Source organism: Kosakonia sp. AG348 (assembly GCF_003337365.1).
GTDB lineage: Bacteria > Pseudomonadota > Gammaproteobacteria > Enterobacterales > Enterobacteriaceae > Kosakonia.
In genome coordinates, this window is record NZ_QPJR01000006.1 from 1 (window position 1) to 115343 (window position 115343).

The window sequence follows — 115343 nt, forward strand, 5'->3', positions numbered from 1 at the left end:
CCTGACCCCATGCCGAACTCAGAAGTGAAACGCCGTAGCGCCGATGGTAGTGTGGGGTCTCCCCATGCGAGAGTAGGGAACTGCCAGGCATCAAATTAGCAGTGAAACCGGGGCAACAAACCGGTGGTTGTGAAGAAATTCGGTGGAGCGGTAGTTCAGTCGGTTAGAATACCTGCCTGTCACGCAGGGGGTCGCGGGTTCGAGTCCCGTCCGTTCCGCCACTCATTTAAGAGCCGCATCTCTAACGAGATGCGGTTTTTTTTCGTCTGTTATTTCTATAAAAAAGGGCAATCGCGCCCTTTTTGCCGTATGTCACTCCCAGCGTTTCAGCAGCAGGCTGGCGTTCACGCCACCAAATCCGAAGCCATTTGATAAGGCATAACGTATCTCCAGCGGCTGCGCAGTCAGCGCAACTAAATGCAGCCCTTCTGCCTCGGAATCAGGGTGATGCAAATTCAGTGTTGGCGGTACAACCTGATCACGTAAAGCCTGGATAGTGAAAATAGCTTCGATACCGCCTGCTGCGCCCAACAAGTGGCCCGTTGCGGATTTAGTTGAGGTAATTGCAACCGGAGCGTCACCAAAAAGCCCCTTAATCGCCGCCAGCTCTCCTTTATCACCCACCTGTGTTGAGGTCGCATGCGCATTAATATGCTGAATATCCGCAGTGGTAATCTCAGCCTGGCGAATGGCTGCTTCCATGGCGCGACGCGCACCGTTACCATCTTCCGGGCCTGCCGTCAGATGATATGCATCCGCGCTGGTTCCGTATCCTACCAGTTCTGCCAGCGGTGTCGCACCGCGTGCCTGGGCATGTTCCAGCGATTCGATAACGAGCAATCCGGCGCCTTCTCCCATTACAAAACCATCACGATCGCGATCAAATGGCCGCGATGCTGCTGTTGGATCGTCGTTAAAACTGCTTGAAAGTGCTCTTGCAGCCGCGAAACCGGCAAGACTAACCCGGTGTATTGCCGCTTCACTGCCACCACACAACGCAATATCCGCTTCACCGCTACGGATCATGCGCGCGGCATCGCCGATGGCCTGCGCACCGGCAGCACAGGCGGTAACCGGTGCGCCAATGGGGCCGCGAAAGCCATGTGCAATGGAAACATGCCCGGCAGCGAGGTTGGCGAGGAAAGAGGGGATGGTAAAAGGGGAGAGTCGACGCGGCCCACGATCATCCGTTGTGCGCACAGCATTGGCGATTTCGTTAAACCCACCGATCCCGGTCGCAATTATCGTGGCAGTACGGTCTTTTTCCGCTTGATCCTGTGGAAACCAGTTCGCCTGCGTCAGGGCTTCTTTTGCCGCTACCAGCGCGAACTCAATAAAACGATCCATCTTTTTGCGTTCTTTGGCAGGAATAGCCACCAGTGGATCAAAACCGTACTGCGGATCCTCTTCAATAGACGGAACCTGACCTGCCACTTTGCAGGGAATATCGTCGACAACCTCATCTGCAAGCCGGGAAATCCCGGATTTTCCCTGTAATAGCGATTGCCATACGTGCGAGACACCACAACCCAGCGGGCTGACAATTCCCATACCTGTTACCACGATGCGTTTTGTTGAAACGCTCATCATCAATTCTCCTGAAATTTCACGCTGTTTGCGGTTTTTTCATTAAGGGAACCAGCAGCGCAGCGATTAAAAACCCCAACATAATCAGATAAAAAGCATCTGAAAACGCTTGTGTCCGAGCCTCACGCAACGTGATGGCCGAAAGATTCTTTAGCGCAGCACTGCTGGCGATATCGGGTGAAATCCCCTGGCTAACCAATCTGCTGATGTTGCTCTGAACGAATTCCGTGACGGAAAGAGAGGCATTATTGAGATGATCCGCGAGGCGGCTGTAGTGCAAATTGGTTCGGTCATTAATCACGGTACCGCACAAGGCGATGCCAATCGCGCCGCCCAGATTGCGCATCAAATTGAACAGACCTGATGCCAGTTTTAGCCGCGCCGGCGGCAGGCTGCCAAGCGTCAACGTGACCGTCGGGGCAACCGCAAATTGTTGCGCCAGGCCGCGAAATGCTTGCGGTAACAGTAGTTCTTGCGCTCCCCATTCATGGGTGAGCGGAATAAAACTGTACATCGACAACGCAAATCCAAGCAGCCCTGCCATCAGTAGCCAGCGTAGATCGACCCGATTCGCAAGCCACGCGTAGAACGGGATCGACAGCACCTGAAAAAGGCCAGTGGAAAACACCGCCAGACCAATTTCCAGTGCGCTAAAGCCGCGCACCGTGCCAAGAAATAATGGTGTTAGATAGATCGTAGCAAAGATGCCAACCCCTGCCATAAACGAGAAGTAGCAGCCCAGCGTGAACGTTCTGTCCTTAAGCGCACGCAGATCCATCACCGGCTGCGTATGGCGTAGCGTGCGAACAACAAAAAAGATGCCGCACAGCAACGCCACCCAGCCAGTCATCGCTAATGTGTTGTCATCAAACCAGCCCCAGCGTGGGCCTTCTTCGAGGGTATATTCCAGACAGCCCAGCGATACCGCGAGCAGGAGGATGCTCAGATAGTCCGCGCCGCGCAATAGCGACGGATTTGGCGTATCAATTTTTACCAGCAGTGGCACGGCGAGGGTGATATAAATCCCCGGTACGATGTTGATATAAAACAGCCAGTGCCAGCTGAAGTTCTCGGTTATCCAGCCACCGACGGTGGGGCCGAGCGTTGGTGCCAGCGATGCCAGCCCGCCAATCGTCGCAGCAGCGATGACGCGTTGTTTTCCCTGAAAAAAGGCAAAGGCGGTGGTGAAAACCAGCGGGATCATCGAGCCACCCGCCAGCCCTTGTAATGCGCGAAAAGCGATCATACTTTGGATATTCCACGCCCAGCCGCAGAGCAGGCTCATCACCGTAAACCCGGCGGCGGAGGCGGCAAACAGCCAGCGCGTGGACATCACCCTCGCCAGCCAGCCGGAGAGGGGAATAATGATGATTTCGGCAATCAGATAACTGGTTTGTACCCATACTGTTTCATCATCGCCGGCAGAAAGCCCTCCGCCGATATCCCGTAGCGACGCCGACACGATCTGGATATCAATCAGGGCGATAAACATGCCCACACACATTGTCGCGAAGGCAAATACTTTCTGACTCACCGGCATTGAAACGCCCGGTTGCAGCGTTACCGCATCGGTGGTGCTCATTGCGCGCTCTTTTCGTCAACGGTAACGATGACAGAAAAACCGGGGCGCAATACGCCGAGTTTTGCCGCTTCGCCTTCCAGCGCGATACGCACGGGCACACGCTGGACAATCTTGGTGAAATTTCCGGTGGCATTTTCTGCCGGGAGAAGACTAAATCGTGAACCGGTTGCGGGAGAAACGCTGAGAACATGGCCGTAGAACGTTCGACCCGGCATAACATCCGCCACAATGGTCGCACGTTGCCCTGGGCGCATATGGGCTAGCTGGCTCTCTTTGAAATTGGCGTCGACCCACAAGCCTTCCGCGGGAACCAGTGAAAGCAGTTGCGTGCCGCCGCCGACGAAGGAGCCGGACCAGGCCCGGCGATTGCCTATAACGCCATCGAACGGGGCGCGGATCTCGGTATAGTTCAGGTTTAATTTCGCGATTTCAAGATTCGCCTGGGCTTGTTGCAGCGCTGCTTGCGTCTGTTTTTCCCGTGCATCAAGCACGGCCAGCTGGCGCGTGGCGACAGCATTATCCGCCTGCGCTTTGCTCTCCTGTGCACGTGCCTGGCGATAATCCGCAGCCGCGTTTTCCCGCACCTGCGCAGAAACGGCACTGGACATGACCAGCGCGCTGTAACGGCGGTTGTCATTGGCTGACTTATCACTCACCGCTTTAGCAGCAGCCAGCGATGCTGTTGCGCCTTCAATGGTTGCCAGCTGTAACTGACGCGTCGCGGCGATATCAGCCAGCGCCGCCCGTTGCGCGGCGACTTCGCCAGCGGCTTTCGCCAGTGCAGCCTGGTAATCCCTGTCATCAAGGCGGACTAAAAGGTCGCCTTTTTTGACCAGCATATTGTCCTGAACGGCAATCTGCTGGACATAACCGGACACTTTACTGGAGATGGCGCTGATATCACCACCCACGTAGGCATCGTCGGTGGATTGAATAAATCGCCCGCTTTGCCACCAGTACACGCCGTAACCCGCAGCGGCTACCAGCGCTGCGGCTAACAGCGGCAGAGTGAGTGCCTTTTTCTTGTTACTGAGCGTCATGATCGCGGCTCACATGGTGAAGCGGGGCGAATTTTTGCGTGTTATCGCCCGTGCGTTTGCGTTGCAAATAATCGTGGCGGTAATGGATAACCGGTGCAGCCGCAGGACCAGGCACCAGGGCATATTTCTCCGGTGTAATGGGTTCGCCGGTTGCTTTATCAATGAGAATGGTCTCGACCGGGCGCTGTGTTTCACGCTCGACTAACTCTATTTGCGCGCCTTCTGGCGAGAAGTGGCGATTCCCCCATTCCACCAGAGCAAGGATCACCGGGCGAAAATCGCGCCCGAGAGCCGTCAGGTGATATTCATAGCGCGGCGGTGTTGTGCTGTAGCTCACTTTTTCCAGCAGCCCGTCATCAACCAACTCTTTCAGACGACGAGAGAGAATGTTGGGGGCGACATTGGCGCTTTTCTGGAACTCATCAAAACGTGTGAAACCGGCTAAAGCGTCACGCAGGATTATTATGCTCCAGCTGTCACCAATGCGGCCTAAGCTGCGGGCGATGGGGCAGGGAGCGTTGCAAAGCGGTTCATTTTTCATGGTCTGACCCGGATACTGGTTAGATTCTGCGCTTACGGTGACATAGTGACTTTCAAAATGCAAGTGACTATCTTTGCGCCCTGAATTCCTTACTTTTGCTTCTCCGGCAAAAAACCTATGCGTTTTCGCCTCTTTTTCCCCTCACTGAAGCGGGGAATAATCAGCGCAACGAAACAATACGAAATCAGAAAGAGGAATTCTTATGGCTATCCCTGCATTTGGTCTTGGCACCTTCCGTTTGACTGACGAAGCGGTTATCGCTTCTGTGAAAAATGCCCTTGAACTGGGTTATCGCGTGATTGATACCGCGCAGATCTACGGTAACGAAGCTGCCATTGGCGAAGCGCTGGCACAGAGCGGCGTTGCGCGTGAAGAGTTGTTTATCACCACCAAAATCTGGACCGAAAATCTGGGCGCAGACAAACTGATCCCCAGTCTGAAAGAGAGTCTGAAAAAATTAGGTACGGATTATGTTGATCTGACCCTGATTCACTGGCCGTCTCCGGGCGCAGCTGTGGCGGTTGATGTCTCTATGCAGGAGCTGATGAAGGCAAAAGCGCAGGGCCTGACGCGCCAGATTGGGGTGTCTAACTTCACCATTCCGCTGATGGAGCAGGCCATTGCCGCTGTGGGCGCGGAAAACATCGCCACTAACCAGATTGAATTGTCACCGTATCTGCAAAACCGCAAAGTCGTTGACTGGGCGAAACAGCACGGTATCCATATCACCTCTTACATGACGCTGGCGTATGGTAAGGCATTGAAAGACGAAGTGATTAGCCGTATCGCGAAGAAACATAATGCTACACCCGCGCAGGTTATCCTGGCGTGGGCGATGGGCGAAGGTTATGCGGTAATCCCGTCTTCGACCAAGCGTGAGAATCTGGCAAGCAACCTGCTGGCACAGTCGCTGAAACTGGATGCAGAAGATAAAGCGGAAATCGCGAAGCTTGATTGCAATGACCGCCTGGTCAGCCCGGAAGGCCTCGCGCCGAAGTGGGATTAATCAAGAGTTTAACGGGAGCGTCATGCTCCCGTTGTCGTTATTGCGGCAGATGTTCGCTGATAAAATCGATAAAGGCGCGAATACGTGTACTCACCGCCCGATCGCTGTAGTAGACCGCGCTAAAAGGCATCTCTACCGGCAGGCGCTTATCCGCCAGCAAATCCACCAGTTCCCCACTTGCCAGCTCTTTATCAATCATATAGTCCGATAAACTGGCGATACCGTTGCCACTCAGACACAAGTGTTTAAGCGTTTCTCCGCTATTTGAGGAGATATCCGGCGTGGCTTCAAATAATTGACCATCGGCAGAAGCAATCGGCCAGGTGTTAAGGGAGACCGGTTCGGTAAACCCGAGTAACACATGATTGCGCAGCTCTTCGACTGTTTCAGGCTTGCCATAGCGAGCGATGTAATCCGGTGAGGCGATAATTTTTCGATAGCTCTTGAACAGCGGGCGGGCGCGCAGGCTGGAGTCCGTCAGTTTCCCCACGCGGATAGCCACATCCACTTTACGCTCAATCAAATTGATAAACGTCTCGCTTGAGACCAGAGAAAGGTTGATTTCCGGGTAGCGTTCACGAAACGGTTTAATCAGCGGCATCAGGAAATGCAGCACCACCGGCGTTGCCGCATCAACGCGCAGCGTGCCGCGCGGCGTGGATTTGGTTTCCATCACCTCTGTTTCTGCGGCCGCCATCTCCTGCAATACGCTTTGTACGCGGCGGAAATAGCGCTCACCTTCTTCGGTTAAACTGAGCTGGCGCGTGGTGCGATTAAGCAAATTGACGCCCAGCTTGTTCTCCAGCTTTTTTACTGCACGGCTGATCGCCGAGTTCGCCTGTCCCAGGCGTTCCGCTGCCCGGCTGAAGCTGCCGCTTTCGACAACAGCCACAAAAATCGCGAGTTCTTCTGAGGTGGTTTTCATTATTGCCTCTGTAGCAACACTGCAACGATATTATTCATCCATACGCTATTTAACCATGTTGAAGCCTGCGATGCCACGCACGCGCGGCGCTGGCGGCATTAATAAGCGCTCACTAACCATAACCGGTGGTTTTTCTGCCGATTGTGCGTTGAAAGTGTGCGCTAAAATCCCTATAACTGAATGACCACCCGGGAACCGGGTGTGGAAATCAATGAGGTTTGAAGCCGAAAGTGCCAAAAAATACCTATGCCATGCGATATGTTGCCGGACAGCCAGCGGAGCGAATTTTACCGCCGGGGTCTTTCGCGAGCATCGGCAAAGCGTTGCCTGCAGGTGTGCCTTTAAGCAGCGACGAAAAAATCCGTGTGCTGGTATGGAATATCTTTAAGCAGCAGCGCGCCGAATGGTTATCGGTGCTGCAGAGTTTTGGCAAAGACGCGCATCTCGTGCTGTTACAGGAAGCGCAAACCACACCGGAACTTGTCAGGTTTGCGACCACTAACTATCTTGCTGCCGATCAGGTTCCCGCGTTTGTGCTGCCGCAACATCCCTCTGGCGTCATGACGCTTTCGTCCGCTCACCCAGTCTATTGCTGCCCGCTACGTGAGCGGGAACCGATTCTACGGCTGGCGAAATCAGCGCTGGTCACCGTGTACCCGCTGCCTGATTTACGTAACCTGATGGTAGTGAATGTCCATGCGGTGAATTTCAGTCTGGGCGTGGATGTCTACAGCAAGCAGTTGTTGCCGATTGGCGATCAGATTATGCGCCACGCCGGACCTGTGATTATGGCAGGGGATTTCAACGCCTGGAGCCGGCCGAGGATGAATGCGCTCTATCGCTTTACGCGTGATATGTCGTTGCGACAGGTTCGTTTTACCGATGACAATCGCCGCCGCGCCTTTGGTCGTCCGCTGGATTTTGTTTTCTATCGTGGTTTGAATGTGCAGGAAGCGTCAGTGCTGGTCACGCGCGCATCGGATCACAACCCGCTGCTGGTGGAATTTACCCCAGGTAAACCGGCTTGAGGGGTGACAAGCAGGCAATAACTGGCTTAAAGCTGAAAGCTTTCCGGACCCCCAGCCTGGCTGGGGGTTTTCTATGGACAAAAAAAAGCACCGTGGGGAAACGGTGCTTTTTTATCGGTTTGTATCAGGAATCCGGTGTGGCGCTGTTCTTAACAAACAGGGTCAGCTGATCGCCTGGCTGCAGATTATCGGTATCGTTATTCCAGCGCATCACATCCTGGATGTTCACGCCGTGACGTTTCGCAATACTCGATAACGAATCACCTTTGCGTACGCGATAAGTAATACTATCGCTGTTGCTGGCGAGACGCTGCGCGCTGCTACCTGCGCCTACCGTCAGACTCTGGCCCACTTTCAGGTTCGAACCGCGCAGGTTATTCCACTGCTGGATATCCTTTGCGCTAACGCCGAGACGCGCCGCGATGGCGGAAAGCGTATCGCCTGAGCGAACCTTGTAGCTCCGGCCTGTCAGCGGGGTGTTATCCGCCAGCTGGGTTGGCTGTACGGCGGCGATTTCGCCTGATGCCAGCGATTCACGCAGTTGATCGGCGTGTTTCTTCGGCACCATCACGTACTGCGGACCCGCTGAACCTAACGTCGAACCTTTAACGCCAGCGTTAAACGTTTTTAGTTTGTTCACCGAAATCCCGGCCATTTCCGCCAACTGATCGACCTCAACCGGGCTGCTCAGTCTGACTCGCGCCAGCGCACGGCTTTCGTCTGGTGTTGGCAGACTCACGCCATAGCGCTTACTGTTTTTGAGAATATCGCTCAAAGCCAGCATTTTAGGCACGTAAATCTTGGTTTCCTGCGGCAATGAAAGCGACCAGAAATCGGTGGGTTTACCCCGCGATTTATTGGCTTTCATCGCTTTCAACACGCGACCTTCACCGCTGTTATAAGCAGCGACTGTCAGTAACCAGTCGCCGTCAAACATGCGGTTAAGACGCTGCATCATGTCAAGCGCGGCCGTGGTAGAGGCCACAATGTCACGACGCGCATCGTAGCTGCGAGTCTGCTTTAAACCATAATTTCGCCCGGTGCTCGGTATGATCTGCCAAATGCCTGCGGCATTGGCGCCAGACGTCGCGTGTGGGTCAAAAGCGCTCTCCACTATGGGTAGTAGTACCAGTTCCATGGGCATGTTACGTTTTTTAACTTGCCCTGCTATCCAGTACATATACGGCTCTGCCCGTAAAGTTACATCGTGGAGATAGCTCTTATTGCTTAAATACTTGAGTTTTTGTTCGCGAATCCGGGTATTTTCCGGAATTCCCATCTTTAGCTCGTCGCTAATGGAGGTCCACAAGTCACTGTTATTCTGGGCGGCGAATGTTCCATCGTCCATCCACCGCGCCTGACTAGTAAACTTCCCTGCTTCCCCTTGACCAGCTGCAGAAAGGCTCTGTGCATGCTGTTGTACCGTACCGTCATGGTTAGACGCCTGGCACCCAGCAAGCAAGACAGAGGCGAATAAGATCGCTTTTGCCTTCATGTGTGTGTCAATAGTAGTTGCTTAAAAGACGAGCGATGATAACGGCGTCGTCTTTAAAAGGCAACCCGGAAATATCAGAAGTTATCTTTCTTTGACCTTAACCATGCGAAACGCTCCTCTGGGTGTTGCAACTTTGTTTCTTGGTTAATTACATCAATTAAATCAGCGTCTTCCGTGCGTAAAAATAAATTAATTTGTCGTTCATTTTTCAGAATTACGGGGAGTGTTTTTTGATTTTTCGCACGTAACTCATTAACTTTTCGATGATATTCGTTAAGTGCAGGATCCTGCGGTAAGATGCTGATCGCAAACTTCATATTCCCTAAAGTATATTCGTGTGCACAGCAAATCACCGTATCATCCGGAAGCGCATTAATCTTACAAAAGGATTGATACATCTGGCTTGCCGTCCCTTCAAATAATCTCCCACAGCCACCCGAAAAGAGTGTGTCGCCGCAAAATAGATAAGGAGAACTGAAGAAACAGATATGTCCTAAAGTGTGACCTGGCGTGGCAAAGACGGAAAAATCATGTCCTAAAACGGAGATAACGTCCCCCTCTTTAACGATCTGTGTGGTTCCTTTATCTTGCGTTTCCTCCGGCCCATAAACCACCACATCAGGGAAATGCTGACGCAACGCTTTCACACCGCCAACATGGTCGTTGTGATGGTGAGTGAGCAAGATAGCTTCCGGTTGCCACTGGTTTTCTTCTAATACGCGTAATACCGGTGCGGCTTCGCCTGGATCGACAATCAGGCAGTGGCCATCATCATTGTTCAGCACCCAGATGTAGTTATCCTGGAACGCCGGAATACTGTTAAGATTCATAAATTACCTCTCAAAGCGTAGCGGAAGGTTGTGATGAAACCGGCAAGGACTCCTAAGACATTGGTCGCACCGGCAAGCTGGGGCGATTTACCTAAAGGCGCGTATTACCGCGAAGCGCTGGAAGGAGAACTTAAGCCGTGGTTTGCAAAAATGTATGGATTTCATTTGCTTAAGATCGGCAATCTGAGCGCGGAAATCAATGCCGAAAGCTGCGCTATTTCCCACCAGGTCAATGTTTCCCTTAGCGGCGAACCAGCGCAGGTCAGAGCCGATCCGCTGCATTTACCGTTCGCAGAGAAATCGGTGGATGCCTGCTTGCTGGCACATACGCTTCCCTGGTGTACCGATCCGCATCGGCTATTGCAGGAAGTGGATCGCGTGTTAATTGACGACGGCTGGCTGGTAATGAGCGGTTTCAACCCGATTAGCCTGCTTGGGCTTTGCAAAGCGGTTCCTTTTGCGCGCCGATCACCCGCGGTAAAAAGCCGGATGTTCACCCTGATGCGCCAGTTTGACTGGCTGTCGTTGCTCAATTTCGAGGTGTTACATTATAGCCGCTTTCGCGTCCTGCCCTGGACGAAACAGGGCGGGAAACTGCTTAGCACGCATTTACCGGCTTTGGGGTGCATGCAGCTTATTGTTGCGCGCAAACGCACCATTCCGCTTACGCTAAACCCCATGAAGTCGAGCCTCAGCAAACCCCGGGTTCGCCAGCCCGTGGGGGCGACCCGCCAGTCTTAACTCTCGGGCTGATAGCCCACATCTTCCTGCGTTGGGTTCATCGCAGCGGCGCGCGCCAGTTCATCGCAACGTTCGTTTTCCGGATGACCTGCGTGGCCTTTAACCCATTCCCAGCGGATTTGATGTTGGCTCAACGCCGCATCGAGTCGCTTCCAGAGATCGACATTCTTGACCGGTTTTTTTTCCGCTGTTTTCCAGCCACGCTTTTTCCAGTTATGGATCCACTGCGTGATCCCCTGGCGCACATACTGGCTATCGGTACTGAGCACCACTTCGCAATGCTCTTTTAATGCTTCCAGTGCGACAATAGCCGCCATCAGTTCCATCCGGTTATTGGTGGTGAGACGGTAGCCTTCGCTAAACAATCTTTCATGCTGACGATAGCGTAAAATCGCGCCGTAACCGCCCGGACCCGGGTTGCCAAGACAAGATCCGTCGGTGAAAATTTCTACCTGTTTAAGCATCTCTGGTAGACTTCCTGTGTTTAAAACGACAAGTCTGACATAAATGGCCGCTATGAGCACAGCAATTACACGACAGATCGTCCTCGATACCGAAACCACCGGTATGAACCAGATTGGCGCCCACTATGAAGGGCACAAGATTATTGAGATCGGTGCGGTGGAGGTGATCAACCGCCGCCTGACCGGTAACAACTTCCATATTTATCTCAAGCCTGACCGGCTGGTGGATCCGGAAGCGTTTGGCGTTCACGGTATCGCCGACGAATTCCTGCTCGATAAACCGACCTTTGCCGACATCGCCGATGAGTTTATTGAGTATATCCGCGGTGCGGAGCTGGTCATTCACAACGCGTCGTTTGATATCGGCTTTATGGACTACGAGTTCAGCAAGCTGAACCGCGGTATTCCAAAAACCGAAACGTTTTGCAAAATTACCGACAGCCTGGCGCTGGCGCGTAAAATGTTCCCCGGCAAGCGTAACAGCCTTGATGCGCTCTGCGCGCGTTACGAAATAGACAACAGCAAACGTACGCTGCACGGCGCATTACTCGACTCCCAAATCCTTGCTGATGTCTATCTGATGATGACCGGCGGCCAGACATCGATGAAATTTGCGATGGAAGGCGAAGGGCAAACGCAAACAGGCGATGCGGAGATCCAGCGTGTTGTTCGCCAGGCAAGCCGCTTGCGTGTGGTTTTAGCCAGTGATGAGGAGCTGATGGCCCATGAATCACGGCTCGATTTAGTGCAGAAGAAGGGCGGAAGCTGCCTGTGGCGCGGGTAAAATCGTTTTGTGAACGCAGGAAAATCGCCGCACGGGTGATTTTTGCAGCAAACAATTCAAAACGATGGAAAAAGCGTTGACGGCACCAGGTGCAATCCGTAATATGCGCCTCGTTCCCTAACAGGAACACAACGCGGAGCGGTAGTTCAGTCGGTTAGAATACCTGCCTGTCACGCAGGGGGTCGCGGGTTCGAGTCCCGTCCGTTCCGCCACTATTCAGAAGGCCTGAATCAGCAATGATTCAGGCCTTCGTCGTTTCTACTCCTTTGCCGCCACGCGCTGGGCGGTAAATGTGCTGCTCACACCTTCGCGTTCGTTACGCGCCAGAAAGCGGTAGCATCCCGCCCCGAGGAACGCGCCAATAAACCAGCTAAAGTTGGCCACTTCATGCAGTGCCGGAATAAAGCTAATAATCAGCCCAACCGCCACTGATGGCGCCAGCGCAGCAATCGCTTTCGGGTTAAAGCCGTTTTTGTACCAGTAACGCCCGTTTGGCGAGTCGGTAAACAGATCGTCGACAAACACATTTCCGCGTTTAATCAAATAAAAATCGGTCAGTAAAATACCGAACAACGGGCCAATAAACGCGCCGAGCACATCCAGCGTGTAGTGGATCAACTCCGGAGACTGGAACAAATTCCACGGTGTCAGCAGTACCGAGCCGACCGCCGCGATCATCCCGCCGGTACGGAAACTGATTTTTTGCGGGGAACAGTTAGAAAAATCGAAGGCCGGGGAGACGAAGTTCGCCACAATATTGATGCCGATGGTGGCGGTGATCATCGTCAGCAGGCCAATTGCCATCGCCAGGCTGCTACCAACATGGCTCACTGTTTCGATAGGATCGGTGATCATCTTGCCAAACAGCGATTGGGTCCCGGAAACAATCACCACAGTGACAATGGAAAACAGCAGGAAGTTAAACGGCAGTCCCCAGCGGTTGCCGCGGCGGATCTCCTGCATGCTTTTACCGTAGCGGGAAAAATCGCCAAAATTGAGCAGCGGGCCGGAGAAGTAAGAAACCACTAACGCCGTTGCGGTGATCATCTGCCAGGTTTGCTCACCGGCCGTCAGTTGTTTGCTGGCGAGGGTAAAAGAGATGCCGTCGAAACCCGTTTGCCAGAGGATCCATCCCGCCAGCGCCATCATCACCACGTATACCGCCGGACCGGCGATATCGATAAAGCGTTTAATCGCGCTCATCCCGTGCCAGAACACCAGTGCTTGCAGCACCCACATAATGCCGAAACAGAGCCAGCCCAAATGTGACAGGCCAAGGAAATGGCCGTTGGTCAGGGGAGTAAGGGCGGGCCAAAACTTCAGGATCACCAGCATCAACGCGTTGGCGGCCAGATAGGTCTGAATGCCGTACCACGCAAACGCAATCAACCCGCGGATCACCGCCGGGATATTCGCGCCGAATACGCCAAATGCCTGACGGCAGATCACGGCATACGGCACACCGGCCATTTGGCTCGGTTTCGCCACCAGGTTTGCGCACAGCTGCACAATACAGATCCCCAACAGCAGGCAAAGTAGCACCTGCCAGCTGGCAAGCCCTAAGGCGAAGAAGCTGGCGGCGACCACATAGCCGCCCATGCTATGCACATCGGACATCCAGAAAGAGAAAATATTGTACCAGCTCCAGGTCTGATGGCGGGTCGGCGCTAAATCTTCATTGGTCAGGCGCGGGCTGTAGCGGGCATCGTAATTTGGTTCAAGGTTTGGCATGGATTCTGCTCCTCTGAATACAGATAGTGACGTGTTGTCTGCTATCCCTCATTGCATTAACCAGGCCAGGTTTTAATTTTTTGTATACAAAATAAATTAACGGTGTATACAAAAATAGATGAATTGAGTAACAAAGGAATTGCGCTATGAACCAGCAAATAGGGCTGCGAACCCCTGCAGATCTGGAAGATAAAGAGCATGTCATTTGGCAATCGTTAATGACCGCCATCGTTGAACATCAATTGCCACCGGGAAGTAAACTGCCGGAAGAGGCGCTGGCGGAAGTTTTTGGCGTCAGCCGTACCGGGATCCGCAAAGTCTTAACCCGCCTTGCGACGGTGCAAATGATCACCATGACGCCCAGACGTGGTGCATTTGTCGCCAACCCTGGCGTTGAAGAGTCAAAAGCTATCTTTACTACCCGTAAAATGATCGAATGCGCCAACCTGCCGCTGGTGCTGGAACATCTTCAGCCGCCACATCTTGCCGGACTGGAAAACATCATCGCGCAGGAAGAAGAGGCGCATCAAAACCATGATGGCGCGGCGGCTATCCGCCACTCTGCGGCTTTCCATATCCAGCTGCAGGCCATTTCCGGTAATGAGGTGGTGACTGACATTATTACCACGCTGGCGCAGCGTTCGTCGCTGGTGATAGCCGCCTGGGGCGCGCCCTGGCAGCGCGGTTGCCGCTGTGACGATCATGACCAACTGGTTACGCTGCTGCGTAAAAAGGATCTGCCGGGGCTCAGTGATGCGATGGCCCACCACTTTGATCACATTGTTTCCAGCCTGCGCTTTGAGCGCAGCGGCGAGACAGTACCGGACTTCGCCCGCCTGTTTGGTGCGCCAGGAGAACACTGATGAGCCAGTTTTGTATACAAGTTATCAATCCCAATACCAGCCCGGAAATGACCGCCACCATCGCCAGCGCGGCGCGCAGCGTGGCGTCGCCAGGCACCACCATTCTTGCCAGTTGCCCCTCGCAGGGAGTGGAATCAATCGAAGGACATTTTGATGAAGCTATTGCGGCGATTGGCGTGCTGGAGCAAATCAAACAGGGTAAAACCCAGGGCGCACAAGGACACGTGGTTGCCTGTTTTGGTGACCCCGGATTACTGGCGGCGCGCGAGCTGGCGAGCGGGCCGGTTATCGGTATTGCTGAAGCGGCTATGCACATGGCAACGCTTGTGGCGACGCGGTTCTCGATTGTTACCACGCTGCCACGCACGGTGATTATCGCCCGTCATTTAATGCGCCAGTATGGCTTCGAACATCACTGCGCCGCGCTGCATGCTATCGATTTACCGGTACTGGCGTTGGAAGATGGCACGGGTCTTGCTCAGCAAAAGGTACGCGAACGTTGTATACAAGCTAAACGGGAAGATCATAGCGGTGCCATTGTGCTGGGCTGCGGCGGCATGGCGAACCTTGCCAGCGAGTTGACGCAAGAGCTTGGCATGCCTGTGATCGACGGCGTTACGGCCGCGGTGAAGATGGTGGAATCCCTTCTCTCGCTGGGGCTTGGCACCAGCAAATACGGCGATCTCGCGTATCCCAATAAAAAGCCGCTTTCAGGATGTTTCGAACAGCTTTGCTGAAAGCGGCCCCGTAAAGAGGTCGAATCAGCATGCAATCAGCAACGGACAAACCTTTCTGGCATTTCACCGCCGACTACCCCCGCGATATGGCGGGTTATGCGGGAAAACCGCCGCATGCCCGCTGGCCGGGTGGAGCGCGCATTGCCGTCCAGTTTGTCCTTAATTTTGAAGAAGGCGGCGAGAACCATGTGCTGCATGGTGACGCGGGTTCAGAGCAATTTTTGTCAGATATTATTGGCGCTGCCAGCTATCCCGCGCGGCATATGTCGATGGACTCGCTGTATGAGTATGGATCGCGCGCAGGGTTCTGGCGTATTCATCAGGCTTTTCAGCAACGTGGCCTGCCACTCACGGTTTTTGGCGTGGCAATGGCGCTGGCGCGTAACCCGGAAATCGTCGAGGCGATCAAAGCGGCAGACTACGACGTGGTAAGCCACGGCTGGCGCTGGATCCATTATCAGGATCTTGATATTCAAACCGAACGCCAGCACATGCAGCAGGCGATTGAGATCCTGCAAACGCTGTTTGGCAAAAAGCCGCTTGGCTGGTACACCGGGCGTGACAGCCCAAACACCCGTAAGCTGGTGGTCGAGCAGGGCGATTTTCTCTACGACAGCGACTATTACGGCGATGATTTACCCTTCTGGACCACGGTGGAAGGGAAGCCGCATCTGATTGTGCCGTATACGCTTGATGCCAACGATATGCGCTTTGCCACGGCTCAGGGTTTTAACACCGCTGAACAGTTTTATACCTATCTGAAAGACAGTTTTGATGTGCTGTACGAAGAAGGGGCGTATGCGCCAAAGATGATGTCGATTGGCATGCACTGCCGCCTGCTCGGGCGGCCCGGGCGCTTTCGTGCACTGCAGCGTTTTCTTGATTACGTGCAAAGCCACAGCGATGTCTGGATCTGCCGTCGCCAGGATATCGCCGAACATTGGCTAAAGCACCATCCTTATAAGGGTTGAAATAAGGCTGAAGCAAAGCGAATAGCCCGCCACCGAGCGGGCTTTACTTAGCGTGTCAGCCGCAGCTGTTGTAAATTGCCGTCCAGTTGCAGATCCGTTTGCAGTCGCGCCACATCGCGACAGGTAAATGCCATTGCTTTATGCGCTTCCAGTTTTTGCCGCCACTTTTCCGGCACGTCCGCAAGATTCTCGTACAATACTTCCAGCGTCGGGAAGGTGTTTAACAGTTGGGTGGCGCTTTTCGGGCCAATACCGGCAACGCCTAGCACTTTAGAACTGCTGATCCCCGCCAGCCCCCAGTAATCCGGCAATTGTTGCGGCGTGACACCATATTCCTGCGCGATAAAGGGCGCATCCAGCCAGCGTTTCTGAAAATAGTCGCGGATACGAATGGTTGGGGAAAGCAACTGGCAATAGCCTTTGTCCGTAGAAACAATTGTCGCCTGCTGCCCGGCCTGCGCCATTTTTACCGCCAGCGTCGCGGCGAGATCGTCCGCTTCGTTACCCGGCGTGGCCCAGCAACGAATGCCACGCTGTTCAAAAGCACTGCGCAAAGCGGGCATCTCGGCATGCAGCGTCTCCGGCATGGGCGGTCGCCCGGCTTTATAGTCGGGTAATAACTGGTGACGCCAGCCCTGGCTGCGAGCCTCATCATCAAACACCGCCACAGCGTGCGTCGGCTGGCTGTGAACGACGAGTTGTTCCAGCGCGTGCAGGCAGGTGTCTACACAGGGCGATCCCTGTACCGCGTGGATCCGGCGGATAAGATTAAGCGCGTCGACAATTAACAGATGAGCCACAGATACCCTCCTTGAAATCGTGCCTAAGGGTAACATCGCGTGCGGCGTGAGGCTATGAAGCGGGGAATAATCAGGAAGATGCCTCGCAAAACGAGGCATCTGGCAGGGCTTAATCGCAGGTCACGATCTTCATCGCCAGCCCACCGCGTGAGGTTTCGCGGTACTTGGCGTTCATATCTTTCCCGGTTTCGTACATGGTTTCGATGACTTTATCCAGGCAGACGCGCGGCTCGCTGGTACGGCGCAGCGCCATACGCGCGGCGTTTACCGCTTTTACTGACGCAATGGCGTTGCGCTCGATGCACGGAACCTGTACCTGGCCTGCGACCGGATCGCAAGTCAGACCGAGGTTGTGTTCCATACCGATTTCCGCCGCGATGCAGACCTGCGCCGGGCTTGCGCCGAGCAGTTCCGCAAGGCCTGCGGCGGCCATCGAACAGGCAACACCCACTTCGCCCTGGCAGCCTACTTCCGCGCCGGAGATGGAGGCGTTCATTTTATAGAGCGAGCCAATCGCGCTGGCGACCAGCAGATAGCGAGCCAGTGAATTCGCGTTTACCTGACGAATAAACTTGTCGTAATAAGCCAGTACTGCCGGCACAATGCCACACGCGCCATTGGTTGGCGCAGTCACCACGCGACCACCGGCGGCGTTCTCTTCGTTAACCGCCAGCGCAAACATGTTGATCCAGTCGACGACCTGCATCGGATCTTTACTGGTGTTATCGCTGCTGACCAGCATACGGCGCAGCGCCGCGGCGCGGCGCGGCACGCGTAATTTGCCCGGCAACACGCCTTCGGTGGTAATTCCGCGCTCAATACCGCCCTGCATCACTTCCCAGACGCGTGCGAGGTGCTGTTCCAGCTCCTCTTTGCTGTGCAGCGCCAGTTCGTTCTTCATCATCAGACCAGAGAGTGAAAGCCCGGTTTCCTGACAGTGACGTTGCAGATCCGCCGCATTTTTGTACGGATAAGGTACGGCGACAGGCGCGTTGTTGGTCTGGCCAAAATGTTCTTCGTCGACAATAAAACCGCCGCCGATGGAGTAATAGGTCTGGCTATAGAGAACCCTGTCGCCCGCGAGCGCGGTAATACGCATGCCGTTCTCATGCAGCGAGAGGTTATCGGCATGGAAGTTCATGCATTGATCGACCGGAAACTCGACTTCGTGCTCGCCGTTAGCCAGCAGCAGGCGGCCGTGCGTGTTTACGTCCTGAATAAATCCTGGAATAGCATCGATATCAACGCTATCCGGCAGGTTACCCGCCAGACCCATAATGATAGCGATATCGGTATGGTGCCCTTTACCGGTCAGAGAGAGGGAACCGTAAACGTCTACTACTACACGGGTCACGTCGTGCAGCATGCGGCGAGCAATCAGATCGTCAGTGAATTGTTTACCGGCTTTCATTGGGCCAACGGTATGCGAGCTGGAAGGGCCAATGCCGATTTTAAAAATATCGAATACGCTGATCATGACGCATTATCCATTGCAATGAGAGTCGCGCCGCCCATGGAGAGCGGCGCGAAAGAGATTAGCTGAACAGAGAGTAGAAGATCGCGGAGATAGCGATAAGACCCATGATAACAATGAAGATGTTGCTAATTTTGCCGCTGTATTTACGCATTGCCGGTACTTTGGCGATGGCGTACATCGGCATCAGGAACAGGATCATCGCGATAATCGGGCCGCCCAGAGTTTCAATCATTCCGAGGATGCTCGGGTTCCAGGTTGCTACAGCCCAGGTGGTCAGCAGCATAAACAGCGCGGTAATGCGGTTCAGCTTGTTGATTTCGATGCTTTTACCTTTGCCACGCAGGGACTTGATCACCATACCGTTGAAACCTTCACGCGCACCCAGATAGTGGCCGAGGAAAGATTTGGTGATGGCGATCATCGCAATGATCGGTGCCATCCAGGCGATGATCGGTGCGTTAAAGTGGTTTGCCAGGTAAGAAAGAATCGAGATGTTCTGCTGTTTCGCCGATGCCAGGTCAGCCGGAGAGAGGCTCAGTACGCAGCTGAATACGAAGAACATTACCGTCAGCACCATCATGATGTGTGCGAACGCCAAAATACGTGAACATTTGCTCTCTGCTTCGTTGCCGTACTCTTCACGTTTTGCCACCGCAAACGAGGAGATGATCGGCGAGTGGTTAAAGGAGAACACCATCACCGGAATAGCCAGCCACAAGGTCATCCACAGGCCGTTACCGGTCGCGGAAGTACTGTTCAAAGACAGCGTGTCGAGTGCTGCGCCGTTCCACTGCGGGATCAGGTAAACGGCCAGCAACATCAGGGCGATAACAAACGGGAACACCAGAATACTCATCGCTTTTACAATCATCTGCTCGCCAAAACGCACGATGGTCATCATGCCGACAATCAGGATCAGCGACAGAATGGCGCGCGGCGGCGGCGTCATACCCAACTGGTGGGTCATAAAGCTGTCAACGGTGTTGGTGATCGCCACGCTGTAGACCAGCAGGATCGGGTAGATAGCGAAGAAGTAGAGCAGGGTAATCAGTTTACCCGCGCCGATACCGAAGTGCTCTTCAACCACCTCGGTGATGTCTTCACCCGGGTTTTTACCCGACAGCACAAAGCGAGTCAGACCGCGGTGTGCGAAGTAAGTCATTGGGAAAGCGAGGATGGCCATGATGATCAGCGGAATTAAACCGCCAACGCCGGCGTTAATTGGCAGGAACAGTACACCAGCGCCGATGGCAGTACCGTACAGGCCCAGCATCCACATGGTATCCGTTTTGCGCCATGAACTTCGTGTAGCCGATGTGGCCAGCGTACTGGTTTGAGTGGTTTCCATTTATAAATCTCCTGGGAAAAGCAAAATGCTGGCATGACGGGCGAATAAAATGCCTGACAGGCTGGCGGTAATATTAAATTCGGTCAATCACGGTTTTTTTATAATTTCTTTCCGCAATTATTTGCGGCGGAAAGATACATTTATGTTATGACTCTATCAGTGATCGGGATCGCAATTGCAATAAATCACTTTTTATGTGGATATATTTAGACCATCTCTCTACTTAATGATCGAGAGATGAAATTTATGGGCGCGAAGGCTATCACCAGCAAGATTTGCGATCAAACGCACACCGCTGAAAGACGATAAATGCCCTGTAAAAAACCGCTATCGCAGTGATTTATCGGCGTTTAAGGGGCGCTGTAACATATGAATATGCTGGTGATAGGCATGCGAGTTATACGGGGAAAATCCGAGGTATAAGGGCGACTTATACGTCGCCCTGGAAGATCAGGCGCAGATTTCGTAGCAAGGAATGTACGCGCTGCCTGGCAGTTTCATACGATGCTGGGCGACAAAGCCCTGTAGCAGGTCATCCATACGGCGCATCATGTCGCTATCGCCATGAATTTTATACGGGCCGAACTCCTCAATCGCCCGAATGCCGTGCTCTTTCACGTTACCCGCCACGATGCCTGAGAACGCCCGGCGCAGATCCGCCGCTAACGTTTCCACCGGCTGATCCGGATAAAGTTTCAGGTTAGCCATATTTTCGTGCGTCGGTTCAAACGGCACCTGCAGATCCGGCGCGATACGGATAGACCAGTTGAAACTATAGGCATCCCCGGTTTCACGACGGTTCTCTTTCACGCGCGGCATCGCTTTTTTCATCTGCCGCGCCACTTCAGCCGCATCATTAATGATGATGGTGTAGTGTTGTCGCGCGGCTTCGCCCAGCGTGTTAACGATAAATTCGTCCAGCACACGGAAATAGTCCGCACTCTCTTTTGGCCCGGTCAGGATCAGCGGTAGTACCTGGTTTTTGTTGGCCGGGTTCATCAAAATCCCCAGCAGATACAACAACTCTTCCGCCGTGCCTACGCCACCCGGGAAGATGATGATGCCGTGCGCGATACGGACAAACGCTTCCAGACGTTTTTCAATATCCGGCATGATGATCAGTTCGTTGACCAGCGGGTTTGGCGGTTCAGCGGCAATGATCGACGGTTCGGTCATGCCAATAAAACGGCCCTCTTTATAACGTTGCTGCGCGTGACCGACGGCGGCACCTTTCATGGGCGCTTCCATCGCGCCTGGGCCACAGCCCGTACAGATGTTCAGCTCACGCAGGCCAAGCTGGGTTCCCACGCGGCGCGCGTAGAGGTACTCGGTTTCGTTAATCGAGTGGCCGCCCCAGCAGACCACCATGCTCGGCGCTTCGCCGACATGCAGCGCGCGGGCGTTACGCAAAATGGAAAACACCAGGTTGGTGATATGAATGGAGCTTTCCAGATTTAAATGCTGAACGCGTCCGGCGTTATGTATCTGTCCATTAACGAAGAGAATGTCGCGCAGAACAGCAAACAGGTTGGCCTGCAGCGAGCGGATAATGCGCCCGTCGACAAAGGCCTCTTCCGGTGGGTTGATCAACTCCAGCTTTACGCCGCGTTCACGGCGTAACACGTTGATATCAAAACTTTCGTTACGGGAGAGCAGCTCTTTGCTGCTGTCGGTCTGGCTCCCTGAGTTCAGTACAGCGAGCGAGCAGTTGCGAAACAGTTGATACAGGTCACTGCTGGCCGTGCGTTTAAGCATATCGACTTCCAGCTGCGACAGCATATCCATTGAGCCAAGCGGGCTAATATGTGTAATCAAGTGAACTCCTTACGGGACGAAAATTTTATCTTTCCCGTGATTACAATAGCCCTGGCTTATGACGTTTAACAACCTGTCGCGTGGGATCTTCCACGCAGAGCGATAAAAAGTTGTGATTTACTGGCGTACTAACCGACCGGTTGCAGGGACAAAATCGGTATTGGTGCGCCACGGATTGATATCCAGCCCGCCGCGTCGGGTATAGCGCGCGTACACGCTCAGGCTTTCAGGCCGGCAGAAACGCAGAATATCCGTGAAGATGCGCTCGACACACTGCTCATGAAACTCATTGTGATGACGGAAAGAGACCAGGTAGCGCAGCAATTTTTCACGGTCGATTTGCGCGCCGCGATACTGGATTTGCACTGAGCCCCAATCTGGCTGGTGGGTGATCAGGCAGTTCGATTTTAATAAATGGCTGACCAGCGTCTCTTCCACAAGCTTTCCGCTGGCGGCATCGGTTAACAGCGCGGCGTCAAATTCGTAATTTGCGATCTCAATATCCTGGTCGTCGATACAGACCCCAGGGAAATGCGCAATCGGCTGCCCTTCCAGCTCATCAATGCGATACAGCACCACGTTCACGGCGCCTTGGGCGCAGGCGCTTAAATCACGTTGCAACGTGTCGTGTACCTCTTGCCAGCTGGCAAAACGTGTCTGGTTAAAACTGTTGAGATAGAGCTTGAAGCTTTTCGATTCCACCAAATTGACGCTGGCGTGATCCAGCTCAACGTGACCAACCGCCACCTGCGGCAAACCCTTCGCATTGAGCCAGGAGAGCTCATACAACGTCCAGATATCCGCGCCGCGAAAAGGCAAGCTGTCGGCTTTTAAGCCTAACGGATCGCGGTTTAACGAACGGGGAACGCCTTGCAGCAAGCTGGCGTCATAGGTGTCGCGGTAATCGGTGGTTTTGCCAAGCGTCAGGCCAGCCAGCGCCTGATGGTTATCATAAGAGGACATGTTTCATCGCCATTTTGCAGGTAAACTATGACGCAGAGTTTATCCTGGCTTATGTGAAGAGAGAAATCGGTGGAAAAAGAGACGGCGCATGCCCTGAAAGCCTTTACGGAACGTTACTGTAATGCGTGGCACACACAGCGAGACAGCTGGCCGCAAAGCGAAGCGCTTTACGGTATTCCCTCGCCGTGCATTATTTCTTCCACCGACAAATACGTTATCTGGCAGCCAAAACCGTTCGTACCAGAACGAAATGTAAACCCAATTGAACAGGCCATGGAAATTGTGGTACAAACGCCGCTCCATACCTTTTACACCACACAATTTGCCGGTGATATGACCGCGCGTTTTGGCGAACTGACGCTGACGCTGCTGCAAACGTGGAGTGAGGATGACTTCGTGCGTATGCAGGAAAATCTGATTGGTCACCTGGTTACGCAAAAAAGGCTGAAGTTATCGCCTACACTTTTTATTGCTACGCTCGACAGCGAACTGGATGTGATTTCGCTGTGTAACCTGAGCGGCGAAGTGGTGAAAGAGACGCTGGGTACGCGTCAGCGCACCGTTCTCGCCCCAAGCCTCGCGGCATTCCTCGACCAGCTCGAACCCGTTGTGTAATCCTCAATACTACTCATCTTGTGAGAGATCTCTTACACGACCTGTAAGAGATCGCCAGGTCTTTTTCCATAATTCTGATGCGCCTTCTCATTCATAATTAATATAAATCATGAGGTTAATCTAAAACCCTTTTCCTGCTATGGTTTCATTCAAAGCTGAATTTGTGTTAAGTCTTCTTGTAAGACGTCACGGAATCGGTGATTCTATCTGTGTCGACACGGAGTCTGACAACGAAGCGTACATCAGGATGATGTTGTTTCGAGGACTCACCAGGACGGTGCTGCAAGGAAAGGCTTCAGGACGAAGCAAAGGGACATCGCTGGAATGCGTTAACGGACACCTCCAGGAAGGAGAATGAGAGCCGGTAAGGATACCCGGCAGATCAGGAAGATCCAGGACACGCTTTACGGATGAGGCCAAGTCACATCGGGGTGGTGTGAGCAAGATGCGCTGTTTAAGGATGAACGGGTCAGGAGACCGCAGGAAAAGTTTTCATGGATGAGCAGGGAGCATACGAGTAGCGGGACTGCTGCGAAACGAACCGGGAGCACTGTTTTTACAGTGCTCCCTTTTTTTATTTGTTCCGCTCTTTGGTATGCTGCGCGCCAGTCTGATTATTCCGGGGGTTTATATGACTCAACATCAACGTGTGCGTGAGCAACTTCATCTTCTCGAAGCGCAACTGCGCGAACAGAATCTTTGGCAAACCAACGCGCCAGCGGCAAGCGCCTTTGAAAGCACGCAGCCTTTTTGCATGGATACCCTTGAGCCATTCGAATGGCTGCAGTGGGTGCTTATTCCGCGTATGCACGCTCTGCTGGATAGTCAACAGCCTTTGCCGCAGGCATTCGCCATCGCACCATACTATGAAATTGCCCTTGAGGCGACCCATCCGTCCCGAGAAGTGATGCTGGTGCATTTACAGCAGCTCGATGCGCTGTTCAGCGACGAAAACGCCTGATGCTGGAGATTATTTACCAGGATGAGTGGCTGGTGGCGGTGAATAAACCTTCCGGCTGGCTGGTTCACCGTAGCTGGTTAGATCGCGATGAAAAAGTGGTGGTCATGCAAACGGTGCGTGACCAAATCGGCCAGCACGTTTTTACCGCCCATCGCCTCGACAGGCCCACTTCCGGCGTGTTGTTAATGGGCTTATCCAGCGAGGCCGGTCGCCGCTTAGCACAGCAATTTGAGCAACATCAGATTCAAAAACGCTATCACGCCATTGTGCGTGGCTGGCTGATGGAAGAGGCGTTGCTGGATTATCCGCTGGTCGAAGAGCTGGATAAAGTGGCCGACAAGTTCGCCCGCGCCGATAAAGAGGCGCAGCCAGCCGTAACGCACTATCGCGGGCTGGCAACGTGCGAAATGCCAGTGGCGACGAGCAAATTTCCCACCACGCGCTATGGTCTGGTTGAACTGGAACCGAAAACGGGCCGCAAGCACCAATTGCGTCGCCATCTGGCGCATTTGCGCCATCCGATTATTGGCGACAGTAAACACGGCGATTTGCGGCAAAATCGTAGCGCGGCGGAACACTTTGGCTGCAACCGCTTGATGCTGCATGCCAGCCAGTTAACGCTCACTCACCCTTTTACCGGCGAGCCGTTAACGATCCGCGCCGGGCTGGATGAAACCTGGATGGGCGCGCTGTCGCACTTTGGCTGGCGCGGGCTTCTCCCTGAAAATGAAAGGGTTGAGTTCTTGCCAGTGAGCCGCCAGGATGAGGGCAATCTGGAATCACGCAAGGAGTGATGAGCTATGGCGAAGGTCGGAATTTTTGTTGGCACCATGTACGGCAATTCGCTGCTGGTGGCGGAAGAAGCGCAGGAGATCTTACAGGCGCAGGGCCACAAGGCGACGGTATTTGAAGATCCCGAAGCCAGCGACTGGGAAAACAACAAAGGCAATTACGCGCTGATAGTGACCTCCACGACCGGTCAGGGCGATTTGCCGGAAAGTATTGCGCCACTGTTCCATTATCTGCGCGATACCGTGGGGTATCAGCCCAATCTGCACTATGGCGTGATTGCCCTGGGTGATAGCACATACGCCCATTTCTGCGGCGGGGGTAAGCAGTTTGATGCCCTGCTGCAAGAGCAAGGTGCGCAGCGTATCGGCGAGATGTTGCTGATTGACGCCAGCGAAGACCCGGAACCGGAAACCGTCTCTAATCCGTGGGTTGAGCACTGGGCGACCCTGCTGAAATAAGCTGTCTTCCTCTCCGTAAGCGGGGAGGAAACCTCTCTTTTTGCCGCGTCAAGCGACGCATTTCACACTCTTTAACGCTGCCTCTCTTTTGACCACCTTCGGTCTGCTCCATTTTCATTTCCGTGAAGTACTCCCCATCCGCCTGGGCTAATGCCTTAAAGGGCATAGCCGCGCCCGGCGAATGTTGTGTTGTTGCACGGTGAGAGTTGAAAAGGCGCTCCATATACTTTTTCTCGCCAGTAAAAAAAACGCGGCCCGCCGGGTGTGGCAAACCCGGCAGGAGCAGCAAAAACACAATGACATCATCCTGTCTTCCCCTACAGGTTGCGCCGTACAGGATGAATGGACAAAAGAACATTTATGCTTCGGGAGTACAACCATGAGTACATTTAGCCAGGCGGCGAGCGGCGCTGAAAAGCGTACCAACGCCCGCTACTGGATAGTGGTGATGCTGTTTATCGTCACATCCTTCAACTATGGCGATCGCGCCACGTTGTCGATTGCCGGTTCAGAGATGTCCAAAGCGATAGGCCTGGATCCGGTCGGTATGGGTTATGTTTTCTCCGCGTTTTCCTGGGCTTATGTGATTGGCCAGATACCGGGCGGCTGGTTGCTTGACCGCTTCGGATCAAAACGCGTCTATTTCTGGTCTATCTTCACCTGGTCGCTGTTTACCTTGCTGCAAGGTTTCGTCGATATCTTTAGCGGCTTCGGCATCATCGTTGCGCTCTTCACCCTGCGCTTTATGGTCGGTCTGGCTGAATCGCCTTCCTTCCCGGGCAACAGCCGCATCGTTGCAGCCTGGTTCCCGGCGCAGGAGAGGGGAACGGCGGTGGCGATTTTTAACTCCGCGCAATACTTCGCGACGGTGATCTTCGCGCCGATCATGGGCTGGCTGACGCACGCCGTGGGCTGGTCACATGTGTTCTTCTTTATGGGCGGTCTTGGCATTTTCATCAGCTTCCTGTGGCAGAAAATGATCCACGAGCCGAACCAGCATCCGGGCGTAAACAAAAAAGAGCTGGAGTACATTGCAGAAGGTGGCGCACTGATCAACATGGATCAGGCGAAAAGCGCGCACCATGTTCCATTCTCAGAAAAATGGGGACAGATCAAACAGCTGCTGGGTTCCCGCATGATGATCGGCGTCTATCTGGGCCAGTACTGTATTAACGCCCTGACCTATTTCTTTATCACCTGGTTCCCGGTTTATCTGGTGCAGGCACGCGGCATGTCGATTTTGAAAGCGGGTTTTGTTGCTTCAATCCCGGCGATCTGCGGCTTTGTGGGGGGCGTACTGGGCGGGATTATTTCCGACTGGTTAATGCGCCGTTACGGCTCGCTGAACGTGGCGCGTAAGACGCCAATTGTATTGGGAATGCTGCTCTCCATGAGCATGGTGTTCTGCAACTACACCAACTCCGAAACGCTGATTATTGCTTTCATGGCGCTGGCTTTCTTCGGTAAAGGTATCGGTGCGCTGGGCTGGGCGGTGATGGCAGATACCGCGCCGAAAGAGATCAGCGGCCTGAGCGGCGGTCTGTTCAACATGTTCGGCAATATCTCCGGCATCGTGACGCCGATTGCCATTGGCTACATCGTCGGCACGACCGGCTCGTTTAACGGCGCGCTGATTTATGTCGGTATCCATGCGCTGGTGGCGGTACTCAGTTACCTGGTTCTGGTGGGGGATATCAAGCGTATCGTGCTGAAACCTGTGACAGGACGTGAATGATGAACACACAAGCAAGCCCCATTATCACCGACATGAAGGTCATTCCGGTGGCCGGGCATGACAGCATGCTGATGAACATCGGTGGCGCGCATAACGCTTACTTCACCCGCAACATCGTGGTGCTCACCGACAACGCCGGTAACACTGGCGTCGGTGAAGCGCCGGGCGGCGACGTGATCTACAAAACATTGGTTGACGCCACGCCGATGGTGGTGGGGCAGGAAGTGGCGCGATTGAATAAAGTGGTGCAGCGCGTACACAAAGGCAACCAGGCGGCGGATTTCGACACTTTCGGAAAAGGTGCCTGGACATTTGAGCTGCGCGTGAATGCGGTGGCGGCACTGGAAGCCGCCCTGCTGGATCTGTTAGGCAAAGCGCTGAACGTCCCGGTGTGCGAACTGCTTGGCCCCGGTAAACAGCGCGATGCGGTAACGGTGCTCGGTTATCTGTTTTATGTCGGCGATCGTACCAAAACCGATCTGCCATACCTGGCCGCGACGCCTGGCCGCCATGAGTGGTATCACCTGCGTCATCAGGAAGCGATGAACAGCGATGCGGTCGTGCGCCTGGCAGAAGCGTCGCAGGATCGCTACGGCTTTAAAGATTTCAAACTCAAGGGCGGCGTACTGCCGGGCGAAAAAGAGATCGACACCGTGCGGGCGCTGAAAAAACGCTTCCCGGAGGCGCGCATCACGGTTGATCCCAACGGCGCCTGGCTGCTCGACGAAGCCATCAGCCTGTGCAAAGGCCTTAATGATGTGCTGACCTACGCGGAAGATCCGTGCGGCGCGGAACAGGGCTTTTCCGGGCGTGAAGTGATGGCGGAGTTCCGCCGCGCCACCGGCTTGCCGGTAGCGACCAATATGATTGCCACCAACTGGCGTGAAATGGGCCATGCGGTGATGCTAAACGCGGTGGATATCCCGCTGGCGGATCCGCACTTCTGGACGCTTTCCGGCGCGGTACGCGTGGCGCAACTGTGCGACGACTGGGGATTAACCTGGGGCTGCCACTCCAACAACCATTTCGATATCTCGCTGGCGATGTTCACCCACGTTGGCGCGGCAGCACCGGGAACGCCGACCGCCATCGACACGCACTGGATCTGGCAGGAGGGCGACGCACGCCTGACCAAACAGCCGCTGGAGATCCGCCAGGGAAAAATCGCCGTACCCGATGCGCCAGGCCTTGGTGTAGAGATCGACTGGACGCAAATCGAAAAAGCGCACGCGGCATACAAGACGCTGCCCGGCGGCGCGCGCAATGACGCAGGCCCGATGCAGTACCTCATCCCAGGCTGGACGTTTGACAAAAAACGCCCCGTTTTTGGACGTCATTGATAGACCAAAAGGATTAAAAAAATGAGCACATACAGTTCGACACCCGTTGTCTCCTCCATGCAGGTTATCCCGGTTGCGGGCCTCGACAGCATGTTGATGAACCTGAGCGGCGCGCACGCCCCGTTCTTCACCCGCAATATCGTGGTGATTAAAGACAACGCCGGCCACACCGGTGTGGGGGAAATCCCCGGCGGCGAGAAAATCCGTCAAACGCTGGAAGACGCTATTCCGCTGGTGGTCGGTAAGACGCTGGGTGAGTACAAAAATATCCTCAACACCGTGCGCAATAACTTTGCCGACCGCGACGCCGGTGGCCGTGGCCTGCAAACTTTCGATCTGCGTACTACGATCCACGTGGTGACCGGCATTGAAGCGGCGATGCTTGATCTGCTCGGTCAGCACCTCGGTGTGAACGTCGCTTCCCTGCTTGGCGAGGGCCAGCAGCGCAGCGAAGTAGAGATGCTCGGTTACCTGTTCTTCGTTGGCGACAGCAAAAAAACGCCGCTCCCGTACCAGAGCCAGCCGGATGACAAGTGCGACTGGTATCGCGTGCGTCACGAAGAGGCGATGACGCCGGATCGCGTAGTGCGTCTGGCAGAAGCCGCGTATGAGAAATATGGTTTTAACGATTTCAAACTGAAAGGCGGCGTGCTGGCGGGAATGGAAGAAGCCGAAGCGATTTCCGCGCTGGCAAAACGCTTCCCGCAGGCGCGCGTCACGCTCGATCCGAACGGTGCCTGGTCGCTGGATGAAGCGATAAAAATTGGTAAGCACCTGAAAGGCGTGCTGGCGTACGCGGAAGATCCGTGCGGCGCGGAACAGGGCTTCTCCGGTCGTGAAGTGATGGCGGAGTTCCGCCGCGCGACCGGCCTGCCGACCGCCACCAATATGATTGCCACCGACTGGCGTCAAATGGGCCATACGCTGTCACTGCAATCGGTGGATATCCCGCTGGCTGACCCGCACTTCTGGACCATGCAGGGGTCGGTACGTGTGGCGCAAATGTGCCACGAGTTCGGTCTGACCTGGGGCTCGCACTCGAATAACCACTTTGATATTTCGCTGGCGATGTTCACCCATGTTGCCGCTGCGGCACCGGGCAATATCACCGCTATCGATACGCACTGGATCTGGCAGGAGGGCAACCAGCGCCTGACTAAACAACCGTTCGAAATTAAAGGCGGGATGGTGCAGGTGCCAAACAAACCGGGTCTTGGCGTAGAGCTGGATATGGACCAGGTGATGAAAGCCAACGAGCTGTATCAAAAACATGGCCTCGGCGCGCGTGACGATGCAATGGGAATGCAATACCTGATCCCGAACTGGAAATTTGATAACAAACGTCCGTGCATGGTGCGTTGATGAAATTGCCAGTCCTTGCGGGGGCTGGCATTTCCTCATCTTTGCTGGGTGTATGCTTAAAGCCGTGAATATGCGTAAGGATGGCTTATGAAAATTGTGATCGCACCAGACTCTTACAAAGAAAGTTTAAGTGCCCTGGATGTGGCGACCGCGATTGAGAGCGGTTTTCGTGAAATTTTCCCCACGGCGGAATACGTCAAAATACCGGTGGCGGACGGTGGCGAAGGGACGGTTGAAGCCATGGTCGCCGCTACCGACGGGCGTATCGTTAAGGTTGCGGTAAAAGGCCCGCTCGGCGAGCAGGCTGAAGGGTTCTACGGGATTTCTGGCGACGAGCAATCCGCTTTTATCGAAATGGCCGCCGCCAGCGGGCTGGAAATGGTACCCCCCGCCAAACGCGATCCGCTCATCACCACGTCCTGGGGCACCGGCGAGTTGATTCGCCATGCGCTGGACGCGGGCGTTAAACATATCATCATTGGCATTGGCGGCAGTGCGACCAATGACGGTGGTGCTGGCATGGTGCAGGCGCTGGGCGCAAAGCTGCTGGATGAGAATGGCCAGCAGATTGCGCTGGGTGGTGCGGCGCTGGAAACGCTGGCGCGAATTGATACCGCGCAACTGGATAAACGCCTTGCCGGGTGCCGTATCGAAGTGGCCTGCGATGTGACCAATCCACTCACCGGAAAAGAGGGCGCGTCGGCGGTGTTTGGCCCGCAGAAAGGGGCGACGCCGGAGATGATCGACAGGCTCGATAAAGCCCTCGGGCATTATGCGCGGATCATTGCCCGCGACCTGGATTTGGACGTGCTGCACCTGGCGGGCGGCGGCGCGGCAGGGGGGATGGGTGCCGCGCTGTATGCGTTTTGCGGCGCAGAGTTGCGCCAGGGTATCGAGATTGTCACCGATGCGCTGGCGCTGGATGAGTACGTGATTGGCGCTGACCTGGTGATCACCGGCGAAGGGCGTATCGATAGCCAGACGGTGCACGGCAAAGTGCCGGTGGGCGTGGCGAAAGTGGCGAAGCGCCATAATATTCCGGTTATTGGCATTGCCGGCAGCCTGACCGCCGATGTTGGCGTGGTACACCATCACGGTATCGATGCGGTGTTCAGTGTGATCTACAAGGTCTGTTCGCTGGAAGACGCGCTGGAAAATGCCGGCGAAAATGTCCGCATGACCGCGCGCAACGTGGCGGCAGTGCTGAAAGCAGGGCAGAAGCTGTAACGTAAACCGCCCGGTAGCATGCAGGCTTACCGGGCTTGTATCAGCGCATCCTCACTGGCCTGGCGCTGGTACGCTGAGTGGATAATCAATGCGTTGATTATCCACTTGCGGATACACAACGTGTCCAACCTCAACTCCCGCCAGCGGTTATGCGGCAGGCTACCCCAGCAATTTATGTGCTTCGCGGGTGACGTTATCCATCTCATCGAGCAATTCCAGAAACTCCGGTTCCAGCTCTTCGGCCGCAACGCCACTGCGTAGCTGCTGTTCAATCAGTTGGCAGAGGTTTTTCAGCCGCGGTACGCCGCTGTAACCGCAACTGCCGTGTAACTTATGGATCCCTTCAGATAGCCCTTGCGGCGCTTCGCCAACCAGCTGTTCTTCCACCATATTGCGGATCTCCGGCAGGAACTCGACCAGCATATGCAGCATCTCGCGCGCCAGATCCGATTTCCCGGCAGCCTGGCGCAGCGCCAGTTGCCAGTCGAGCGTGGTGTCGGCGTCAACAACAATGTCCGCCGGTGCTACTGCCTGTTCCGGTGGCATCAGCCAACTGCCGATATCCGGGCCGGGCTTATAACGGCGCAGCAGGCTGCGCAGCTTATCTTCTTCAATGGGCTTTGCCAGATAATCGTTCATCCCGGCGCTGAGCAGTTTCTCTTTTTGTCCGGCCATCGCATGGGCCGTAACGGCGATGACCGGCGTTTGCTGCTGGTGCGGCAACTGGCGAATCAGCTCGCAGGCGCGAATGCCATCCATGTCCGGCATCTGAATATCCATCAGGATCAGATCGAACTGTAGCTGGCGGGCGCGCTCAATGGCCTGTATACCGCTTTCACACAGCTCGACATGCTGCACCTGATCTTCCAGCAACGCGCCGATGAGTTTCAGGTTGGCCGGGTTATCGTCCACCGCCATTACCGTCATCGGCAGTTTTGTGTCATCTACCGGCTGAGCCTGCGTGAGCCGGGTCGCACGGCAATATTCTGTGAGCGCGGGCAGCAGGCGGGTGGTGGTCAGCGGTTTCAGCAGACAGGCCGCCGCGCCATCTTGCTTCAGCTCCTCGGCGTTTACCTGCGCATGGCAAGGCAGCGCTAACAGCAGGTAGTCGGTCATGGCGGCGGCTCGTGCGAGGCGGTCGTGCTGCATGTTGAGCGGCTCACGTACCGTTACCGGAATCGCCATCAGCAGAATGTCGTAATGCGCCTGCGGCAGCGCCGAGAACGACGGGCTGTAAATCACCTCCAGCGGCGTTTCGTGCAACACGTCCAGCGTGCTTTGCGCGGCTGTCGCATTGGGCTCGACATAGGCAAGGCGTTTGCCCGCCAGACAGCCTGTGGCAGGCGCTTCGCTGATGGCATTTGGATTGAGATCGAGATTAATGTGGAACCAGAAGGTGGATCCGCGATTTGGCTGGCTATGGAAGGAGATATCGCCGCCCATTTCATTGACCAGCCTTTGGGTTATCACCAGCCCCAGGCCGGTGCCGCCGTGGCGGCGAGAGATGCTGGCATCGGCCTGACGAAACGCCTGGAACAACCGCGACTGATCGCGCTCGGGGATGCCGATGCCGGTATCGCGGATCTGCATCTCAACCTGCACTTTGTTGTTACTGATGGCGCGCTTCTCAACCACAATGTCGATATTGCCATGTTCGGTGAATTTGATGGCGTTACCGACAAGATTGGTGATCACCTGTTGCAGACGCAGCGGGTCACCAATTACGTTATCCGGCACATCGTTTTTGATATTCAGCGTCAGTTCCAGCCCCTTGTCGTGCGCCGAGTGTGCCAGCAGGATGACGACCTCATCGAGCGTATTACGCAGCGGGAACGGGATGCTTTCCAGAATTAACTTTCCCGCCTCCAGCTTGGAGAAATCCAGCACGTCGTTAATGATCGCCAGCAGGTTGTTCGCCGAACGTTCAATCGTCAGCAGGTGATCGCGCTGCGTGGGGTTAAGCTCAGATTTCAGTGTCAGGCGGGTAAAGCCAATCACGCCGTTCAGTGGCGTGCGCAGCTCATGGGACATATTGGCGAGGAACTCAGATTTGATGCGCGCCGCTTCCTGGGCGCGTTTTTTCGCCAGATCCAACTCGACGTTCTGGATCTCCATCTGCTCCAGCGTTTCACGCAGATCGGAAGTGGACTGGTCAATGTTGTGCTGCATCTCTTCATGGTAGGCCGCCAGCGACATCGCCATTGAGTTGATGCCGTTTTTCAACATATCCAGCTCGCCGAGCATAAAACCTTCCACGCGGCTGTCGAGCTGCCCGCGACGAATGCGGTCAACGGTGTTGACCATATTACGGATCGGGCTGGTTACGTCGCGCATTAAGCGCCAGCCGAAAATCAGCGCAATGCCTATACAGAACAAAATCATCAGGCTGGAGATAAAAATCTCTTTGTACTGCTGCAAACGAACCGATTTGAGATCCAGCTCCAGCGCCACATAGCCGAGCATGTTGCCGGTAATTTTATCCGCTGGTAGTGCCGTGTTGGTTTGCGTAAATCCTTCGGAAAGAATGGGCGTGCGCAGGATCATCACATCGCCGCGCCGGGAGACGCTGAGCCTGCGCGGAAAAGGTTGCCCTTCCGCCAGCCGGAGATTATCGCCATCAAGCTGGAAATTAGAGGAAACGAATACGTTATTCTGCCCATCGTAAATGGAAATTGCCCGCACAATATCGGAATGGCGGCGATGCAAAACGCTCACCAGTTGGCCTATCGCATCTTTGTCCTGCAACGTCATGCTGTATTCGCTCGAGACCGCCAGCGGCTCAATGATGCTGGCACCGGCGTCTTCCAGTTGACGCTGCAAATCGTTATAGCGGTGAACGACAAAGAAGATGCTGAGCAGCACACCGATAAGCACGGTGGGCGCCAGAATCAAGATCATCATGCGTGCGCGCAAGCTGTAGTTGGTCATGGAGTTCCGTTATGGGAGAATTAGGCCATTAATCTGTAAATGAGATAAATCCCTGCAATGGCGCAATTCTACTCTGCAAAACGACGTGTGACGACTAGTCAAAAAGTAACCGTAACCGTAACTGATCTTGATCCCTTTGGGCAGGGGGTTACGCGCCATAACGGGAAAGCGCTGTTCATCCCCGGGCTGTTACCTGGCGAAACGGCGGACATTGTGCTGAAAGAGGAGAAGCGGCAGTTTTCACGCGGTGAGGTGAAACGTCGCCTGAATGATAGCGACGAGCGCGTTACGCCGCTGTGCCCGCATTTTGGCGTCTGTGGTGGTTGCCAGCAGCAGCATGCCAGTATTGCCCTGCAACAGCGCAGCAAAAGTGCGGCGCTGGCGCGTTTGATGAAACGGGACGTCGATGAAGTGATTGCAGGCGAACCCTGGGGCTATCGCCGCCGCGCGCGGCTCAGCCTGAGCTGGCAGCCCAAAATCCAGTGTCTGGAGATGGGGTTTCGTAAAGCGGGCGGTAACGACATTATTAACATCACGCGCTGCCCGGTGTTGGTGCCCCGTCTTGAGGCATTACTGGTGCCGCTGCGTGAATGCCTGAGCGGGTTGCAGGCCGTGCGTCAGCTTGGACATGTTGAGCTGGTGGAAGCCGATAATGGCCCATTAATGGTTTTGCGTCACACTGTTGCATTAAGTGCAACAGACAGAGAAAAACTGGAACAGTTTTCGCATTCTCAGGAACTCTCGCTGTATCTCGCGCCACAAAGCGAGATACTGGAACAGGTTAGCGGAGAATCTCCCTGGTACAGCTCGGACGGGCTACGCTTAACGTTCAGCCCGCGGGACTTTATTCAGGTCAACGATGGTGTTAACCAGCAAATGGTGGCGCGAGCGCTGGAGTGGCTTGATGTGCAGCCCGGCGACCGGGTGCTGGATCTGTTCTGCGGCATGGGCAATTTCACGCTACCGCTGGCGAAACGCGCGGCCAGCGTGGTCGGTGTAGAGGGCGTTGCCGATTTGGTGGCGAAAGCACAGGATAACGCGCAACAGAATGGCTTGCAGAATGTGACATTCTTTCATGAAAATCTGGAGGAAGATGTCACGAAACAGCCCTGGGCAAGCCGTGGATTTGACAAAGTTTTACTCGACCCGGCACGCGCAGGCGCTGCCGGAGTGATGAAACATATTCTAAAATTGTCGCCGGGCAGAGTGGTGTACGTTTCCTGTAACCCCGCCACCCTTGCCCGCGACAGTGAAGCGCTATTGGATGCGGGTTACCAGATCCAGCGGCTGGCGATGCTGGACATGTTCCCGCACACTGGCCACCTGGAATCGATGGTGTTGTTTGTGAATCACAAATGATTAATTTCGGCTTGTCGAGTTCGACAGGCCCGGTCCCTGAAAGGAGAGGACAATGGTTGCGGTACGCAGTGCGCATTTGAACAAAGCGGGTGAATTCGATCCGGCCAAATGGATCGCGAGTCTGGGCATCACCAGTCAGCCGTCGTGTGAACGCTTAACCGAAACCTGGGCATATTGTCTGCGACAAACACAGGGACATCCGAACGCGGAATTACTGTTGTGGCGCGGCGTCGAGATGGTGGAGATCCTCTCCATGCTGAGCATGGATACCGACACACTGCGTGCGGCGCTGCTGTTCCCGCTGGCCGATGCGGAAGTGGTCAGCGAAGAGGTGCTGCGCGAAAGCGTCGGCACGTCGGTGGTCAACCTGATCCATGGCGTACGCGATATGGCGGCTATCCGCCAGCTGAAAGCCACCCACACCGATTCCGTCTCCTCCGAACAAGTCGATAACGTTCGTCGTATGCTGCTGGCGATGGTGGATGATTTCCGCTGCGTAGTTATCAAGCTGGCGGAACGTATCGCTCATCTGCGCGAAGTGAAAGATGCGCCAGAAGATGAGCGCGTACTGGCGGCGAAAGAGTGTACTAATATCTACGCCCCGCTGGCGAACCGGCTGGGCATCGGGCAGCTCAAATGGGAACTGGAAGATTACTGCTTCCGTTATCTGCATCCGGCGGAGTACAAACGCATCGCCAAGCTGCTGCACGAACGCCGTATCGATCGCGAACACTACATCGACGAATTTGTCGGGCATTTGCGTGCCGAAATGAAGACCGAAGGCGTCAAAGCGGAAGTGTATGGCCGCCCGAAACACATCTACAGCATCTGGCGCAAAATGCAGAAAAAACACCTCGCCTTTGATGAGCTGTTTGATGTGCGTGCCGTGCGTATCGTCGCCGAGCGTTTACAGGACTGCTACGCTGCGCTCGGGATTGTACACACCCATTACCGCCATCTGCCGGATGAGTTTGACGACTATGTTGCTAACCCAAAGCCGAATGGTTACCAGTCTATCCACACGGTAGTGCTTGGGCCGGGCGGGAAAACCGTTGAAATCCAGATTCGTACCCGGCAGATGCATGAAGATGCAGAGCTTGGCGTCGCTGCGCACTGGAAGTACAAAGAGGGCACCGCTACCGTTGGCGGCCCGCGTTCGGCGCACGAAGACCGCATTGCATGGCTGCGTAAACTGATCGCCTGGCAGGAAGAGATGGCCGATTCCGGCGAGATGCTCGACGAAGTTCGCAGCCAGGTGTTCGACGACCGTGTGTATGTCTTTACCCCGAAAGGCGATGTGGTGGACTTGCCTGCAGGTTCGACGCCGCTGGATTTTGCTTACCATATTCACAGCGATGTCGGTCACCGTTGCATCGGCGCAAAAATCGGTGGGCGCATCGTACCGTTCACTTATCAATTGCAGATGGGCGATCAGATCGAAATTATCACCCAGAAGCAACCGAACCCAAGCCGCGACTGGCTGAACCCGAACCTGGGCTATGTGACCACCAGCCGTGGGCGCTCGAAGATCCACGCCTGGTTCCGCAAACAGGATCGCGACAAAAATATTCTTGCGGGGCGTCAGATCCTCGACGATGAGCTGGCGCATCTTGGCATCAGCCTGAAAGAGGCGGAAAAATTCCTGCTGCCGCGCTACAACTTTAACGAACTGGACGAGTTGCTGGCGGCGATTGGCGGTGGGGATATCCGTCTCAATCAGATGGTGAATTTCCTGCAGTCGCAGTTCAATAAACCGAGCGCGGAGGAGCAGGACGCCGCCGCGCTGAAGCAGCTGCAACAGAAAACGTATACGCCGCAAAGCCGCAGCAAAGACAATGGCCGCGTCGTTGTCGAAGGCGTAGGCAATCTGATGCACCATATTGCGCGTTGCTGCCAGCCGATCCCGGGTGACGAAATCGTCGGGTTTATTACTCAGGGGCGCGGGATCTCTATTCACCGCGCCGACTGCGATCAGCTGGAAGAGCTGCGTAACGTGGCGCCGGAACGTATCGTTGATGCCGTCTGGGGCGAAAGCTACTCGGCGGGTTACTCGCTGGTGGTGCGCGTCACGGCGAATGACCGTAGCGGTCTGCTGCGCGACATCACCACAATTCTCGCCAATGAGAAGGTGAACGTGCTCGGTGTCGCCAGTCGCAGCGACACCAAAGAACAGCTGGCCACCATCGATATGAATATCGAAATCTACAACCTGCAAGTGCTGGGCCGCGTGCTCGGCAAACTCAACCAGGTGCCGGACGTCATCGACGCTCGCCGCCTGCACGGTGGCTGATTTTCTCTTCATCCGAGCCTCGCCTTGATGGGCGAGGCTCAACACTTATTACCAGGGATTTCTCATGACTCAAATCGATCGTCTGCTCGGGATTATGCAACGACTGCGCGACCCGGAAAACGGCTGCCCGTGGGACAAAGAGCAGACTTACGCCACCATTGCGCCTTACACGCTGGAAGAGACGTACGAAGTGCTGGACGCTATTTCGCGCGAAGATTTTGACGACTTACGCGGTGAGCTCGGTGACCTGCTATTCCAGGTGGTTTTTTATGCGCAGATGGCGCAGGAAGAAGGGCGTTTCGATTTCAACGACATTTGCGCCGCTATCAGCGACAAACTGGAGCGTCGTCACCCACATATTTTCGGTGATGCACATGCGGGAAACAGCACGGAAGTGCTGGCGCGTTGGGAGCAAATTAAAAGCGAAGAGCGTGCAGAAAAATCTCAGCACTCAGCGCTGGACGACATTCCCCACAGCCTGCCTGCGCTGATGCGCGCGCACAAAATCCAGAAACGCTGCTCGACCGTCGGCTTTGACTGGACGTCGCTTGGCCCGGTGCTCGATAAAGTGTACGAAGAGATTGACGAAGTCATGGATGAAGCCAAACAAGCGGTGGTTGATGAAGCGAAACTGGAAGAGGAAGTCGGCGATTTGCTCTTCGCGACCGTCAACCTTTCGCGTCATCTTGGCGTCAAAGCGGAAGTGGCGTTGCAAAAAGCCAACCTGAAATTTGAGCGGCGTTTTCGCGAAGTTGAGCGTATTGTGCGCGAACGCGGTCTGGAAATGACCGGTGTAGATCTGGAAACAATGGAAAATGTCTGGCAACAGGTAAAACGCCAGGAACATGATCTTTAAAGCATTTGTTCCAGTAAGCGCGATTTGTGTGATTTTTTAAATAACAAGCGCTTGATTTGCGTCAAAAACATTTACCCAAAAGTGGCTATTTTCACACTCCTTAAGTTTGTTGAAATGCCTTGAGAATCGCCTCTTCGAGTAATTCGGGTCGCAGCAAGGCGGCAACCGAGCGAATCTTCAGACGCAGCGAAACGCGCCGCGTCTGGGGTGAGTGACAGAAGCCAATGCAGATGCGGCCTGAAGAACAGAGGAGAGGGGCAATGAAAGTTTGTGGCGTAGACCATCATCGGGTATACTGCTTTCCCGTCCTGGTTATTCCATCGTCTTTTAAACCTAACTTCTCAGGTTCAGCATGACAACGAACTATATTTTTGTGACCGGCGGGGTCGTATCCTCTCTGGGTAAAGGCATTGCCGCAGCCTCCCTGGCAGCCATTCTTGAAGCCCGTGGCCTCAACGTCACCATGATGAAATTGGATCCGTACATTAACGTCGATCCAGGGACTATGAGTCCAATCCAGCATGGTGAAGTGTTCGTTACCGAAGACGGCGCTGAAACCGATCTGGATTTGGGTCACTACGAGCGTTTTATCCGCACCAAAATGACCCGTCGCAACAACTTCACCACTGGTCGTATCTACTCCGAGGTTTTGCGTAAAGAGCGTCGTGGCGACTATCTGGGTGCAACCGTACAGGTTATTCCGCACATCACTAACGCGATTAAAGAGCGCATTATTGCCGGTGGCGAAGGCCATGACGTTGCGCTGGTAGAAATCGGCGGTACGGTGGGTGACATCGAATCCCTGCCGTTCCTTGAAGCTATCCGTCAGATGGCGGTAGAAGTGGGCCGCGAGCGCACTCTCTACATGCACCTGACGTTGGTGCCTTATATGGCGGCTTCCGGTGAGGTGAAAACCAAGCCGACGCAGCACTCTGTTAAAGAGCTGCTCTCTATCGGTATTCAGCCAGATATTCTGATTTGCCGTTCCGATCGCGCGGTTCCTGCTAATGAACGCGCAAAAATTGCTTTGTTCTGTAACGTTCCAGAAAAAGCTGTGATTTCTCTGAAAGACGTCGATTCCATTTATAAAATCCCGGGCCTGTTGAAATCCCAGGGGCTGGACGATTATATTTGTAAACGATTCAGCTTGAACTGTCCGGAAGCAAACCTGGCCGAATGGGAACAGGTTATTTACGAAGAAGCGAATCCGTCAGGCGAAGTCACCATTGGTATGGTCGGTAAGTACATTGAACTTCCGGACGCATATAAATCGGTTATTGAAGCACTGAAACACGGTGGTCTGAAAAACCGCGTAACCGTCAACATTAAGCTGATTGACTCGCAGGATGTTGAAACGCGTGGCGTAGAGATCCTGAAAGGTCTTGATGCCATTCTTATCCCTGGCGGCTTCGGCTACCGCGGTGTGGAAGGCAAGATCGCCACCGCACGCTATGCGCGTGAAAACAATATTCCTTACCTGGGTATTTGCCTGGGTATGCAGGTTGCGTTGATTGAATTTGCTCGTAACGTAGTCGGAATGGAGAACGCCAACTCCACGGAATTTGTGCCAGACTGTAAATACCCGGTTGTGGCGCTTATTACCGAATGGCGTGACGAAGACGGCAACGTTGAGCAGCGTTCGGAGAAGAGCGATCTCGGTGGCACCATGCGCCTCGGCGCACAGCAGTGCCAGCTTGGTGATGACAGCCTGGTTCGCCAGCTGTATGGCGCGCCAACCATTATTGAACGCCATCGCCATCGTTACGAAGTCAACAACATGCTGTTGAAACAAATCGAAGCTGCGGGTCTGCGTGTTGCGGGCCGTTCCGGGGATGATCAGTTGGTCGAGATCATCGAAGTGCCGAATCATCCGTGGTTCGTCGCTTGTCAGTTCCACCCGGAATTTACTTCTACGCCGCGTGATGGACATCCGCTGTTTGCCGGTTTTGTGAAAGCCGCCAGCGAGTATCAGAAGCGCCAGGCGAAGTAAAAAAGTTACAACAGCAACGCGTACCATCGGTACGCGTTGTTTGTCTGGAGTTTTAGTTTAACTTGTACTGAGGAAAACCTAATGTCCAAAATCGTTAAAGTCATCGGTCGTGAAATCATCGACTCCCGTGGTAACCCGACTGTTGAAGCCGAAGTACACCTGGAAGGTGGTTTCGTAGGTCTGGCTGCTGCGCCGTCAGGTGCTTCCACTGGTTCCCGCGAAGCGCTGGAACTGCGCGATGGCGACAAATCCCGCTTCATGGGTAAAGGCGTACTGAAAGCGGTTGGCGCGGTTAACGGCCCGATCGCTCAGGCAATCCTGGGTAAAGACGCGAAAGACCAGGCCGGCATCGACAAAATCATGATCGATCTGGATGGTACCGAAAACAAATCCAACTTCGGCGCGAACGCAATCCTGGCTGTTTCTCTGGCTACCGCTAAAGCTGCTGCTGCTTCTAAAGGCCTGCCGCTGTACGCACACATCGCTGAACTGAACGGCACCCCAGGTAAATACTCCATGCCGGTTCCGATGATGAACATCATCAACGGTGGTGAGCACGCTGATAACAACGTCGACATTCAGGAATTCATGATTCAGCCGGTTGGCGCGAAAACCCTGAAAGAAGCTGTACGTATGGGTTCAGAAGTGTTCCATAACCTGGCGAAAGTACTGAAATCCAAAGGCATGAACACCGCTGTGGGTGACGAAGGTGGCTACGCGCCGAACCTGGGTTCCAACGCAGAAGCACTGGCTGTTATCGCTGAAGCGGTTAAAGCTGCGGGCTACGAGCTGGGCAAAGACATCACTCTGGCGATGGACTGTGCAGCATCTGAGTTCTACAAAGACGGTAAATACGTTCTGGCTGGCGAAGGCAACAAAGCGTTCACCTCTGAAGAGTTCACTCACTTCCTGGAAGATCTGACCAAACAGTATCCGATCGTTTCCATCGAAGATGGTCTGGACGAATCTGACTGGACTGGCTTTGCTTACCAGACCAAAGTGCTGGGCGACAAAATCCAGCTGGTTGGCGACGACCTGTTCGTAACCAACACCAAGATCCTGAAAGAAGGCATCGAAAAAGGCATCGTTAACTCCATCCTGATCAAATTCAACCAGATCGGTTCTCTGACCGAAACGCTGGCTGCGATCAAAATGGCGAAAGACGCTGGCTACACCGCTGTCATCTCTCACCGTTCTGGCGAAACTGAAGACGCTACCATCGCTGACCTGGCTGTTGGTACCGCTGCAGGCCAGATCAAAACTGGTTCTATGAGCCGTTCTGACCGCGTTGCTAAATACAACCAGCTGATTCGTATCGAAGAAGCGCTGGGTGAACAAGCGCCGTTCAACGGTCGTAAAGAGATCAAAGGCCAGGCGTAATCGCTAAGCGTTGATCAAATAAAAATGCCAGTCAGTTGACTGGCATTTTTTTTGGGCTTTTGACTACTTAAAGTCGACTTCCATCTGCTGCGGAATCGTCAGGCCGCGCGTTGTCTGCACGCAGCGGGCGATATAATCGGTAAAGCGCGGCGGCTTCGGCATACCCATGCTGAGCAGCTTGTCATTGCTGAAACGCACGTTAAGCGTGGCAAACGCTCCGTAGAGACGCATCGCTTTCAGCATCAGGCGCTCGTTGCACGGCCCGAAGATATCCTTCAGCTCGCGGCGCATTTTCACCAGCGTTTCATAGCTCACCTGCGCGTATTTATCGCCAACCGGGGCTTTTTCCAGTGCCTTCGCCATTGCCCGGTCGATATCGGCAAAGCGGACGCTATTCTCTTCCCCGGCCGAGATATGCACCACTTCACCCTGTGCAATCTCTCCACTTAGCAGCATCAGCAGCGCGTCGGCGCAGTAATCCACCGGGATCACATCCACGCGATCTTCCAGTGAACACATAAATTTTTGCAGCATCAGCCCCATGCTGAACACCCAGAAGATACTGGTAGACGGGGTGCAGCCATGGCTGGTATGGCCGACAACAATCGACGGACGTGCGATCACCAGCGGCAACTGCGGGCACTCTTTGCGCATCAGTTGTTCGATAGTGGATTTGGAGTGCGTATAGGTCACCAGATGCTCGGCATTCTCGCGAAACTCGCTGCTTTCCGGTACCAGTGAATCTGGCTCCGGGGTGCATGACATCGCGGTGCCCACGTGCAGAAAACGCTGTAACCCGGCGACTTGCGACATGCGGCGTGCAAACGTCAGCGTGCCTTCCACGTTGACTTTCCAGACCAACGGATTATTACCAAAAGAGGCCACCGCTGCGCAGTTCAGCACATGGGTGACATTTTCCAGCCGTGGATCAGTAATAAAACCTTCTGGTTCGCCCAAATCACCGAGCAGGATCTGCGACGTTGAAAGTGATTTCAGTACCTCATCGCTGAGGTTGAACTTGCGCATATTGCTTTTAACGCGCGCAAGCCCGGCTTCGCTATCTTCGGCACGAACCAGCAGCAATAAATTCATCGGTAGATTGTCGTGAAGAATTTTTTCTAATACCGCCCCGCCAAGAAACCCAGTGACACCCGTAATCAATAATGTATTCATCAACGCTTTCTCATCATGGTTGTTCTGGCGGATTGTAGGCACAGAAAGCTAAACGCCATATCAATAAAATGGCGTACAAAAACGGGGTTTCTTAAGCTGGTTTTAAGGAAGAAAACGCAGGGGATTTGTCTACGACAACCAATAAAATAAAAAGATTCCGTCACGCTGTGGGAAATATTTATATCGATGATATTTAATGGATTATTTTTATTTTGTTAGCCTGCAAATTATTTATAAATTCAATTCAAAATGTAAAATAAATAATATCTGGTTACACCATTACTTTTGCGCTTTATGACTCACCAGTTCCCCGAAGCGCCGCCGCCGTCACTCGAACCGCCACCACCACTGAAACTGTCGCTACTGCTATGGCTGGAACTCTCGCTGCTGGTATAAGTGGTCGTGTCGGTGCTGGTCTCGCCTCCACGCGAATAAGTAAGTTGCCTGCTCTCACGATATTTTTGCCGGCCTGCGACGGTAAGCCGCTGCGGGTAAATTAACCATACGCACAAAATCATCAGTAAAATAAAGGCGGGCACGGCAGCGCAGAATATCGTAAAAGGCAGCAGCAAAGGGTGTTGTTCACTGTAAGCGAACAAAATCACGGCCAGAGGGCAGGCGATAAGAAACAGTCCTGTCAGCGTGAGGATTTTGCCTTTGACCGTCAGGGCAATGATAACCACCGCCAATATAATTAAACTCTTCCACAGGGAAAACCAGGCAGCCATTTGCTCGAAAAATGACGGTGGTTGAGCTTTGGGTAGTGGCTGGCTGGCAAGCACGGTGCTGATCCCCTCAACGCCGCGCACAATTCCGGTATTCAGGTCATTCTGCCGGAAGGCTGGAATCATATATTCATCAATGATTTGCTTCGCCAGCGCGTTGGTTAACATGCCCTCAAGGCCGCTTCCTACCTCGATACGCACTTTTCTGTCCTGCCAGGCGACCAGCACCAGCACGCCATCATTACGCCGGGCATCGCCAGGCCGCCAGCGGTTAAAAACCGCGTTGGCAAAGTGTTCAATGGTTTCGCCATTTGTCGTGGATATCAGCAGTACGGCGGTTTGCGTACCCGTGCGGGCGTTGAGATCGCTCACCTGCTGGATAAGCGCCTTACGCTGCCAGAGGCTTAACTGATTTTCGGGATCGTTAACCACGCCATTCATCGGTGGAACAGGCACAGCCAGCGCCGGAAGGGTAAAACTCAGCACCAGCAACAGGGCTAATATGCGCGCCATTTGCATCATCCTTGCGGGGCAAACCAGAGAAAGAACCGCCATAGGATAGCGGCTGATAGCAGGTAATGACAATTTGCCATAACTGATAGTTTTCATTATCAGCAGGTTAAATAGCCCGCCGTGCGCGGCGCAAATGGCACATGATCCCCTGCGGGTTATCTGCAATAATGGCGTTTTTCCCTGCTAATAAGAGCGACGATGCAGTACCCGATTAACGAGATGTTCCAGACCCTGCAAGGCGAGGGTTACTTCACCGGCGTTCCCGCCATTTTTATTCGTTTACAGGGATGCCCGGTTGGTTGCGCCTGGTGCGATACCAAACACACCTGGGATAAGCTCGCGGATCGGGAGGTTTCGCTGTACAGCATTCTCGCGAAGACCAAAGAGAGCGATAAATGGGGCGCGGCAAGCAGTGAAGATCTGCTCGCCATTATCCAGCGCCAGGGCTGGACTGCGCGCCATGTGGTGATTACCGGCGGTGAACCCTGCATTCACGATCTCACCCCGTTGACCACATTGCTGGAGCACAACGGCTTTAGCTGTCAGATTGAAACCAGCGGCACGCACGACGTTCGTACGTCGCACGCCACCTGGGTCACCGTATCGCCGAAAGTAAATATGCGCGGCGGTTATGATGTCCTCCAGCAGGCGCTGGAACGCGCCGATGAGATTAAGCACCCTGTTGGCCGCGTGCGCGATATTGAAGCGCTGGACGAGCTTTTGGCGCAGCTGCACGATGATAAGCAGCGGGTAATCGCCTTGCAGCCGATAAGCCAGAAAGAGGATGCGACACGCTTGTGTATTGAAACCTGTATCGCCCGCAACTGGCGGCTGTCAATGCAGACGCACAAATATCTCAATATTGCTTAATAAAAAACCCGCCGCTGGCGGGTTTTTTATTAATACGCAAGCTAAATATTGATGATTATTCCGAAGTAAATTGTGGTGGTAATTTAAATTTGACCTTTATCAAATGTAACATTGTTTTACTGTGATAGAAGTCATTCGTTGTTTTATCTCTCAAAATAAGTTTGTCTCATTATTATGAGATTTCGCTTTTTCTAAAAGGATTTTGGAACAAGTAATGTCAATAAGATCAATTAATAATTTCTCAATGAGTTTTTTTTCCTTGCAGGGTAAAACTGCGATTGTCACCGGTGGTAATAGTGGGTTAGGGCAGGCATTTTCTGTCGCACTGGCGAAAGCGGGGGCAAATGTTTTTATTCCCGCTATCAGTGCTGACAGTGGGGAAACAGAAGAAGCCATTAAGCAGCAGGGGGCAGAAGCTGAATTCATGGCAATTGATATCACTGAAAAAGATGCGCCAAAAAAAATTATTGCCGCCTGCTGCGAACGTTTTGGTACGGTTGATATCCTGGTGAATAACGCGGGCATCTGCAAAATGAATAATGTCTGGGAGTTTAATCGCACTGATTGGGATCCGATGATTAACGTGAATTTGACGGCCGCCTTTGAATTATGTCATGAAGCGGCAAAAGTGATGGCGAAAAACCTTCGCGGAAAAATTATCAATATTTGTTCGGTGCGTTCATTTTTAGGTCAACAGGGATCTCCCGCCTATTCCGCGACAAAACATGCGCTGGCCGGTTTAACAAAAGCCTATTGCGACGAATTAGCGCAATTTAATATTCAGGTAAACGGTATTGCGCCGGGATATTTCTCCACGGATATCACGCAGATAATTCGTAACGATCGCAAACAATATAAATGGGGAATTGATCACACACCGGCTATGCGCTGGGGAGATACGCAGGATTTAATGGGCGCAGTCATTTTTCTCGCCAGCCGCGCCTCAGATTATGTAAATGGTCATTTACTGGTCGTTGATGGCGGCTATCTGGTGCGTTAAATAGACCGGAGAGGGTGAGCGGAGCAGATAAAGCGTGGGCAAATGTGCTGTCAACCCGCAGGGCTGGCCGGCTCGCAGGTTGACGGTACGAAAGTCGTTTATTCGCCGCGATAAACGCAACCCGCCGTGCAGGTCTCTTTTACCATCACCGCGCTCAGCAGCGGCACCACCGGTTTCATCTGATCCCAAATCCATTTCGCCAGCACTTCGCTGGTGGGGTTTTCCAGCCCTGGGATCTCATTCAAATAGTAGTGATCCAGGCGCTCGTAAAGCGGTTTAAACGCGGCTTTCAGCTCGGCGAAGTCCATAATCCAGCCGGTATAAGGATCCACCTCGCCGGTGATCTCCAGGCGCACCATAAACGAGTGGCCATGCAGACGACCGCATTTGTGCCCCTGCGGGACATGCGGCAGGTGATGAGCGGCTTCGAAAGTGAAATCTTTAAACAACGTGGTCGACATAATGAACTCTCAGGCTTCCAAAAAACCGCCGCATGGTAGCGGAAATGACCTTTTTTAGCATTAATTAAAATCACTAAAAGCGGTTACGACAGAAGCCGAACCGCAATACATTCGTTTTATCAATGTAATTCAATAAGTTATTTAACCTGTTTTAGTGTTATCAACTATAACTAAAACAGGTTAGTCCATTTGGTTATTTATTATTTCCAACCTTTCTTTAATTGTTATTATCCCCACCGTTAACCTTAGTTTCACTTCACTTTTTTAAAATTATATCCCCATGGATTTCGCGACGTTGGCGCGTTCACAGGCTGCGCGAAAGACGAAAGGGAATTGCTACTGGAACAATACGACGCATGACGACCCAGGTCCCACCTTCCGCGTTGCTTCCGCTTAGCCCGGAGCAACTGGCGCGCCTCCAGGCGGCCACCACTGATTTAACACCCACCCAGCTCGCCTGGGTTTCCGGCTATTTCTGGGGCGTGCTGAATCAGCAGCCAGCTGGCGTGGTTGCCGCTGCGACGCCGGTCGCAGAAGCGTTCTCTATTACGCTGATTTCCGCCTCGCAGACCGGTAACGCCCGCCGTGTAGCCGAAGCGCTGCGCGATGATTTATTGGCCGCGAAACTCAATGTTACGCTGGTCAACGCAGGCGACTACAAATTCAAACAGATCGCCAACGAAAAACTGCTGATCGTCGTTGCTTCAACGCAGGGTGAAGGCGAAGCGCCGGAAGAAGCTGTTGCGCTGCATAAGTTCCTGTTCTCGAAAAAAGCGCCAAAACTGGATGGCACCGCTTTTGCGGTCTTCGGTCTGGGCGACACCTCGTATGAGTTTTTCTGCCAGGCCGGGAAAGATTTTGACAGCAAACTGGCTGAGCTGGGGGCTGAACGTCTGCTGGATCGCGTCGATGCCGATGTGGAGTACCAGGCCGCCGCCGCAGAGTGGCGCGCCCGTGTGGTTGAAGTGCTGAAAGCCCGTGCGCCAGCCTCTTCGCCTGTGCAAGCTGCTGTTGCCGCCAGCGGTGCGGTGAATGAAATCGTCTCCAGCCCGTACACCAAAGAAGCACCGCTGAGTGCAAGCCTGTCGGTTAACCAGAAAATCACCGGGCGTAATTCAGAAAAAGATGTGCGTCATATCGAGATCGATTTGGGCGACTCCGGTCTGCGTTACCAGCCGGGCGATGCGCTCGGCGTCTGGTATCAGAACGATCCTGCGTTAGTCAAAGAGCTGGTTGAACTGCTGTGGCTGAAAGGTGATGAGCCCGTCACGGTCGATGGCAAAACCCTGCCGCTTGCCGAAGCGTTGCAGTGGCATTTCGAGTTGACGGTCAACACCGCCAATATCGTGGAAAATTACGCCACCCTGACGCGCAGCGAATCGTTGCTGCCGCTGGTCGGTGATAAAGCGCAGTTGCAGCACTACGCCGCGACCACGCCGATTGTCGATATGGTGCGTTTCTCTCCGGCGCAGCTGGATGCGGACGCGCTGATTGGCCTGCTGCGCCCGCTGACGCCGCGCCTTTACTCCATTGCCTCTTCGCAGGCAGAAGTGGAGAGTGAAGTACATATCACCGTTGGCGTGGTGCGTTATGACGTCGAAGGCCGTGCCCGCGCGGGCGGTGCCTCCAGCTTCCTCGCCGATCGCGTAAAAGAAGAGGGCGAAGTTCGCGTATTTATCGAGCATAACGATAACTTCCGTCTGCCGGCGAACCCGCAAACGCCGGTGATTATGATTGGGCCGGGCACCGGTATTGCGCCGTTCCGCGCCTTTATGCAGCAGCGCGCCGCCGATGACGCGCCAGGCAAAAACTGGTTGTTCTTTGGCAACCCACACTTTACCGAAGATTTCCTCTACCAGGTTGAGTGGCAGCGCTATGTGAAAGAGGGCGTGCTGAACCGCATCGATTTGGCCTGGTCCAGAGATCAAAAAGAAAAAGTTTACGTACAAGACAAACTGCGCGAACAGGGCGCGGAACTGTGGCGCTGGATCAACGACGGCGCGCACATTTATGTCTGCGGCGACGCCAACCGCATGGCGAAAGACGTTGAGCAGGCTTTACTGGATGTGATTGCCGAATTTGGTGGCATGGACACCGAAGCGGCGGATGAATTTTTAAGTGAGCTGCGCGTTGAGCGCCGTTATCAGCGAGATGTCTACTAATGAGCGAAAAACACCCCGGCCCACTGGTGGTCGAAGGCAAACTGACCGACGCCGAACGCATGAAACGCGAAAGCAACTACCTGCGCGGTACGATTGCGGAAGATTTGCATGACGGTCTGACCGGCGGCTTCAAAGGCGACAACTTTCTGCTGATCCGTTTTCACGGCATGTATCAGCAAGACGATCGCGATATCCGCGCCGAGCGTGCTGAGCAAAAGCTGGAGCCGCGCCACGCGATGATGCTGCGTTGCCGCCTGCCGGGCGGCGTTATCACCACCAAACAGTGGCAGGCGATTGATCAATTCGCCCATGACAACACCATTTACGGCAGCATCCGCCTGACCAACCGTCAGACGTTCCAGTTTCACGGCATTTTGAAGAAAAATGTGAAACCGGCGCACCAGATGCTGCACTCCGTTGGGCTGGACGCACTGGCGACCGCCAACGACATGAACCGTAACGTGCTCTGTACCTCGAACCCGTACGAATCTGAACTGCACGCTGAAGCCTACGAATGGGCGAAAAAGATCTCCGAACATCTGCTGCCGCGCACCCGGGCTTATGCCGAGATCTGGCTCGATCAGGAAAAAGTGGCCACCACGGATGAAGAGCCGATCTTAGGCCAGACTTACTTGCCGCGTAAGTTTAAAACTACGGTGGTTATCCCGCCGCAGAACGACATCGATCTGCACGCCAACGACATGAACTTCGTGGCGATTGCGGAAAACGGCAAGCTGGTGGGCTTTAACCTGCTGGTTGGCGGCGGTTTGTCTATCGAGCATGGTAACAAGAAAACATATGCCCGCACGGCGAGCGAATTCGGTTATCTGCCGCTGGAGCACACGCTGGCGGTCGCGGAAGCGGTGGTTACGACGCAGCGCGACTGGGGTAACCGTACCGATCGTAAAAACGCCAAAACCAAATACACCCTTGAGCGCGTGGGCGTTGAAACCTTCAAAGCGGAAGTTGAACGCCGCGCCGGGATCAAATTTGAACCGATCCGTCCGTATGAATTTACCGGTCGTGGCGATCGCATCGGCTGGGTGAAAGGCATCGACAATAAATGGCACCTGACGCTGTTTATTGAAAACGGCCGTATTCTGGATTACCCGGGACGACCGCTGAAAACCGGCCTGCTGGAAATTGCGAAGATCCACAAAGGCGAGTTCCGCATTACCGCTAACCAGAACCTGATCATCGCCGGGGTGCCGGAAAGCCAGAAAGCGAAGATCGAAAAACTGGCGCGCAGCCACGGGCTGATGGACGCGGTAAAACCGCAGCGCGAAAACTCCATGGCCTGCGTGTCATTCCCGACCTGCCCGCTGGCGATGGCGGAAGCCGAGCGTTTCCTGCCTTCGTTTGTCGATAAAGTCGAAGCGCTGATGGAAAAACACGGCGTGGGCGATGACCATATTGTGCTGCGTGTGACCGGCTGCCCGAACGGCTGCGGTCGTGCGATGCTGGCGGAGATCGGCCTGGTGGGTAAAGCGCCGGGACGCTATAACTTGCATATCGGCGGTAATCGCAGTGGTACACGCATTCCGCGCATGTACCGCGAAAACATTACTGAACCCGAAATTCTTGGTGCTATCGACGAACTGGTCGCACGCTGGGCGCACGAGCGTGAAGAGGGCGAAGGTTTTGGCGACTTCACCATCCGCGCTGGAATTATCCGCCCGGTGCTCGATCCGGCGCGGGATTTCTGGGAATAACGCCTGATTCCTTCCTCCCCGATCGGGGAGGAAGAGGTGATAAGAGAGGTCAATATGTCCGTACTCGATCTGAACGCGCTAAACGAGCTGCCCAAAGTAGACCGCATACTGCAGCTTTCTGAAACCAACGCGCAGCTTGAGAAACTCAGCGCTGAAGAGCGTGTCGCCTGGGCGCTGGAAAACCTGCCGGGTGAATATGTGCTCTCCTCAAGTTTTGGTATTCAGGCGGCGGTGAGCCTGCATCTGGTAAACCAGGTGCGTCCGGATATCCCGGTGATCCTCACCGATACCGGCTACCTGTTTCCGGAAACCTACCAGTTTATCGACGAGCTCACGGATAAGCTCAAGCTGAACCTGAAAATCTACCGCGCCGAGCACAGCCCGGCCTGGCAGGAGGCGCGCTACGGCAAGCTGTGGGAGCAGGGCGTTGAAGGGATTGAAAAATACAATCACATCAACAAAGTTGAGCCGATGAACCGCGCGCTGGCCGAACTGAACGCGAAAACCTGGTTCGCCGGGCTGCGCCGCGAGCAATCCGGCAGCCGCGCCACATTGCCGGTGCTGGCTATTCAGCGCGGCGTGTTCAAAGTGCTGCCGATCATCGACTGGGATAACCGCACGGTCTACCAGTACCTGCAAAAACACGGGCTGAACTACCACCCGCTGTGGGATCAGGGCTACCTTTCGGTGGGCGACACGCATACCACCCGCAAATGGGAGCCAGGCATGGCAGAAGAAGAGACCCGCTTCTTTGGCCTGAAACGCGAATGCGGGCTGCACGAAGGTTAATGTTCTCCCTCTCCTTTACCGGAGAGGGTTATTGTTACCCCATCACACTCACATGCGCCGCCACAATGCGCCAGCCCCACGGGAACTTCACCCAGGTCTGCATCTGGCGGCCAATTTTCTCGCTGTTTTCCCGCGTAAACTCGGTGCTCGCGACCGCCATATCATCGCCAAAAGTGGTGATAGTGGTATTGCGTAGCACGCGCTCAAGCCCGCTTGAGGGGCGAGCGTTGCGAAAATCGCGGATCGCGGCAATGCCGTACAGGTTTTCGGTGGCGCCGTAACGCACGGTGCGTGCGTCATCCCAGAACAACTCGTCCAGCACATCGATATCGTTGCTGATAAGCGCCTGCTCATAGCGGTAAAACGCGGTGGTCACTTCATTGAGGATCGCCGGGCGATCAACATTATCTCGGTTCATGCTGCATCCTGTGGAAAAAGAAGACCGGCCTGCTCCAGCCGCCATGCCGCCTGTAAACAGCGCGCTTCCTGCCAGGGCGCGCCAATAATCTGTACGCCTGTCGGTAAACCGCAGGCGGTTTTCAGCGCCACGGTGACCACCGGCAAGCCAAGAAAGGAGATTGGCTGCGTCAGCATCCCCATGCTTGCTTTTATGGGTAAATCGACACCATTGATATGCATGGTCTGTGCGCCAATCGGCGTGGCACAGCAGGGCGTTGCCGGGGCTAACAGCAGATCAACGTCATCGAAAAGCGGCAGCGTTTTGTCGCGAAACCAGGCGCGGAACCGCTGTGCCTGCGTGTACCAGGCCGAGGGGGTCATCGCGCCCGCCAGCAGGCGTTCGCGCGAATTGGGTTCGAACGCGTCAGCGTCGGTGCGCAGGGCGGGTAAATAGTGGTTGCCGCCTTCCGCTGCCGACAGCAAAAAGGCCGCCGTTCGCGCCAGTTCCGCTTCCGGCAGCGTTATCGCATTGTCAGCATTCAGCGCTCGCGCGACACGGGCAACGGCCTTGCGCGCATCATCATCGCACCAGGTGGTGAAATACCCCTCCAGCACGGCGCAGCGCAGCCTGCTTTCCCCATGCAACTGCGGCAAGGCGGCATCACTGGCGCGATCGGACTGCCAGCGATCGTCGGGATCGTGACCTTGCAAAGCGTCATATACCTGCGTTAAATCCTCAACGCTACGCGCCAGCGGGCCGATATGATCGAGGCTGGCGACAAACGGATGGCTACCGCTACGCGACAGACGGCCAAATGTCGGTTTCAGCCCGTTAATACCGCACAGGGATGCGGGTACGCGAATTGATCCGTTGGTGTCACTACCGAGCGAAAAATTGACCATCCCCGCGGCGACAGCTGCGGCCGAACCGCCGGACGAGCCGCCCGCAATACGCTCGGGATCGCGTGGGTTGCGCGTTGCGCCGTAGTGGCTGTTTTCGGTGGTAAAACCATAGGCGTAGGCATCCATATTCAGCGCCCCGGCGAGCATCGCGCCCGCGCGCGTCAACTGGCGAAGCGCGAAGGCATCTTCCGTAGCCGGTGGCTGCTGGCTGAAGAGTTTCGCCCCGGCAAGTGTGGTGACACCTTCAACATCAAACAGGTTTTTTACTCCATACGGCACGCCTGCCAGCGCGGGCAATGCTTCGCCCTTCGCGATTTGCCGGTCGATTTGCGCGGCCTCAGCCAGCATTCGCATAGCAGTGATGGCGGTGAAGGCGTTGATGCGCGGATTGTCGCGCTCAACGTGCGCCAGCGTCTGCTGCGCCAGCTCGCAGGCGCTGAAGGTTTTTTCCCGCAGACCGCGCCGGATATCAGCAATCGATAAATTCATAACCGGTACTCTCCTGCGCCTTCCTGGCGATGCGGCAGCGTAAAGGCCATCAGCGGTTGCGCCATCGCGGCGATTCTGGCGAGCTGGATTTCCAGTTCGGCGCGGCGTGCATCATCCAGCGGGACATCAAGCAGTTGTTCCATCAGTCGGATATAGGTGGGCCAGTCAAAAGGTGTATTCATCATTGCTCCTTAAAACCCTGCTGCGCTGCCGTTACTGCGCGGATCGTAAGCCCCTTCCAGCATGCCGCTGGGGTGGCGCACAATCGCCCCTGCGTGCCCGGTGGCTTCGCTCATTCCCGGCAACCACTCAACGTCATGGCCCAGCGCGCGCAGCGCCTGAAATGTCTCTTCGCTAAAGCGTCCTTCCAGTTTCAGGCTATCGGAAAGCTGCCCCCACGTGCGGCCCAGCAACCAGCGCGGGGCGCAAACCGCCTCCTGCAACGGCATGCCCTGCATGACATGGCGGGTAAAAATAGCGGCCTGCGTTTGCGGCTGCCCGTCGCCGCCCATGGTGCCGTAAACCAGCGTGCGCCCGTCTTTCAGCCGCGCGGCGGCGGGGTTTAAGGTATGAAACGGCTGTTTGCCAGGCATCAGCGCCAGCAGATGCGCCGGATCGAGGCTAAAGGCCGCGCCACGGTTTTGCAGCAGCACGCCACTTTCCGGTAGCACCACGCCGCTGCCAAATTCGTGATAAATACTTTGGATAAACGACACCGCCAGCCCGTTTTTGTCGATAACTCCCATCCACACGGTATCGCCTGGCCCTTTCCCCTGACCCCAGGGCGCGGCGCGTTGCTCATCAATGCTGGCCGCCAGTTGCTCCAGCGGCGCTTGTTCCAGCAGGCTCTGTACCGGCAGCGTGACGTGGCGAGGATCGGTGATGTAGCGATCGCGCAGGGCGAAGGCTTTCTTGGTCGCTTCCACAATGCGGTGAATGGTCTGCACGTCGCTGGCCTGCGCCATCTCCAGATGGTCGGTAATGCCGAGGATAGCCAGCGATACCAGCCCCTGCGTCGGCGGCGTCATATTGAAAATTTCGCCCTGGCTATGGCTGAGCTTCAACGGCACGCGGCGCTGGGCACGATGGTTCGCCAGATCCTGGGCGGTCACGGGCAAACCCAACGTCTGCATTTCACGGGCGATCACCTGCGCCAGCGAGCCACGGTAAAAGCTCTCCAGCCCTTCGGTGGCAAGCTGGGTCAGCGTGCGGGCGAGTTTCGGCTGGCAAAAGCGGCTGCCGGCCAGTGGGGCGTTGCCTTGCGGTAAAAAGGTGTCTGCAAAACCGGGGATATCCACCAGTTCCGCATATTTACTTTGCGTAGCGCTGGCCTGCGACTGGGTCACCGGGATGCCGTCGGCGGCGTAGCGGATCGCATCGGCCAGTAACCGTGAGAGCGGAAGCTGCCCGCCACCGAGCGTGGCGGAGACCTTCAGCGCCTCATCCCAGCCGCTGAGCGTGCCGGGTACGGTCAGCGCAGCAAGCGTACCGCGATGGGGAATATGTGCGTGACCGGCATAAAATTCGCACGTTGCGTGTTGTCCGGCCGCGCCGCTGGCGTCGATGGCGAGCGGTTCACCTTCTGGCGGCACAATCAACCAGAAGCCATCGCCACCGATGCCGTTCATGTGCGGGTAGGCTACTGCAATCGTTGCTGCTGCCGCCACCATCGCTTCAATCGCGTCGCCGCCGTGGCGCAACACCGACAACGCCGATTCGCTGGCGAGATGGTGCGGTGTCACCGCCATGCCGGAGGGGGCCATATTACTTTGCATCGTCACGCTTCCTGTTTTTGCGGGTAAGTGCAGAACACTAAGCAAGAGCTGTTCCAGATTGACGACAGGCGTTTCACTGTGTCAGCTTAGCCTGAAACAAAAGTTGCAGGAGAAGCTATGCAGCAGCTGGATGAGCGTTTACGGGCGAGCTTTGACGAGCTATCCCCGCAGGAACAACGGGTTGCCTCGTTTATCATCGATCATTTCGACGATCTGGTGAGCTATAACAGCGCCGAGCTGGCGCGCTTGAGCGGGGTATCGAAAGCGACTGTCAGCCGCTTGTTTAAGCGCCTGGGCTACGATCGTTTCAAAGAGATGCGCGATGAACTGCGCACGCTGCGCCAGAGTGGTATGCCGCTGACCGAGAACCGCGACGCGGTGCAGGGCAACACATTGCTGGCGCGCCATTACAAGCAGGAGATGGCGAACCTGACGCTGTGGGTCAATACGCTGGATGCCGGGCAATTCGCCGAAATCGTCACCGCGCTCAATACCGCGAAGCGGGTTTTTATTTTGGGGCTGCGTAACAGCGCCCCTGTGGCGTTACACCTGCGCCAGCAGCTGCTGCAAAGCCGTGGTCAGGTGCTGCTGATGCCGCAGCCGGGGCAGACGCTGGCGGAAGAAGTGGTCGATATCACCCCGCAGGATATGGTGGTGGTGGTGGCGTTTCGCCGCCGCCCGCGCGTGGTGCGCCCGCTGCTGGCGGTGTTGCATCAGCAGGGCATTCCGCTGCTGGCAATCAGTGAGCCGCAGGCGGCCAGCATTAAGCCGCTGTGCCGCTGGCACATCGGTTTGCCGCTGGAGAGCGTCTCCGCGTTCGACAGCTACAGCAGCGCCATGAGCCTGGTTAATTTGCTGTCCAATGCCGTGCTGCACACCGCGCTGAGCGAAGGGCGTCAGCGCATTCACCACATCGCTTCCCTGTACGATGAACTGGATGAGCTTGAACACCGTTAATGCACCATAAAGGTGCTTATGCACCATCCTGATGTGTTATGACGGGGCGTTAAGTGCCCCGTTTTCTTATGGTTTTTGGCATGAAATAGCGGCTATCCAGCGCTGGTGTCGTTTTTTTGTCTGTGGCACATTAGTTGCAGAAATTAATTCAAAGAATCTTTTGTTTCATATTTCACGCTGTCGCAGACTAAAGGACGCGCCCATGTTTGATTTCCAGCAGTTCCCGCAAATTAATCCACCTTCGCGCCTGTTGATGGGGCCGGGGCCAATCAACGCCGACCCGCGTGTTCTGCGGGCGATGGCGAGCCAGTTGATAGGGCAATACGATCCGGTGATGACCGGCTACATGAATGAAGTGATGGCGCTTTACCGCGAGGTGTTTCGCACGGAAAACCGCTGGACGATGCTGGTGGATGGCACCTCTCGCGCGGGTATTGAGGCGATCCTCGTTTCCGCCATTCGCCCTGGTGATAAGGTGCTGGTACCGGTGTTTGGCCGTTTTGGTCATCTGCTGTGTGAAATTGCCCGCCGCTGCCGCGCTGAAGTCCACACCATTGAGGTGCCGTGGGGCGAGGTGTTTAGCCCGGATCAGATTGAAGATGCCATTGTTCGCATCAAGCCGCGCCTGCTGCTAACGGTACACGGCGATACCTCGACCACCATGCTGCAACCGCTGGAGCAATTAGGTGAGATTTGCCGCCGCCACGATGTGCTGTTTTATACCGACGCCACCGCTTCGCTCGGCGGTAACCGGTTAGAAAGCGATGCGTGGAGCCTGGATGCCGTTTCCGCCGGGTTGCAAAAGTGCCTTGGCGGCCCGTCCGGGAGTTCGCCCATTACCCTCAGCCCACGAATGGAAGCTGCCGTGCGGGCGCGCAAATGCGTAGAACAGGGCATTCGCACCGAGGCGCATCAGGACGGCGCACAGGAGATGATCTACTCCAACTATTTCGATCTCGGCATGGTGATGGATTACTGGGGGCCGGAACGTCTGAATCACCACACGGAAGCGACCAGCATGCTGTTCGCCGCCCGCGAATGCGCGCGCATTATGCTCGAAGAGGGGATGGATAAGCTGATTGCGCGCCACGAACTGCACGGGCGCGCGCTGCTGGCGGGCATCCAGGGAATGGGGCTGGAAGTGTTTGGCGATATCCGGCACAAGATGAACAACGTCCTCGGCGTACAAATCCCGCAGGAAGTGCATGGCGAAGAGGTGCGTAAACGTCTGCTGGATGATTTCCATATTGAAATTGGCACCTCGTTTGGCCCGCTGCAGGGCAAGATCTGGCGCATCGGCACCATGGGCTATAACGCGCGTAAAGATTGCGTGCTGCAAACGCTGACCGCGCTGGAAGCGGTGTTGAACCGGCTGGGTTTTCGCACCGTTCAGGGCGCGGGTATGCAGGCGGCATGGGATATTTACGAAGGAGTCAGTTAATGATGACACCTTTCGATGCCGCACAAGCCGCCAGCCGGGTTATGCAACGCTGTGACGCGCTGGCGCAAATCAGCGAAACGCCGGGTCAGCTTACCCGTGTTTATCTCTCGCCCCAGCATTTGCAGGCAAATGCGCTGGTTGCCGGGTGGATGCAGCAGGCGGGGATGCGCACCTGGCAGGATGCGGTCGGCAACATTTTTGGCCGTTACGAAGGTATCGAAGCGGGAGGCCAGGCGCTGCTGCTTGGTTCGCATCTTGATACCGTGCGCGATGCCGGGCGTTACGACGGCATGCTTGGTGTACTGGCGGCGATTGAAGTTGTTGATGGCCTGAATCGGGCTAACCTGCGCGGCAGGCAGGCGATCGAGATTGTCGGTTTTGCTGACGAAGAGGGCACAAGATTTAACATCGCGCTGCTGGGTAGCCGTGGGCTGACCGGCAACTGGCCACAAGCGTGGCTGGCCTGTGAAGATGCGCAGGGTATCAGCGTGGCACAGGCGCTGGAACAGGCCGGGTTGGATGCCGCACAGATTGCTACGGCGCAGCGCCCGGTCGGGGATTTTTCCGCCTATCTGGAGCTGCATATTGAACAGGGACCGGTGCTGGAAGACGCGGATCTGGCGCTCGGCGTGGTCACGGCCATCAACGGTGCGCGGCGGCTTAGCTGCCGTTTTACCGGTGAGGCCGGGCACGCCGGTACGGTGCCGATGCGTCATCGCCGTGATGCGCTGACCGCTGCCGCCGAATGGATACAGATTATCGAACAGGCAACGATCGAGGCTGGCCCGGAGATGGTTGCCACCGTTGGCACATTGCAATGCGAACCCGGCGCGGTGAATGTGATCCCCGGCGCAGTTGGGCTTACGCTCGATATCCGTAGCCCGCACGATGATAAGCGCGAAGCGTTGCTCAACCACTTGCTGGATGAAGCCACCCGCATCGCCCGGCAACGCAGACTTGAGTTCCGCCACGACATTTTTTACACCATCGCCGCCACGCCGTGTGATATGCCACTGCGTGAAGAGCTGGCCGATGCGGTACACACCGTGCAGGGGAAGGTTTTATCTCTGCCGAGTGGGGCAGGACATGATGCTATCGCCATTGCGGAGCGCTGGCCTTCCGCCATGCTGTTTGTGCGTTGTTATAAAGGCATCAGCCATCACCCGGCGGAAAGCGTGGCCTGTAGCGATGTCGCCCAGGCGCTGCGCGCCCTGAGCCTTGCGGTAGGAAGGCTTATTCACGCGGCGTAGCGTCAAGCTGTTACCACCGTGTCAGCGTGCGGTTATCGGGGATCACGGTAAAAATATCAGCCTGCCATTCTGTTCGGGCGCACCTGAACCGTGGCTGTTGTGATAGTGAATTCGCCATGCTGAGAACAGGCCGGGCTGGCAGGCGCGGCAGGTTGTGTTGGTTTCTGTCTTCGACGTAGTGATTGAGAACGGGTCATTTCGCCTCCTCATCACTACGTCCCTGTCGTGTTCAGGTTGTTCCCCCTTTGGTTTCTTTCTTCCCTTTTAGTGCATGGTTTGCACGCTAACTGTGCATTTCATCGCCTGTATCCGCAGGTGCCTGCTACCTCCTCTGCGTTAGCCAAAAAATAAACATTAATAAATCAAAGTATTAACAAAAATTTATCGAACCAATGCCGTATTGGTTCGCGAATTGCTTAGTAAATAACGAGGCGTACAGACGACATGATAACTAACTGTCTGTAATTAAATAAAAAGATAACGCGAAACGCGGATGAACCAATATGGAAAAACCGTCACGCTATCTGGCAAATTCCAGTACGGCGCTGGAACAACTTCGTGGGCTAATTCACCAGCATGAGTCAACACCAGGGACTCCTCTGCCCACGGAACGTGAACTGGCGGAAAACTTAGGCGTCGGGCGACGCGAAGTGCGGCGCGCGCTGGACGTGCTGGAAGAGGAGGGGCGGATCTGGCGCAAACAGGGCAAAGGCACTTTTATTGGCCCTGCGGCACCGGTTGCACCTCTTGCACTACAGGGACTGGTGCAACAAACCAATATGCTGGAAGTGATGGAAGCCCGCCTGCAAATTGAGCCCGGTCTTGCGCGGCTGGCGGCGCTTCGCGCCAGCCCGGAAAATCTGGCGCTGATGCAGCGCATGCTGGAACGCATCGACAACGTTAACCCGGATGATCCGGATCTGAATGAGCTGTGGGACAGCGCTTTTCACCGGGCTATCGCCGAGGCGGCAGGAAACCGTCTGATGCTCGGTCTTTTTGACACGCTAGACGCGGTGCGGCGCGAACCTGCCTGGCACCATCTGCGGGAACTGGCGCGAACGCCAGCGAAAGTGGATCGCTACAACGATCACCACCACCGCATCATGATTGCCATTCGCCAGCGCCAGCCGCATGAGGCGGCGACGGCGATGCGCGAACACCTGCTCGATCTGCAACATGCGCTGATCCAGGCCATTCATCTTGAGGACGATACCCCATGACGACGATCCCGTTTAAAGAGGCTGCGCCGGTGCTGCGTCTGCATAACCTGGAAGTGCAGTTTGCTGGCAGCCCGGTGAGCGTACTGGACAGGATTTCGCTCTCTGTCAAAAGCGGAGAAACGCTGGCGCTGGTCGGTGAGTCCGGCTGCGGCAAAAGCATTACCTCGCTGGCGTTGATGGGGCTGCTGCCCGCCAGTGCGCAGATCCTTGGCGGTGAGATGCAGTTTCGCGGGCGTAACTTGCGCCAGCTCACTGCGCGCGAATATGCCGACCTGCGCGGTAATGAACTGGCGATGATTTTTCAGGAACCGATGACCTCGCTCAACCCGGCGTTTACGCTCGGCGACCAGCTCAGCGAAGCGGTGATACGCCACCAGAACGTGTCGGCGAATGCGGCGCGCGAGGCGGCGCTCCACATTCTGGAAAAAGTGCAGATCCCGGCAGCAGAGATGCGCCTGAAAGCGTATCCGCACCAGCTTTCCGGCGGTATGCGCCAGCGCGTGATGATCGCGATGGCACTCATCAACAAGCCGCGCCTGTTAATTGCCGACGAACCGACAACCGCACTGGATGTAACAATTCAGGCGCAGATCCTCGCGCTGCTCAACACTCTGAAAGCCGAAACCGGCACGGCGGTATTGATGATCACCCACGATCTCGGTGTGGTGGCGGAAGTGGCGCAGCAGGTGGCGGTGATGTACGCCGGACAAGTGGTGGAGCAGGGCAGCGTGGAGGCGATTTTTGCTGACCCACAGCACCCGTACACCATTGGTCTTATGGGATCGATTCCCTCGCTGGGGGCGCGCAAAGGGCAACTGTCGACCATTCCCGGCGCGGTGCCGTTACCGGAAGCGATGCCGCAAGGCTGCCGTTTCGCCACCCGTTGCCCGTTTGCCCAGGCACGCTGCCAGCAGCAAAAACCCCCACTGACACCGCAAGGGAAAGGCCATCTGGTGGCCTGTTTCCGTGTGCCACTTGAACAGCACATCGCGCTGGGAGAAACCGCATGAGCACGCCGATCCTCGAAGCTTTCGACCTGAGCAAACGTTTTGCCGGGCCAACCCGCTTGTTCGCGCCAAAACGTTATGTCACGGCGGTGGATCGTATTTCCCTGGCGGTTTATCCCGGCGAAACACTGGCGATTGTGGGGGAGTCCGGTTCAGGAAAATCGACGCTTGGTCGCCTGCTATTGCGTTTGCTGGCGGCGTCCGAAGGGCGCGTTTACTACCAGGGAGAGGAGATCACCCATGCCAGCGGCGCGCGATTAAACCAGCTTCGGCGCGAGCTGCAAATTATCTTTCAGGATCCGTTTGCTTCGCTCAACCCGCGTATGACGGTAGAGCAGATTGTTGGTGAGCCGCTGTGGTTGCACCAGAAAATCGGTAAAGCGGAACGTCAGGCACGCGTTGCCGAGCTGCTTGGCACCGTGGGTCTGCCTGCGGCGTGGGCCAGACGCTACCCGCATGAGTTTTCCGGCGGCCAGCGCCAGCGTATTGGCATTGCCCGCGCGCTGGCTTCCGGGCCGAAATTGCTGCTTGGCGATGAACCCGTTTCCGCACTGGATGTGTCGGTGCAAGCGCAGGTGGTCAACCTGCTGGAGACGCTGAAACAGCAGCTTGGTTTAACCATGATCATCGTCGCGCACGGGCTGGCGGTGATTCGCCATATGAGCGACCGCGTGGCGGTGATGTACCTTGGGCAAATTGTGGAAATGGCAACGGTGGATGAGATCTTCGATGCGCCGTTGCATCCCTACACCCAGGCGCTGATGGCGTCTGCTCCGCAACCGCAGCCCGGCATTGTGCGCGAAACGCCGCTGTTGCAGGGCGATTTACCCAATCCCGCAAGCCCGCCGCAGGGCTGCCGTTTTCATACCCGCTGCCCGTTTGTGACAGACGAGTGCCAGCAACGTGAGCCCATCACACAGGTACTCGAAGGTGGTCGCCAGGTCTCTTGTCATCGCTGGCAGGAGATTAACCGCGACCGCAGCGTGATTCAGATTGCTCCCCCCTCAGCCGCGTTCTTGCGCCGTCGCGCGCTGTTTGAACACGCGGCCTCTCACTCCTCCCCTTAAAGGAAACAATAATGATGATGCGAAATTCGCTTTTGACCGTTCTGGGAAGTGTCATGTTGCTGGGCGCGGCACTGCCTGCCCAGGCTGAAAGTGTGCTGCGCGTGGGTCTTGGCGCGGATCCGGATATGCTCGATCCGCACCTGGCGCGTACTTACTATGGCCGTTTTGTCTTCGCTTCACTGTGCGATCGGCTGGTGGACGTGGATGAAAACCTGAAAGTGGTGCCCGGGCTGGCGAAGGCCTGGTCGTGGAGCGAGGATGGCAAAACCCTGACCATGGATCTGCGTGAGGGCGTGACCTTCCACGATGGCGAGAAGTTTGACGCCGCTGCGGCGAAATTCAGTCTCGATCGTGCGCTGACGCTGCCTGGTTCGCTGCGAAAAAGTGAAATCTCCTCTATCGAGTCGGTGGAGGTCAGCGGACCGCTGCAAATTAAGTTGCATTTGAAAACGCCGGACTCGGCGTTGCTGATGCAGTTAACCGATCGCGCCGGCGCGATGCTGGCCCCCGTGGCGGCGAAGAAAGCGGATTTTGCCGCCCACCCGGTCTGTTCTGGTCCGTATAAATTCGACAGCCGCGTTTCACAAGACCGCATTGTGTTGTCGCGTTTTGATAACTACTGGAACAAAGGTGCGTACCACTTCGACAAAGTTATCTACCTGCCGATCCCGGATGCCTCGGTGCGACTGGCGAACCTGCGTGCGGGCGATCTCGATCTGACCGAAGGGATCGCCGCCAGCGATGTGAAAACCGTAGAGGCCGACAACAAACTTCACCTGGCGAAAGTGACAGGGCTGGGGTATCAGGGCATCACGTTTAATATCAATAACGGCAACGTCCCGGCCAACGATCCGTTCAAAGATGCGCGCGTGCGTGAGGCGTTCTCGCTGGCGATAGATCGCGATGCACTCAACCAGGTGGTATTCGAAGGGTTATACGCCCCGGCGAACCAGGCGTTTTCGCCAGTCAGCCCGTATCACGTCAAATTGCCGGTGCCCCCGCGCGATGTGGAAAAAGCCAAAGCGCTGCTGCAAGCCGCAGGGGTGAAGACGCCGATCACCGTCTCACTGCTGGTGCCGAACAACCCGACGTCACAACAAGTGGGCCAGGTGTTGCAGGCGATGACCGCCGAAGCCGGTTTCAATGTCAATCTGCAGATGACGGAATTCGCCACCCTGCTGGACAGGCAGCAAAGCGGCAATTTTCAGCTTAGCTACTCCGGCTGGTCTGGTCGCCCCGATCCCGATGGCAGCATCTTCGGCTTCATTAATAGCAAAGGGACGCTTAACGATGGTCGTTACAGCAACCCGCAGGTCGATGAGTGGCTGACGCAGGCGCGTTTGCACAACGATCCGGCAACTCGTCAGGCGTTGTATGAAAAGGTCGTGAAGCAGTTGCAAACCGATATGCCGATTGCCTACCTCTACTTTGAACCGCGCCTGTTTGGTATGAACAAAAAAGTGCAGGGCTTTAAACCTTACCCGGACGGCATTGTGCGTCTGGCGGGTTTGTCGCTTGCCAACTAAACGGCGTCGCCTGGAGAAACCATGCTGGAATTGATTTGCAAACGCCTGCTACTCGCCGTTCCGACCTTGCTGCTGGTCAGCATGATGGTGTTCGGTTTGCAAAAGTTGCTCCCCGGCGATCCGCTCACTGCGATGCTGGGCGAGGAGCGCGATCCGGCGGTCATCGCCCAGTTGCGCGCGGAGCTGAACCTGGATGCGCCGATTCCGGTGCAATATTTTCACTGGCTAACCCGCGCATTGCAGGGCGATCTTGGCGTCTCGCTGCGTACGCAGGAGCCGGTCACGCACCTGATTGCCACCAAGCTGCCGGTGACGCTTGAGATGTCGCTACTGGCGATGGTTATTGCGCTGCTGTTCGGTATCAGCATGGGCATTCTGGCGGCGGTGAACAGGAATAGCTGGATCGATCACGGCGCTAATTTTGTGGCGATATCAGGCATTTCGGTGCCGCATTTCTGGCTGGGGATCCTGTTGATCCTCATCTTTTCCGTCAACCTGCAATTGCTGCCAGCGTCTGGTTTTGTGCCATTTAGTGAAGATCCATTGCAGAACTTGCGCACGCTGTTGCTGCCCGCGCTGGTGCTGGGAACGGGGCTGGCGGCGACGTTAATGCGCCATACTCGCGCGTCGATGATTGCGGTGCTAAAAGCGGATTATATTCGCACCGCACGCGCGAAGGGGTTGCTGCCAAAAGCGGTGATCATGAAGCATGCGTTTCGTAATGCGCTGGTGCCGGTGATCACCCTGACCACGCTGCTGTTTGGCGAGCTGCTGGGGGGGGCGGTGCTGACTGAGCAGGTGTTTACCATTCCCGGTTTCGGCAAGATGATTGTCGATTCGGTGTTCAACCGTGACTACGCGGTGGTGCAGGGGGTCGTGCTGGTAGTGGCAATCGGTTTTCTCGCGCTGAACCTGCTGGCGGATGTGCTGTATGTGTTAATCAACCCGAAAATGCGGAGTGAATAATGGCAGAACTGTCCACCACCGGCGTGGCGGCATCGCTGCCGCGTACGGAAAACCGGGTACTGAAAAAATTCCTCGCTAACCGTAGCGCGGTGATTGGCGCGGTGATTGTCGGCGTGTTTGTGCTGATTGCGCTGTTCGCGCCGTGGATCGCGCCGTTTGATCCGGTCAAAGCGAACTTTCTGGCAGTACGCAAACCGCCGTCGGAGCTTTACTGGTTCGGCACCGATGAGCTGGGGCGCGATATTCTCTCGCGCATGATCTGGGGGGCGCGCACTTCACTGCTGGCGGGGTGTGTGTCGGTGGTGATCGCCGTGGTGATTGGCGTACCGCTCGGTTTGCTGGCGGGTTACTTCCAGGGCGTCTGGGATGGGGTGATTTCCCGCGTTATCGAAGCGCTGCTCGCCTGTCCGTTTCTGATTATGGCCATTGCTCTGGGGGCGTTTCTTGGCCCCAGCCTGACCAATGCGATGATCGCCATTGGCTTGTCGGCGATGCCCATCTTTGCCCGCCTGACGCGCGGCCAGGTGATCGCGATTCGTAACGAAGAGTATATCGACGGCGCGCGGGCGATTGGTCTGCCGGATCGCTGGATCATCCTGCGCTATGTGTTGCCGAATGTGATGTCGCCGATCCTCGTGCAGGCCACGCTGGCGATCGCTTCGGCGATCATTACCGAAGCGAGCCTGTCGTTTCTCGGCCTTGGCCAGCAGCCGCCCTATCCGTCGTGGGGGGCAATGCTGAACACCGCGAAGGGCTTTCTGGAACAGGCTCCCTGGATGTCTATTTTCCCCGGCGTAACCATCTTTCTGACCGTGCAGGGATTTAATTTACTCGGCGACGGGCTGCGCGACGCGCTTGATCCGCGCCACGACTAAGGAGTTCTGATGACAAAAGCGATTGATTTCAATGTAAATTACGCCTCACATCGCGCGCCGATGATTGGCCGCAACGCGGTTGCCACCTCACAGCCGCTGGCGGCGCAGGCCGGGATGCGTATGCTCGCACTCGGTGGTAACGCGGTGGATGCGGCGATTGCCACCGCCATGGCGCTCACCGTCGTTGAACCGACCGGCTGCGGGATCGGCAGCGATGCCTTTGCTATTGTCTGGGATGGCACGCAATTACACGGATTGAATGCTTCCGGGCGTTCGCCCGCGAGCTGGCATGCGGATATGTTCGCCGGGAAAACGGCAGTGCCAGAACTGGGCTGGGATGCCGTCACCGTGCCGGGCGCGGTATCAGGTTGGGTGGCGCTGGCGGAACGTTTTGCCACACTGCCGCTGACCACGCTGGCGCAACCGGCCATTGAGTATGCGCGCCACGGTTTTCCCGTCTCGCCGCTGATTGGTCACTTGTGGCAGCGCGGCTATAACAAACTCAAAGATCAGCCAGGCTTTAGCGCCTGCTTTGCACCTGACGGGCGCGCGCCGAAGATCGGTGAAATTTTCCGTAATCCGGCGCAGGCGCGCACGCTGGAGTTGATTGCGCAGACTAACGGTGAAGCCTTCTATCGCGGTGAGCTGGCCCAGAAGATTGCCGCATTCGCCAAAGCACACGGTGCGCACCTCAGCGAGGCTGACCTGGCGAACCATAAAGCCGATTGGGTCACGTTGCTGTCGCGTGAGTTCGCCGGCGGTTCCGTGCAGGAGTTACCGCCGAACGGGCAGGGGATCGCCACGCTGATTGCGCTCGGCATTCTTGAGCAGTGCGATATGGGGCGTTATCACCCGGACTCTGTGCAGTCGCTGCACCTTGCCATTGAAGCCATGAAGCTGGCTCTGGCCGACCTTGACCGCTATGTTGCCGATGACGCACACCTGGAGTTTGCCGCCGAACTGCTGCTCAGTGACGATTATCTGAAATCGCGTGCGGCGCTGATCGACCCCGATAACGCGTCTGATTTTGTCTATGGCGCACCGACGCAAAGCGGCACGGTTTATCTTTCTACCGCTGATGCCAGCGGCATGATGGTGTCGTTTATTCAGTCCAACTTTATGGGTTTTGGCTCCGGCGTTGTGGTGCCGGACACCGGCATCAGCCTGCAAAATCGGGGCTGCGGTTTTATGCTTGATCCAAAACACCCGAATGCACTGGCGGGCAGCAAGCGCCCGTTCCACACCATTATTCCCGGTTTTGCGATGGGGGCCGACGGTAAACCGCTAATGTCGTTTGGCGTGATGGGCGGGCCGATGCAGGCGCAGGGACATGTGCAGATGGCGCTGCGCATTATGTTGCATGGGCAAAACCCGCAGGCGGCGATTGATGCGCCGCGCTGGCGCGTGATTCAGGGGCGCGAAGTGGCGCTGGAATCAAGCTTTGATCGCAACGTGATCGCGGCGCTGCGTGAGCGCGGGCATGTGATAACGGTAGAAGATCCGCTGGCTGGCTATAACTTTGGCGGCGCGCAGGTCATTTACCGGATGCCGGAAGGCCACTATGTCGCAGCGACCGAAAGCCGCAAAGACGGACAGGCGTTAGTGAGTTGATGAGCCCCCTCTCCCGGCGGGGAGAGGGGATCGCCTTACCCCAGCGTAAAGGGATCGGCATCCTGCCAGGCGGGAAACTTCTCGCGGTACTCCCGTAACGCGCTTAGTGACAGCTCGGCGTCAATGCGCGTCGCCTGGTGCGGCTCGGCGGTGGCGATGATTTCGCCCTGCGGGCTGATAACCCGGCTGTCGCCACGATAGTGATGACCGTTGCCATCGGTGCCGACGCGGTTGCAGCCCGCCACCCAGGCGAGGTTCTCAATCGCGCGGGCCACCAGCAGCGATTGCCAGTGCAGCGAGCGCGGCGCTGGCCAGTTGGCAACATAAAGCAGCAGATCGTAATCATTGCGGTTGCGCGACCACACCGGAAAGCGCAGGTCGTAACAGACCAGCGGCAGAATACGCCAGCCGCGCCACTCAAACACCACGCGCTCGTTACCCGCTTCGTAATGGTGGTGCTCATCGGCCATGCGGAACAGATGGCGTTTATCGTAGAAGTGCACTTTGCCTTCCGGTTCGACGAGCAGAAAGCGGTTGACCGGCCCGCGTTCGGTTTGCAGCGCGGCGCTACCGGCGATCAGCGCCTTGGTCTGTTGGGCTTTATCCCGCATCCAGGCGATGACCTCATCTTGCGGCATGGATTGTTTCGCCGCCTCCATGGCAAAACCGGTGGTGAACATTTCCGGCAGCACAATCACATCACGCCCGGTGACGTCTTCTAACTGGATATCGAAATGGCGCAGGTTAGCGGGGCCATCCATCCAGACTAACGGTTGTTGTAACAGCGTAATTTTTAAACCAGGCACAATAGCAACTCCCCGTAAGACAGCATCTGCACACTGTAGCATGAGGATAAATAAAAAAACCCGCATGATGCGGGTTTCGATAAGAGGAGAGGGTTTTCAGCGGCTTGCTGCGTCAGGCAGCTTCCGGTTTACGCACTTTCTCCGGCGTTTTTACCACCGGCTGAGTCGCCAGTGCCTCCGGTTCAAAGTCGTCAACGTTGATACTGCGCAGGCGGCTGACCTCGGCTTTGTTCAACAGCGCGGCCTCTTCCTGATTAATCAGCCCGCTTGCCAGCGCCTGCTGGGCCAGCACGTCCAGACGGGTGAACGGCAGGTTTTTGCCTAACTCTTTGCAGATGCGCTGATGAATCGGATCCGCTGCCATCACATCAACCAGCGCCTCTTCCAGCAAGCCGACCGGGTTATGCTCGCTCGGCGTCAGGTACTGGCCGCGACCAATACGTGAACGCGTTGCGCTCGGGGTTTGCAGGATCTTCGCTATTTTGTGATCCAGTTTGTCGGACGGCGCGCGGTAGTGACGACCGGTCGGGAAAATCACCAGGCTCAGGGCACCTGCCACAAAGCGGTTCGGGAAGTTCTCCAGTAAATCATGCATTGCCTGTTCCGCCTGGTAGAGCGCATCCTGCACGCCCCAGTGTACCAGCGGCAGATCCGCTTCCTGACGGCCTTCGTCGTCATAGCGTTTCAGCACCGCCGAGGCGAGATAGAGCTGGCTTAACACATCGCCGAGACGTGCCGAGATACGTTCGCGGCGTTTCAGGCTGCCGCCAAGCACCGCCATAGACACATCCGAGAGCAGCGCGAGGTTGGCACTCACACGGTTCAGATGCTGGTAGTAACGTTTGGTGGCGTCACGGGTTGGCGTGGCGCTGGTTAAACCGCGTGTCAGGCCGAGCCAGAAACTGCGCATCATATTGCTGCCGACATGTCCGATATGTTTGAACAGCAGTTTATCGAAGGCGTCCACGTCGTTATTCTGCGCGGCGGCCATCTCTTCCAGCACATACGGATGGCAGCGGATAGCGCCCTGGCCGAAGATCATCATGGTACGGGTGAGGATATTCGCGCCTTCAACGGTAATGGCGATCGGCGCACCCTGGTAGCTACGCGCCAGGAAGTTGCCCTCGCCGAGCATGATGCCTTTACCGCCGGCAATATCCATCGCATCAATGATTGACTGCTGACCACGGTGGGTACAGTGATACTTAACGATTGCCGAAAGCACCGCCGGTTTTTCACCGAGCATAATGCCGTAGGTCACCAGCGATGCGGCTGCATCCATGGCGTAGGCGTTACCGCCAATGCGCGCCAGCGGCTCTTCGATGCCTTCCATTTTACCAATCGACACTTTGAACTGGCGGCGGATATGAGCGTACGCGCCAATCCCCATCGCGACGGATTTAACGCCGCCAGTGGAGTTGGACGGCAGCGTAATACCGCGACCTACCGACAGACATTCCACCAGCATACGCCAGCCCTGACCGGCCATCTTCGGCCCGCCAATAATGTAATCAATCGGCACAAAAATATCGTCGCCGCGGGTCGGGCCATTCTGGAACGGCACGTTCAGCGGGAAGTGACGGCGGCCAATTTCCACGCCCGGCGTAGAGGTGGGGATCAGCGCACAGGTAATGCCTAATTCTTCCTCGCCACCCAGCAGTTTATCCGGGTCAGAGAGTTTGAACGCCAGCCCCAGAACCGTAGCGATTGGCGCGAGCGTAATGTAGCGTTTGTTCCAGGTCAGGCGCATACCGAGCACCTGTTCGCCCTGCCAGTCACCCATGCAAACGATGCCGGTATCCGGAATGGCGCCCGCATCGGAGCCAGCTTCCGGGCTGGTCAGTGCGAAGCAGGGGATTTCTACACCGCGCGCCAGGCGCGGCAGATAGTGATCTTTTTGCTCCTGGGTGCCGTAGTGTTGCAGCAATTCACCCGGGCCTAAGGAGTTCGGTACGCCGACGGTGATCGCCAGAATACCGGAGACACCCGCGAGTTTTTGCAGCACACGGGACTGGGCATAAGCAGAGAATTCCAGCCCGCCGTACTCTTTTTTGATGATCATCGCAAAGAAGCGGTGCTCTTTTAAGAACGCCCACAGTTCCGGCGGCAGATCGGCCATTTCGTGGGTGATCTGGAAGTCATTCGCCATGCGACAGGCTTCTTCCACCGGGCCGTCGATAAACGCCTGCTCTTCGGCAGTCAGGCGCGGCTGCGGGTAGTTATGCAGTTTTTTCCAGTCCGGGTTACCGCGAAACAGATCGCCTTCCCACCAGGTTGTCCCGGCGTCGATGGCCTCTTTTTCGGTACGCGACATTGGCGGCATCACTTTACGGAAACCACGGAATGCCGGTGCGGAAATCAACGCTTTACGCATCGGCGGCAGGTTAAACGGCACCAGAATAATCGCGAGCGGCAGCAGCACCCAGATAGACCACAGGCCCGCAACGCCGAGCGCGGCGGTCCACGCCAGCAGGATCACGCTGCTGAGCAGCAGGTTAACGCGGTGGTAAAACAGCGCGCCGAGCAGAACAACCGTTGCGATAATGCTCAAAATCATCATAAAGAAAAGCTCCCTTGCTTGTAGGAGGTCTGACCACTTGTGATGTATTGGTTGTAGTGGATGTGATTTCTTTTAGCAATGTGTTTACAAAACAATTACAACCTGGTTCACATTGTTGAGGGCTTTTTGCGCACGGAAAATGAAAACGACGGGGCGCTACGGCTTTAACTTCTCGCCTGGAATAGTATCCGGTACACTGCGCAATGTTATTTACATTTATGCTGAAGGATATCCTCATGTACCAGGATCTTATTCGTAACGAACTGAACGAAGCGGCCGAAACGCTGGCGCACTTCTTGAAAGATGATGCCAATATTCACGCTATTCAGCGCGCGGCGGTATTGCTGGCCGACAGCTTTAAAGCCGGCGGCAAAGTGTTGTCCTGTGGTAACGGCGGCTCGCATTGTGATGCGATGCATTTCGCAGAAGAGTTAACCGGGCGCTACCGTGAAAACCGTCCGGGTTACCCGGCAATTGCCATCTCTGACGTGAGCCATCTCTCCTGCGTCAGCAACGACTTCGGTTACGACTATGTTTTCTCCCGTTATGTGGAAGCCGTTGGCCGCGAAGGCGACGTGCTGCTGGGGATCTCCACTTCCGGTAACTCCGGCAACGTGATCAAAGCGGTTGCGGCGGCGCGTGAGAAGGGAATGAAAGTGATCACCCTGACCGGTAAAGACGGCGGCAAAATGGCGGGCAGCGCAGATGTTGAAATTCGCGTGCCGCATTTTGGTTATGCTGACCGTATTCAGGAAATTCACATTAAAGTGATCCATATCCTGATTCAGTTGATTGAAAAAGAGATGGTTAAGGCTTAAGGAAGGCGATTTTGCCTTTTTGACTCCGGCAGTGCCCGAGATCCTGTCTGTGTGCAGTGAATCGGCGCACTGTCCGTATGCCAACTGGCTGCACCAATTACGCCTTCTCTGATAAGGGCGCTGTGTGGGGGTGTGTATGTGCGAACTGCTCGGTATGAGCGCAAATGTGCCAACCGATATCTGCTTTAGTTTTACCGGTCTCGTCCAGCGTGGCGGCGGAACCGGGCCGCATAAAGATGGCTGGGGCATTACCTTTTACGAAGGCAAGGGCTGTCGCACGTTCAAAGATCCGCAACCGAGTTTTAATTCCCCTATTGCGAAATTAGTACAGGACTATCCGATCAAATCCCGTTCGGTGATTGCCCATATTCGCCAGGCGAATCGTGGCGAAGTGGCGCTGGAAAATACCCATCCGTTTACCCGCGAACTGTGGGGGCGCAACTGGACATATGCGCACAACGGGCAGCTCACAGGTTATAAATCGCTGGAGACCGGTAATTTCCGCCCCATTGGCGAAACCGACAGCGAGAAAGCCTTTTGCTGGCTATTGCACAAGCTGACCGAACGCTACCCGCGCACACCGGGCAATATGGCGGCAGTGTTTAAATATATTGCGGCACTGGCAACGGAACTGCGCGAGAAGGGCGTTTTTAATATGCTGCTGTCGGACGGGCGTTATGTGATGGCGTTTTGTTCGACCAATCTGTTCTGGATCACCCGCCGTGCGCCGTTTGGCGTAGCGAAGCTGCTGGATCAGGATGTGGAAATTGATTTTCAGCGGGAAACCACACCAAACGATGTGGTTACCGTGATTGCCACCCAGCCGTTAACCGGCAATGAAACCTGGCAAAAGATTATGCCAGGCGAATGGGCATTATTTTGCCTGGGGGAGCGTGTAGTTTGACGCCAGCTGCGGCTGAACAGCGGTGTTCAGCGGCTTACTAACCACATAGCGACCATCCACGACCGAGACAATCGGCGGCTGGTGGGTGGTGGCGAAGTAGTCATAACCCGGCTTCAATTGCTTCCAGAAATCCGCATAAGTTGAATATTTATGGCGCTGCATATTGGCGTCGGTCATGCGGAACGGATAGATACTCACCTGCACGTTCGGCTGTCCGAAAACCAGCGCGGCGGTAACAAACTGGAAGATCTCATCAATACCGGAATCCGTCATTGCGTAGCAACCAATCGACACGCAAGCGCCGTGGATCATCAGGTATTTGCCTTCATAGCCGTGGGCGCGATCGTAGTTATTCGGAAACCCAATATTAATGGCTTTATAGAAGCGGCTATCCGGCTTCAACTGGCTGCGCTGTACGGAGTAGAAACCCTCCGGGCTTTTAAAATCACCCTGGCGCTGCTTGGGGCCTAACCCGCCGGAGTAATTACAAATCTTGTAGCTGTCGAGCAACTGATATTGCTCGCCCATCTTGACGTAAAGATCAAGGGTGCGCTCTTCTTTGAAGATCTGGATATAAACCGGCGACCCCATCAACTGCTGCTTATATTCTTTGCTGACCGGCGTTACTGAACCGTTGCTGCTCACCAGGCCAGCAAAAGAGACGCACGGAAGCAGAAGCATCGCAATAAATAATGCGATTTTGCGCATACTACTTGTTTCCTTGATAAAGCTAATACCACATTGCCAGGACGGCAAAAGAAGCCCAAAATTCAGACTATTCTGTTTTGGAGCGCCCACATTAGCATTACGGCATTTTTTCGCAAGCCCCAATCTACGTCGTCTTTCACGCTGCCTCTTTATTGGCTTCGCTTTTGTCTCGCGCGAATAAGATTGGGGATTATGTATCAAACGCTTGGCCGAAAGCTGGCGACTATTATGCGAGTAAAAAGCCTGAATTACCGCTTATATTCCTCTCTTTTCGTCGGATTTACGTACTGGCTTCTCAATTGCTGTAAGTGTGCTGTATACTTATCCAGTGTTCTGTGAGGGCGTACGCATGCGCAAAATCATACATGTTGATATGGACTGCTTTTTCGCGGCGGTTGAGATGCGCGATAACCCGGCCCTGCGCGATATTCCCATCGCTATCGGCGGCAGCCGGGTACAACGCGGCGTGATCAGCACGGCGAACTATCCGGCACGCAAATTTGGCGTACGCAGCGCGATGCCAACAGCGATGGCGCTTAAACTCTGCCCGCACCTCACGCTATTGCCCGGTCGTTTTGACGCTTATCAAGAAGCGTCTAACCAGATCCGCGATATCTTCTCTCGCTACACCTCGCGTATTGAACCGCTCTCGCTGGATGAAGCCTATCTTGATGTTACCGATAGCCCGCACTGCCACGGTTCGGCGACGCTAATGGCGCAGGAGATTCGCCAGACCATTTTTAATGAAACCCAACTGACTGCGTCGGCGGGCGTTGCGCCGGTGAAGTTTCTCGCCAAAATTGCCTCCGATCTCAACAAACCCAACGGGCAATATGTGATTACGCCCGCTGATGTCCCGGCGTTTCTGCGCACGCTACCGCTCGGCAAAATCCCCGGTGTGGGGAAGGTATCAGCGGCAAAACTGGAAACGCTGGGGCTGCGCACCTGTGAAGATGTGCAAAAGAGCGACCTGGCCATGCTGCTTAAACGCTTTGGTAAATTTGGCCGTATTTTATGGGAGCGCAGTCAGGGCATTGACGAGCGGGAAATTAACAGCGAACGGTTGCGTAAATCGGTGGGCGTGGAGCGGACGCTGGCGGAAGATATTCACAGCTGGGAAGAGTGCGAAGCGATTATCGAACATCTCTACCCTGAGCTTGAGCGGCGGTTGGCAAAAGTAAAACCGGATCTGTTAATTGCTCGCCAGGGGGTAAAACTGAAATTTAATGATTTCCAGCTTACGACTCAGGAGCATGTCTGGCCGCGGTTAAATAAAGAAGATTTACTGGCGACGGCGCAAAAAACCTGGAACGACCGCCGCAGCGGGCGCGGTGTCCGGCTGGTTGGGTTGCATGTCACGCTGCTTGATCCTCAACTGGAACGGCAACTGGTGTTAGGGCTATAAAATTACGCTACGGATCTATTACACGCTTCTTTATCCCCGACGTTTATTTCACATTACTGCACAAGAATTTCACCGTGCCCTGATGTCTCTTTGTCGTTCCTGTAACCCCGGTTTCGTCTGCCGGTCCCTTTTATTTGTTCATATATAAAAGGAGATACGGGCAATTCTCTTTGCCATCTCGTTTCGGAAAATATTTCTACTAAACGGCTGGCAACCTTGCTGATTGCTCATCGTCTGCAACAAATAAAGGATGTTCAACGCGTGACGCTGAAATTAGAACATCGATTGTTTCACCCGCAGATTAAACGGGGAGAAACCCGCTGTGCGCGTTTAAAGGGATTGCATTTAAGGCAGTGTAGAGTCGGGGAAAATGTCCGCGCCGGGCGGCGCGGACAACAGGCTTATTTCGCCGGAATCGCTTTCAGCAATTCGGTCAGCAGGGTCCAGTAATGGCCCACGCTTTCGATATGCACTTGCTCATCCGGTGAGTGCGGGCCGGTGATGGTTGGCCCAATCGATACCATATCCATATCCGGGTACGGTTTTTTGAACAGACCGCACTCCAGACCCGCGTGGATCACCTGAATATTCGGCGTTTTGTTGAACAGACGCTGATAAGTTTCACGCACCAGCGCCATCACCGGTGAACGCGCGTCCGGCTGCCAGCCCGGGTAGCCGCCTTTCGGTGCGGTTTTCGCTCCCGCCAGCGCACCCAGTGACTCCAGCATGCTCACCACATAATCTTTCCCGCTATCTACCAGCGAGCGGATCAGGCAGATGATCTCGGCGTTGTCGTCTTGCAGCGTTACCACGCCCACGTTCAGCGAGGTTTCTACCACGCCTTTGGCGACGTCAGAGTTGCGAATAACCCCGTTCGGCGTCGCGTTCAGCAGGCGCACAAACGTATCGCGCGAGGCGGTGGTCAGCGCCGCTTTATCGCTGCTTGCGCTGTCCAGCAGTACCAGCAGATTCTTCTCTTTGGCTTCCAGCTCGTTTTTCAGGATTGCCTGATATTCGCTGGCCAGCGTTTTCAGCTGCGCGGCTTTATCTGCCGGAATGGCGAAAACAGCAATCGCTTCGCGCGGAATCGCGTTACGCAACGTACCGCCAGTGAAATCCAGCAGACGCAGATCCAGCTCCGCCGCGTGACCGGCCAGGAAGCGCGCCAGCAGTTTGTTGGCGTTACCTAAACCGACATGAATTTCGGCACCAGAGTGGCCGCCTTTCAGCCCTTTCAGCGTCAGCTTGAAGGTTTCATACCCGGACGGTACGGCTTCGCGGGTGAGTGGCAGGGTGGTGATAAAATCGATACCACCTGCGCACCCCATGTAGATTTCACCCTCTTCTTCAGAGTCGGTGTTAATCAGAATGTCCGCCTGCAGCCAGTTCGCTTGCAGACCAAACGCGCCATCCATGCCTGCTTCTTCGGTCATGGTCAGCAGCACTTCCAGCGGACCGTGTTCAACGCTGTCATCTGCCAGCACCGCCAGCGCGGAAGCCATGCCAATGCCGTTATCCGCGCCGAGCGTGGTGCCGCGCGCTTTAACCCATTCACCGTCTACATACGGGCGAATCGGATCGGTGGTGAAATCGTGTACTGTGTCGTTATTTTTCTGCGGCACCATATCAAGGTGTGCTTGCAGAACTACCGGCTTGCGGTTTTCCATGCCAACGGTGGCTGGTTTACGGATCAGAATGTTGCCAACCTGGTCGCGTTCCGCATGCAACCCCTTTTCTTTCGCCCAGCCCATAATGTGACCGGCGAGTTGTTCTTCATGGTAGGACGGGTGCGGAATAGAACAAATTTTGGCAAAAATATCCCACAGCGGCTGTGGCGATAGGTGAGACAGTTCAGACACGATGAGTCTCCTTACGAAGAGCCTGCGCAACATACCTTGCAGGTCACAGGGTTAAATAAACGAACATCGCAAGCCGTCAGCTTGCGAGATGGCGTTGAGAATAACACTTTATTGCCGCGCTGCGAGCACCAGTGCGCGGAAAAAGCGCCGGTAATGCCGGGTAATACTGGTTTTTAGCGCTTCAGATCTCTATAATCTCGCGCAACCTATTTCCCCCTCGAATAATTTTTAAGCCGTAAAACACAGGCTGGGACACTTCACATGAGCGAAAAATACGTCGTCACCTGGGACATGTTGCAGATTCACGCACGCAAACTGGCCGCCCGATTGATGCCTTCAGAACAATGGAAAGGCATTATTGCCGTAAGCCGTGGTGGTCTGGTGCCAGGCGCATTGCTGGCGCGTGAGCTGGGCATTCGTCATGTTGATACCGTATGTATCTCCAGCTACGACCACGACAACCAGCGCGAGCTGAAAGTCCTGAAACGCGCAGAAGGTGACGGCGAAGGTTTTATCGTGATCGACGATCTGGTGGACACCGGTGGTACCGCTGTCGCCATTCGTGAAATGTATCCCAAAGCGCATTTCGTCACTATTTTCGCCAAACCGGCAGGTCGCCCGCTGGTTGACGATTACGTGATCGATATCCCGCAGGACACCTGGATTGAGCAGCCATGGGATATGGGCGTGGTGTTTGTGCCGCCAATCAGCGGCCGTTAATTCTGCTTTGAAACATTTGCTCACGCCCGGTTTTGCCGGGCGTTGTTTTTTTTAGCGCGCAACAGGTTACAATAACCGCCGGTGATAGATACATGGAGCCTGCGCGCAATGTCACAGCCCAATCTTAGCGAAACGTTATTCAAACCCCGCTTCAAACACCCTGAAACTTCCACGCTGGTACGCCGGTTTAATCGTGGCGCGCAATCGCCGATCCTGTCGACCCTTGATGGCAAAAATGTGCCGCACTGGTATCGCATGCTCAACCGGCTGATGTGGGTTTGGCGCGGCGTGGATCCGCGAGAGATCCTCGAAGTACAGGCGCGCATTGTGATGAGCCAGGCTGAACGCACTGACCCGGAATTGTATGACACGGTGGTGGGTTACCGTAACGGCAACTGGATCTATGAATGGTCCGTGCAGGCTATGTCGTGGCAGCAAAAAGCGATGCAGGAACCCGCGCCAGAAATCAGTGGCAAACACTGGCTGCATGCGTCCAGTTTGTTCAGCATTGCCGCTTATCCTCATATTAAAGGTGATTCGCTCGCTGAGCAGGCGCAAGCGCTGGCGAACCGCGCGTATGAAGAGGCGGTGCAGCGTCTGCCGGGCGAGATCAAAGAGCTGCAGTTCGCCATTCCCGGCGGCACGCCGGTCACCGGATTTTTGCATATGCCACCTGGCAATGGCCCGTTTCCGACGGTATTAATGTGCGGTGGGCTGGATAGCCTGCAAAGCGACTATTACACCCTGTTTGAACGCTATTTCGCGCCGCAAGGCATCGCGATGCTGACGCTGGATATGCCGTCGGTTGGCTTCTCTTCGAAGTGGAAACTGACACAGGATTCCAGCCTGCTACACCAGCATGCGCTGCAGGCGCTGCCGAACATTCCCTGGATCGATCACACGCGGGTGGCGGCGTTTGGCTTTCGCTTTGGCGCGAATGTGGCGGTGCGCCTGGCATACCTTGAATCTTCGCGCCTGAAAGCGGTGGCTTGCCTTGGGCCGGTGGTGCATGCACTGTTAAGCGATCCGCAGCGCCAGGGACGCGTGCCGGAGATGTATCTGGATGTGCTCGCCAGCCGCCTGGGGATGCACGACGCTTCCGACGAGGCGCTGCGCGTGGAGCTGAATCGCTATTCGCTGAAAACCCAGGGTTTACTCGGCAGACGTTGCCCCACGCCGATGCTTTCCGGTTACTGGCAAAACGATCCCTTCAGCCCGGAGGAGGAGTCGCGTTTAATCACCTCGTCATCTGGCAACGGCAAACTGCTGGAAATCCCGTTTAACCCGGTTTATCGAAATTTTGATAAGGCGTTGCAACAAATAACCGGATGGATCAACCATCATTTTCGTTAATAGATTGATAAATTCTATCGGTTTGGTAAAACAGTTGCTTCACAAAAGGAGATCGCAATGACGTTACCGAGTGGACATCCGAGAAGCAGGTTGATTAAAAAGTTTACTGCGCTGGGGCCTTATATCCGCGAAGAGCAATGCGAAGAGAACCGTTTTTTCTTTGATTGCCTGGCAGTTTGCGTGAATGTTAAACCCGCGCCGGAAAAACGAGAGTTCTGGGGCTGGTGGATGGAAATGGAAGCGCAGGAGACACGTTTTACCTACCGTTATCAGTTCGGCCTTTTTGATAAAGAAGGGCAATGGAAACCCACGGCGATAAAAGATCAGGAAGTGACCGATCGTTTAGAGCACACGCTGCGCGATTTTCACGAACGTGCGAAAACCCTGCTGGCTTCACTTGAGCTGAAGCTGGAACCTGCCGAAGACTTCAAAGAACAGTTGAAGCTCACCGCGTAACTCCCCGCATAAAAAAAGCCCGATAGCTCGCGCTTATCGGGCCTGGCCGCAGTTTTCCGGCCTTCCACCTGAATCAGGTTAAATAAATGCCCTCTTGCGAGGGCATTCGATATAACGAGGGGTATTACCGGTGCTACAACTTAGAACTGGTAAGTCACGCCAACCGCAACAACGTCGTCGTTCGCCAGACCCAGTTTGTTGTCGTCTTTCAACTGGTTGATTTTATAGTCAACCATCGCAGAGAAGTTTTTGTTGAAGTAGTAAGTTGCGCCAACGTCGATGTAGTTAACCAGATCTTCGTCGCCAACACCTTTTTCCAGATCCTTGCCTTTAGTCAGGACATAACCCAGAGATGGACGCAGACCGAAGTCGAACTGGTACTGGACAACCGCTTCGAAGTTCTCGGTTTTGTTAGCAAAACCCGAACCCAGCCCGGTGCTCGCTGCGGCAGATACTGGTGTCATGTTGTAAGCGACGCCGTACATGGTGGCGATATACAGGTTGTTAGCATCGTATTTCGCGCCGGTTGCCCAGGCTTCGGCTTTCTCGCCGCGACCAAACGCTGCGGTGTTCTGTGCGTTGGTACGATCAGAGTTCGCATACGCGCCAATCAGGCTGAATGCGCTGCCGCCGAAGTTATAGGAGAGAGAAGTACCCCAGCCGTCGCCGTTCTGTTTATTGACAGCGCGGTTGCTTTCGTTTTTACCCTGGTACTGCAGGGTCATATTCAGACCGTCGATCATGCCGAAGAAGTCGGTGTTGCGGTAAGTTGCAACACCAGAGGTACGCTTGGTCATGAAGTTATCGGTACGAGTCAGGCCGTCACCACCGAATTCCGGGAACATATCCGTTACGGAAGCCACGTCGTACAGCACGCCCAGGTTACGACCGTAGTCGATAGAACCAAAATCTTTGATTTTCAAACCAGCAAACGCCAGACGGGTTTTCTGGCTGGTCGCTGAGTTGTTGTTGTTGGTTTCGTCGTTGTTACCAGCAAATTCAGCTTCCCAACGGCCGAAACCGGTCAGCTGATCGTTAATCTGTGTTTCGCCTTTGAAACCGAAACGCACGTAAGTTTTGTCACCGTCGTTGGTGGTATCGTCACTGAAGTAGTGCATGGCTTTTACTTTGCCGTACACGTCCAGTTTGTTGCCGTTCTTGTTATAAACTTCGGCTGCGTGAACAGAAGAAGCAGAAGCGACAACGCTCATCACCATTAATGCCAGAGTGCTCTTTTTCATTTTGATTCCTGATTTGACTAACGCGCTAATATTCGCTGGGCATACGCCCCGTGAAAAACAGGAAGGGTTTTAACGCTGCGAAATTAAAGATTTATGACAAATTAAGAATATTTTTAAAAAGTTATGTTTTTTTGTATTTGCCATAAAAGTGTCAAATCCTGCCGCTACGCTTGCTGATCCCGCGCAACAAAAAAGTGGGCTGACAGCTCTGGCAGTTGGCAATCGCTCTCACTCCTGTTACAACGTCTGACGACGATTTACTTTCCTTATATTTCCTTAAAAAAACGGCAGAGAATCATGAGTGACAGCCAGACGCTGGTGGTAAAACTCGGTACCAGTGTTTTAACGGGCGGATCCCGTCGCCTGAACCGCGCCCATATTGTTGAACTGGTGCGCCAGTGCGCGCAGCAACACGCCGCCGGGCATAGAATTGTAATTGTGACGTCTGGCGCGATTGCCGCCGGACGCGAGCATCTGGGCTACCCGGAACTCCCCGCGACTATCGCGTCGAAACAGCTGCTGGCAGCGGTAGGGCAGAGCCGTTTGATTCAACTGTGGGAACAACTGTTTTCCATTTACGGGATTCATATTGGGCAGATGCTGCTGACGCGCGCCGATATGGAAGATCGTGAGCGTTTCCTCAATGCGCGCGACACGCTGCGTGCGCTGCTCGACAACAATATCGTGCCGGTGATTAACGAAAACGACGCCGTAGCCACCACGGAAATCAAAGTCGGCGATAACGATAACCTCTCCGCGCTCGCCGCTATCCTTGCCGGTGCCGACAAACTGCTACTGCTGACCGATCAGCAAGGCCTGTTTACCGCCGATCCGCGTAGCAACCCGGACGCGGAACTGATTAAAGACGTTTACGGCATCGACGATGCGCTGCGCGCGATTGCCGGGGACAGCGTTTCCGGCCTCGGTACGGGCGGGATGGGCACCAAGCTGCAAGCGGCTGACGTTGCCTGCCGCGCGGGGATCGACACCATTATCGCTGCGGGCAGCAAGCCAGGTGTGATTGGCGATGTTGTGGAAGGGATTTCCGTCGGCACGCGCTTTCACGCCCAGGAGTCGCCGCTGGAAAACCGTAAACGCTGGATCTTTGGTGCACCGCCTGCCGGTGAAATTACCGTTGATGAAGGCGCAACGGCGGCCATTCTTGAACGCGGCAGCTCCTTGTTGCCCAAAGGCATTAAAAGCGTGACAGGCAACTTTTCCCGTGGTGAAGTGATCCGCATTCGTAATCTGCAAGGTCGCGATATCGCCCACGGCGTAAGCCGTTATAACAGCGATGCGCTGCGTCGCATTGCCGGGCAACATTCGCAGCAGATTGACGCCATTCTGGGCTACGAATATGGCCCTGTCGCGGTGCACCGCGACGACATGATTACCCGTTAAGGAGCAGAAGTATGCTGGAACAAATGGGCATCGCTGCCAAAGCAGCGTCATACAAGCTGGCATTGCTCTCCAGCCGCGAGAAAAACCGCGTGCTGGAAAAAATCGCTGATTATCTCGAAGCGCAGGCGCAAGAGATCCTGCTCGCGAACGAACAGGATCTGCTGGAAGCTCGCCGCAACGGGCTGAGTGACGCGATGCTTGACCGGCTGGCGCTCAACCCGGCGCGCTTAACCGCGATCGCCAATGATGTGCGCCAGGTTTGCAAACTGGCGGATCCGGTAGGCCAGGTGATTGACGGTGGTCTGTTGGACAGCGGATTGCGCATTGAGCGCCGCCGCGTGCCGCTGGGCGTGATTGGTGTGATTTATGAAGCGCGTCCTAACGTCACCGTGGATGTCGCTTCTTTGTGCCTGAAAACCGGTAATGCCGCGATCCTGCGCGGTGGTAAAGAGACCTGGCGCACCAACGCCGCCACGGTAAAAGTTATCCAGCAGGCGCTGGAAGAGTGCGGCTTACCGGCCGGCGCGGTGCAGGCTATCGAAAGCCCGGATCGCGCGTTGGTGAATGAAATGCTGCGCATGGATAAATACATCGACATGCTGATCCCGCGCGGTGGCGCTGGTTTACATAAGTTGTGCCGCGAACAGTCGACCATCCCGGTGATCACCGGAGGTATCGGCGTGTGTCATATCGTGGTTGATGACTCTGCGGAAATCGATCCGGCGTTAAAAATCATCGTTAACGCGAAAACCCAACGCCCCAGTACCTGCAACACGGTGGAAACACTGCTGGTGCATCAGGGTATCGCGCAGCGATTCCTGCCCGCGCTGAGTAAGCAGATGGCGGAAAGTGGCGTGACATTGCATGCTGATGAACTGGCGTTGCCGCTGCTGCAAAACGGCCCGGCAAAAGTGGAAGCGGTAAAAGCGGAGCAGTATGACGACGAGTTTTTATCACTGGATTTGAATGTGAAAATCGTGGCGGGTCTGGATGACGCCATCGATCATATTCGCCAGCACGGTACTCAGCACTCTGATGCCATCCTCACCCGTACATTGCGCAATGCAGACCGCTTTATCAACGAGGTGGACTCCTCCGCAGTGTATGTGAATGCGTCTACGCGTTTTACCGACGGCGGGCAGTTTGGCCTCGGAGCGGAAGTCGCTGTCAGCACGCAGAAGTTGCACGCGCGTGGCCCGATGGGGCTGGAAGCGTTGACAACCTATAAGTGGATTGGCTTCGGCGACGACACGATTCGTGCTTAATTGAAAAAGGGTGATGCAAAAGTAGCCGGTTGATTCCCAAGGGCATTGACGCATCACCCGCTTAGTTTTAACCTTCTACTCCGTGATTCACGCTCGTGAACACATCGCAGGGCCGATATAGCTCAGTTGGTAGAGCAGCGCATTCGTAATGCGAAGGTCGTAGGTTCGACTCCTATTATCGGCACCACCCCAACTTCCTCAAACGTCCGTAACCATCCATAACGTCTCTGATTTATAACATTTTTACTGCATCTTTAATCCGTGTTAGTCCATAACCATCCAGTAGAATCCGGTGCTGAATGTGTATAGGATTGTGTATATGTTCCTGTTCGGTCTTGGATTCCTATACACATGCCTTTAAACGATATGCAGATTCGCCGCGCTAAACCTGAAGCTAAAGCATATACATTGGGAGATGGCCTGGGGCTGTCATTGCTTATTGAACCAAATGGAAGTAAGAGCTGGCGGTTTCGCTATCGTTATGCCGGTAAACCCAAAATGATTTCGCTTGGTGTGTACCCGACAATCACACTTGCAGATGCTCGTTCCCGTCGTGATGAAGCTCGGAAACTGGTCGCTGAAGGAAAGAACCCTAGTGAGGTTCGAAAAGAGCAGAAGCTCGCATTGCAAACCGAGTCTGAGAATGCTTTCGAAAAGATTGCCAGAGAGTGGCATCAAATGAAGTCAGCCAAATGGTCGGCAGGATATGCCTCGGACATCATGGAAGCTTTTCAGAACGATATTTTCCCGTATGTAGGTACAAGACCAGTCGGTGAGATTAAGCCCTTAGAGCTGCTTAACGTGCTGCGTAAAATTGAAAAGCGCGGGGCATTAGAAAAGATGCGTAAGGTACGACAGCGCTGCTCTGAGGTTTTCCGCTATGCTATCGCCACAGGGAGGGCTGAGTTTAATCCTGCGGCTGATCTCTCCAGCGCTCTCGAAGTACATCAATCAAATCATTTCCCGTTCCTGAAAGCCGATGAGATACCTGATTTTCTGCGTGCCTTAAACGGGTACACCGGAAGCCGGCTAGTCCTGATTGCCACGAAACTACTAATGATCACTGGTGTGAGAACCATCGAATTACGAGCGGCATTATGGTCAGAATTTGATCTGGATAACGCTATTTGGGAAATTCCCGCTGAAAGGATGAAAATGCGCAGGTCACATCTTGTGCCATTGTCTACTCAGGCGTTAGATTTACTCAATGAACTCAAGATCATGACAGGTAATTATTGTTATGTTTTTCCGGGACGAAACGATCCAAACAAGCCTATGAGCGAAGCAAGTATAAATCAAGTTATCAAGCGAATTGGTTACGCTGGACGTGTTACTGGGCATGGATTTAGACATACATTTTCAACGATTCTTCATGAGCAAGGATATGAGAGTTCATGGATTGAAATGCAACTTGCACATGTTGATAAAAACAGTATAAGAGGCACTTATAATCATGCTCAGTATTTGGATAAAAGACGTGGGATGCTTCAGTTTTACGGCAAGGAGATTTTAAATGGCAAGTATGACAATGCGTAAAGAAAATCTTTTAAGTAGAATTAAAACGACCAAAAAAAACAGCACGATTGTTGTTTTGGGACAAAATGGAGAGGGCAAGAGCCGCCTGCTCGTTAACTTAGTTAATCAAGCAAAATATTACAGTTATAATAATGTTATCGCTGTGTCAACAAGTCCTTTTGATAAATTTCCAATAAAAACTATATTTAAGGAAATTGAATATAGCTATGTTGGTGTTAAAGGCGGAGGGACTGGTAATTCAATTCTGTCATTAATAAGTTCAGCATCACTAGGTCTACTTGATTACAATAATAAAAATGATGGGAATATAGAAAGAATATTGGAGTTTCTGGGGGCAAGTTCAGAAGTTGAATATATATTTAAACTTAACGCTACACACTCAAAACTGTACAAGCAAAAGACTCTTTTCGGGAAGTACAGTTATTTCATTAAAAATTCCGGTTTAGAAGAAAAAAAATTGGAGTGTACTGACGATGAGTTTGAAGAAATTGAGAAGTATTTGTACTTATTAAGTGGTTTAATTGACAATAATAAAAACTTCAGAGTGCGATTGATTATTGGGAAGTTGGCTTATATTAGAAATCAACATGAGCGAAATTACGACATAAACAAAATGGTTAGTACTCTTTTGAAGTTTAATTTGATAAAACTAATAGATTTCAAGATAGAAAAAATAAATTTTGGCTGGATGTCTCTTCGCCTTGCCAGTTCTGGAGAACAATGCATACTTCTTTCTTTATTAGGCATAACTGCAAATATTTCTAATAATTCGTTAATACTGATTGATGAGCCAGAGATAAGCCTTCATCCGGAGTGGCAGGAACGGTATATTTCATTGCTCATGAAAATATTTGAACGATATAATTCATGTTTGTTTGTTATTGCGACTCATTCGCCGCAAATGGTTTCCAAGTTAAATCCTATAAATTCTTATATTTACACCATTCAGAATGATGAACTTCTGAATGCTGCTGAATATATAAAAAAATCATCAGACTTCCAACTTGCAAATCTTTTTTCTGCGCCGGGATATAAGAATGAATATCTTACCAGGGTTCTTATAGGTTTTCTAACTAGTCCTGAGGAATTTATTGGTAATGATAAATTATCTGAAATAAAGAATATAATTTCCCTCCGGAAAAACTTAGATTCAGCCGATCCTGTTTATAAGCTAATTGCCATTGCCAGTAAAGTCATTGCGAGGTTAGCATAATGCCTTTGAATCCTATTAATTATGCAGATGAAGATGCTGTTACTTATCGTAATTTCATTGCATTACCTGAGGATGAAAAAAATGGTAATATCTGGGATAGCGATGATGTTTCAATTGTAAATATAAAAAAATCAATAAAAGAACATTATATTGCAAATCAAGATTATACCTGTCCGTATTGTAAGCAGAGACTAGAGGTGAATCATAATGCCTCTTGGGATTCAGAGCATATTATACCTAAAAGCAGTCATCCTAAGTTTATGTTTGAACCACTTAACTTATGTGTTTCATGTAAAGATTGTAACAATGAAAAAAGAGACAAGTCGGTGTTGAGAAATAGCAGGCGAAAAACATTCCCTAGGGATTCTGAAGACTATAAAATAGTCCATCCCCACTTTGATGATTACAATGAGCATATAAAAGTTATAGAAATAGCAGGTTATTATTTTCCGTTGACGGAAAAAGGGAGGAAAACTATAGAGAAATGTGGTCTTCTGAGATTTACATATAAATTCACTAATTACGGCAACACTTCTCAGGAGAATAAAGAGACTATTCTGGCATTGGCTAGCAGGCTCATGGGGGCGAGTTCTCCTGCTGAGGAGAATGCTTTCTTAAGTATAATTGCAGATGCAGTGCAAGCTGGTCAGAAAATTTCGAAGAAAAGTTTTATAGAACAAATTGGTAATCATCAATAATAACGGTTAAAAACTTGTTATTCAAATAATCGGTAATCCACAAGGCATGAGCTGAATCATGCCTTATAAAGTTAAAAAACAAACACTGAATAAGTGAAGGCATTGTTTTATTCTATTTAATATATAAGTTACCACTGCTTAAAGATAAGTTTGTAAAGAAAAGGATTTTAATCATGTTAGCTATCATAGCTAATAAACAATAACCTTGCGCTCGTGCGCAATGCTCTCCCTGCCAAGCCTGCCCTCTTGGTTGGGAAGTGTTCATGTAAGTACATAGACAAGATCATACCGCTACGCGACCGATTGAGCGAGATGACGGTATAAACAGGTAAGCAGACAAACGCTTCAAAAGATACGGCTCGAAAACGGAAGCCAATGATTTTCCAAGCATCCACTGCCTTTTTCTTACCACCACGCCTCCCGACTCAGAACCTCGCTATTACCTCAAACACCATCGCATCCGTCACAGATACTCAAATACGAATCCTCGCGGTGTAACGATATTCTCAGACCACGAAAATAAATAAACACTTTAATGCTGGCGCGCAGTGCTTTCCCCGCCTCGCCTGCCCGCTTTGCAGGGCGGTTTAAATGCAGATGCATCACCGGGCTCAGGCCGCGCCGGGACTGGCGCGGGCGGGATTCAGGCTGGCAGAGAAATAAATGCAGTTAAATGCACCTGATGCATGCAGGGTATTTTTCGGAAAAATATCGGGATTTTTTGGCATTTTTTCGGGGTACTGAGAGTGCAGCCGGTAGCCAGTACCGGCGCACATAAATCAGAAGCTTTTCGGGGAATGATTACTGCTGAATATCTGCCAGCGTAACCGGCCTTTCCGGCATGGCCGGTTTGCGTATCACGCCGTCGAGTGCCTCGGTGGTGCGGAACGTGGCCGAGCATTCAATACTGGTGCACTGGTGATAGCGCTGTTTGAGGTTTTCCGTCAGATAGCGGCTGGTTCGTGTGTGCGCGGGCTGTCTGCAGAACGGGCAGTGAAACATGGCTCAGCCCTCCGCCTGCTTTCTCTTTCCGGCCAGTTGCGTGGCAAGCTGCGAACGCTTCAGCGGACTTTTATACAGCGCCATATCCACGCCGGTCAGCGGCGGGCGGTGCATGCCGAGTTGTGAGAAAACCGGCTCATTGTCCATATCAAAGTTATAAAATTGTGCCTGCACCGCAACATGCATGTGCAGCTCCTCAGCCAGAATGTCCGCCGGGCGCGTCGCACCGTTCAGCTCCAGCGCACGCAGGCGCAGACAGAATGCCCGCACCAGTGCCGGGCTGATGTCCCGCATGGCCTCTGCCCACTCTGCCTGTGCGCAGACGCCAAACGCCCGTGCATGCTCAGTGACATACGTTTTACCTGTCGTGCACGCTTCCAGCATGGCGCGGGATTTGTCCGTCTCCAGTTCAGCAATCAGGCCGGTGAACTCCTCCGCCAGCTCACGACCGGCGATGTGTCTGCTGTGTCCGGCCCTGAGCTCCGGTGTCATGGCACCACCGAGACTGCGGAAACGCTCGCGCCAGCTCTTCTCTGCTGCGGCGCTTTCCTCAAGCGCGTTCTGGCGTTCCTTTTCGCTGCGCGTGATGGCTGCGCCGATGTCGTTCAGTTTTAGCATGCTGCCGGTGTGAGCGGCTTTTGCCTCTGTAAAGGCCTTCAGGGCACGGTTGACGGCAGCGGCGTTATCCCCTGCGGCTTTTTTATGTACGGTCTTAAGGGCTCCGTCGATAACGGCGCGGGAGGCACCGGTCTGCGTGCTGCCGATGGTTTTCATGATGGAGGTCATAAGTTCAGTTTTCATGGCGGGGCTCTCTGTGTTGTCAATGTAAGCGCATTCTGCCGCGCCCTGCACAACGGGACGACCGGTTGCAGTTGTGGCCGGGATGGCACAGAAAACCGCTGAAAAAACCGGCTCGCCAGAAAGAGGTCCCAGGAAAAGCCCTCTTTCTGTTTGTTTTTCTGTAGTTAACTCTTCACACTGTTCACTGATAAATAAAATAATAAGTAATACAGTAAGTTAAAGGGTGAACAGTTGAGAGGTTAAGTGTTCACCGACTGTTCACCACTGTTCACTCCGGCGTTTAAACTCTTCCCGGCTCTTTATGTTTTTTTGAATTTTTTTCCCTGTTAATAAAAAGAATTTAATAGGCAGAAGTAAATTTAACTGACTTATTTTTAACCACCTCATCACTATTCCATCGTATTCGACACCATTCCACACCCGCCTGTTTTTCAGGCATTTTTACCGGCGTATCAGCACGCTTTTGCCCTGTTGCATTGTCCGTTTTTATTCACAGAATAGAGCGCTACCCGAAGCCGGAAAGACACAACCGGCACTGTATGGACTTTATGAGGTAGCCCGATGCACACCGCTTTTTCTTCCCCGTCTTCTGCCCCTGCGGCACCGTTAATGCCGGTTTCTGATGCTGTTCAGGAGCGCTTTTTACGCCTGCCCGAAGTGATGCATTTATGCGGCCTGTCGCGCTCGACCATTTACGACCTCATCAGCCGCAACGCCTTTCCACAGCAGGTGTCTCTCGGTGGTAAAAATGTCGCCTGGCTGCACAGTGAAATTACCGCCTGGATGACTGCGCGAATCTCCGACCGTAACCGGGGCTGTGACGCATGATGATGCCCGGTCTGCAAAAACAGCCTTTCCCTGGCTTGCTTCTTTTGTCAGTTTCCAGGTATAGTTTTCCCGCTGTCGCAAAATCGGCAGCCGGAATTGGCGTTCCGCGTAACTTATTGGCGACACAACACGCGCCAGGCGTGTTTTTTTATGTCGTGGCTCAGACACACCCATTCCCCGGGCTGTGGTGTTTATGCGTACACCATAGTTTCGTTCAGGTAATGGCAGTCCGGGCGGGGCAGCCTTCGGGCTGGCCGGTTTCCAATAAGGCCGGTTACGCCAACCCCGTTCGGGCTGCCACCAGTGAAATTGGCGTTTCCGGTGGTAGCAATAACCGCTACTTATTGGAGGCTGCCATCATGGCTACTATCCTCACCCCGTCACACCCGCAGTTCGTCTTTGTTTTTGCCGCCGTCCGTCGTGCAGACCGGACACCCCGTATCCGTATGCTACGCACCGTGGCCGGTGATGAACACGCCGCACGCCGTTCCCTCGTTCGCGATTACGTCCTGTCGTTTGCCGCCCGCCTGCCGGTTGCGGAGGTACTCGCGTGAAAGAACTGACCCTGACCATCACCCACACTGACCTCCGGCACCTTGAACACCTGCGTAATGTCGGCCAGTTCGTCGGGAATATGCTGATATCGCAGGATGTGTCCGGTGCCTGCCAGTCACCGGAACAGCATTTACAGCTCGCCTCCGTCATTCACCTGATGACCGCCCGGCTTGATGATGTGGTCGAACGCTGCAACCGGCGCTGGCTCACTGAGGAGGTTCGCGCATGAAACAGCCATTACCGCCCGCATTACGCGCCGCGCTTTACCGCCGCGCGGTCGCCTGTGCCTGGCTCACCCTGTGCACACATCAGCACCGTTATCCGCATCTCACCCTCGATGCGCTGGAATCCGCCATCGCTGCCGAGCTGGAGGGCTTCTATCTGCGCCAGCACGGCGAGGAAAAAGGCCGCCAGATTGCCTGTGCGCTGCTGGAAGATTTGATGGAAGCCGGGCCGCTTAAGGCCGCTCCGTCACTGTCCTTTCTGGGACTCGCGGTGATGGATGAGCTTTGCGCCCGCCATATCAAAAAGCCTGTGCTGCACTGAGGGAGAAAAAACCAATGAAAATGAACGTAACGGAAACCGTGAAACAGGCATGCGGGCACTGGCCGCGCATTCTCCCGGCGCTGGGGGTGAAGGTCATTAAAAACCGGCATCAGCCCTGCCCGGTGTGTGGCGGCGCTGACCGCTTCCGTTTTGACGATAAAGAGGGACGCGGGACGTGGTTCTGCAACCAGTGCGGCGCGGGTGACGGCCTGAGCCTGGTTGAAAAGGCGCTGGGCGTGACGGTCAGCGAAGCCGCCGACCGGGTGAACGCCCTAACCGGCAGCCTGCCGCCGGTTGCCCCGGCGGTGATTGCTGCTGATATGGCAGAAACCGAAGCCAGCCGCAGGGAGGCCGCCGCGCTGGCGGGCAGTCTGCTGGCGAAAAGCCGTTCAGCCTCCGGTAACGCCTATCTGACCCGCAAGGGCTTTCCCGGTCACGAATGCCTTACGCTCACCACCACGCATAAAACCGGTGGCGTGACCTACCGCGCCGGGGATGTGGTTGTCCCGCTGTATGACGACACCGGCGCACTGGTTAACGTCCAGCTTATTAACGCTGACGGCGACAAGCGCACCCTGAAAGGCGGCCAGGTGAAGGGAGCCTATCACCTTATCAACGGTGAAAAACAGGCGGGGAAACGCCTGTGGATAGCCGAAGGGTACGCCACGGCGCTGACCGTTCATCACCTGACCGGGGAAACCGTGATGGTGGCGCTGTCATCCGTGAACCTGCTTTCTCTGGCGAGCCTTGCCCGCCGCCAGCATCCGGGCTGTCAGATTGTCCTCGCGGCTGACCGTGACCTGAACGGCGGCGGTCAGACAAAAGCCGCTGTGGCCGCTGAGGCCTGCGCCGGTTTGGTTGCCCTGCCGCCGGTGTTCGGTGACTGGAATGATGCGTTTATGCAGCAGGGCGAGGAGGCCACGCGCCGGGCGATTTACGATGCCATTAAGCCACCGGTCGCCAGCCCGTTTGACACCATGAGCGAGGCGGAATTTACCGCCATGAGCACCAGTGAGAAGGCGATGCGGGTGAATGAGCACTACGGCGAGGCGCTGGCGGTTGACCCGAACGGCCAGCTCCTTTCCCGCTATGAAGCCGGAGCCTGGAAAGTGATTTCCCCGGCTGACTTCTCCCGCGATGTGGCGGCACTCTTTCAGCGCCTGCGCGCGCCTTTCTCGTCAGGGAAAATTGCGTCGGTGGTGGAGACCCTGAAACTGATTGTGCCGCAACAGGGCGCTCCGGCGCGGCGGCTGATTGGCTTCCGTAACGGGGTGCTCGATACCCAGAGCGGCATATTCAGCCCGCACCAAAAATCTCACTGGCTGCGCACCCTGTGCGAGGTGGATTTCACCCCACCGGTGGCGGGCGAAACGCTGGAAACGCATGCACCGCATTTCTGGTGCTGGCTCGACCGCGCCGCCGGTGGTAATGCCTCAAAACACGACGTGATACTCGCTGCCCTGTTTATGGTGCTGGCGAACCGGTACGACTGGCAGCTCTTTCTCGAAGTCACCGGTCCGGGTGGTAGTGGTAAAAGTATTCTGGCCGAAATCGCCACCCTGCTCGCCGGGGGGGATAACGCCACATCAGCCGATATCGACACACTGGAAGACCCGCGCAAGCGTGCATCCCTGATTGGCTTCTCGCTCATCCGTCTGCCTGACCAGGAGAAATGGAGCGGTGACGGTGCGGGGCTCAAGGCCATCACCGGCGGCGATGCGGTGTCAGTTGACCCGAAATACCGGGATGCCTATTCAACACACATTCCGGCGGTGATTCTGGCCGTGAACAATAACCCGATGCGCTTCACCGACCGCAGCGGCGGCGTGTCCCGTCGCCGGGTTATCCTGCACTTCCCGGAACAGATTGCCCCGGAGGAGCGCGACCCGCACCTGAAGGATAAAATCGCCCGCGAGCTGGCCGTCATTGTGCGCCAGCTTATGCAGCGGTTCAGCGACCCGATGACCGCCCGCACGCTGCTCCAGTCACAGCAGAACTCTGACGAGGCACTGAGCATCAAGCGCGATGCTGACCCGACGTTTGATTTTTGTGGCTATCTGGAGGCATTACCGCAGACTAACGGCATGTTTATGGGAAATGCGAATATTGTTCCCCGCCAGCCCCGCAACTATCTCTATCATGCTTATCTGGTCTATATGGAGGCGCAGGGGTACAAAAATGTGCTAAGTCTGAAAATGTTTGGGCTTGGGTTGCCGGTGATGCTCAAAGAATACGGACTCAATTACGAAAAGCGCCATACTAAACAGGGGACGCAGACCAACCTGACACTGAAAGAGGAAAGCAACGGCGACTGGCTGCCGAAGTGCGACGAACCCGCAGTGCCATAGTCCACCTCAGACCGGCACCCGCCGGTCTTTTTAATTCAATGCCATAACAATAAATGTCATTCTTATGAGGATTAATATATGATTATATGTAATAAGCACTATAATCTTTCATATATAGCATTAAACCATTTTATAGTCTCACCAGCAGCATCTCTTGCATTAAGCATTTCATAAGTCATTTTTGCTGTAGCAAATTTGTTGATTTTCTTCTTGGCATTACTCTCGTTATAAGTTGTTAAGTGTGAAACTTCTGTAGAGACGTCAGTCATATCGTCTATGTTTATTTCAATATTAAATACGGCCCGGATGGCATCTGGATGCAAATAATTTTCCATTTCCCTTTTAGTAGTCATGAATGCAATGGAACCGTCTTTCCTGTCGTTCACGGATTTATATTCCTTTTGATATTGAGGAGGTGTGGATATATCTCGGTCGTATATGTGAACTTCTGGTTTTTTTAGCGTCTTCAGATAATTATTGTTAACCCAGTCTTTGAGGGTATGCCCACCCATAGGGATGAAAACTATGCGTGGGTCATTAAGCATATCTGGAATGTTCGCAATGCCATGATCGAGATAAACCTTTCCAATGTTTTTTAAGAAATTTATATCATTTGGCCCTTCAACACAAACTAAAACAGATGCTCTACTATCGGGGTAAACTCCCAAGTCGTTTGCAATATTTCTAAGTGTCTCATTGTTACCATTTTTAATCTCCAGACCATTATCAAGGGTTCTAATTATGTGACGTAATGATTCCGTTGGTATTTTTTCTACAAGAGCTGGTACGTGCGTTGTAATTAATACCTGGCATTTCTCTGAGTTGGCTAGTTCTTGAAATGCTTCTATGAGTAGTCGTTGATTAGTTGGATGCTGGGATGTTTCTGGCTCTTCAATAGCATAGATAATACCTTTGTCAGGGAATTCATTTTGTAATCGCTCTGCTTCTGCTTTGAAAAAGCTAATTAGAACTAGCCGCCTAACACCGCTTCCACGCTTATTAATGGCGATACCTCTATCATCCTCAAGTGTAAGCTTGAAAATATTTTCCCATTTAGGTTCAACCTTAAACTGAGGAATTAATCCGGCCGCAAGATTAGGAGATATATCATGCAAGTGTTTGATTGTGTTTTTAGCTACTGCAACAGCATGTTCTTTTACATTTTCTTTAATTGATTCAAGTTGATCCTCAATCTTTTGTAATGCTGATTGCACTGCTGATTTCATTGGGTCTTGCACTTCAGACTCTTCATCCGTACTAGGTCTGTCAGCTCGAAATAATGCAAAGTGAGGTAGTTTGTCATATATTTTTTCACAAATCACCTTACCTTCTTCAGAATTCAGTTTGACGAAACTATCCTTAAGTTTCAGGTCTCCCAACTTTTTGTAGATCTCTTGCCTCAAACTTACATTAGATCTTTTATCAGCTTCATCTACCCCAATTGATGCTGCGATAATTTTAAGCTCATCATTTTTTTTATTAAGTAGTGATTTAGCTCCCTTTGCAGAGGGGGCCATGCATTTTGCTTGAACGCTTCCTGTTCCTTTTCCTTTTGCGAATACTTTATAGATTTCTAACAGACCATTATCGTTTAATAGATATTCATCTCTTAGGTTAGTTATAGATGTCGCATCTAAAACTATTGGTATTTCAACGCCTGAAAAAATACAGCCAATTGCAACATCATCACTTTCCTTACTATCAACACATTTATCTGCCGCATCATACTTGCATAACTTATGGTCAAAGAAGACTCCGAGAGCCTCTAAGATAGTTGTTTTACCTACATCATTGCGGCCAACTAGGGCCGTTAGAGAGTTAATGTCAATTATGTGCTCGCCGTAATAGCCGCGAAAATTTTTTAATATTAGTTTTTCAAGTTTCATAATGACTACCTTTTGTTCTTAAGAGCTGAGTGCGGTCAATTAAAAATTGCTATAACATATTAAAGGTATTTCATGTTAATAAAACTCTTTGCATTGTTGTTGAGATAGATCACACATTTAAAAGATTATGTTAAAAATTTTTCTGCACTTAACTTTGTGATGGGTAATATGTTTTTTTTATAAATGTCTTATCAGACATGCCATCTGCCAATATCAAAAGAACAAGTAAAGAGCAGCATGAAAATTCTCTTTACCTGAAAATAATCATTTAAGAACAACCTTATCCTCAATTTTTATTACTTACTATTTATTTCAATTAAAGGACATAAGAATAATGAAGATGAGCCAAGTGAACAATGAATCAGTAAAAATTTTATCCACCCTCCCGGTAACAACATCAGTCTGCCTGCTGCAAACAGAGAGACTGGTACTTAGCCAAGGTGAAGAGTCGACTGTTCACTCTTCACCTACTTATCACCACTTATCCCAATGATATTTAAAATAAAAATCATGAGGTGAATAGTGTGAACAGTTATAAGATAAAAAAGAATTTATTGAGGTTTTTCCTAGAACGAAAAATGAACTCTACCGGCGATGCGTATAGGTATGTGTATAGTTTTATTTTTCGATATTATTTTTTCTTTTAAAATCAAATTGTTGATTTTTATTATTGGTTCCTATTATCGCACCACCTTTTCTAATAAAATTATATTGTTAATGTAGTATTGTTTTACTTTTTTAATACGAATGTGCATTTATGTGCGTTGTGCGTGTGGCAAAACTGTGGCAAAGCTCTTGTAAGTATCCCGCTAAAACGAGCCATTCATTTTAGAGATCTTCCGACGTACTGATTATGTCCCTTGAGGAGATCACCATGCGTAAAACCCGATTCACCGAACACCAGAGCATTGCCGTTTTGAAATCCGTCTAAGCCGTACGTACCGTGAAGGATGTCTGCCGTGAAGCCGGTATTTCCGAAGCCAACTATTACAACTGGAAAGCGAAGTTCGGCGGTATGAAAGCCTGTGATATCAAAAAGATGAAAGATCTGGAGGAATAGAACCGCCGTCTGAAACAGATGTTTGCCGATCTCAGCCTTGAGTATCTGGCGTTAAAAGACGTCATTGTAAAAGGCTTTAAAACCAGCGATAAAACGTGAGCTCGTCAGTTATCTGACTACACAATTTGCCATGAGCTTACGTCAGGCATGCAGGACGGTGTATTTTTATCAGCCGGACACACGCCGTGATGAAACAGTGATCAGTATGTTGACTGAAGCGGCTGAGCGTTATCCGCGCTACGGGTTTAAGAAGCTTTTTTAGGTCCTGCGCATACAGGAATATGGCTGGAATCATAAAAGGTTCACCGGATTTACTGCCTGCTGAAACTGAATTTTCGTCGTAAGAGCAAACAACGTCTGCTGGTGCGCAAGCCGGTTCCACTGGCAACGCCGGAAGCGCTAAACCAAAGCTGGTCCATCGATTTTTTGCACGACGCGATGGTCTGCGGCAGACGCTTCCGTACCTTCAATGTGGTGGATGATTTTAACCGCGCTGGGCATCGTAATTGACCTGAATATCCCGGCACAGCGGGTAGTCCGGGTACTGGACAGGATGGTGGCAAACCCGGGTTATCTGCTGGATCTGAGGATGGACAATGGCCCGGAGCTGGTCTCACTGGTGCTGGCACAGTGGGCGGAAGAGCACGGAGTGATGCTGGGATTTATCAAATCGGGAAAACCAACACGGAATGCCTTCATCGAACGGTTTAACCGGACGTACCGGACAGAAATACTGGATTTTTACCTGTTCAGGACACTGAATGAAGCACAGGAAATAACAGAGCGCTGGCTGACGGAATATAATAGCGAGCGACCTCATGAATCCCTGAATAACCTGACATCGGAAGAGTACAGGCTAATGGCTGTAAAACCGGAAATCTTGAAAAGTGCGTGGAACTAAAACGGACGTGCTTACAGTAAATGCGGTATACCCGCTTGTGATTGACGTGAAGACCCTCCCTACGCAGTAACTGCCAGATGCGGCCGATAACCAAGCCTTCTGTGTTCAAGCGCCAGCTCAGTGATACATACGCCATAATAAATGTGCATTAGCATATGGTTGCTGAGTGTCATAACGGCAGATCGACAGGGACAAACCTGTATGCCTGCAGGAGCGACGTTGTGACAGAACGGTCGCATCACATATCAACACCACGGCTTCCCGCTTCTGGTCTGTCGTCAGTACTTTCGGCCCAGAGCCACCTGTAGTGCCTCCTTATCCAGCATGGCTTCGGCGAGCAGCTTCCTGAGGCAGGCGTTCTCTTCTTCAAGTGACTTAAGCCTTTTTACTTCAGGTACTTCCATGCCACCAAACTTCTTACGCCACGTATAAAACGTGGCGTCGGAGATGGCGTACTTACGGCAAAGTTCGCGGACGGAAACACCCGCCTCGGCTTCGCGAAGAATATTGATGATCTGTTCGTCGGAAAAACGCTTTTTCATGGGGTTGTCCTCATGTTGCTGATGAAGACATTACTAACATCGTCGTGTGTTAATCAATGGGGAGCAGGTCAAAACCATAATACAATCCCCAATGTTCAATGACCATGCATCTTATTTCCCGATCAATAGTGAATGGTAAATAAGAATCACCATTTTTTAAACTATGACATCCTGTTTAATGGTTACACTGTAATCACTGTCAATACTCTAGGGTATATATTTCATGCCGGATTTGGAGTCCTTTTTAATAACGGGCTAAGCAACCTGTTTATAAACATATCCAACCCGGTAAAAAACATTAATGCTAAATATACAAGTGACTATTTTCTTTCTGTAAAATACTTGGCACGTCCATATCCGTACCGCGCGTAGATTGTTGGCCTACTTACCTTAAAAAAGATCGGGGGTTTTCAGAAGGTTTCGCGCATGGAATGTAATTAACAAAGCAGTACCGGGGATACTAAGGCAGGGCAGTTAGCTGTTATGCAAACAGAAGGTGTCGCTGATGCCGATCTAGTAATTATAGCAGCCGGTACAAATGACAGGCAGGGTCAGACAGACTACGCAGCTTTCAGATCAAGCCTATCAGCAATGATTAATATCTGTGTCACTGCCTGGAAACCAAAAACAGTGATCCTGCGCAAATTTGATATCTGATATATCCAAGGGTAGGCTGAAACTGGTCAGGAGCAAGCATCTGCAAACAACGATAAAGCATCCAAGTATCGCAATATCTTATCCTGGGCGGTTGCAGCAACAGGAACTAATCTTCTTGATTCACGGAGATTAAGGGGCCAATTGCCGCCTGTTATGTGAACCCAGCTCTGTATGTAAATATGGTTGGAAAAGGTAATTGTTTTCTGTACGACAATATTCACCCTACAACCATGGCTACAAAGGTCATTGTCTGAGCTGTGGCGTAATCAATTATGGGGGCTTCAATTGCTCGTAAAAATAAATCTTCTAGCATGTGAACCCCAATCGCATGAGCAATTAACTCAAGCGACAAGCCTGTAAGAGTAGACGTGTCTGAAGGAGTGATCGTTTCTCTTTCTGGAATCGTATTAAAATCGACAAGAGCAGTCACAGCAGGTGCCCAGATACTTCAACCCCCACGAAATATTGCACCTCATTTGACATGCAGTTTCCTGTATATGCCGATATTGCCGGTGTTAGCTTACTGGTTCTTCCGACTGGTGAGGTTAAAATTTATGGAGCCCCAACCTCAACAAACGTTGTAGGGGTATCTGGTCTTTCATGGACTCTGAAGACATTAAATAAAGGCCACTGCTGTGACCTATTTTTTATGCAATTTTCTCATCTATTGGTAACTGAGATGGTTTATTTTTCAGCAAGTTATTGATCAGCTTAACTGATGGCTTTTCAATAAAAACATAGCTCGTATAACCAACGGCAAGTCCGCATGCAGCCCATATAACCAGGCTAAGAAAGTGCGGTAATTGCTGTAACATCCCGGAATACTCAAACCACGAAAGCATGCTCTGGAACGTTAACTGATGCCACAAATACAAGGAGAAGGATATATTTCCAAGGAAAAGTAGCGGCTTACCAAAGAGGAATCTTTTCTCACGTTCAGCAACTACTGCACCATAAATCATCATTGCAGATGGAAGGGTAAGCGTAAGGGTTCTGTGCCATGGGTCCCAGTTTGCAAGGTTTATATTTACACAACACATAACAGCAAATAGAACTCCTCCTGCAAAAAGTATTTCCTTCCCAAAGTGGGTTGAAAATTTTTCGCAAATAAAGGCAACAACGCATCCTGAGCAGAACTGAATAATCTGTGGGTTAAGAGGAACATACCCTGCAAGATTTTTGTCATATGTATTTGTGGATGCAATAGCTATGATTTCTATGAAAATCCATATAAATAGTGCATGCCAGAATCTCTTTCCAGACAAAATAAGCAGACACAGTACTAGATAAAAAAACATCTCATAAACTAAAGTCCATGCCACCATTACCTTATAGTTATATGTGTAGGTAAGTGTCAGCAATGAGATGGCCGATGCTTTCGGAATCCAGTCAGGAGCAAGCCATACAAATGGGAGAAAAACAGATGCAACACCGAAAACAGCCCAGTATGCTGGATATATTCTAAAAATTCGTTTTGCCATAAAATTGATGGCTGAGTGTTTTGTATTTCCTGCGCCCGCTGCTTTTGCAGCCGCCAGCGTAACTACAAATCCGGATATAACAAAGAATATATCCACACCAGCAGGGCCGAAAACGTAAATGGTTTTTTCTAACCATTCTGGGGCCATGCCTTGCCTGGTGCTAGTGAGATGAACGAAAAAGACAATGATTGAAGCAATGCCACGCATTGCCTGGATATTATTGAAAAACATTATCGCCCCTTTCCGATAATTTTATTGGTCACTCTGTGGACTTTTTCTTTTGTCTCAGGAACGTTCTCATATTCTCCATGCAACCAGATTCCAAAATAAACGATATCAAGCAATGCTCGAGGCATAATCAGCCTGAGATTTCTGAATGATGATACAAAGACGATGAGCGCCCTTATTATTAACAAATTAAGGATCAGAAAACTGTTGAACATAGGTTTTGAGCCATGCATGCCGTTGACCTTTTAAGATGAATCCCATCGTAACACGAAAGAAGCGACATACATAAGACAACCTTGGTGGTTTGATCAAAATTTGATCTTCTTGTCCCTGTTTTATTCTGTATATATATACAGCAATTATGAGTTGCTTAGGTGCCCTATACCGGGTACAGCAGATATTCACACAGCCTTTGTTACCGCAGTACAGCTAAACTCTAAAGGTTACCAGTACTTGCGCACCGCAGACTTCATCCGTGAGCTTAATGCGCGCAACTGGCATTTCAGCGAGCGTGAGGCTAATGCGTGGATAGAACGAAATCAGCTTGACTTCATCGATAAGACTCCGGACTTTTGCGAGAAGCGTTACTTGGTTCTGCGAAACATGGGAGGGTTATCTAAAGGGTTTAGTGTCACCGGCTACAGACCAGGCAGAGCTGACACTGATGAACGACAGAATTTATCATATTGACGCAAACTCCGGGTAATTGAAACAGGCACTGGTTATGTAATTAGCGACATAACCAATGCCAACAGACGGTGAGACTGTGTTTGTAATGTTCGACGGGCGCGAGCAGCTTGCTAAGTGAATGGGCGGGGCGCTGATAAAGGAAGATAGCGGGGCTTCGAGAGTTAAGCGCTGGACCGCGCTACTGTGCACGGTGTATTGACATTCACAATTAACCGAGCCTATTAGGATGGTTGCGCTATTAAGGCAAAAATTAGCGCAAGATGACGGATGCCGCCTTGCGCTAATTCTCTGGTGTGCAATTTTTGTGTCGCACACGGTTTTATATGTACCGGCAACTTAATTCATGTGCCATCGTCTTAAGTAGTGTGAATGTGGTAATGTCATTACAAAACAGATGGTTAAGTGAAATCCTACTAATTCGTAATGCGAAGGTCGTAGGTTCGACTCCTATTATAGGCACCACCTTCCCTTCAAAATTAACCAGTTACGATTCATTGATTTTGCTTTGTCCGACCCGGCATTTTTCCGTGTTGAGCATGCAAGACGTAACGCGACGTCGCGTCATATCATACCTCGCTTCATTGTCGATACTTCATTTATGGCAATAACAACAGGCTGGATTAAATAATCCGGCGCTGCATATCTCGTGAAGCTGACAGAACGTAAATCGGAAATATCTCACCCTCTCCCGTTAAAGATATATTTTGTATTTAGCAGGACCTTATACATGGTGCGCGCAAATAAAATTTGTGGCGTGTATATTAATGACCGGTTCATAACATCATGCACGCATGTTGAATTTATCGCCATTTTATTGATAGGGATGATCGTGATGAGAAAACTTATAGCTCTATTGTCTATTTCGATTTTAAGTGGATGCGCTCAACAACCACTCGTAACGGTAAATGCGTTATCTTCAGGCCAGAGTGTAGGGAAGCGCTTCATCATCCTGCCAGCCAGTCAGGCGCTCTATGACGCTAACCAGATTGAATACAATCAAATTGCCGCAGTAGTTTCTGCATCGCTGACACGTCAGGGATATATACAAGTTAACGAGCCGGAAAAAGCCGATCAGGGAATATTATTAGGATTTGCAAGAAGTGGGGCGGTGACCAGCACAAGGAATGTCACTGTGCCGATCTATGGCCAGACCGGTATTAGTTCAGCGACGACATACGGAAATGCCAATACCACATATAACTATCTCGGTGGCGGTAACTTAACGTCGAACACTACAGGCAGCGCAACGACGGTCTACACACCGACCTATGGAATTACCGGGGCATATGACACAACAGTTACCAATACATCATATGGAACAGCGGTAGCACTCAATGCATACGATGCTAAGGTATATCTGAAAAGTAACCGCGTAAATCTGCTGTGGAAGTCAAGTGCGGCCCTCGTATCTTCCAGAGCTGACAGTATTGCCGATTACAGAGGTCTGGCATTAATTGCGGCTAATTATGCCAATATGAATACTAACGGTGATACCCATTTGAGAATCGATCCACGTAATCCCACTCAGTAATTTAAGCGGGGTGTGATAAATACGATGGAAATTAACACCCCAGACCAATTAAAAAAGACAGTGCTATTGAGATGAGTCGACCTTTCAACATTCCCTCCCTGATATTCACGCTACGGAAAATAGCGTTTTACCCATAAAAAAAGCGCCCGCAGGCGCTTAGAGTGTGTTGTTCGACAACGGCAGACTTATTTGGTCAGTTCAGCCGTCATATGAACATTATTATTAGTGTTGGCTTCAATGATTTTATATGAAGCGCCTGCCTGCTGTGCTTTGGCAGCAATTAAGGATTCCGCCTCGTCAAGCGTGGACGCCGTGGCGGTTACGCTCTGAGCGAAAGCGCCAAATGAGAGGACGGAAAGCACAGTAGCGACAGCAAGTGAATTGATGGTTTTCATAATGTTATTCCTTAAATTTTTATTTGTGCTGGGCGATAACGCCCGATTCAACATCTGTTGTGAATGCCGGTTTTATGCGGCAGCGTTTATTTGTAAATCACCGCGGTGCCGTGCAGGGTGTTCGGGCCGGTCACGGAAGTAATACGGAACGATTTCGCGCCCATTTCATCGGCTTTCTGCGCCAGTTCGCTTTGCAAAGAGGAGAGATTGGTGCCGGCATTGGCAGAAATCACGCCCACTTTTTGTTGGTCAGCCGGAGTGGACTGCACTTCGACGGCGGCTACGCTTGCGAAAGAGAGGGAACTAAGTACAGCGACGGCGATCATAGATTTGATGGTTTTCATAATTTTGCCTTCTGAATCTGGATTTGTGTGAGGTCGTAAGTATTAACTTAACGATCGATAGGTAAATCATAAATGTGATCTGTATCACTCGTCAATACTATTTTTATAATGATCGTTTAAATAATTTAAAATAACTTATTATTCAAATGGATATGTCATGTATTTTTTCGAAAAAATTTCCGCTGGTCAGCCGCTTTGTAATGTTTTTATAATGATTATTAACTAAATTGATGTGAACGAGGGAGGAACAATGGCAACCGACGTCACATGCTGTACGAGAAAAGGTCGCGGACGGCCAAAAATTTTCGATCGGGACGCAATGCTGGATAAAGCGATGATGCTGTTCTGGCAGCAGGGTTATGAAGCCACATCGCTGGCAGACCTGGTTGAAGCCACTGGCGCAAAAGCACCGACGCTGTATGCGGAATTTAATAATAAAGAGGGATTGTTCAGAGCCGCGCTTGATCGCTATATGGCTCGCTTTTCCGCTAAACACCGGGCAGCGCTTTTCTGCGAAGAGAAAACGGTTGAGCAGGCGCTGCGCGATTATCTGCACGCGCTAGCCAGTTGTTTTGCCGGTAGTGATACTCCGGCAGGCTGCTTTTTAATCAACACTTCTGCCACGGTTTCCGCTTCATCGGAACCGATAGCGGATTCTATCCGGGAACGGCAAACGGCTCAGGAGCAAACGCTGCTGGCTTTTTTGCTGCAACGCCAGTTGCGTGGTGAGATCCCGTCGCAAACAGATGTGCAAACCACCGCGCTTTTTTTAAGCTGTATTATTCATGGCATGTCGGTCAGTGCGCGCGGAGGTGCCAGTCTGGATAAACTGCAGCAGATTATCGACACGACGCTGCGGTTGTGGCCGGTATTAATTCAACGAGAGTCGTGATACATCTTCAATGCTTATTTGAAGGCTCTTTTGCGTGCATATCTCACAGTAACATATGGGTTTTGGTAAGGAAATTACTCAGAAATAGATGCGAATTTTAATCATTTTTTTTGGTGGTGTTAGTCATATTATTTGGTGATAAATTAATCATGCCAGGTCCATCACCAATATTATTGTAACCTCATGAAGCGATGTTCTCATTTTAGTAGCGTTTGCCAGTTTCTTTTTTCTCCTGAATGTTTATGTGAAGTTCTGGTTGCTGTTATCTGGAGTATTTAAGGGTGCATTTAAGATTTTGATTTTGGCATTACTTTCTTATTTTTTATCTTAATAATATATTTTATATTTTTTGTGTTGAAGGCCAGTGATAGGCTCTTGGTCTGAAAAATGCATTTTCATTTGTACAATGAATCGGCAATTTATCAGCGTTGTTTGTTTTTTAATGTTTTAGGCTGGATGTTATCAATCATTATTAATCGCTTTTTATTGTTAGCGATGGTGATTGTTAATAGTGATGTATACGATTTTTTAATATTTCAAACCATATTATTCGGATGACAGAATGAAGCGTAATTTACTCTCTATTCCTTTTATTCTTGCGCTCGGCATGGGAAATGCCATGGCTGTAGATACAACAGCGCAGGCGGTTGCAACCTGGGCTGCCACAGCAAAAAAAGACACGACCAGTAAGCTTGTCGTAACACCGCTAGGCTCTTTGTCCTTTCAGTATGCTGAAGGGATTAAAGGATTTAATGAACAAAAAGGACTCTTTGATGTGGCGATTGAAGGCGACACTTCTGCACAAGAATTTAAACTTACTTCCCGTCTGGTTGCCAATACGCTGACACAGCTTGATGGTTCTGGATCAACACTCGACGTTGGTGTGAAATATTTGGGGGCAGCTCTGGATAAAACTACACCTACTGTCATGATTGATACTTCTGCAGGCATTCAGGGGGGAAATCTTAGCGCATTGTCTAATAACTTTGCCCAGGCCGGACGTACCACGGCCCAGGACGATTTTACGTTTTCTATTATTGGTGCCACATCTGATGGCACCACTCCAGAAACAGACCTTAACCAGCTACCTGAAGGGATTTGGAGTGGTGATGTTAGTGTTCAATTTGATGCAACCTGGACCAGTTGACTCTTGACAATATAAATCGGGGAGGCTTTAACGTTTCCCCTTTTTAATATTAAAGGTGTTTCATGAGGAATGTTTTTATACTTTTCTTTGCCTTTTTAGTGTTTAATTTTTCTGCTCGTGCTCTGGATGTTGGAGATATTTCTACTTTTATCAGCAGTGATCGTTCTGTTACGAGTAAGGAAATTAAAAATACAACGACTACCGGACGTTTAGTTAACGTTCGTATCGAAAAAGTATCATCTCCACTTGATGATGGTGTAACGCTCCCGATGGATAATGAAAACGAGCTATTACTTACGCCAGGAAGTTTATTAATGCCTGCGAACAGTAAGGAAGTTATTCGTTTTTTTTACCACGGGCCACAGGATGATAAAGAAAGATATTATCGTATTGTTTGGCTTGATCAGGCTTTAAGCGATGCTACGGAGAATGGATCGAAGCGAAATGCCGTCGCGACTGCGTCTGCTCGTATCAGTACGATCCTGGTGGTAGTCCCACGTAAGGTGAATTTTTCACATCATTATCGTGATGGGAAAATTATTAATAATGGTAATGCAACTCTCCGCGTAATTGCTTATGGTCCATGTCAGAAAATTGAAGATGGAGAGAGTTGTCGTGAAAATTATTATGTGATGCCGGGTAAATCCCGCATCTTTTCCCGGGTGAATGTCGCGAATAAAAAAGGACACGTTGCTCTATGGCAGTCCGATCAATTCGTACCGATTAAATAACTTTTTTTGCGGGGCGATTTGTGGCTTTTCCAGTAATGAAAATTCGATTAAAGGAATTAATCACGTGCAGTACATTATTTTTTTTGGGTGTGGCTAATTCGACCGCTGGAAGTACATCAAAAATTAAACAGATCGCAGGTATTATTATTCCTGAGGCTTTTACCCTGGCACTGCGCGACGGTATGAAAATTCCTCTCTTTTTACACCTGAATGGCACAGAGGGAACGCGTAGCGATCAACGCGTGGGAAATGCTTCGGTTTGGCTGGATGATTACCAATTACGAGTTGGACAGATTCAGCTCGAAGATCACGAGGGAAATGCCACTCTGAACAAAAATACGCAGCAAAAACTGATTGCGATAACAGAGGTCAAGTTTGACGAGCAACTCAAAGTTGCGGTAACCAGCGACGCCTGGCTTCAGTTAAACCTCCATCAGCTACGGCTGCAACTAATTGTCAATAAGGAAGCTATGGGGATGGTATTGCATTCTCGCAGCGAAGATATTGGTGGATCAAGCACAGACGCAGTGAGCGGTACTTTGAACTATAACCTGGGTGTTTATAACAACCAGATGCGTGCAGGTGGTAGCAGTACCTCTAACTTTCTCTCGTATCGTAACGTGACATCATTACGGGAACACCATATTGCGGTTGATGGCTCGCTCTATGGTATCGGTACGTCTAATAGGCAGAGCGCTTTATATAAATTTATGTATGAACGCGACTTTGCCGGTCATCGCTTTGCCGCCGGGATGCTGGATGCCTGGAATATTCAGTCGCTTGGCCCCATTACCGGGATCGCCGCTGGAAAAATTTATGGAGTGTCCTGGGGAAATCAGGCACAGTCCACCGTTTTTGATAATGCCCAATCAGCCACGCCTGTTATTGTCTTTCTGCCAGCTGCGGGTGAGGTTCATATCTACCGTGAAGGGAAGCTGCTTAGCGTACAGAATTTCGGCATGGGGAACCATGAAGTCGATACGCGTGGATTGCCATACGGTATTTATGACGTCAATGTCGAAATTGTGGTCAATGGGCGAATTACCAGTAAAACGACACAGCGTGTGAACAAAATTTTTTCACGCTACCGAAGCACAGGGATGCCGCTACGCTGGCAGTTTTGGGGCGGGAGAATATTGATGGATGCACATCAATTTCGTTCCCGTTCTGAAAAAAAAGACGGCCGTAAAGCAAGCATGTTGGTAGGGGCCTCATTATCCGGCAGCGCTGGCACCCTGGGGTGGTCAGCATCGGGTTACAGTTATAACGGACTCACAATTGGTGAAACACAGCTCTCCTGGCCTGTTACTGATAAATTATCGCTGAACTTACAAAATATGGTGGCAAGCGATCGCTCATGGAGCAGTATTTACAGTGTTAATGCCACATTACCGGGTGGTTTTTCTTCTCTCTGGCTTAGCCAGGAAAAAACAATGACCGGCAATACATTACGCCATAGCGATGCGAATAACCGGGCTATTGGCGGCTCAATCAATCTGAATGCTTTATGGTCAAAGTTGGGCGTATTGAGTGGTAGTTATAACGAAGATCTTCTTTATGGAAATCACTATTACACAGGTGATTATTCTCAGACGATCTTCACTGGCTCGCTGGGTACACTTGGCTTGCGTGCCGGGATACAGCGTTACCAGAATGGCTATCGCGATAATGGAACTGAAAAATATATAGCACTGGATTTATCTTTGCCGCTGGGTAATTGGTTGCGTGCAGGTATGGCCCATCAAAATGGTAACACTATGGCGAACCTGTCTGCGCAAAAACAATTTTATGATGGTGTTATTCGTGGGGTGGGAGCCGATCTTTCTCGCGCAATAAGTAGCCGTGCAGGGGATGATAAAACCCTTAATGGAGGTGTATGGACAAACTATGAAACCCGTTTTTCTTCCGGAACGCTAAATATCAATCGCGGTGTCGATGGATATATCAACACTAACCTGTCAGCCAACGGCAGTTTTGGCTGGCAAGGGGATGAAATTGCGCTTAGCGGTAAAGATGATGGTGATTCAGGTGTTATATTGCGGACTGATATGGAAAATGATGGGAAATTAATTGCTAAAATTAATGGTCGAAATTTTCAGTTGACGGGAAAACAAAATTATATTCCGCTGCATCCCTACAGTCGCTATGAAATTGAAATTATGAATAGCCAAGATTCATTAGATAGCTATGATATTTCTGCGGGTAAGAAAAGTAAGCTCACGTTATACCCCGGCAACGTTGCTATTGTGAGGCCGGAAGTCAAGCAAATGGTGACGGTTTTTGGCTGAATTCGTGCTGAAGATGGCTCATTGCTTACCCATGCTCGTATCAGTAATCATATTGGGCGTACCAATACCGATGAACACGGCGAGTTTATTATGGATATTGATAAAAAATATCCAGTCATTGATTTCCAATACGGAAGCGATGAAAGCTGCGAAATTGCTCTCGAACTCAGTAACGTACGTGGTGCTGTTTGGGTTGGGGATGTGATTTGTCAGGGATTGAAATCATATGTCAGCACTCTACGGCCAGGTACGAAAAATGCAGGGTAATCTTCTAAGGCTATTAATTCTTTTCATGGCTGCTATGTTTATCTGTCGCGGTGAAGCGGCGGTAAACAAAACGGTATGGGGCGATGCTGCAACACGCGAATACGTTTTTGTCGAAAATGATACCGATGATAACTATTTTGTGACGCCTGCGGGAGTTCTGGATCCAAGAATGACGGGCTCAAATCGTTGGACCGGGCTGAAATATAATGGTTCGGGCACAATATATCAACAGAGTCTTGGCTATATTGATAACGGTTACAATACGCCTCTTAATCACGGCTGGCATTTTGATATGTGGATTGAAAATAGCCCCATTTCGTACCCTTTATTGGGATTACGATGTATTAACTGGTATTCAGGCTGCGATATGACAACCAGCTTAATTCCGCCAATATTAACGGATGCGGATGGTTTTTATGGTGTCACTGTCCCGGCGGGTGGAACGACCTGGATGCATGGGATGATGTCTGACACTTTATATGAGTATCTGCGCCAGATGCCTGTTGGGGATAACTTTTCAATGACCATCAACACATGCCAAACTGATGTTAATTACTCACCTGGGGCGGGTGAGCGCTGTGTACAAATGTCAAGTGGGCAATGGTACGTGCGTAAAGTTTCTTTCACCAAAGGCGCACATCTTAAATTCTTAAATACCAACTCGCTTTCGGAAGTATTTATCAATAGTGATGGTATGCCAACAATTGGGGAGGGGAATTCTGACTGTAAGCTGCAGGTTATTGGTTCACGTTCCGGGTTGGTTTGTAAAATGTTGAATTATACCTTACTAACTAATGGCGTGAATAATACTTCCATTCGTATTTTTCCCTCAGTTAATCACGCAGCATTGTCGGCAGCGATTGGTACTTATGATATGCAATTCAGTCTCAATGGACAGGATTGGAAAGGGGTCAGCGGTACCACTTATGCCTATAATTTTAATGACTTGAAAAATTCCAATTCTGTCTACCTTTTTTTATCAAATAATTTTTTCAAACAAATGGTGAATCTGGGGATAAGTGATATAAATAGTCGGGATCTTTTTAATTTCCGTTTCCGTAATACTGTTGCGCTGGAATCCGGGTGGTATGAGATGTCTACATCTGGCCAGCTAATAATAAAACCGCGCGATTTTAGCGTAAGTATTATCTCAAAAGATTTTTCACAAGCACCATATCGACAGGGCTTGGTAGGTAGTGGCAAGCCATCGCTGGATTTTGAATATATCGTAACTACCAATGGGAAAACGTCCGCTGATGAAGTGTTTGCGAGTGTAGCGGGTCCAGGACAGTCAATTAATGGGCGGCCATACTGCATTTTTTCGTCCAGTGATGGGCAAACAAAAGTGCCATTTCCTGCTTCGTTGTCTTTTTTGAATCAGTCCGGTGCGTCAGTAGCCTATGACGTCGGGTGCGATGATTCTATATGGCATGACATCACCAGCGCACTGTGGCTCTCCACACCATGGTACGACCCTGCGCTAGGCTCCGGCGTAATGAATAAAACCAATTTAACATTCTCAATCAATATGGATGCCCCTGAATCTCAAAAGACTATCGCTGGTGATGATTGGTTCGGTGAGGTCAGCGCATCAGGAGAAATCCGCGTGAAGGCTATATGGCATTGATATTAAAGATTCTTCTTTGCTTTTGTCTCTTACCGGGACTATCCGCAACATCAAACGCTATTTCCGTCGGACATCTGACTTTTTCCATGGCGGCAGATAAAAAAATGATTAGCAAATATGTGGTTAATAATAATGAACAAGCGCGCCTGTATCGTATTTCGATTACAGCCATTGACCGTCCCGGCGAGCATGAGATCCGTCATAGCTTAACAGACGGCCAGCTTTTGTTTTCACCACGCCAGATCACATTACAACCGGGCGAAGGTAATTTTTTTAAATTTTACTATCGGGGACCTCAAGACAATATTGAGCGTTACTATCGTGTGGCATTTGCTGAAATCCCACCACAAAATCGTCTCATACGAAGTGGTAAAAGCAACGCCGTTAGCATAATGCCGGTTATCGTGCTGGAGACGATTTTGGTCGTCCGACCCCGACAAGTAAATTTCAAATGGGATTATGACTCATAAACTGGCGTCGTAAAAAACAGTGGTAACACATGGTTTAAGCTACTGGCGAAACCACATTGTGAAACAAAAGAAGAAGACAGCGAGGCATGGTATCTGCGTCCTGGCGAAAGCGTACGTCATGATTCGCTGCGAGGTATAGGAGGCAAGTTCATCATCTACAACGATAAGTTTATTAATATTACTGATGACTGCCGCTAAGCCACCTTCATAAATCTGCTGAACTGGGGCAAATTTTTTATCTCATCTGGTTATATTTCGATTATTAAAATAACCAAGCTGTGTAAGGTTATCGAGTGCATATTCCATTGAGGAGAGGGTATAAATCGCCACTTTTGCACTGATCCATTATTCTGCCGAGGCGGAAATTTTGATCAGGAGTGCCCACCGGAAGCCTTGAAAGCCAACCAGAACGAACGGAGCGCCGGTTAAGAGAATGGTGGACAATGCGTTTGAGGATGACCTTCCGCGGGCGAGAGGATTCTTCGCCCGCGGTGAAACCATCAGTGATGCAGCATTTCGTCAACAATCTGCGCTTTAGTCATATTGTACGGATAATATGTCGGCCAGTTATCCATCTCTTTTAACAGCGCTTCTTGCGATTCGTTGCCCATAAAAATATGGAAATGTTGCGACTGGCGCGGGCCGATAATATGGTCGCTGAACTGCACATATTTTGGCGCTTTTGATTGCGCGTCTTTACATTCAAAGAGATAACGCACGCCTTTTTTCCCGGAGGAGTAAGTCAGGATTTTATAGCCCGCGTAATCATAACGGCAGGAATTGACCGTTTTGCCAACGTGAAATTCCATTACGTTGTTTTCTATGCCAATCATTTCTACATCGCTGGTGTAACCTTTTTGGTAATAGGCGCGATACTCTTCAACGCTTTTACCGCCTTGTTTTGCTTTTTTCTCCAGCACCGGATCAAGATCGCCGCTGAGCAGATACGGGTTCACGGATTGCCAGATCCCGTCCCAATCGGACAATCCCCGGTCTTTTACGTCCTTATCATCAAAAATGCCTTCGCTGGCTTTACGCTCCACTTCTGTAAGCGGTTTGCCGTGGTGGTGGTCATGCGCCAACGTTGGCGCGCTCATTAGCAGCACTCCCATGCCAAGTACAAAGGCTGATTTCTTCATGATCATATTGCGCTCCCTGGTTATCATTTGTTACGAAATGAAATGTTATAATATAACAAAATTAAATGCCACATTGCTTTCAATTCACCAGCCAAATGAGTTGGGCGCCGTACAACATAGCCAGCGCTATAAAACATAGCAATATCTATATGTTTATGATTAATAAGTAATTTTTGCGTTTTTTATTCGGCTATGGCATTCTTGCCGCTCTTTTCGCAGCGTTTGCGTTTTTGCCTTCGCCTGTGGGCATTTAGGGGTCAGCAATGAGTTTTTACGCAATAAGTATTCTTGCTTTCGGCATGTCGATGGATTCTTTTGCTGCCGCTATCGGTAAAGGGGCGATGTTAAAACGTCCGCCGGTGAGCGAAGCGCTACGCACCGGGTTGATTTTTGGTGTTATTGAAGCCATCACCCCAATTATTGGGTGGGCCGCAGGTTTGGCCGCCAGCCAGTACATTATGCAGTGGGATCACTGGATAGCCTTTGTACTGCTGTTTGTGCTTGGTGTGCGCATGATGAAAGAAGGACTGACTAAAACTGCGGATGAAGAAGCCGAAGCGCCGCGCCGCCACGGTTTCTGGTTGCTGGTCACCACCGCTATCGCTACCAGCCTTGATGCGATGGCCGTTGGTGTCGGTCTGGCGTTTCTCAATGTGAACATTGTGACGACGGCGCTGATGATTGGCCTTGCGACCACCATCATGGCCACCACCGGGATGCTACTGGGGCGTTTTCTTGGCACGGCGATCGGTAAATGGGCGGAAGTGCTCGGCGGTGTTGTGCTTATCTGTATCGGCAGCTCAATTCTGGTTGAACACTTAGGCTTACTGTAACTTGCCCGAACGTGCGAAATCGTCAACAATGCGTGCTCAGGTGATGGCGTTCCACCTGACCCAACCGCTTCTCTGAGAAGCTGATGACGCCTGGTATGTCTCTGTCATGAGGCATGTCGGGCGTTTTCCTTTTGTGTTCCCTGCATGCCTCGCACTTTTGTTGATGAGGAAAAACATGCTCAAATCTTTATTTGCCGTAATCATCGGTGGTTCTGCAGGCTGCGTGATCCGCTGGCTGCTCGCGATTCGTTTAAATACGCTGTTTCCCAATCTGCCGCCCGGCACGCTGCTGGTAAATTTACTCGGCGGGCTGATTATTGGCGGCGCGCTGGCACTCTTTACTCGCCAGCCGCATCTGGATCCCAACTTGCGGCTGCTGATCACCACAGGCTTATGCGGCGGCATGACCACCTTTTCCACTTTTTCGCTGGAGATTTTTACCCGGTTGCAAACGGGCAACTATGCGTGGGCGCTGGCTTCGGTGCTGGTGCATGTAACGGGATCGATTTTAATGACGGCGCTGGGGTTTGCGCTGATAAACACCTGATATGGATAAAACAGGAAGGGGGCAATGCGCCCCCTTTTCTCAGCGCATTTCACGCCGCCATTTGCAGGCACGCTTGTGCGCAAGCCCGGCAACGTTTAGCGCACTGCTGGCAGTGCTGATGTTGATGCCGGCTGCACTCTTCGGCGCAGGCTCTGCACACATCGACGCAAATCCGGCACAGCGAGGGTAAATGCTTACTTTCCAACGCCATAAATTGACCGGCAAGGCGGCACAGGGCGGCACATTGTACGTCCAGCTTGATGCACTCACGCATCATGTCGATATTCTCTTCCTGCAAGCAAGAAAGCGCACAGTGTTCGCAAGCCGCAGCGCATTGATAACAGGCTTCTGCGCATCGTTGATGTTCTGTATGCATGGTTTATCTCCATAATATTTGTGCGTCATAAGATAAGTGTGCACAGAATATTTATCCCTACCATTTTATTTACACATTTCATCACATCTGTCCTTTTATTAGGCGAGAGAAATTTTACTAACCCGCTTATAAGTATAAAGATTTATTTTTAATGCAATATATGTGTTTAAATATTTCTTTAAAGATTGTTGTTTTTATATTGATATATTTTCGGATGATCAATTGACTAATCGTGATAAATAGCCAGACTTAAGACTCCAACGCGATTGATATGGGTTATTAACCGTATCGATTATATCGAAAACGAGATGTGGAGATATAACATGGCCGAACATAGAGGCGGTTCCGGTAATTTCGCTGAAGATCGTGAAAAAGCGTCAGAAGCGGGGCGTAAAGGTGGTCAGCACAGCGGTGGTAATTTTAAAAATGACCCCGAACGTGCATCCGAAGCCGGTAAAAAAGGTGGTAAAAATAGCCACAGCGGCGGCCAGAAATAGCCGTTTCGCTAGTTCTTTTTATTATCTGTAAAGTTCAGAACGGCAGCGGGCCGGAAACGGCTCGTTTATTTTTTAATTAACACTGTTTTGAAAATAAGAAGATAGAGGTATTAATGAGTTCGAAAAATAATGATGAGGGTGAGAGGATATGCACATTACCTGAAGATTTATCTGATCATTTATCTACTCATTTAATTGAAGATTCTCACCATCCTGCCGAAGTAATTGCCATTAATTTTACCGAAGCAGTTGATTTACGTCTCCCACCTTACAAGAAACGTCTTGTGCATAAAATGGCCAGTCGCAAACAACCCCCAAAAGGCAATAATCAATAAATCCTTTTCACCTTTCTAACGGCGTTGTGCTTCTGCAACGCGGAGAACTCTACTTTTCAAGTTATGCCGCTGAAAGAGACAGGAAACTTTCAGTCATTCGTTTTTACGAAAACGATCAGAATAATTTTTAGCGCATTGAAAACGAATAAAAAATAACCTTCAGGCCCGGCAAATCCGCGTTGTACCTGAAGGCATGCAATTGCATTTTCGTTACTAACAATAAGCGTGCTAATTATTAGCAAATTTCAACAGGAAAATCGCTATAAAACAGCGAGTTGTGATGAAATAAACCGATCTTTTCGAATGAATTTTTTTATCGTTAACACATTGATGTTATTGATGATTTGTCTGCATTTCATCCATCAGGCGTTTACAACCCAACCGGTGTCGCAGCGGCTACCGGGCCTTATGGTATTTTTTTGCCTGCCGCCTGGCCTCTATAACAGCGGAGGATCTATAGTGTGTGAACTGAAGGCAACGAGAGGAGGTTTCGTGTTCAACGTTGAAAAAGATGACCCTCGTGAAGCGCCGGAATCGGGAGATAAAAAACCCCAACCGGTGAAGAAATAAATAAAAAGGTCGCTACGGCGGCCTTTTTATTTATTATTCAGTTTGTTACAGCAACACCTTGAAGAGACTCGCGCGTATCTCAACGGCCTGGTTTGTTTATCGAACGCAAATTGACGCCTGCAGGTTGGCTCTGTTTCTTATCAATACTCTGGCGCGCACAACTGGTTTCAGGCACCGCAAACCACCCAGCCTCGCGCCGCTGTGGGCATCATGACGGCCCGGAAGACGGATGAACCAACTTCGGCACGCGATTTTTACCATCATCAGCAGGCGCTGCGCCTGCTGCTGCGGCTGACATTGAGTGGCAAATTGCCTGTTTGCGCAGGGCTTGACCATCTCAACCTTGCTGCGCGGTGGGCGGACAGGATCTTGGTGTTACACCGGGGAAAACGGCTGGCACAAGGCACGCCGGAACAGGTGATTCAGCCACCGCTTATCGCGCCGTGGTACGGTGCCGGGGGCGAGGTGATCCCGCATCCGGGCGGGGACACGCCGCCGCTTTTTCTCTTGGTCTGATAAACGCCACTGTTGGCTGATGAAGCCGTATTTTTGCTAAAGTTTAGTGTGACTTAACTGATGCGGAGATCGGCAATGACCTTACCGCCTTTGCAGGCGCTCATCTGTTTTAATGCTGTCGCTCAACACGGCAGTATGAAAGCGGCGGCAGCGGCATTATCCATCAGCGCCAGCGCAGTGAGCCAGCAGATTGCCAAACTGGAAGCCTGGGTTAATGTACGGCTGTTTATGCGCGGTTCGCGCGTGCTGACGCTGACGCCGGAAGGGAAAATTTACCTGCGGGCTATTCAGCCTGCCTTTCATCAGATTTCACAAGCCACCCACCGGTTAATTGACGCGGCGGCGCACCGCCGTGTGAGCGTCAGTTGTTCAACGGAGTTTGCCATGCACTGGTTGCTGCCAAGGCTTGGCGGCTTTGAACGTTATTACCCGCATGCCGAGGTGCTTATCACTACCACTACGCGGGACGTTGATTTGAAAAGAGAAGGGATCGATTTTGCTTTTCGCCGCACGGTGCAGGCCGGGAGTGAAGGTATCCTGCACCCGCTGGAGAACAGCGGCGGGGTGCTGCTGATTTACGATAAATCGGCGCTGTTAGAACCTCTTTGCCACGCCTTTCGCGACTGGCTGCTGGCCGCCGCGCAGGAACATCATTGGCCGGAACGGTAAACGCAAAAGGCGCGGCATGTTCGCGTTCCGGCAATGGCGCGCTCATCGGCGGTTACGCATATTTCCACCACAATCGATGCAGTTCATATCCCTTGTCACCGGGTTCGGGCCGCTTTTCCCAGGGTTTATCGATAATAAAGTGCAGGTTTTTTACCTGCGCTAAATCCCACATTTGCGGATGCTGGAGCGGCAACGTTTTTAAGGCGTTATAACCATAATGCAGCGGTAGCCAGCGGTCGCGGAACACTTCGTTCAGAAAATCCTGCTCGGCAAAAACATAGCCCGAAATATCGGCTTTCTCAGCCAGCTTCGCCATCATCTGCTGATAAAGGGCATTATCCGGCGTGAGCAGCAGAAACCCGCCGTTAAGGTAGTTATCCAGCGACGCCGGTGGGTTGGCATGCATTTGCGCGTCCGTACACCAGCTGTAATAGCAGTTTTCCGGCCGCCAGTTCGCCGGATAGCTTTCGATATGGTTAGGGTTACAGCGACAGGCATGGCAGGCGGCAATGGTGCCTGCGGCCAGTGGCAGTTCAAAAAGGTGATCCATATTTTGCAGTACCAGCATATCGGCATCGAGAAACGCCACCCGCTGGTATTCCTCAAGCGTCCACACTGCCAGTTTGCTCCACACGTCGGCAAAACGGGCATTTGCATAGCGGCTTTCAAGCGTGGGATCGGGACCGATAACCGGCACTTCCCGCACTTTGCAACCCTGCGCCCTCAAATGCTGGCGCGTGCTGTCGTCAATGGCGTCAGTAACCATCACCACCAGCGGCCACGGCGAAC

Annotated in this window: 100 protein-coding genes, 3 tRNA genes, 1 rRNA gene, 4 pseudogenes and 1 riboswitch (1 of these 109 running past the window's edge); of the genes and pseudogenes, 70 read left to right on the forward strand and 38 right to left on the reverse strand. The window is 52.6% G+C overall.

Annotated elements, in window-relative coordinates; genetic code table 11:
• Positions 1-89 (forward strand): 5S ribosomal RNA (rrf, locus tag DFO56_RS15220); the annotation flags it as partial.
• 55 nt (positions 90-144) lie between these two features.
• Positions 145-221: transfer RNA gene (locus DFO56_RS15225), tRNA-Asp, on the forward strand.
• 91 nt (positions 222-312) lie between these two features.
• Here the strand turns inward: DFO56_RS15225 and fabF are convergent.
• Genes fabF through DFO56_RS15245 form a run of 4 tightly spaced genes read right to left on the reverse strand, consistent with a single transcriptional unit; the run spans position 313 to position 4750 of the window.
• Positions 313-1587, reverse strand: coding sequence for a beta-ketoacyl-ACP synthase II (fabF, locus tag DFO56_RS15230; RefSeq protein WP_045513366.1), 1275 nt, complete (start codon positions 1585-1587; stop codon positions 313-315).
• A 19-nt stretch (positions 1588-1606) separates the two neighbouring features.
• Positions 1607-3169, reverse strand: a complete 1563-nt coding sequence (locus DFO56_RS15235; RefSeq protein ID WP_045513354.1) for a DHA2 family efflux MFS transporter permease subunit — start codon at positions 3167-3169, stop codon at positions 1607-1609.
• Complete coding sequence (locus tag DFO56_RS15240) at positions 3166-4209, reverse strand: HlyD family secretion protein (protein ID WP_045513350.1); 1044 nt, start codon at positions 4207-4209, stop codon at positions 3166-3168. Before DFO56_RS15240 ends, DFO56_RS15235 begins: the two co-directional genes overlap by 4 nt.
• Complete coding sequence (locus tag DFO56_RS15245; protein WP_020456635.1) at positions 4196-4750, reverse strand: helix-turn-helix domain-containing protein; 555 nt, start codon at positions 4748-4750, stop codon at positions 4196-4198. The genes DFO56_RS15240 and DFO56_RS15245 overlap by 14 nt, the downstream gene beginning before the upstream one ends.
• Positions 4751-4952: 202 nt before the next feature.
• Between DFO56_RS15245 and dkgB the strand changes: the two genes are divergently transcribed.
• Complete coding sequence (gene dkgB / locus DFO56_RS15250; protein ID WP_045513346.1) at positions 4953-5756, forward strand: 2,5-didehydrogluconate reductase DkgB; 804 nt, start codon at positions 4953-4955, stop codon at positions 5754-5756.
• A gap of 37 nt (positions 5757-5793) precedes the next feature.
• Here the strand turns inward: dkgB and yafC are convergent, their stop codons facing one another.
• Positions 5794-6681, reverse strand: a complete 888-nt coding sequence (gene yafC, locus DFO56_RS15255) for a DNA-binding transcriptional regulator YafC (protein ID WP_020456637.1) — start codon at positions 6679-6681, stop codon at positions 5794-5796.
• Between the two features lie 230 nt (positions 6682-6911).
• On the opposite strand from yafC, the gene DFO56_RS15260 reads away from it, so the two are divergent.
• The gene (locus DFO56_RS15260; RefSeq protein WP_045513363.1) at positions 6912-7709 is read left to right on the forward strand and encodes an endonuclease/exonuclease/phosphatase family protein; all 798 of its coding nucleotides are present in this window, start codon (positions 6912-6914) and stop codon (positions 7707-7709) included.
• 124 nt (positions 7710-7833) lie between these two features.
• Here DFO56_RS15260 and mltD read toward each other — a convergent pair whose 3' ends face one another.
• Positions 7834-9204, reverse strand: a complete 1371-nt coding sequence (mltD, locus tag DFO56_RS15265) for a murein transglycosylase D (RefSeq protein ID WP_045513344.1) — start codon at positions 9202-9204, stop codon at positions 7834-7836.
• Between the two features lie 74 nt (positions 9205-9278).
• Complete coding sequence (gene gloB, locus DFO56_RS15270) at positions 9279-10034, reverse strand: hydroxyacylglutathione hydrolase (RefSeq protein ID WP_045513341.1); 756 nt, start codon at positions 10032-10034, stop codon at positions 9279-9281.
• Positions 10035-10067: 33 nt separating this feature from the next.
• Here gloB and DFO56_RS15275 point away from each other — a divergent pair, with 33 nt between their 5' ends.
• Positions 10068-10775, forward strand: coding sequence for a class I SAM-dependent methyltransferase (locus DFO56_RS15275; RefSeq protein WP_044489570.1), 708 nt, complete (start codon positions 10068-10070; stop codon positions 10773-10775).
• Here DFO56_RS15275 and rnhA read toward each other — a convergent pair.
• Positions 10772-11338, reverse strand: coding sequence for a ribonuclease HI (gene rnhA / locus DFO56_RS15280; protein WP_161796289.1), 567 nt, complete (start codon positions 11336-11338; stop codon positions 10772-10774). The two genes, DFO56_RS15275 and rnhA, sit on opposite strands and share 4 nt — an antisense overlap.
• Between rnhA and dnaQ the strand changes: the two genes are divergently transcribed.
• Together dnaQ and DFO56_RS15290 are read left to right on the forward strand one after the other, a co-directional pair.
• Complete coding sequence (dnaQ, locus tag DFO56_RS15285; protein WP_045513338.1) at positions 11292-12023, forward strand: DNA polymerase III subunit epsilon; 732 nt, start codon at positions 11292-11294, stop codon at positions 12021-12023. The two genes, rnhA and dnaQ, sit on opposite strands and share 47 nt — an antisense overlap.
• A 135-nt stretch (positions 12024-12158) precedes the next feature.
• Positions 12159-12235, forward strand: a tRNA-Asp gene (locus DFO56_RS15290).
• A 46-nt stretch (positions 12236-12281) separates the two neighbouring features.
• Here the strand turns inward: DFO56_RS15290 and DFO56_RS15295 are convergent.
• Positions 12282-13754 (reverse strand): NCS1 family nucleobase:cation symporter-1, encoded by a 1473-nt coding sequence (locus DFO56_RS15295; RefSeq protein WP_020456643.1) that lies wholly within the window; start codon positions 13752-13754, stop codon positions 12282-12284.
• A gap of 146 nt (positions 13755-13900) precedes the next feature.
• Here DFO56_RS15295 and DFO56_RS15300 point away from each other — a divergent pair, with 146 nt between their 5' ends.
• From DFO56_RS15300 to puuE, 3 genes are read left to right on the forward strand one after another with little or no spacing between them, the layout of a single operon-like run.
• Complete coding sequence (locus tag DFO56_RS15300; RefSeq protein ID WP_045513335.1) at positions 13901-14617, forward strand: GntR family transcriptional regulator; 717 nt, start codon at positions 13901-13903, stop codon at positions 14615-14617.
• The gene (locus tag DFO56_RS15305) at positions 14617-15354 is read left to right on the forward strand and encodes an aspartate/glutamate racemase family protein (RefSeq protein WP_045513332.1); all 738 of its coding nucleotides are present in this window, start codon (positions 14617-14619) and stop codon (positions 15352-15354) included. The genes DFO56_RS15300 and DFO56_RS15305 overlap by 1 nt, the downstream gene beginning before the upstream one ends.
• Before the next feature lie 29 nt (positions 15355-15383).
• The gene (gene puuE, locus DFO56_RS15310; RefSeq protein ID WP_020456646.1) at positions 15384-16325 is read left to right on the forward strand and encodes an allantoinase PuuE; all 942 of its coding nucleotides are present in this window, start codon (positions 15384-15386) and stop codon (positions 16323-16325) included.
• Between the two features lie 47 nt (positions 16326-16372).
• Here puuE and xni read toward each other — a convergent pair whose 3' ends face one another.
• The 5 genes from xni to queF all read right to left on the reverse strand — a co-directional run bounded on the left by xni (position 16373) and on the right by queF (position 22728).
• Complete coding sequence (gene xni, locus DFO56_RS15315; RefSeq protein ID WP_233500405.1) at positions 16373-17125, reverse strand: flap endonuclease Xni; 753 nt, start codon at positions 17123-17125, stop codon at positions 16373-16375.
• A 109-nt stretch (positions 17126-17234) separates the two neighbouring features.
• Positions 17235-18602, reverse strand: coding sequence for an L-serine ammonia-lyase (locus DFO56_RS15320; RefSeq protein WP_020456648.1), 1368 nt, complete (start codon positions 18600-18602; stop codon positions 17235-17237).
• A 58-nt stretch (positions 18603-18660) separates the two neighbouring features.
• Positions 18661-19950 carry an HAAAP family serine/threonine permease gene (locus tag DFO56_RS15325; RefSeq protein WP_020456649.1) on the reverse strand — a complete coding sequence of 430 codons (1290 nt, stop codon included), beginning with the start codon at positions 19948-19950 and terminating at the stop codon, positions 18661-18663.
• A gap of 450 nt (positions 19951-20400) precedes the next feature.
• Complete coding sequence (gene ppnN, locus DFO56_RS15330; RefSeq protein ID WP_017458733.1) at positions 20401-21765, reverse strand: nucleotide 5'-monophosphate nucleosidase PpnN; 1365 nt, start codon at positions 21763-21765, stop codon at positions 20401-20403.
• A 117-nt stretch (positions 21766-21882) separates the two neighbouring features.
• Entirely contained in the window at positions 21883-22728 is an 846-nt protein-coding gene (gene queF, locus DFO56_RS15335; RefSeq protein WP_045513326.1) for an NADPH-dependent 7-cyano-7-deazaguanine reductase QueF, read from the reverse strand.
• A 69-nt stretch (positions 22729-22797) separates the two neighbouring features.
• Here queF and syd point away from each other — a divergent pair, with 69 nt between their 5' ends.
• From syd to DFO56_RS15375, 8 genes are all read left to right on the forward strand, one after another.
• Entirely contained in the window at positions 22798-23343 is a 546-nt protein-coding gene (gene syd / locus DFO56_RS15340) for a SecY-interacting protein (RefSeq protein WP_020456651.1), read from the forward strand.
• Positions 23344-23974: 631 nt separating this feature from the next.
• Positions 23975-24304 carry a YqcC family protein gene (locus DFO56_RS15345; RefSeq protein WP_045513360.1) on the forward strand — a complete coding sequence of 110 codons (330 nt, stop codon included), beginning with the start codon at positions 23975-23977 and terminating at the stop codon, positions 24302-24304.
• The gene (gene truC / locus DFO56_RS15350; RefSeq protein ID WP_045513323.1) at positions 24304-25098 is read left to right on the forward strand and encodes a tRNA pseudouridine(65) synthase TruC; all 795 of its coding nucleotides are present in this window, start codon (positions 24304-24306) and stop codon (positions 25096-25098) included. Before DFO56_RS15345 ends, truC begins: the two co-directional genes overlap by 1 nt.
• A gap of 6 nt (positions 25099-25104) precedes the next feature.
• On the forward strand, positions 25105-25554 hold the full coding sequence (locus tag DFO56_RS15355) for a flavodoxin (protein ID WP_045513320.1): 450 nt from the start codon (positions 25105-25107) through the stop codon (positions 25552-25554).
• 379 nt (positions 25555-25933) lie between these two features.
• Entirely contained in the window at positions 25934-27289 is a 1356-nt protein-coding gene (locus DFO56_RS15360; RefSeq protein WP_020456655.1) for an MFS transporter, read from the forward strand.
• On the forward strand, positions 27289-28629 hold the full coding sequence (locus DFO56_RS15365) for an enolase C-terminal domain-like protein (RefSeq protein WP_045513316.1): 1341 nt from the start codon (positions 27289-27291) through the stop codon (positions 28627-28629). Before DFO56_RS15360 ends, DFO56_RS15365 begins: the two co-directional genes overlap by 1 nt.
• 21 nt (positions 28630-28650) lie before the next feature.
• A complete protein-coding gene (gudD, locus tag DFO56_RS15370; RefSeq protein ID WP_045513313.1) occupies positions 28651-29991 on the forward strand; it encodes a glucarate dehydratase in 1341 nt (446 codons plus the stop codon).
• Between the two features lie 87 nt (positions 29992-30078).
• The gene (locus tag DFO56_RS15375) at positions 30079-31218 is read left to right on the forward strand and encodes a glycerate kinase (protein ID WP_045513310.1); all 1140 of its coding nucleotides are present in this window, start codon (positions 30079-30081) and stop codon (positions 31216-31218) included.
• Between the two features lie 159 nt (positions 31219-31377).
• On the opposite strand, the gene barA is transcribed toward DFO56_RS15375, so the two are convergent.
• Positions 31378-34146: a two-component sensor histidine kinase BarA gene (gene barA / locus DFO56_RS15380; protein WP_045513308.1), complete on the reverse strand. Its 2769-nt coding sequence runs from the start codon at positions 34144-34146 to the stop codon at positions 31378-31380.
• A 57-nt stretch (positions 34147-34203) separates the two neighbouring features.
• On the opposite strand from barA, the gene rlmD reads away from it, so the two are divergent.
• The 5 genes from rlmD to eno all read left to right on the forward strand — a co-directional run bounded on the left by rlmD (position 34204) and on the right by eno (position 42021).
• Positions 34204-35505: a 23S rRNA (uracil(1939)-C(5))-methyltransferase RlmD gene (gene rlmD, locus DFO56_RS15385; RefSeq protein WP_045513305.1), complete on the forward strand. Its 1302-nt coding sequence runs from the start codon at positions 34204-34206 to the stop codon at positions 35503-35505.
• Positions 35506-35557: 52 nt separating this feature from the next.
• Positions 35558-37795: a GTP diphosphokinase gene (gene relA, locus DFO56_RS15390; RefSeq protein ID WP_017458746.1), complete on the forward strand. Its 2238-nt coding sequence runs from the start codon at positions 35558-35560 to the stop codon at positions 37793-37795.
• Positions 37796-37859: 64 nt separating this feature from the next.
• Positions 37860-38651 carry a nucleoside triphosphate pyrophosphohydrolase gene (gene mazG / locus DFO56_RS15395; protein WP_045513302.1) on the forward strand — a complete coding sequence of 264 codons (792 nt, stop codon included), beginning with the start codon at positions 37860-37862 and terminating at the stop codon, positions 38649-38651.
• Positions 38652-39003: 352 nt separating this feature from the next.
• Positions 39004-40641: a glutamine hydrolyzing CTP synthase gene (gene pyrG, locus DFO56_RS15400; protein WP_017458748.1), complete on the forward strand. Its 1638-nt coding sequence runs from the start codon at positions 39004-39006 to the stop codon at positions 40639-40641.
• Positions 40642-40722: 81 nt separating this feature from the next.
• Positions 40723-42021: a phosphopyruvate hydratase gene (gene eno / locus DFO56_RS15405; protein ID WP_045513298.1), complete on the forward strand. Its 1299-nt coding sequence runs from the start codon at positions 40723-40725 to the stop codon at positions 42019-42021.
• Positions 42022-42084: 63 nt separating this feature from the next.
• Here the strand turns inward: eno and DFO56_RS15410 are convergent, their stop codons facing one another.
• Positions 42085-43194, reverse strand: a complete 1110-nt coding sequence (locus DFO56_RS15410; protein WP_045513295.1) for an SDR family oxidoreductase — start codon at positions 43192-43194, stop codon at positions 42085-42087.
• A gap of 299 nt (positions 43195-43493) precedes the next feature.
• Entirely contained in the window at positions 43494-44432 is a 939-nt protein-coding gene (locus DFO56_RS15415; protein ID WP_045513293.1) for a YgcG family protein, read from the reverse strand.
• 198 nt (positions 44433-44630) lie between these two features.
• Between DFO56_RS15415 and queE the strand changes: the two genes are divergently transcribed.
• Positions 44631-45302, forward strand: a complete 672-nt coding sequence (gene queE, locus DFO56_RS15420; RefSeq protein ID WP_045513290.1) for a 7-carboxy-7-deazaguanine synthase QueE — start codon at positions 44631-44633, stop codon at positions 45300-45302.
• A gap of 214 nt (positions 45303-45516) precedes the next feature.
• Positions 45517-46302 carry an SDR family oxidoreductase gene (locus DFO56_RS15425; RefSeq protein WP_045513288.1) on the forward strand — a complete coding sequence of 262 codons (786 nt, stop codon included), beginning with the start codon at positions 45517-45519 and terminating at the stop codon, positions 46300-46302.
• A gap of 98 nt (positions 46303-46400) precedes the next feature.
• Here DFO56_RS15425 and queD read toward each other — a convergent pair whose 3' ends face one another.
• Entirely contained in the window at positions 46401-46763 is a 363-nt protein-coding gene (queD, locus tag DFO56_RS15430; protein ID WP_017458754.1) for a 6-carboxytetrahydropterin synthase QueD, read from the reverse strand.
• Between the two features lie 356 nt (positions 46764-47119).
• Between queD and cysJ the strand changes: the two genes are divergently transcribed.
• Genes cysJ through cysH form a run of 3 tightly spaced genes read left to right on the forward strand, consistent with a single transcriptional unit; the run spans position 47120 to position 51426 of the window.
• Positions 47120-48925, forward strand: coding sequence for an NADPH-dependent assimilatory sulfite reductase flavoprotein subunit (cysJ, locus tag DFO56_RS15435; protein ID WP_045513286.1), 1806 nt, complete (start codon positions 47120-47122; stop codon positions 48923-48925).
• Positions 48925-50637, forward strand: coding sequence for an assimilatory sulfite reductase (NADPH) hemoprotein subunit (gene cysI / locus DFO56_RS15440; RefSeq protein ID WP_045513284.1), 1713 nt, complete (start codon positions 48925-48927; stop codon positions 50635-50637). Before cysJ ends, cysI begins: the two co-directional genes overlap by 1 nt.
• Positions 50638-50691: 54 nt before the next feature.
• A complete protein-coding gene (gene cysH, locus DFO56_RS15445; protein ID WP_045513282.1) occupies positions 50692-51426 on the forward strand; it encodes a phosphoadenosine phosphosulfate reductase in 735 nt (244 codons plus the stop codon).
• 34 nt (positions 51427-51460) lie between these two features.
• Here the strand turns inward: cysH and hpxZ are convergent, their stop codons facing one another.
• Genes hpxZ through ggt form a run of 4 tightly spaced genes read right to left on the reverse strand, consistent with a single transcriptional unit; the run spans position 51461 to position 54992 of the window.
• Positions 51461-51844 (reverse strand): oxalurate catabolism protein HpxZ, encoded by a 384-nt coding sequence (hpxZ, locus tag DFO56_RS15450; RefSeq protein ID WP_045513280.1) that lies wholly within the window; start codon positions 51842-51844, stop codon positions 51461-51463.
• Complete coding sequence (locus tag DFO56_RS15455; protein ID WP_045513278.1) at positions 51841-53217, reverse strand: AtzE family amidohydrolase; 1377 nt, start codon at positions 53215-53217, stop codon at positions 51841-51843. The genes hpxZ and DFO56_RS15455 overlap by 4 nt, the downstream gene beginning before the upstream one ends.
• Complete coding sequence (gene hpxX, locus DFO56_RS15460; protein ID WP_020456672.1) at positions 53214-53399, reverse strand: oxalurate catabolism protein HpxX; 186 nt, start codon at positions 53397-53399, stop codon at positions 53214-53216. The genes DFO56_RS15455 and hpxX overlap by 4 nt, the downstream gene beginning before the upstream one ends.
• 9 nt (positions 53400-53408) lie before the next feature.
• Positions 53409-54992, reverse strand: a complete 1584-nt coding sequence (gene ggt / locus DFO56_RS15465; protein WP_045513275.1) for a gamma-glutamyltransferase — start codon at positions 54990-54992, stop codon at positions 53409-53411.
• A 117-nt stretch (positions 54993-55109) separates the two neighbouring features.
• Between ggt and DFO56_RS15470 the strand changes: the two genes are divergently transcribed.
• The 10 genes from DFO56_RS15470 (at position 55110) to DFO56_RS15515 (ending at position 66912) form a co-directional block, all read left to right on the forward strand.
• Positions 55110-55949 carry a MurR/RpiR family transcriptional regulator gene (locus DFO56_RS15470; protein ID WP_020456674.1) on the forward strand — a complete coding sequence of 280 codons (840 nt, stop codon included), beginning with the start codon at positions 55110-55112 and terminating at the stop codon, positions 55947-55949.
• Between the two features lie 202 nt (positions 55950-56151).
• Entirely contained in the window at positions 56152-57390 is a 1239-nt protein-coding gene (locus tag DFO56_RS15475) for an alanine--glyoxylate aminotransferase family protein (RefSeq protein WP_045513271.1), read from the forward strand.
• On the forward strand, positions 57390-58640 hold the full coding sequence (gene hpxK / locus DFO56_RS15480) for an allantoate amidohydrolase (RefSeq protein ID WP_045513267.1): 1251 nt from the start codon (positions 57390-57392) through the stop codon (positions 58638-58640). The genes DFO56_RS15475 and hpxK overlap by 1 nt, the downstream gene beginning before the upstream one ends.
• A 503-nt stretch (positions 58641-59143) precedes the next feature.
• Complete coding sequence (locus tag DFO56_RS15485; RefSeq protein ID WP_017458765.1) at positions 59144-59860, forward strand: FadR/GntR family transcriptional regulator; 717 nt, start codon at positions 59144-59146, stop codon at positions 59858-59860.
• Positions 59857-60870, forward strand: a complete 1014-nt coding sequence (locus DFO56_RS15490; protein ID WP_045513264.1) for an ABC transporter ATP-binding protein — start codon at positions 59857-59859, stop codon at positions 60868-60870. Before DFO56_RS15485 ends, DFO56_RS15490 begins: the two co-directional genes overlap by 4 nt.
• Positions 60867-61934 carry an ABC transporter ATP-binding protein gene (locus DFO56_RS15495; RefSeq protein ID WP_045513262.1) on the forward strand — a complete coding sequence of 356 codons (1068 nt, stop codon included), beginning with the start codon at positions 60867-60869 and terminating at the stop codon, positions 61932-61934. Before DFO56_RS15490 ends, DFO56_RS15495 begins: the two co-directional genes overlap by 4 nt.
• An 11-nt stretch (positions 61935-61945) precedes the next feature.
• Positions 61946-63460, forward strand: coding sequence for an ABC transporter substrate-binding protein (locus DFO56_RS15500; protein WP_020456679.1), 1515 nt, complete (start codon positions 61946-61948; stop codon positions 63458-63460).
• 21 nt (positions 63461-63481) lie between these two features.
• Positions 63482-64426 (forward strand): ABC transporter permease, encoded by a 945-nt coding sequence (locus tag DFO56_RS15505; protein ID WP_045513259.1) that lies wholly within the window; start codon positions 63482-63484, stop codon positions 64424-64426.
• Entirely contained in the window at positions 64426-65301 is an 876-nt protein-coding gene (locus DFO56_RS15510) for an ABC transporter permease (RefSeq protein WP_020456681.1), read from the forward strand. The genes DFO56_RS15505 and DFO56_RS15510 overlap by 1 nt, the downstream gene beginning before the upstream one ends.
• 9 nt (positions 65302-65310) lie before the next feature.
• The gene (locus DFO56_RS15515) at positions 65311-66912 is read left to right on the forward strand and encodes a gamma-glutamyltransferase family protein (protein WP_045513256.1); all 1602 of its coding nucleotides are present in this window, start codon (positions 65311-65313) and stop codon (positions 66910-66912) included.
• Between the two features lie 35 nt (positions 66913-66947).
• On the opposite strand, the gene DFO56_RS15520 is transcribed toward DFO56_RS15515, so the two are convergent.
• Together DFO56_RS15520 and fadE are read right to left on the reverse strand one after the other, a co-directional pair.
• Positions 66948-67718, reverse strand: coding sequence for an amidohydrolase (locus DFO56_RS15520; RefSeq protein ID WP_020456683.1), 771 nt, complete (start codon positions 67716-67718; stop codon positions 66948-66950).
• Positions 67719-67830: 112 nt separating this feature from the next.
• Positions 67831-70278: an acyl-CoA dehydrogenase FadE gene (gene fadE / locus DFO56_RS15525; protein WP_045513253.1), complete on the reverse strand. Its 2448-nt coding sequence runs from the start codon at positions 70276-70278 to the stop codon at positions 67831-67833.
• 236 nt (positions 70279-70514) lie between these two features.
• Here fadE and lpcA point away from each other — a divergent pair, with 236 nt between their 5' ends.
• Positions 70515-71096 (forward strand): D-sedoheptulose 7-phosphate isomerase, encoded by a 582-nt coding sequence (gene lpcA, locus DFO56_RS15530; RefSeq protein ID WP_045513251.1) that lies wholly within the window; start codon positions 70515-70517, stop codon positions 71094-71096.
• Between the two features lie 136 nt (positions 71097-71232).
• Positions 71233-72000: a class II glutamine amidotransferase gene (locus DFO56_RS15535; RefSeq protein ID WP_045513248.1), complete on the forward strand. Its 768-nt coding sequence runs from the start codon at positions 71233-71235 to the stop codon at positions 71998-72000.
• Here the strand turns inward: DFO56_RS15535 and dpaA are convergent.
• Positions 71971-72708: a peptidoglycan meso-diaminopimelic acid protein amidase gene (gene dpaA / locus DFO56_RS15540; RefSeq protein WP_045513245.1), complete on the reverse strand. Its 738-nt coding sequence runs from the start codon at positions 72706-72708 to the stop codon at positions 71971-71973. The two genes, DFO56_RS15535 and dpaA, sit on opposite strands and share 30 nt — an antisense overlap.
• A 349-nt stretch (positions 72709-73057) precedes the next feature.
• On the opposite strand from dpaA, the gene dinB reads away from it, so the two are divergent.
• Positions 73058-74113 (forward strand): DNA polymerase IV, encoded by a 1056-nt coding sequence (gene dinB / locus DFO56_RS15545; protein WP_045513242.1) that lies wholly within the window; start codon positions 73058-73060, stop codon positions 74111-74113.
• A 401-nt stretch (positions 74114-74514) separates the two neighbouring features.
• Here the strand turns inward: dinB and pepD are convergent, their stop codons facing one another.
• Entirely contained in the window at positions 74515-75972 is a 1458-nt protein-coding gene (gene pepD / locus DFO56_RS15550) for a cytosol nonspecific dipeptidase (protein ID WP_045513357.1), read from the reverse strand.
• A 261-nt stretch (positions 75973-76233) separates the two neighbouring features.
• On the opposite strand from pepD, the gene gpt reads away from it, so the two are divergent.
• The 3 genes from gpt (at position 76234) to crl (ending at position 78501) form a co-directional block, all read left to right on the forward strand.
• Complete coding sequence (gene gpt, locus DFO56_RS15555) at positions 76234-76692, forward strand: xanthine phosphoribosyltransferase (protein WP_003863205.1); 459 nt, start codon at positions 76234-76236, stop codon at positions 76690-76692.
• A gap of 108 nt (positions 76693-76800) precedes the next feature.
• Positions 76801-78045: an esterase FrsA gene (frsA, locus tag DFO56_RS15560; RefSeq protein ID WP_020456689.1), complete on the forward strand. Its 1245-nt coding sequence runs from the start codon at positions 76801-76803 to the stop codon at positions 78043-78045.
• 57 nt (positions 78046-78102) lie between these two features.
• Complete coding sequence (crl, locus tag DFO56_RS15565) at positions 78103-78501, forward strand: sigma factor-binding protein Crl (RefSeq protein WP_045509415.1); 399 nt, start codon at positions 78103-78105, stop codon at positions 78499-78501.
• A gap of 140 nt (positions 78502-78641) precedes the next feature.
• Here crl and phoE read toward each other — a convergent pair whose 3' ends face one another.
• Complete coding sequence (gene phoE / locus DFO56_RS15570; RefSeq protein WP_045509412.1) at positions 78642-79742, reverse strand: phosphoporin PhoE; 1101 nt, start codon at positions 79740-79742, stop codon at positions 78642-78644.
• Between the two features lie 297 nt (positions 79743-80039).
• Between phoE and proB the strand changes: the two genes are divergently transcribed.
• The 6 genes from proB (at position 80040) to DFO56_RS15600 (ending at position 85855) form a co-directional block, all read left to right on the forward strand.
• Positions 80040-81143: a glutamate 5-kinase gene (gene proB / locus DFO56_RS15575; RefSeq protein WP_020456691.1), complete on the forward strand. Its 1104-nt coding sequence runs from the start codon at positions 80040-80042 to the stop codon at positions 81141-81143.
• 11 nt (positions 81144-81154) lie between these two features.
• Entirely contained in the window at positions 81155-82408 is a 1254-nt protein-coding gene (proA, locus tag DFO56_RS15580) for a glutamate-5-semialdehyde dehydrogenase (protein ID WP_045509409.1), read from the forward strand.
• A gap of 111 nt (positions 82409-82519) precedes the next feature.
• Positions 82520-82595 (forward strand) — tRNA-Thr (locus tag DFO56_RS15585).
• Positions 82596-82759: 164 nt separating this feature from the next.
• On the forward strand, positions 82760-83944 hold the full coding sequence (locus DFO56_RS15590; protein ID WP_045509406.1) for a tyrosine-type recombinase/integrase: 1185 nt from the start codon (positions 82760-82762) through the stop codon (positions 83942-83944).
• Positions 83922-85157: an AAA family ATPase gene (locus DFO56_RS15595; protein WP_052679801.1), complete on the forward strand. Its 1236-nt coding sequence runs from the start codon at positions 83922-83924 to the stop codon at positions 85155-85157. Before DFO56_RS15590 ends, DFO56_RS15595 begins: the two co-directional genes overlap by 23 nt.
• Complete coding sequence (locus tag DFO56_RS15600; RefSeq protein WP_045509403.1) at positions 85157-85855, forward strand: HNH endonuclease; 699 nt, start codon at positions 85157-85159, stop codon at positions 85853-85855. Before DFO56_RS15595 ends, DFO56_RS15600 begins: the two co-directional genes overlap by 1 nt.
• Positions 85856-86656: 801 nt before the next feature.
• Here the strand turns inward: DFO56_RS15600 and DFO56_RS15610 are convergent.
• Both DFO56_RS15610 and DFO56_RS15615 read right to left on the reverse strand, forming a co-directional pair.
• Positions 86657-86857: an ogr/Delta-like zinc finger family protein gene (locus tag DFO56_RS15610; protein ID WP_045509402.1), complete on the reverse strand. Its 201-nt coding sequence runs from the start codon at positions 86855-86857 to the stop codon at positions 86657-86659.
• A 3-nt stretch (positions 86858-86860) separates the two neighbouring features.
• Positions 86861-87658 (reverse strand): hypothetical protein, encoded by a 798-nt coding sequence (locus DFO56_RS15615; RefSeq protein ID WP_045509400.1) that lies wholly within the window; start codon positions 87656-87658, stop codon positions 86861-86863.
• Positions 87659-88219: 561 nt separating this feature from the next.
• Here DFO56_RS15615 and DFO56_RS15625 point away from each other — a divergent pair.
• Genes DFO56_RS15625 through DFO56_RS15645 form a run of 5 tightly spaced genes read left to right on the forward strand, consistent with a single transcriptional unit; the run spans position 88220 to position 91935 of the window.
• Positions 88220-88486, forward strand: coding sequence for an AlpA family transcriptional regulator (locus tag DFO56_RS15625; RefSeq protein WP_045509398.1), 267 nt, complete (start codon positions 88220-88222; stop codon positions 88484-88486).
• A complete protein-coding gene (locus tag DFO56_RS15630) occupies positions 88483-89040 on the forward strand; it encodes a host cell division inhibitor Icd-like protein (protein WP_045509394.1) in 558 nt (185 codons plus the stop codon). Before DFO56_RS15625 ends, DFO56_RS15630 begins: the two co-directional genes overlap by 4 nt.
• Complete coding sequence (locus DFO56_RS15635; protein ID WP_045509392.1) at positions 89037-89270, forward strand: hypothetical protein; 234 nt, start codon at positions 89037-89039, stop codon at positions 89268-89270. The genes DFO56_RS15630 and DFO56_RS15635 overlap by 4 nt, the downstream gene beginning before the upstream one ends.
• Positions 89267-89587: a DUF5375 domain-containing protein gene (locus DFO56_RS15640; RefSeq protein ID WP_045509389.1), complete on the forward strand. Its 321-nt coding sequence runs from the start codon at positions 89267-89269 to the stop codon at positions 89585-89587. The genes DFO56_RS15635 and DFO56_RS15640 overlap by 4 nt, the downstream gene beginning before the upstream one ends.
• A gap of 14 nt (positions 89588-89601) precedes the next feature.
• Positions 89602-91935: a primase-helicase zinc-binding domain-containing protein gene (locus DFO56_RS15645; protein WP_045509386.1), complete on the forward strand. Its 2334-nt coding sequence runs from the start codon at positions 89602-89604 to the stop codon at positions 91933-91935.
• A gap of 98 nt (positions 91936-92033) precedes the next feature.
• Here DFO56_RS15645 and DFO56_RS15650 read toward each other — a convergent pair whose 3' ends face one another.
• The gene (locus DFO56_RS15650) at positions 92034-93821 is read right to left on the reverse strand and encodes an ATP-binding protein (RefSeq protein WP_045509384.1); all 1788 of its coding nucleotides are present in this window, start codon (positions 93819-93821) and stop codon (positions 92034-92036) included.
• A gap of 874 nt (positions 93822-94695) precedes the next feature.
• Between DFO56_RS15650 and DFO56_RS15655 the strand changes: the two are divergent.
• Positions 94696-95782 (forward strand): annotated as a pseudogene (locus tag DFO56_RS15655) (IS3 family transposase).
• On the opposite strand, the pseudogene DFO56_RS15660 reads toward DFO56_RS15655, so the two are convergent.
• The 3 genes and pseudogenes from DFO56_RS15660 to DFO56_RS15665 form a co-directional block, all read right to left on the reverse strand.
• Positions 95718-96324: pseudogene (locus DFO56_RS15660) on the reverse strand (transposase); the annotation flags it as partial. The pseudogenes DFO56_RS15655 and DFO56_RS15660 overlap by 65 nt on opposite strands.
• Positions 96325-97198: 874 nt before the next feature.
• Complete coding sequence (locus DFO56_RS24630; RefSeq protein WP_147271680.1) at positions 97199-97411, reverse strand: hypothetical protein; 213 nt, start codon at positions 97409-97411, stop codon at positions 97199-97201.
• Positions 97412-97628: 217 nt separating this feature from the next.
• Positions 97629-98693, reverse strand: coding sequence for an acyltransferase (locus tag DFO56_RS15665; RefSeq protein ID WP_052679800.1), 1065 nt, complete (start codon positions 98691-98693; stop codon positions 97629-97631).
• A 1414-nt stretch (positions 98694-100107) separates the two neighbouring features.
• Between DFO56_RS15665 and DFO56_RS15680 the strand changes: the two genes are divergently transcribed.
• Positions 100108-100911, forward strand: a complete 804-nt coding sequence (locus tag DFO56_RS15680; RefSeq protein WP_082071771.1) for a hypothetical protein — start codon at positions 100108-100110, stop codon at positions 100909-100911.
• A 185-nt stretch (positions 100912-101096) separates the two neighbouring features.
• Here DFO56_RS15680 and DFO56_RS15685 read toward each other — a convergent pair whose 3' ends face one another.
• Entirely contained in the window at positions 101097-101306 is a 210-nt protein-coding gene (locus DFO56_RS15685) for a DUF1471 domain-containing protein (RefSeq protein ID WP_017458785.1), read from the reverse strand.
• 86 nt (positions 101307-101392) lie between these two features.
• Positions 101393-101650: a multiple stress resistance protein BhsA gene (gene bhsA / locus DFO56_RS15690; RefSeq protein WP_045509374.1), complete on the reverse strand. Its 258-nt coding sequence runs from the start codon at positions 101648-101650 to the stop codon at positions 101393-101395.
• 250 nt (positions 101651-101900) lie between these two features.
• On the opposite strand from bhsA, the gene DFO56_RS15695 reads away from it, so the two are divergent.
• From DFO56_RS15695 to DFO56_RS15720, 6 genes and pseudogenes are all read left to right on the forward strand, one after another.
• Complete coding sequence (locus DFO56_RS15695; protein WP_045509372.1) at positions 101901-102542, forward strand: TetR/AcrR family transcriptional regulator; 642 nt, start codon at positions 101901-101903, stop codon at positions 102540-102542.
• 562 nt (positions 102543-103104) lie between these two features.
• Positions 103105-103689, forward strand: coding sequence for a common pilus major fimbrillin subunit EcpA (locus DFO56_RS15700; RefSeq protein WP_045509370.1), 585 nt, complete (start codon positions 103105-103107; stop codon positions 103687-103689).
• A gap of 62 nt (positions 103690-103751) precedes the next feature.
• Positions 103752-104420 (forward strand): hypothetical protein, encoded by a 669-nt coding sequence (locus DFO56_RS15705; RefSeq protein ID WP_045509367.1) that lies wholly within the window; start codon positions 103752-103754, stop codon positions 104418-104420.
• A 35-nt stretch (positions 104421-104455) separates the two neighbouring features.
• Positions 104456-106975 (forward strand): annotated as a pseudogene (locus tag DFO56_RS15710) (TcfC E-set like domain-containing protein).
• Complete coding sequence (locus DFO56_RS15715; protein WP_045509365.1) at positions 106965-108602, forward strand: hypothetical protein; 1638 nt, start codon at positions 106965-106967, stop codon at positions 108600-108602. Before DFO56_RS15710 ends, DFO56_RS15715 begins: the two are co-directional and overlap by 11 nt.
• Positions 108593-109270: pseudogene (locus tag DFO56_RS15720) on the forward strand (molecular chaperone). The gene DFO56_RS15715 and the pseudogene DFO56_RS15720 overlap by 10 nt, the downstream one beginning before the upstream one ends.
• A 302-nt stretch (positions 109271-109572) precedes the next feature.
• Here DFO56_RS15720 and zinT read toward each other — a convergent pair.
• On the reverse strand, positions 109573-110217 hold the full coding sequence (zinT, locus tag DFO56_RS15725) for a metal-binding protein ZinT (RefSeq protein ID WP_045509361.1): 645 nt from the start codon (positions 110215-110217) through the stop codon (positions 109573-109575).
• 257 nt (positions 110218-110474) lie between these two features.
• Between zinT and mntP the strand changes: the two genes are divergently transcribed.
• Positions 110475-111044, forward strand: coding sequence for a manganese efflux pump MntP (mntP, locus tag DFO56_RS15730; RefSeq protein ID WP_045509358.1), 570 nt, complete (start codon positions 110475-110477; stop codon positions 111042-111044).
• Positions 111045-111074: 30 nt separating this feature from the next.
• Positions 111075-111144, forward strand: a riboswitch (Fluoride riboswitch).
• Between the two features lie 75 nt (positions 111145-111219).
• The gene (crcB, locus tag DFO56_RS15735; protein ID WP_045509356.1) at positions 111220-111591 is read left to right on the forward strand and encodes a fluoride efflux transporter CrcB; all 372 of its coding nucleotides are present in this window, start codon (positions 111220-111222) and stop codon (positions 111589-111591) included.
• 49 nt (positions 111592-111640) lie between these two features.
• Here crcB and DFO56_RS15740 read toward each other — a convergent pair whose 3' ends face one another.
• Positions 111641-111967, reverse strand: a complete 327-nt coding sequence (locus tag DFO56_RS15740; protein WP_071925260.1) for a four-helix bundle copper-binding protein — start codon at positions 111965-111967, stop codon at positions 111641-111643.
• A 323-nt stretch (positions 111968-112290) separates the two neighbouring features.
• Here DFO56_RS15740 and DFO56_RS15745 point away from each other — a divergent pair, with 323 nt between their 5' ends.
• The 5 genes from DFO56_RS15745 to DFO56_RS15760 all read left to right on the forward strand — a co-directional run bounded on the left by DFO56_RS15745 (position 112291) and on the right by DFO56_RS15760 (position 114554).
• Positions 112291-112464, forward strand: a complete 174-nt coding sequence (locus DFO56_RS15745) for a general stress protein (protein ID WP_072051630.1) — start codon at positions 112291-112293, stop codon at positions 112462-112464.
• A gap of 113 nt (positions 112465-112577) precedes the next feature.
• On the forward strand, positions 112578-112799 hold the full coding sequence (locus DFO56_RS24635) for a hypothetical protein (RefSeq protein ID WP_147271681.1): 222 nt from the start codon (positions 112578-112580) through the stop codon (positions 112797-112799).
• A 492-nt stretch (positions 112800-113291) separates the two neighbouring features.
• Positions 113292-113369 (forward strand): hypothetical protein, encoded by a 78-nt coding sequence (locus DFO56_RS25165; RefSeq protein ID WP_244173025.1) that lies wholly within the window; start codon positions 113292-113294, stop codon positions 113367-113369.
• Positions 113370-113579: 210 nt separating this feature from the next.
• Positions 113580-113885, forward strand: coding sequence for a hypothetical protein (locus DFO56_RS15755; protein ID WP_147271682.1), 306 nt, complete (start codon positions 113580-113582; stop codon positions 113883-113885).
• A gap of 75 nt (positions 113886-113960) precedes the next feature.
• Complete coding sequence (locus DFO56_RS15760; protein ID WP_020456701.1) at positions 113961-114554, forward strand: LysR family transcriptional regulator; 594 nt, start codon at positions 113961-113963, stop codon at positions 114552-114554.
• Positions 114555-114606: 52 nt separating this feature from the next.
• On the opposite strand, the gene DFO56_RS15765 is transcribed toward DFO56_RS15760, so the two are convergent.
• On the reverse strand, positions 114607-115343 hold the 3' portion of the coding sequence (locus DFO56_RS15765) for a glycosyltransferase family 8 protein (RefSeq protein WP_045509352.1). It continues 91 nt past the right edge of the window; 737 of the gene's 828 nt are visible here — the last part of the coding sequence; the start codon falls outside the window, past its right edge; it ends in the stop codon at positions 114607-114609.

What these genes read in the sequence shown, in the direction of transcription:
- fabF (WP_045513366.1), bottom strand. Translation starts at nt 1,587, where the DNA reads ATGAGCGTTTCAACAAAACGCATCGTGGTAACAGGTATGGGAATTGTC.
- DFO56_RS15235 (WP_045513354.1), bottom strand. Translation starts at nt 3,169, where the DNA reads ATGAGCACCACCGATGCGGTAACGCTGCAACCGGGCGTTTCAATGCCG.
- DFO56_RS15240 (WP_045513350.1), bottom strand. Translation starts at nt 4,209, where the DNA reads ATGACGCTCAGTAACAAGAAAAAGGCACTCACTCTGCCGCTGTTAGCC.
- DFO56_RS15245 (WP_020456635.1), bottom strand. Translation starts at nt 4,750, where the DNA reads ATGAAAAATGAACCGCTTTGCAACGCTCCCTGCCCCATCGCCCGCAGC.
- dkgB (WP_045513346.1), top strand. Translation starts at nt 4,953, where the DNA reads ATGGCTATCCCTGCATTTGGTCTTGGCACCTTCCGTTTGACTGACGAA.
- yafC (WP_020456637.1), bottom strand. Translation starts at nt 6,681, where the DNA reads ATGAAAACCACCTCAGAAGAACTCGCGATTTTTGTGGCTGTTGTCGAA.
- mltD (WP_045513344.1), bottom strand. Translation starts at nt 9,204, where the DNA reads ATGAAGGCAAAAGCGATCTTATTCGCCTCTGTCTTGCTTGCTGGGTGC.
- gloB (WP_045513341.1), bottom strand. Translation starts at nt 10,034, where the DNA reads ATGAATCTTAACAGTATTCCGGCGTTCCAGGATAACTACATCTGGGTG.
- DFO56_RS15275 (WP_044489570.1), top strand. Translation starts at nt 10,068, where the DNA reads ATGAAACCGGCAAGGACTCCTAAGACATTGGTCGCACCGGCAAGCTGG.
- dnaQ (WP_045513338.1), top strand. Translation starts at nt 11,292, where the DNA reads ATGAGCACAGCAATTACACGACAGATCGTCCTCGATACCGAAACCACC.
- DFO56_RS15295 (WP_020456643.1), bottom strand. Translation starts at nt 13,754, where the DNA reads ATGCCAAACCTTGAACCAAATTACGATGCCCGCTACAGCCCGCGCCTG.
- DFO56_RS15300 (WP_045513335.1), top strand. Translation starts at nt 13,901, where the DNA reads ATGAACCAGCAAATAGGGCTGCGAACCCCTGCAGATCTGGAAGATAAA.
- DFO56_RS15305 (WP_045513332.1), top strand. Translation starts at nt 14,617, where the DNA reads ATGAGCCAGTTTTGTATACAAGTTATCAATCCCAATACCAGCCCGGAA.
- puuE (WP_020456646.1), top strand. Translation starts at nt 15,384, where the DNA reads ATGCAATCAGCAACGGACAAACCTTTCTGGCATTTCACCGCCGACTAC.
- DFO56_RS15320 (WP_020456648.1), bottom strand. Translation starts at nt 18,602, where the DNA reads ATGATCAGCGTATTCGATATTTTTAAAATCGGCATTGGCCCTTCCAGC.
- DFO56_RS15325 (WP_020456649.1), bottom strand. Translation starts at nt 19,950, where the DNA reads ATGGAAACCACTCAAACCAGTACGCTGGCCACATCGGCTACACGAAGT.
- queF (WP_045513326.1), bottom strand. Translation starts at nt 22,728, where the DNA reads ATGTCCTCTTATGATAACCATCAGGCGCTGGCTGGCCTGACGCTTGGC.
- DFO56_RS15345 (WP_045513360.1), top strand. Translation starts at nt 23,975, where the DNA reads ATGACTCAACATCAACGTGTGCGTGAGCAACTTCATCTTCTCGAAGCG.
- truC (WP_045513323.1), top strand. Translation starts at nt 24,304, where the DNA reads ATGCTGGAGATTATTTACCAGGATGAGTGGCTGGTGGCGGTGAATAAA.
- DFO56_RS15355 (WP_045513320.1), top strand. Translation starts at nt 25,105, where the DNA reads ATGGCGAAGGTCGGAATTTTTGTTGGCACCATGTACGGCAATTCGCTG.
- DFO56_RS15360 (WP_020456655.1), top strand. Translation starts at nt 25,934, where the DNA reads ATGAGTACATTTAGCCAGGCGGCGAGCGGCGCTGAAAAGCGTACCAAC.
- DFO56_RS15365 (WP_045513316.1), top strand. Translation starts at nt 27,289, where the DNA reads ATGAACACACAAGCAAGCCCCATTATCACCGACATGAAGGTCATTCCG.
- gudD (WP_045513313.1), top strand. Translation starts at nt 28,651, where the DNA reads ATGAGCACATACAGTTCGACACCCGTTGTCTCCTCCATGCAGGTTATC.
- DFO56_RS15375 (WP_045513310.1), top strand. Translation starts at nt 30,079, where the DNA reads ATGAAAATTGTGATCGCACCAGACTCTTACAAAGAAAGTTTAAGTGCC.
- barA (WP_045513308.1), bottom strand. Translation starts at nt 34,146, where the DNA reads ATGACCAACTACAGCTTGCGCGCACGCATGATGATCTTGATTCTGGCG.
- rlmD (WP_045513305.1), top strand. Translation starts at nt 34,204, where the DNA reads ATGGCGCAATTCTACTCTGCAAAACGACGTGTGACGACTAGTCAAAAA.
- relA (WP_017458746.1), top strand. Translation starts at nt 35,558, where the DNA reads ATGGTTGCGGTACGCAGTGCGCATTTGAACAAAGCGGGTGAATTCGAT.
- mazG (WP_045513302.1), top strand. Translation starts at nt 37,860, where the DNA reads ATGACTCAAATCGATCGTCTGCTCGGGATTATGCAACGACTGCGCGAC.
- pyrG (WP_017458748.1), top strand. Translation starts at nt 39,004, where the DNA reads ATGACAACGAACTATATTTTTGTGACCGGCGGGGTCGTATCCTCTCTG.
- eno (WP_045513298.1), top strand. Translation starts at nt 40,723, where the DNA reads ATGTCCAAAATCGTTAAAGTCATCGGTCGTGAAATCATCGACTCCCGT.
- DFO56_RS15410 (WP_045513295.1), bottom strand. Translation starts at nt 43,194, where the DNA reads ATGAATACATTATTGATTACGGGTGTCACTGGGTTTCTTGGCGGGGCG.
- DFO56_RS15415 (WP_045513293.1), bottom strand. Translation starts at nt 44,432, where the DNA reads ATGGCGCGCATATTAGCCCTGTTGCTGGTGCTGAGTTTTACCCTTCCG.
- queE (WP_045513290.1), top strand. Translation starts at nt 44,631, where the DNA reads ATGCAGTACCCGATTAACGAGATGTTCCAGACCCTGCAAGGCGAGGGT.
- DFO56_RS15425 (WP_045513288.1), top strand. Translation starts at nt 45,517, where the DNA reads ATGTCAATAAGATCAATTAATAATTTCTCAATGAGTTTTTTTTCCTTG.
- queD (WP_017458754.1), bottom strand. Translation starts at nt 46,763, where the DNA reads ATGTCGACCACGTTGTTTAAAGATTTCACTTTCGAAGCCGCTCATCAC.
- cysJ (WP_045513286.1), top strand. Translation starts at nt 47,120, where the DNA reads ATGACGACCCAGGTCCCACCTTCCGCGTTGCTTCCGCTTAGCCCGGAG.
- cysI (WP_045513284.1), top strand. Translation starts at nt 48,925, where the DNA reads ATGAGCGAAAAACACCCCGGCCCACTGGTGGTCGAAGGCAAACTGACC.
- cysH (WP_045513282.1), top strand. Translation starts at nt 50,692, where the DNA reads ATGTCCGTACTCGATCTGAACGCGCTAAACGAGCTGCCCAAAGTAGAC.
- hpxZ (WP_045513280.1), bottom strand. Translation starts at nt 51,844, where the DNA reads ATGAACCGAGATAATGTTGATCGCCCGGCGATCCTCAATGAAGTGACC.
- DFO56_RS15455 (WP_045513278.1), bottom strand. Translation starts at nt 53,217, where the DNA reads ATGAATTTATCGATTGCTGATATCCGGCGCGGTCTGCGGGAAAAAACC.
- hpxX (WP_020456672.1), bottom strand. Translation starts at nt 53,399, where the DNA reads ATGAATACACCTTTTGACTGGCCCACCTATATCCGACTGATGGAACAA.
- ggt (WP_045513275.1), bottom strand. Translation starts at nt 54,992, where the DNA reads ATGCAAAGTAATATGGCCCCCTCCGGCATGGCGGTGACACCGCACCAT.
- DFO56_RS15470 (WP_020456674.1), top strand. Translation starts at nt 55,110, where the DNA reads ATGCAGCAGCTGGATGAGCGTTTACGGGCGAGCTTTGACGAGCTATCC.
- DFO56_RS15475 (WP_045513271.1), top strand. Translation starts at nt 56,152, where the DNA reads ATGTTTGATTTCCAGCAGTTCCCGCAAATTAATCCACCTTCGCGCCTG.
- hpxK (WP_045513267.1), top strand. Translation starts at nt 57,390, where the DNA reads ATGATGACACCTTTCGATGCCGCACAAGCCGCCAGCCGGGTTATGCAA.
- DFO56_RS15485 (WP_017458765.1), top strand. Translation starts at nt 59,144, where the DNA reads ATGGAAAAACCGTCACGCTATCTGGCAAATTCCAGTACGGCGCTGGAA.
- DFO56_RS15490 (WP_045513264.1), top strand. Translation starts at nt 59,857, where the DNA reads ATGACGACGATCCCGTTTAAAGAGGCTGCGCCGGTGCTGCGTCTGCAT.
- DFO56_RS15495 (WP_045513262.1), top strand. Translation starts at nt 60,867, where the DNA reads ATGAGCACGCCGATCCTCGAAGCTTTCGACCTGAGCAAACGTTTTGCC.
- DFO56_RS15500 (WP_020456679.1), top strand. Translation starts at nt 61,946, where the DNA reads ATGATGATGCGAAATTCGCTTTTGACCGTTCTGGGAAGTGTCATGTTG.
- DFO56_RS15505 (WP_045513259.1), top strand. Translation starts at nt 63,482, where the DNA reads ATGCTGGAATTGATTTGCAAACGCCTGCTACTCGCCGTTCCGACCTTG.
- DFO56_RS15510 (WP_020456681.1), top strand. Translation starts at nt 64,426, where the DNA reads ATGGCAGAACTGTCCACCACCGGCGTGGCGGCATCGCTGCCGCGTACG.
- DFO56_RS15515 (WP_045513256.1), top strand. Translation starts at nt 65,311, where the DNA reads ATGACAAAAGCGATTGATTTCAATGTAAATTACGCCTCACATCGCGCG.
- fadE (WP_045513253.1), bottom strand. Translation starts at nt 70,278, where the DNA reads ATGATGATTTTGAGCATTATCGCAACGGTTGTTCTGCTCGGCGCGCTG.
- lpcA (WP_045513251.1), top strand. Translation starts at nt 70,515, where the DNA reads ATGTACCAGGATCTTATTCGTAACGAACTGAACGAAGCGGCCGAAACG.
- DFO56_RS15535 (WP_045513248.1), top strand. Translation starts at nt 71,233, where the DNA reads ATGTGCGAACTGCTCGGTATGAGCGCAAATGTGCCAACCGATATCTGC.
- dpaA (WP_045513245.1), bottom strand. Translation starts at nt 72,708, where the DNA reads ATGCGCAAAATCGCATTATTTATTGCGATGCTTCTGCTTCCGTGCGTC.
- dinB (WP_045513242.1), top strand. Translation starts at nt 73,058, where the DNA reads ATGCGCAAAATCATACATGTTGATATGGACTGCTTTTTCGCGGCGGTT.
- gpt (WP_003863205.1), top strand. Translation starts at nt 76,234, where the DNA reads ATGAGCGAAAAATACGTCGTCACCTGGGACATGTTGCAGATTCACGCA.
- frsA (WP_020456689.1), top strand. Translation starts at nt 76,801, where the DNA reads ATGTCACAGCCCAATCTTAGCGAAACGTTATTCAAACCCCGCTTCAAA.
- crl (WP_045509415.1), top strand. Translation starts at nt 78,103, where the DNA reads ATGACGTTACCGAGTGGACATCCGAGAAGCAGGTTGATTAAAAAGTTT.
- phoE (WP_045509412.1), bottom strand. Translation starts at nt 79,742, where the DNA reads ATGAAAAAGAGCACTCTGGCATTAATGGTGATGAGCGTTGTCGCTTCT.
- proB (WP_020456691.1), top strand. Translation starts at nt 80,040, where the DNA reads ATGAGTGACAGCCAGACGCTGGTGGTAAAACTCGGTACCAGTGTTTTA.
- proA (WP_045509409.1), top strand. Translation starts at nt 81,155, where the DNA reads ATGCTGGAACAAATGGGCATCGCTGCCAAAGCAGCGTCATACAAGCTG.
- DFO56_RS15590 (WP_045509406.1), top strand. Translation starts at nt 82,760, where the DNA reads ATGCCTTTAAACGATATGCAGATTCGCCGCGCTAAACCTGAAGCTAAA.
- DFO56_RS15595 (WP_052679801.1), top strand. Translation starts at nt 83,922, where the DNA reads ATGGCAAGTATGACAATGCGTAAAGAAAATCTTTTAAGTAGAATTAAA.
- DFO56_RS15600 (WP_045509403.1), top strand. Translation starts at nt 85,157, where the DNA reads ATGCCTTTGAATCCTATTAATTATGCAGATGAAGATGCTGTTACTTAT.
- DFO56_RS15610 (WP_045509402.1), bottom strand. Translation starts at nt 86,857, where the DNA reads ATGTTTCACTGCCCGTTCTGCAGACAGCCCGCGCACACACGAACCAGC.
- DFO56_RS15615 (WP_045509400.1), bottom strand. Translation starts at nt 87,658, where the DNA reads ATGAAAACTGAACTTATGACCTCCATCATGAAAACCATCGGCAGCACG.
- DFO56_RS15625 (WP_045509398.1), top strand. Translation starts at nt 88,220, where the DNA reads ATGCACACCGCTTTTTCTTCCCCGTCTTCTGCCCCTGCGGCACCGTTA.
- DFO56_RS15630 (WP_045509394.1), top strand. Translation starts at nt 88,483, where the DNA reads ATGATGATGCCCGGTCTGCAAAAACAGCCTTTCCCTGGCTTGCTTCTT.
- DFO56_RS15640 (WP_045509389.1), top strand. Translation starts at nt 89,267, where the DNA reads ATGAAACAGCCATTACCGCCCGCATTACGCGCCGCGCTTTACCGCCGC.
- DFO56_RS15645 (WP_045509386.1), top strand. Translation starts at nt 89,602, where the DNA reads ATGAAAATGAACGTAACGGAAACCGTGAAACAGGCATGCGGGCACTGG.
- DFO56_RS15650 (WP_045509384.1), bottom strand. Translation starts at nt 93,821, where the DNA reads ATGAAACTTGAAAAACTAATATTAAAAAATTTTCGCGGCTATTACGGC.
- DFO56_RS15665 (WP_052679800.1), bottom strand. Translation starts at nt 98,693, where the DNA reads ATGTTTTTCAATAATATCCAGGCAATGCGTGGCATTGCTTCAATCATT.
- DFO56_RS15680 (WP_082071771.1), top strand. Translation starts at nt 100,108, where the DNA reads ATGGTGCGCGCAAATAAAATTTGTGGCGTGTATATTAATGACCGGTTC.
- DFO56_RS15685 (WP_017458785.1), bottom strand. Translation starts at nt 101,306, where the DNA reads ATGAAAACCATCAATTCACTTGCTGTCGCTACTGTGCTTTCCGTCCTC.
- bhsA (WP_045509374.1), bottom strand. Translation starts at nt 101,650, where the DNA reads ATGAAAACCATCAAATCTATGATCGCCGTCGCTGTACTTAGTTCCCTC.
- DFO56_RS15695 (WP_045509372.1), top strand. Translation starts at nt 101,901, where the DNA reads ATGGCAACCGACGTCACATGCTGTACGAGAAAAGGTCGCGGACGGCCA.
- DFO56_RS15700 (WP_045509370.1), top strand. Translation starts at nt 103,105, where the DNA reads ATGAAGCGTAATTTACTCTCTATTCCTTTTATTCTTGCGCTCGGCATG.
- DFO56_RS15705 (WP_045509367.1), top strand. Translation starts at nt 103,752, where the DNA reads ATGAGGAATGTTTTTATACTTTTCTTTGCCTTTTTAGTGTTTAATTTT.
- DFO56_RS15715 (WP_045509365.1), top strand. Translation starts at nt 106,965, where the DNA reads ATGCAGGGTAATCTTCTAAGGCTATTAATTCTTTTCATGGCTGCTATG.
- zinT (WP_045509361.1), bottom strand. Translation starts at nt 110,217, where the DNA reads ATGATCATGAAGAAATCAGCCTTTGTACTTGGCATGGGAGTGCTGCTA.
- mntP (WP_045509358.1), top strand. Translation starts at nt 110,475, where the DNA reads ATGAGTTTTTACGCAATAAGTATTCTTGCTTTCGGCATGTCGATGGAT.
- crcB (WP_045509356.1), top strand. Translation starts at nt 111,220, where the DNA reads ATGCTCAAATCTTTATTTGCCGTAATCATCGGTGGTTCTGCAGGCTGC.
- DFO56_RS15740 (WP_071925260.1), bottom strand. Translation starts at nt 111,967, where the DNA reads ATGCATACAGAACATCAACGATGCGCAGAAGCCTGTTATCAATGCGCT.
- DFO56_RS15745 (WP_072051630.1), top strand. Translation starts at nt 112,291, where the DNA reads ATGGCCGAACATAGAGGCGGTTCCGGTAATTTCGCTGAAGATCGTGAA.
- DFO56_RS24635 (WP_147271681.1), top strand. Translation starts at nt 112,578, where the DNA reads ATGAGTTCGAAAAATAATGATGAGGGTGAGAGGATATGCACATTACCT.
- DFO56_RS15755 (WP_147271682.1), top strand. Translation starts at nt 113,580, where the DNA reads ATGACGGCCCGGAAGACGGATGAACCAACTTCGGCACGCGATTTTTAC.
- DFO56_RS15760 (WP_020456701.1), top strand. Translation starts at nt 113,961, where the DNA reads ATGACCTTACCGCCTTTGCAGGCGCTCATCTGTTTTAATGCTGTCGCT.